Source organism: Chromobacterium sp. ASV23, assembly GCF_016428945.1.
In the GTDB taxonomy this organism is placed as follows: domain Bacteria; phylum Pseudomonadota; class Gammaproteobacteria; order Burkholderiales; family Chromobacteriaceae; genus Chromobacterium; species Chromobacterium sinusclupearum.
Window position 1 is genome coordinate 1 of sequence record NZ_JAELTR010000010.1, and the last position, 93053, is coordinate 93053.

Sequence of the window (93053 nt, forward strand, 5' to 3'; positions counted from 1 at the left end):
AAGTTTATGTCTGGTGGCCTTAGCGAGGTGGTCCCACGCCTTCCCATCCCGAACAGGATCGTGAAACGCCTTAGCGCCGATGATAGTGTGGCATTCGCCATGTGAAAGTAGGACACCGCCAGACGCCCCATACGACAAAGCCCAGCTCACACGAGCTGGGCTTTGTGCTTTTGCGTGCCGAATGCGCGAAACCCGCCCCGACAGCCACTGCCGGGGCTTTGCTGTTGATGCGGGTCTGATTGGCGCAGAAAGTGTGCCTGTGCTGTCGGTTAGGGTTGCGTTGCGAATATGGCGCCTTTTTGTGAAAATGCCCGGCGAATGTTTTATGCAAAGCATATCATTCATGATGTCATATGAATTTCGGGGCGGGTCTTGAGTAAATTCAAAGGTCGCGAGTGGCTTCTGTTTGGCGCGCTCTGGTTGCTTAGCAGCTTGTGGGTATTGGCCCAGTGGGGGAGCGGTGAGTACCGCCGTCTGCAGGACAGTTTCGAGCAAGCGGCTCACCAAGCCTACGCGGGCGTCGCGCGCAGGCTTGACCAGAACGAGTCCGTGTTGTCCGCGATCAATGCGCTGCTCATTTCTCATGAGCAGTTGGACGCGCCTGCGCTCAGCGCCTTTGCGCGGGAAATGTTGCCGCGCTATCAGCAGTTGTACGCCATTCAGTTTCTGCAGAATGTCACGCAGGAGGCGCGCGCCGAGTTTCTGCGCAACATGGGGGAGCGGTTCGGGGAAACTTTTTACATCCGCGACTACGGCGCGGAGGGTAAGCGCAATTGGCAGCCCGCTCCGGCCAGGCCGCAGGCGCTGATCGTATCCATGATCGAGCCGGATCTGCCGGCTTTCAGCCCGGTCTACGGTTATGACATGCTGGGCGATCCGCATTTTTCCGCGGAGTTGAAACGGGCGGTGGCAAGCGGGCAGAAGGTTTCGTCTCGTCCTTTCGAATTGTATGACGGTGGCGGTCGCGCCTATCTGCTGATGCAATCGCTGTATCGAGAGTCGGCTGGGGAGGCGCGTCAGGGCCGCGGCCGCGATCTTGCCGGCGTGGTGGCTTTGGTGGTGTTTTGCGACCGCCTGCTGCAGTTGCCTGAAGACCAGGCCTTGCCTGCCGGCTTGGACTTGTCCTTGCTGCCGCGGGATGGCCGCGCGGGGGGCGAGCCGCTGTACCAGCGCTTGCATCGGGATGGGGATCATGATTGGTGGCCCAAGATAACGCGCTTGACGCTGCGTTTGCCGCTGAACAGCGAGGCGCAGCCTTTTGTTCTCGGCGTCGAGCAGGATATCCGTCTCAATGATCTGGCGCTGCTGCCGCTGTTGCTCAGGGAAGTTTTCATTGCCTTGCTGTTGTCCGCTGCGGCGCTGATTTATTCCCAGCGTGTCGCCTTGCGCCGAGAGCGCAGCCAGGCCGATGAGGAGCTGTTCCTGCAGAGCGAGCGCGCGTCTGTGACCTTGAATGCGATACACGATGGCGTGGTGATTCTGCGGCAGGATCGTCGGATCGAGATGGCTAATCCGATGGCGCTGCAACTGGTGGAGATGCCTGCCGATGAGGTGCTTGGCCTGCCATGCCATGAAGTATTCCGCTTGATGGGCGAGTTGGCCGCGGAGTTTTCCGAGGATCCTATCAGCGAGTGTTTCCGGACCGGGCAGGCTGTGGAGCTGGCGGAGCGCATGCAGCTGACCACGGCGCGCGGCAAGGTGCATTCGGTGGAAGGCGGCATCGCGCCGTTGATGTCGCGGGACGGGGTGCAGATAGGCGTGGTGTGCGCGCTGCGCGATATGGGGCCGTTGCGGCAAAGGACCGCGGCAGCGCTGGAGGCCAGCGAGACTCGGGTCAAGGAGCATCTGGAGAAGCTGTCGCATGTGGCGCGGCTGCATACCATGGGCGAGATGGCGTCCGGCATCGCCCATGAGCTGAATCAGCCATTGACGGCGATCTCCAACTACTGCCAGGCCGCCATCCAGTTGCTGGAGGGGGTGGAAGACGCACCGCCGCAGGTCAACTCCGCTTTGAAGCTGGCGGTGGCGCAGGCCGGGCGCGCCGGAGAGATCATCAAGCGGCTGCGCGCGCTGGTCAGCAAGCGCGCCATCGAAACGCGGCTGATCGACGTCAATCAGGTGGTGGGCAACTGCATGTTTCTGGCGGAGTACGATCTGCGGGAGCGCGGCATTGAAGTGGTTCAGCTGCTATCGGGCTATTCGATTCCGGTGATGGCGGACAGCATCCAGCTGGAGCAGGTGGTGTTGAACCTGCTGTCCAATGCCATGGATGCCTTGAAAGACGAGCCGGCCTTGAAGCGCCATGTCATCGTCCACACCCGCCGCGAAGGCAAGAAGGGCATTCTAGAGGTGCGCGATACCGGGCGCGGCATTACGCCGGACTTGTTGGAAGTGTTGTTCCATCCGTTCTTTTCGACCAAGCCGCACGGCATGGGCCTGGGCTTGTCGATCTGCCAGACCATCGTGGAGCAATACGGCGGCTTGATCTCGGCGGAAAATATTCCGGCCAGCGGCGCCTGCTTCCGCATCGAGCTGCCGTTGGCCTTGCAGGCTGAGCGCCAACTCAGCTAGCGCGGTTGCCGATCTGAGTGCGCTGCGCGCGCTCTTCGCGCGGCGTGATGTTGAAATGGTTGCGATAGGTGCTGGAGAAGTGCGGCCCGCTGGAGAAGCCGCAAGCCAGCCCGATCTGCACGATGGATTTGCTGGTCTGCAGCAGCAATTGGCGCGCCCGGCTCAAGCGCAGCTCCAGATAGTATTTGGACGGCACGGTGCCCAGGTATTGCTTGAACAGCCGCTCCAATTGGCGTCGGGAGACGCCGACATAGTAGGCGATGTCGTCGGTGGACAGCGGTTCTTCGATATTGGCTTCCATCAGGCTGACCGCCTCGGTCAGCTTGGGCTGGCTGCCGCCGATGCGGGTGGCCAGCGGAATGCGCTGGCGCTCGTTGCCGGGGCGGATGCGCTCCATGCTGAACAGCTCGGACAACTGGGCGATGAACTCATGTCCCTGTTGCCTGCCAACCAGGTCCAGCATGAAATCAAAGGTAGCCGCCCCGCCAGCGCAGCTGAGGCAGCGCCCCTCGCTTTCGTACAGATTGGACGTTACGATCACATCGGGAAACTCTTCAGTCAGCCGCGCGATTTCGCGCCAGTGTATCGTGGCGCGCTGCCCAGCAAGGAGGCCCGCCCGTGCGAGCCAATAGCTGCCGCAGCCGATGCCGGCCAGCGTCATCTTGTCGGCGTTGATGCTGGACATGCCCTTGCTCAGTTCCTCCAGCGCGAAATCGCTGCCGATCTCGTCGGCCAGAATCACCAGATAATCCAGTTTCGGCGCGTACGACAGCGGCAGGTCCACCGCCAGCTTGATGCCGTTGGAGAGCTGTACTTGGCCGCCATCCAACGATAGCAGCAGGGTTTCGTAAAGCTTTTTCTCCGCGAGCAGATTGGCGTGGTTGAGCACCTCGGAGGCGCTGGCGAAATCAGCCATCGAGGCGTGGGGAAGCAGCAAGAAGCCGAAGCGCAACGGTTTGGCGGTTTGAGGCGTGTGAGCCATGTCTGAGCGGCAGGTAAGGTTGGCAAAAATACCGCCATGTCAGGGAGCCTGGCATGGCGGCTTGTCTTGCCTGCATTGTACGATTTATTTCAAACGCCGGGCAGCGGAATTCTCACCAGCGGCTTATTGCTTTCTCGGACCCAGAAAAGCCAGATAGCGCCGCTCCGCGCGCTTCATCAGCCAGACCAGGGCAAAGGTCAGCGCCAGATAGATCACGGCTGCGGTGAAAAACGGCTCGAACGGCATATAGCTTTCGCTGTAGATGCGGCGCGCCACGCCGGTCAGGTCGGCCAGCGTCACCAGGCCGGCGATGGCGGTGCTCTGCAGCATCATGATCACCTCGTTGCTGTAGGCCGGCAGCGCGCGCCGCAGCGCCGACGGCAGCACAATGCGCCGCAGCATCAGCCACTGGCTCATGCCGACCGAGCGGGCGGCTTCGATTTCGCCCCAATGGGTATTGCGGATCTGGCCGGCGATGATTTCCGTGGTATAGGCCGCGGTGTTCAGCGTGAAGGCCAGGATGGCGCAGACATAGGCGTTTTGCAGGTATTGCCAGGCCCAACTATCGCGTATCCAGTCAAACTGCGCCAGGCCGTAATAGATGATGAACAGCTGCACCAAGAGCGGCGTGCCGCGGAAGACGTAGCCGAACAGCCAGACGGCGCCGGACAGCGCGCGGTTTTTCGCCGTGCGCGCCACGGCTAGCGGGATGGCCAGCATCAGGCCCAAAAGCAGCGACAGGCCCAGCAACTGCAGCGTCATGATCAGGCCGTCGGTCGACGACAGCATGGGGCCGCCGTCGTGCGCGCCGAAGAATTCCGGCAAGCGTTCGATAATCAGTTTCGGATCGATCACAGCCCGCTCTCCTTGGTGCCCATCGAGTAGCGTTTTTCTGTCCAGTGCAAGAGCAGATTGGACACGCCGGTAATGCAGAGGAACAACGCGCCGACGACGATATAGACGTCGAACGGCTGCTGGGTGGCCGATTTGGCGGCGTCGGCCCGGTACATCACATCATTGAGGCCGATGACGGATACCAGGGCGGTGGATTTGACCAGCACCAGCCAGTTGTTGGAGAAGCTGGGCAGGGCATAGCGCACCATCTGCGGCAACTGGATGCGGAAGAACACGCGCAGCGGTGACATCCCGTAAGCCAGGCCGGCTTCCATCTGACCCTTGTGCACCGCCATCATCGCGCCGCGGAAGGTTTCGGTCATGTACGCGCCGAAAATGAAGCCTAGGGTGGCGACGCCGGCGATGAACGGGTCGATATCGGGCGCTTGCCAGCCGAAATGGCCGCAGATGTCGTTGAGCGCCATCTGCGCGCCGAAAAACAGCAGGAACATCCACACCAGATCGGGAATGCCGCGCACCACGGTGGAATAGCATTCGGCGAGCAGCGTCAACGCGCGCGACGAGGTGGATTTGAACAGCGCGCCGATGAGGCCGAGCGCGACGGAAACGGCCAGCGCGGAGCCGGCCAGCTTCAGCGTCAGCACCGTGCCTTCCAGGATGCTGGGAAGGTAACCTTGCAAAAACATGGGCAATCTCGGAAGAGGGGATTGCGGGAGCAGGCGCGCGCCGCGCGCCTGCCTGGGAGCGGGGATTAGCCGCCGTAGACGTCGAAGCTGAAGTACTTTTCCTCAACCTTCTTGTAGCTGCCGTCCTTGCGCACGGCCTCGATGGCCTTGTTCAGGCGGTCGAGCAGGGCCTTGTTGCCCTTCTTCACGGCAATGCCGGCGCCCAGGCCGAAGTACTTGACGTCGGAGTAGTTCGGGCCGACGAAGGCATAGCCCTTGCCTTGCGGCGTCTTCAGGAATTCGCCTTCGCCCACGGCGCCGTCCACGAACACGGCATCGACGCGGCCGGACTTCAGGTCCAGGAACGATTCAGGCGACTTGGCGTACGGCACGATGGTGGCGCCGTTCTTGCCCCAGAAGTCCTTGGCGAATTTTTCCTGGGTGGAGGCGCGCAGCACGCCGATTTTCTTGCCCTTGAAGCTGGCGGCGTCTACCTTGGTGCCATCCTTGGCCACCAGGCGGCTGGCGATGTTGTAGTATTTGCCGGTGAAGTCCACTGCCTTTTGGCGTTCCGGGGTGATCTGCATCGAGGAGATGATGGCGTCGAACTTGTTGGCGTTCAGCGCCGGGATCAAGCCGTCCCAGTCTTGCGGCACGATCTGGCAGGTGACTTTCATTTCCTTGCACAGCGCGTAGGCCATGTCGATGTCGAAGCCCTGCGGCTTGCCGTCGGCGCCTTGCTTGGAGAACGGCGGGTAGTTGAGGTCGATGCCGAAGCGGACGGTTTCCGCTTGGGCGGACAGGGAGGCGATCAGGGCGAAGCTGGCGCTTGCAATCAGGGCTTTTTTCATGATGTTGCTTCTACTTCTCTTATTTTGGCCGTCGGCAGGCGCCTGCGCGACGACTGGCTTGTAAACCCCGCAGCGGAGCCGACGTTATTGTTCCGATCCGGGTCGTCTTGTCTTGCTGGCTGGCCTTTATCTGCCGCGCTTGTGAACAACAAGTGGCGGAATTGGTCAATCCCCATAAGCAAGTGCGCACATTCTACCTTACTTTTCCAAAAAAATGGAAATATCATAAAAATCAATAGGTTATGAATGTTTTTCCTGATTGGCTACAATGCGCGGTGCGATGGTCTTTGTGTAACTGGCCGTCGCTTTGCTGTAATGTATGGCCTGGATTTCCGGCCTGCTTATGCCCCCGTGTTGTTGCCGGCGGAATACGGCTTGCGCGTTTTATGTAAGCCGATGTCGCATTCAGGAAATCCGGTATGGGTGCCGCTATCTACAATGCCCCGACAACCTCCCTGCTCACAACAAGAGAAGCTAAATGTCGCTTACCAACAAGACTGAACTGGCCAGCCTGATCGCAGATATCCAGGCTGTAGCCGAGAGCAAGCTTTCTTCCCAGGAGACCCAACAACTCGCCGCCTTCTTCCCGAGCTACTTCGAAGAGACTGAACACGCCGACCTGCGGCAGTTCTCCTCGCTCGACCTGTTCGGTGCCGCAATGGCGCATTACGAGTTCGCCGGCAAGCGCTCTGCCGGCCAGGTCAAGTGCCGCATCTACAACCCCGATTTCGAACGCGACGGCTGGCAAAGCACCCACACGGTGATCGAAGTGGTGAACGACGACATGCCGTTCCTGATCGACTCGATCACCATGCTGCTGTCGCGCTATAACCTCAATCTGCACCTGTTGGTGCATCCGGTGCTGTCGGTGGCCCGCGACAAGAGCGGCGTGATGAGCGCCGTCAAGCGCACCGAAGACCGCAGTCTGCCGTTGGAGTCGTTCATCCACGTGCAGATCGACCGCATCAGCGACGCCGCGCTGCTGGCCAAGCTGGAAGCCGAGCTGAAGCGCGTGCTGGCCGATATCCGCCTGGTGGTGCGCGACGAACCCAAGATGCGCGAAATGCTCGCCGGCATCAGCAAGGACTTGTCCAAGCTGAAGGGCGAACGCGCGGCCGAAGCCAAAGAGGCCGTGGCTTTCCTGGAGTGGATGGCCGAGCGCAATTTCCTGTTCATGGGTTATTGCGACTACGACCTGGTCAAGCGCGACGGCAAGGACAGCCTGCGCATCGTCAAGGATTCCGGCCTGGGCATCCTGCAGGATCAGGGCGACAAAGAGTATTCCGCCAGCTTCGAACAGCTGCCGCAGGAATTGCGCGAACTGGCGCACCTGCCGCAGCTGATCATCCTGAACAAATCGCAAACCCGCTCCATCATCCACCGTCCGGCCTATGTCGACTTCGTCGGCATCAAGCGCTTCAACGACAAGGGCGAAGTGATAGGCGAACGCCGCTTCCTCGGCCTTTACACCGCCAGCGCCTATCAGACGTCGCCGAAGGACGTGCCCATCCTGCGCCAGAAGGTGGCCAGCGTGGTCAAAAGCTGCGACTTCGTCGATGACAGCTACAAGTCCAAGACGCTCGGCTTCGTGCTGGAAAGCTACCCGCGCGACGAATTGTTCGAAATTCCGGCCGAAGTGCTTGGCCCGATTGCCGAGGGCATCGTCAGCCTGCAGGAACGCCCGCGCGTGCGCCTGTTCGTGCGCGCCGACCGCTACCATCGCTATGTCAGCTGCCTGGTGTATGTCCCGCGCGACAGCTTCAGCACCGAAGTGCGGCTGAAGATCGAAAAAGTGCTGATGAACGCTTTCGACGGCGCCAGCGCAGAGTTCAGCGTGCAGATCGGCGACGGCACCCTGGCCCGCGTTCACTACATCATCCGCACCAATGCGTCCAAACTGCCGGAATTCCATGAGGGCGATATCGAAGCCGAAATCGCCCGTCTGGTGCGCGGCTGGGTGGAGGAGCTGCACCAGCAACTGGTGGAGGCCTATGGCGAAGAGCGCGGCAACGGCTTGTTCAATCGCTACAAGGAAGGTTTTCCGGTGGCCTACCGCGAGGAATTCGCGGTGCGCAACGCCGTGCTGGACATCCAGCAACTGGAGGCGCTGAGCGCCGAGCAGCCGTTAGCCATGAAGCTGTACCGCCCCTTCCACCGCACTGGCGCGGCCTTCAATCTGAAGCTGTTCCGCGAGGCAGAACCGCTGGGCCTGTCGGCCAGCCTGCCGATTCTGGAAAACATGGGCGTCAAGGTGCGCGATGAGCACCCGTACTGCGTCAAGCGCGTCGATGGCAGCCTGGTGTGGATCAGCGACTTTGGCCTCGATATCGGCAGTTTTGGCGAGCAGATGTCGCAGGACCAGGTGCAACACGACTTCCAGGAGCTGCTGTCCCAAGTCTTCGCCAAGCGCTGCGAAAACGACGGCTTCAACCGCCTGGCGCTGGTGGCCGGCCTGGATTGGCGCGAAATCTCCCTGATCCGCGCGCTGGCCAAGTATCTGCGCCAGGGCGGCCTGACTTTCAGCCAAGCCTATATCGAGCAGTGCGTGGCCAACTATCCGGCCATCACCCGCAGCCTGGTGGAACTGTTCTACGCCCGTTTGGACCCGGCAGGCTTCGACGACGAGAAGGCCGAGCTGCTGCTGGCCGCCGTGCGCGGCATGCTGGACGGCGTGGCCAATCTGGATGAAGACCGCATCCTGAACGGCTTCCTGGCCGTGATCCTGGCCACCCGCCGCACCAACTTCTGGCAGAAAGGCGCCGACGGCGAGTTCAAGTCCTACATCTCGTTCAAACTGGAATCGAACCAGATTCCGTTCCTGCCGCAGCCGCGTCCGCTGTTTGAAATCTGGGTGTACAGCCCGCGTGTCGAAGGCGTGCACCTGCGCGGCTCCAAGGTGGCGCGCGGCGGCCTGCGCTGGTCTGACCGGATGGAAGACTTCCGCACCGAGGTGCTGGGCCTGGTGAAGGCGCAGATGGTGAAGAACTCGGTGATCGTGCCGATGGGCTCCAAGGGCGGTTTTGTCGGCAAGCAGCTGTCGGCGCCGAGCGAGCGCGAGGCTTTCCTGGCCGAGGGCATCGCCTGCTACAAGATCTTCATCTCCGCGCTGTTGGACGTGACGGACAATCTGGTGACCGGCCAGATCGTGCCGCCGAAGGACGTGCGCCGGCTGGACCCGGATGATCCGTACCTGGTGGTGGCGGCCGACAAGGGCACCGCAACCTTCTCCGACATCGCCAACGGCATTTCCGAAGCCTACGGCTTCTGGCTGGGCGACGCTTTCGCCTCCGGCGGTTCCGCCGGCTACGACCACAAGGGCATGGGCATCACCGCCCGCGGCGCCTGGGAGTCGGTGAAGCGCCACTTCCGCCACCTGGGCGTCAATACCCAGGAGCAGGACTTCACGGTAATCGGCATCGGCGACATGGCCGGCGACGTATTCGGCAACGGCATGCTGCTGTCCGAGCATATCTGCCTGAAGGCGGCGTTCAACCACCTGCACATCTTCCTGGATCCGACGCCGGACGCGAAGAAGAGCTTCGCCGAGCGCGCGCGCCTGTTCAACCTGCCGCGCTCCAGCTGGACCGATTACAACCGCGAGCTGATCTCCAAGGGCGGCGGCATCTTCGAGCGCAGCGCCAAGTCCATTCCGCTGTCGCCGGAAGTGAAGGCGTGGCTGGAAACCGACAAGGACCACATGGCGCCGAACGAGCTGATCCATGAGATCCTCAAAGCCAAGATCGACCTGCTGTACAACGGCGGCATCGGCACCTACATCAAGGCGTCCACGCAGAGCCATGCCGACGCGCGCGACCGCGCCAATGACCCGGTGCGCGTCAACGGCAACCAGCTGCAGGCGCGCGTGGTGGCCGAGGGCGGCAACCTGACGTGCACCCAGCTGGGACGCGTGGAGTTCGCGCTGGCTGGCGGACGCATCGCCACTGACGCCATCGACAACTCGGCCGGCGTCGATTGCTCCGACCACGAGGTCAACATCAAGATTCTGCTGGGCGCGGTGATGCAGGCCGGCGACATGACGCTGAAGCAGCGCAATGAGCTGTTGGCCGAGATGACCGAGGAAGTGGGCCATCTGGTGTTGCGCAACAACGTGCTGCAAACCCAGGTGCTGGCGATCAAGCGTCTGGAAGCGGCTTCCATGCTGTCCACCCATGCCCGCATGATCACGCACATGGAGAAGACCGGCGAGCTGAACCGCGAGATCGAGTACCTGCCGACCGAAACCCAGATCAACGAACGCCGTCTGGCCCGCCAGGGCCTGACCGTGCCGGAGATCGCGGTGCTGCTGGCCTATAGCAAGATTTCGCTGGATCAGGCCATCCTGGCCACCGACCTGCCGGACGACCGCGACTTCCTGCCGGTGCTGGTCAACTACTTCCCGAAACCGCTGCAGCAGCGCTTCGGCAAGCAGATGGAACAGCATCAGCTGCGCCGCGAGATCATCTCCAACCAGCTGGCCAACCAGATCATCAACCGCATGGGCACCACTTTCGTGTTCCGCCTGCAGGAAGAGTCGCCGTTCTCCGCGGCCGACATCGCCCGCGCCTGGTGGATCGCCAACCGCGTGTTCGACGCGGAAAGCCTGTGGGGCCAGATCGAAGCGCTGGACAACAAGGTGCCGGCCGACCAGCAGATGCAGCTGATGGTGCTGGTGCGCACGCTGGTGGAGCGCGCGACGCGCTGGCTGCTGCGCAACAAGCGTCCGTTCGGTTCCGTCAACGCGGTGATCGAGCAGTACGCCGCCAAGGTGCAAGGCCTGCTGGCCCAGTTGCCCAAGCTGGTGCCGTCCGCGCAGTATGCCGGCGTGGCCGAGCTGGAAGCCCGGATCGCCCACGCCAAGCTGCCGCAATCGCTGCAGCAGGTGCTGGCGCGTCTGGAGTACGCCGTGCCGCTGATGGACATCATCGAAATCAGCGACGGCAGCAAGCTGGCGCTGGAGCAGGTGGCGGCCAACTACTTCCAGCTGGGCCGGGCGCTGCAGCTGGACTGGCTGCGCGACGCCATCACCAGCCTGCCGCGCGACAACCGCTGGCAGTCGCTGGCCCGCTCGGCGCTGCGCGACGATCTGTACCGCGTGCACCGCGATCTGGCTCGCCAGGCGCTGCAGGATAGCGCCGCGGCGGCTGGCTTCGCCGATCAGTGGCTGGTCAAGCGCCAGGCTGCCGTGGAAGTGTGCGGCCAGATGTTCGCCGAGCTGCAGTCGTTCAGCGCGCTGGATCTGGCGATGCTGTCCGCCGGCATGCGCGAGCTGAACAACCACCTGCTGGCTTGATGCTTGCCCGGTTCGTCCCGGCTTGAGCCGGGATGCAGTCAAACGCCGCGAGACTCGCTCGCGGCGTTTTCTTTTGGTATTTTTGCAAAAATATGGAATTTAATGCCACTGTTTGGCGATTATTGATTTAAATTTCATGCCAATTGTGTATGTTGACGGCCTGGCGCATGTCCGTGGCAGCGGCGCGCGCCGGATCACAACAAACACAATGGAGCATGGCAATGAAATTCATTCCGACGACCCTGTGCCTGAGCCTGGCTTTGGCGCTGGGCGGATGCATGTCCGATTCCTCTTCTTCCGTGAGCGGGCATACTGGCGCAAGCAATAACGAACAGTTGCCGGCCGCGGCGCCGGTGGCCGTCAAGATGGTCGCCATCAACGATTTCCATGGCAATCTGGAATCCCCCGGCACCTTGGCGCTGCCGGACCCGAAAGATCCGAGCAAGACGGTCAAGACGCCCGCCGGCGGCGTCGATTACCTGGCAGCCTGGGTCAAGCAGCTGCGCGACAAGTCGCCTAATACGGTGGTCGTGTCGGCCGGCGATTTGATCGGCGCCAGCCCTTTGGTGTCCGGCATGTTCCATGACGAGCCCACCATCGAAGCGATGAATTTGCTGGGCCTGGATATCAACGCCGTGGGCAATCATGAGTTCGATGACGGCCAGGACGAGTTGCTGCGCATGCAGAATGGCGGTTGCAAGCCTGGCGCGGGCGATACCACCTGCCAGAATGGCGGCAGTTTCGCCGGCGCCAAATTCCGTTTCCTGGCGGCCAATGTGCAGAGGCCGGATGGCAGCACCCTGTTTCCAGCCTATGAAATCAAAAAGTACGGCAATATCCCGGTGGCCTTCATCGGCATGACGCTGAAGGGCACGCCCGATATCGTGTCCCCGGCCGGCATCCAGGGGCTGAGCTTCAAGGACGAGGCCGATACCGTCAATGCGCTGATTCCCAAGCTGAAAGCCCAGGGCGTGGCGGCGGCGGTGGTGGTGGTGCATGAGGGCGGTTATCAGACCGGCACGTTTGACGACTGCAAAGGCATTTCCGGCCCCATCGTTGATATCGTCAAGAAGCTGGACAAGACGGTGGGGCTGGTGGTGACCGGCCACACGCACCAGGCCTACAACTGCGTCATCGATGATCGCCGCGTGACCAGCGCCAAGAATTACGGCCAGCTGTTCACCGAGATCGACTTCAAGCTGGACCCGGTCAGCAAAACCTTTGTCCCCGGCTCGATCCAGGCGGTGAACCGTCCGGTGACGCAGGACATCAAGCCGCTGGCCAATATCACCGACCTGGTGCAGTTTTACTTGAATCGTTCGGCGAAAAAGGCTGAAGAGGTGGTTGGCAAGCTGGGCGGCAGCCTGACCCGCAATGCCAACGCCGCCGGCGAAACGACGTTGGGAGACGTGATCGCCGACTCTCAGCTAGCTGCCGGCAGCAAGCAAGGCGCCGTGGTGGCCTTCATGAATCCGGGCGGCATCCGCGCCGACCTAGTGCCGGACGCCAATGGCAATGTGAGCTACAAGCAGATCTACACCGTGCAGCCGTTCGGCAACACCATGCTGACGATGAAGCTGACCGGCGAGCAGATCGATCAGTTGCTGGAGCAGCAGTGGAGCGATCCGGCCAGGGGCAAGATGCTGCAGGTTTCGTCCGGTTTCAGCTACAGCTGGAGCAAGTCGGCGCCGGTTGGCAGCAAGGTGGACATCAAGAGCATCACCATCAATGGCGTGCCGATTGATCCCAAGGCCCGCTACACGGTGCAGGTCAACAACTTCATCGGCGGCGGCGGCGACGGCTTCACGGTGCTGGCGCAGGGTACCGACCGCGTGGTGGGCGAGGTGGATGTGGACGTGATGCAGCGCTATTTGCAGTCCAGGCCCGTGGTGGCGGTGCCCAAGCTGAACCGCATCAGCGTTTTGCCCTGATTGTCGGCAAAAAGAAACCCGACGCAGGCATCTGCCCGCGCCGGGTTTTATTTTCAGAATGGGCTGAATCAGCCGCGGCCGGTGCTGCCGAAGCCGCCGGCGCCGCGGTCGGACGCGTCGAAGTCGTCCACGATATTGAAGCCAACCTGCACCACCGGCACGATGACCATCTGGGCGATGCGTTCCAGCGGCTCCAGGCGGAACGGCTCCTGGCCGCGGTTCCAGACCGAGACGAACACCTGGCCCTGGTAGTCGGAGTCGATCAGGCCCACCAGATTGCCCAGCACGATGCCGTGCTTGTGGCCCAGGCCGGAGCGCGGCAGCAGCATGGCGGCCAGGCCTGGATCATTCAGGTGGATGGCGATGCCGGTTGGAATCAGCTTGGTTTCGCCCGGCTGGATGGTCATGGTCTCTTCGGTGGCGGCGCGCAGATCGAGGCCGGCCGAGCCGGCAGTGGCGTAGGCGGGCAGGTTGTCGCGCAGGCGCGCGTCCAGGATCTTGACGTCGATAACGGCTTGCATGGTGTTTCCTTGTGATGCGATGGCGGCCGCGCGGGCCGCCAGGATGGTTGAATTCAGCGTTTGGCCAGCAAGGCGGCCAGATGGCGGACGATGGCGGCGGCCACGTCATCCTTGGGCATGGCGGGCAATGGGTGCTGGCCGGCGTCGTCCAGCAGCACCACTTGGTTGTCGTCGGCGCCCATGGCTTGCTGCGCCAGGTTGGCCACCAGCAGCGGCAGTTTCTTGCGCTGGCGCTTGGCTTCGGCGAACTCCAGCAGGTTCTGGCTTTCCGCGGCGAAGCCGACGCAGAACGGCGCAGCCGGTAGCGCGGCGACGGTGGCCAGGATGTCCGGATTCTCTGCCAGTTCTATGGCGGGCGTGCCGGCGGTTTTCTTGATCTTGTGCTCGCTGCGGTTCTTTACCCGGTAATCGGCCACCGCCGCCACGGAAATGAACACGTCGCTGCGGCCGACTTCGCTGAGCACGGCCTGTTGCATTTCGGCGGCGCTTTGCACGTCTATCCTGGGGACATTCATCGGCGCGTCCAGATGGGTGGGGCCGGAGACCAGAGTGACCTCGGCGCCGGCGTCGCGACAGGCACGCGCCAGGGCATAACCCATCTTGCCGGAGCTGATATTGGTGATGCCGCGCACCGTGTCTATGGCCTCATAGGTGGGGCCGGCGGTCAGCAGCACTTTTTTGCCGGCCAGGAGCTTGTCGGCAAAGAAGCCATGCAGCAGCTCGACGATCTGATGCGGCTCCAACATGCGGCCGTCGCCGGTTTCGCCGCAGGCCTGGGCGCCGTTGCCGGGGCCGAACACGGTCACGCCATCCGCCTGCAGCTGCTCGATGTTGCGCTGGTTGGGCGGGTTCTGCCACATCTGCAGATTCATGGCCGGCGCCACGATCAGCGGGCAGGTGCGGGCCGCGGCCAGCGTGGAGATCAGGTCGTCGCAGCCGCCATGCGCCAGCTTGAACAGCAGGTTGGCGGTGGCAGGGGCGATCAGGAACACATCGGCGCGGCGCGATAATTCGATGTGCGCCATGGCGTTGCTGGGGCGCGGGTCCCACAGGTCGGTGTAGACGGTGTGGCCGGACAGCGCCTGGAAGGTGGCGGGCGTGACGAAGCGGGTGGCCGATTCGGTCATCACCACTTCCACCTGGTGGCCGGCCTTGACCAGCAGCCGGGTCAGCTCGGCGGACTTGTAGGCGGCTATGCCGCCGCTGATGCCGAGGAGAATGCGTTTGGCGGTCATCGTTGGGTTCTTCGAAGCCGTAAACTGGCCATTTTAGCGGATTTAGTCCATCAAGTGGCTCTGGTCTGGCTTAATGGTGGCATGTTAATGTCATTGCTTGTTGCTATCTTGTTGGCCTGATGACACAAACAATGCTATAGCCAGAAGAGGGATGCGCCATGTCGATCGCCCATTGGCCGGAAGCGGAGCGGCCGCGCGAGAAATTATTGCGGCAGGGAGCCGCCACCCTGAACGATTCTGAGTTGCTGGCCATCTTCCTGCGCACCGGCGTCAAAGGCATCAATGCGGTGGAGTTGGCCAGGTCGCTGCTGCAGGAGTTTGGCTCCTTGACCGGTTTGTTGGGCGCCAGTCTGGAGCAATTCAAGGCCAAGCCCGGCCTGGGGGAGGCCAAGTATGCGCAGTTGATGGCGTGCACGGAGTTGGCGCGGCGGGCATTGTCCGAGCCGATGCGGCTGGGCGACGCGCTGTCCAGTCCGCGGCAGGTGCGGGATTATTTGCGTTTGAGCATAGGCCGGCGCGACGTCGAAACATTTGTTGTGATATTTTTGTCGGCACAAAACCGTTTGATTGAAGTCGAAGAAGTATTCAAGGGAACGTTGACCGAGACCAGGGTGTATCCGCGGGAAGTGCTGCGGCGGGCTTTGCAGCACAATGCGGCGGCGCTGATCGTGGCGCACAATCACCCTTCCGGTGTCAGTGAGCCTTCAAATGCGGATAGAATATTGACCGATACGCTCAAGCGCGCTTTGGAACTGGTCGATATCAGGTTACTGGATCATTTTGTGGTAACCGGCGGGCACGCGGAATCGTTCGCCGAACGTGGTTGGCTGTAGATGCAGGTTTTCGGTGTGATGGCAGTTTGACAGTGCCGCCATCAGGTACGGGGCTTGTGCAGTGCAACTGTCTGTTTGACCTTGTTCCCCTCACCGCATCACAAGGAGGTCATCATGAACATCCTGCGTTTGCTGAATGAGTCCGACTACATCCAGGTCAACAATCAATTCGTCAAGCCGGACTTCCATTCGGTATCGGAAGAGTTCTCCGACGACGACGACGTGGTGCTGGAGGCGAATCTGGATGGCCAGGAGCTGGTGCTGACCGTTGCCGACCTGACCGACGCCACGCCCTTGGCCGACGGTGGATTCTGGCTGGAAGGTCTGGGGTATCTGCGCTTTTTGTCGCAGCAGAATCTGCATTGAGTCCCGCAAGCATTTTCCTATCATGGCCCGGCGCAAGCCGGGCCATTTCATTTGCATCGCGCCGGACTTGACTTGCCTCAACTCCGTTTCGCCATGTTTGCACTACAGTGACACTGGTTATTTGTAAGTCATAAATGGAGAGGCGGGGTGCTTATGCAAAAGTTCAGAATCGGCATGGTGGGCGTGGGGGAGACCGGCACGCCGTTGCTGAAGCAGCTGCTGGATGCGCCATTTGTCGAGATGGTGGGCGTGGCGGATCTGGACCTGCAGTTGCCCGGCGTATTGCTGGCCAAGGAAAGAGGCGTGCCGGTGACCGACAATTTCATCGAGATCGCCGAGCAGGGCAGCCGGGTGGACATCATCATCGACGTCACGGGCTCGCGCAAGGTGCGGGAAGATCTGCGCCGTTATATGCAGTTTTCCGGCAATACCCACACGGTGATCGTGCATGAGCGGGTGGCTTTGCTGATGTTGTCGTTGGGCGCCGGGCGCTGGGTGGAAACCCGGCACGACGAAATGACATATTGAATCTATTGATGTGGTAGCTGTGCGGTCGGCCGTAAATCGCGGAAGACCGAACGAGGGGATGCGGGGGGCTTAAGCCTCCCGCTTTTTTTTAACAAGATTGCGCAAGATTGCCGTTTGCATTTCTAGTATGCTCAATTTGTAGTGCGGGCTTTGTCGCCGTGGCTCAGGATAAAACAGATAAATGAGAGGTGGAAAATGAAGAGACCCTGCTTGTTCGTTTTTCTCTTGGCGCTGCTGGCGCCGGGGGCGCATGCCGCTTTGGGGCAGAAGTTTGACGCGCCTGCGGCGTCCGCGGCTGGGCATGCATTCATGGCGACCCGTCCCGCCGCCATAGGCGGCGCCTACACCGTGCAAGACAGCCTGGATGCCTCCGGACGGCAGATTCGTCAGTATGTTTCCCTGAATGGAACGGTGTTTGCCGTCGCCTGGAGCGGGCAGACCCATCCTGATTTGCAGTCGCTGCTGGGAGACTACTTTCCGGCCTTTCAACAGGCGCAGCGGAATAATCGCAGTGGCCGCAATGTGCTGAGAGGACAGGTGGGCAGTTTTGTTGTCCATTCTTATGGCCGGATGGGCGCCTTCAACGGTTTTGCCTATGACTCCACCTTATTGCCGGCAGGGGTGACGCCGGATCAATTGAAATAAAGGGAGCGAACATGAAAAGACTTCTGGTCAGCCTGTTTTCCCTTGCCTTGTTGCTGAGCGGTTGCGGAGGGGGCGGCGGCGATGCCGGCTCGTTCTCCAATGGCGGCAATAGCGGCGGCGCCACGTCCAATAGCGTAGCCATGATTGTCGATTCTGGTCCTGCCGGCGCGACGGGGCAGTTGAATCTGCCTTACGTGACGGTCAATGTTTGTGTCCCCGGAACCAATACCTGCACGGCAATAGACCATGTTCTGGTTGATACAGGCTCCAGCGGGCTGCGCGTGTTGGCTTCGGCGCTGCAGAATGCGCTTCCTATTCAGACTGTCGGCGTCCGCCAGGTGATGGAGTGCGCGCAGTTCGCCGATGGCTTCACCTGGGGAACGGTCAGTACTGCTGATGTGAAGATCGCAGGAAAGACAGCTAGCTCCCTGCCGATCCAGGTGATCGCCGATGGCGCCTTGCCATACCCGGTACCCGCCGCCTGCTTGTCGACTGGCATCAACGAGAGCAGTTTGGCCGGATTGGGCGCCAAGGGCATCATCGGTGTGGGCCTGGAGCCTCAGGACTGCGGTAGCGATTGCGCCAACGTCAGCAATAATGGCTTCTATTATCTGTGCAGCGGACAGACCTGCCAGCAGGGCATGGTGCCGCTGGCAAAACAGGTAACCAATCCGGTGACGGCTTTCTCCGGGGACAACAACGGCGTTCTATTGCAGCTGCCTAGCATAGACAACTATGGCGCGCCATCTGCGCAGGGCACGCTGACATTCGGCATCGCTACGCAATCGAACAATGCCATCCCCAGTACGGCCAAGGCTTACCCGGTGTCCAGCGACGGTTTCACCATCACCACGGTTTACAATGGCCAGAGCTATCCCGGTTTCTTGGATAGCGGATCGAACATTCTTTACTTCCCTAACGATGGCAGCGTTGCTACCTGCTCGGTGGGCGGGTCGACATGGTATTGCCCCAATGTTTCGTCGCCGCAGACGCAGAGTCTGAGCGCGCAAGTGTCGGCCAGCAATGGCAGCAGCAGTACGATCAACTTCAACCTGATCAATGCGACTATTCTCAACAGCAGCAACTATGCCGCCTTCCCCAGCCTAGCGGCGCCGATGACGGGAACGTTTGCCGGTTATTTTGACTGGGGCCTGCCTTTCTTCTATGGACGCAGCGTGTTCATCGGGTTTGCCGGTAGCAGCAATCCACAGGGAAGCGGGGCAATGTATATTTTCTGATATCGATCATCTTGCAGTGCAGCAAGCTGTCGCCTATAACAGCAGTGTCATCACGATGACATCTCCTCTGTCTTGATGCTTGAGCATGATAGCAAACAGGCCCGCGCGTTCCGCCCGGGCCTTTTTTTATATCGACATCACTAAATGTCAGTTACTGAATTATTTATTTCATGCTACTTTTTTATGTCATCTTTATTTTTGGAATGGCAGTGAACGCGGCAAAAAGAATAAGACAATTGCTCGAGCGGAAGGTGGACCCGGAGCAGGTGGCCGTATTGGTGGAGTTGGCGGTGGAGTTGCAATTGGGGCGGCCGTTTGATTTGCGCCGTTTGTGCCGGCTGGATCCCGAGTATTTCGAGCTGGGCGTGGATCTGATGCGCGACTGGCGCTTCAATTACCATATCGCGGCGCGCAGCAAGCTGTTCGAGGACATCCTGGCCCGTGACCATGGCTTGCAGAGCCGGATGTGCCATCTTGGCTCGGCCGCTGCGCATTGATCATTGCTGCTAGAATCGTTTCTTTGCCCAAACGGAGACGACGATGCTGGCAGATGTTGAATTGGCCAAGGCCTACCGGCTGCTGAATCATGGCCCCACCGTGCTGGTCAGCAGCGCGGCGGGCGGGCGGCGCAATGTGATGGCGGCGGCTTGGGCCATGCCGCTGGACTTCGATCCGCCCAAGGTGCTGGTGGTGATAGACAAGTCCACCTATAGCCGTGAACTGATCGAGCAGAGCGGCGAGTTCATCCTGAATATCCCGTGCCGCGCCCAGGCGGCGCAGGTGGTGCAGGTCGGCAGCGAGACCGGCCGCGATGAAGACAAATTTGCCATTAGCGGTTTGACGCCATTGCCGGCGCAGCAGGTGGCGGCGCCGCGGGTGGCGGGCTGCATCGCCTATCTGGAGTGCAAGGTGGTGCCGGAGCCGCATAATCAGCAGCGCTACGACTTGTTCATCGGCGAGGTAGTGGCGGCGCAGGCCGACGACGCGGTGTTCCGCGCCGGACATTGGCATTTTGAAGACGCCGATGCCGCGAAGCGCAGCTTGCATTACATCGCCGGCGGCGCTTTTTTCGCCACGGGAGAAGCCTTCAGCGTGGCTTGAACTCGGCCGGCAGGCATCAAAAAAGCCCGTCCATGAGACGGGCTTCGCGTTTTCGGCTGGCAGGGAGGGGCTTATTGCCAGTCCACCAGCGCATACAGCTTCTTGCCGCGCTTGAGCAGTGAGTACTGGCCGAACAGGCGTTCATTGTCGCCGATGGCGTGCTCCAGGCTGTCCACCTTGATGCCATTGACGCTGACCGCGCCGCTCTGGATGAAGGTGCGCGCCTCGCTCTTGGATTTGGCCAGGCCGCCGGCCGCCAGCGCGTCGATCAGGCCGTTGGCGCTCTTGTCCAGTTGGATGGTCGGCAGGCCGTCTTGCGCCAGTTGGGCGAAGTCGTCGGCGGTCAGGCTGGACAGGTCGTTGCTGAACAGGCTGTGGGTGATGCGCTGCGCCGCTTCCAGCGCCGCCTTGCCGTGCACCAGCTCCGTGACTTGTTCGGCCAGGATGCGTTGGCCTTCCGGCTTGCCGTCGCGGGTCTTGTCGGCCTCTTCGATGGCGGCGATCTCGTCCACCGACAGGAAGGAGAAGTAACGCAGGAACTTGTACACGTCGGCGTCGGCGGTGGATAGCCAGAACTGGTAGAAGGCGTAAGGCGAGGTCTTCTTGGCGTCCAGCCAGATGGTGCCGGATTCGGTCTTGCCGAACTTGGTGCCGTCGGCCTTGGTCACCAGCGGCATGGTCAGGCCGAATACCTGGGTCTGGTTCAGGCGGCGCGTCAGATCGGTGCCGGCGGTGATATTGCCCCACTGGTCGGAACCGCCGATCTGCAGCTTGCAGCCCAGGCGCCGGTTCAGTTCGGCGAAGTCGTAACCCTGCAGCAGGCTGTAGGAGAACTCGGTGTAGGAAATGCCCTGATCTTCGCGGGCGATGCGCTGCTGCACCGCTTCTTTCTTGATCATGGCGTTGACCGAGAAGTGCTTGCCGATGTCGCGCAGGAACTCCAGCGCGTTCATTTTGCCGAACCAGTCGTAATTGTTGGCCATCAGCGCCGCATTGTCGCCTTCGAAGCTGAGGAAGGGTTCGACCTGCTTGCGGATCTTCTCCACCCAGCTTTCGATGACATCCGGGGTGTTCAATTTGCGCTCGGTGGCCTTGAAGCTCGGATCGCCTATCATGCCGGTGGCTCCACCCACCAGCGCCACTGGGCGGTGGCCGGCGCGCTGGAAGCGCTTCAGCATCAGGATGGGCACCAAGCTACCGATGTGCAGGCTGTCCGCCGTTGGATCGAAGCCGCAATAAAGCGTAACCGATTCCTTGTTCAGCAGTTCTTGCAGCGCAGCCATATCGGTGGTTTGCGCGATGAGGCCACGGGCCTCCAGATCCTGAAGAAGGGCGGTTTGCGTCATTTGACTGGGTCTCCAACACGGTAAGTAAACGGCCAGCCGGCCGCTGGAAAAAAACTGCTCCAGCGGGCGCTTGCGGCATCCGGCTGGAGTGGGAAGGCTTATCTTAACCGAAATTGCCGCAAAATGGCGGGGGTATTGTCCGTTTTGTATGGGTAAAATCGCGCGCGGCTTCAAGCGTCCGCCTCATTGCGGCAGAATGTGCGCAGATAAAGTATGGAAAGGGAATGTGATGACGCAGCAAGTCAAGGTATGGGACGTGCCTACCCGGTTGTTTCACTGGGCGCTGGTCGTTCTGTTTGGCGCCATGTGGTTCTGTGCCGAGCAAGGCGGGGATTGGCTGCAATACCATATCTATTGCGGCGTGGCGCTGGCCTCGCTGCTGGTGTTTCGGCTGATCTGGGGCGTGGTGGGCAGCCAGACCGCCCGTTTCTCCAGCTTTGTGCATGGGCCGCGAACCATTGTTCGCTATCTGAAAGGCGAATTGCCGGAGCGCGAGGCGCCGGGGCACAATCCGCTGGGTGGCTGGATGGTTGTGGTGATGTTGCTGGCGCTGGGCGCGCAGGTGCTGACGGGCTTGTTCGCCGCCGATGTGGACAGCTATCTGTACGACGGCCCGCTGGCCAAGCATATCGACAGCGGCCTGGCGGAGGCTGCCACCGGCGCGCATAAACTGCTGTTCAATGGCTTGCTGGGGCTGGTGGCGCTGCATCTGACAGCCATTGTGCTGTATCGCCTGGTGAAGAAGCAGAACCTGGTGGGGCCGATGCTGACGGGCTACAAGAAGATCGCCGGCGAGCAGCCCCGGCTGCATTTCGCCCACGGCGCGCTGGCGCTGGCGGCGCTGTTGCTGTCCGCGGGCGGGCTGTATTTCGCGTTGCTGCGTTGAGCCGCCGCTTCCTGCTTGCCTGAATCGAAAGCCGGCTAGATGCCGGCTTTGGTTTTTGCAGTCGTTCGCTTACTTTTCCGGTCCGCGGAAGGCGTCGTGACAGGTTTTGCAGCTTTGCGCCACTTGGCCGTAGCTCTTCTTGATCGCGGCCAGGTCGCCGCTCTTGGCGACGATGGCAAGGTTGTCCACCGACTTCAGGAAGGCGTCCTTGTCGGCCTGGAATTTGGCCGGCTGGCTCCAGATTTCCGGCTTGGCGCGGCTCTTGCCGGTGATGCTGCCGGCCGGGAAGTGCTTGAACGGCTCGGCGGCCAGCGTCTTCAGCGCTTCGGCTTGCTGCGCGAACTGGGCCTGGTTGTACGGCGCGCGTTCCCGCACCGCCATGCCCATGGGTTCGAAGGATTGCAGCAGCATCTTCTTGAACGCCTTGGTGCGGACTTCGGCCGGGGTGTCGTCGGCGTGGGCGGCGGGAATGGCGATGGCTGCCAGCAGCAGCGCGGTCAGTATCTTGTTCATGGCATCTGAGTGGGAGTGGGCAGTCAATGGCGGCGCTGAGCGCCGCCGGGCATGCAAGGAGTGGGATCAATCCTTGCGGAAGTCCTTGTGACAGGCTTTGCAGGTCTGCTGGGTGGCGCCGAACTGGGTCTTGATCGCGGCCAGGTCGCCGGCCTGCGCCACTTGTTTCAGTTTGGCGGTGGCGGCCTTGTGGTTGTCGATGGCTTTCTGCCAGTCGGCCGGCCTGCTCCAGATCTCCGGCTTGGCGTCGGTCTTGCCGGCGTCGCTGCCGGCTGGGAAGTATTGCCACGGCTGTTGCGACAATTGTTCCAGCTGGGTGGCCAGCTTGGCGAATTCATCCTTGTTGTAGGGCGTGTCGCCCTTCACCATCTTGCCCATCGCGCCGACGACCGGCTTGTATTGCTTGAAGACATCCTTGCGCTGGCTGATCGGATCCGCGGCGAAGGCCTGGCTGGCCATGAGCAGCGCCAGTGAGGCCACCAACATCTTTTTCATCGAAATCCCCTGACTATGGCATGGAAACGGAACGTGCCAGCGTATCACAGCGCCGCGGCATCCAAAACCCGCAAAGTGTAAAGGGTTGGCGTGGTGGATGTTATAAAGTAACATTGTCTGGTTTTCGACTGAAGCGACCCCGCGCATGGACCGATCCCACTATCTTGCCGCCGCCGAGCGCCATTGCGCCGCGCGCGGCAGCAAGCTCACAGATTTGCGCCGCCAGGTGCTGGAACTGGTGCTGAACCACCGTGGCGTGGTCAAGGCCTACCAAGTGCTGGCCGATCTGCAGCAGCAGCGCGGCTCCGCCGCGCCGCCCACCGTCTACCGCGCGCTGGACTTCCTGGTGGAGCACGGCCTGCTGCACAAGGTGGACGCGCTGAACGGCTTCATCGTGTGCGAGCACTTCGACTGCCAGCACGAAAGCCTGATCCTGGTGTGCGAGCAATGCGGCCGCGTCAATGAAGTCGACGCCGCCGGCGGGCTGGCTGGCCTGCGCGACATGGCCCAGGCGGCAGGTTTCACGCTTAGCCCGCAAAATCTGGTGCTGGCTGGCCGTTGCCAGTCCTGTACCGCTTGAACTGCGCAAGAATTCCATGAAAAAAACCAAAGTTAATCTGTTCACCGGCTTTCTCGGCGTTGGCAAGACCACCGCGCTGCGCCACCTGATCGCCAACCGGCCCGCCCATGAAAAGTGGGCGGTCATCGTCAACGAGTTCGGCGAAGTCGGCATCGACGGCGCCGCGCTGCTGAATGACGAGCTGGCAGTGGCCGAAATCGCCGGCGGCTGCCTGTGTTGCGTGGCCGGCCCGCAAATGACCGCCACCGTGGCCACGCTGTTGCGCCGCGAAAAGCCGGACCGCCTGCTGATCGAGGCCAGCGGCCTGGCCCATGCCGCCGGCGTCATCGACGAATTGCGCGCCAAGCCCTTGGGCGAGGCGCTGGAAGTGGCCGCCGTGCTGACCCTGGTGGATCCGCGCCAGTTCATTCAGCCCGATTACCATCGCCAGCCGCTGTACCGCGACCAGATTTCCATCGCCGATGTGCTGGTGGCCAACAAGATAGACACCGCCGACATCCCGACCATGGAGGCCTTCCGCCAGCAGGCGGCGGCGCTGTTTCCGCCCAAGTCCCTGGTCGGCGAGGTGCGCGACGGCCAGCTGGACGTGGCCTGGCTGGATGCCGAGCTCGCCGCCAAGCCGCGCTACCGCCCGGCGGTGCTGCCGGACAATACCAGCGCCTGGCAGTCGGCCGGCTGGACCTTCGATCCCGAGCTGAACTTCGACGGCGAGCGGCTGACGCGGCTGTTTGACGATCTGCCCAAGCGCATTCCCGGCCTGGTGCGCGCCAAGGGCGTGTTCCGCGTGCTGGACAGCTGGGTGTGGCTGAACTGGGCGGCCGGACAGTGGGGCGCCGCGCAGGTGTCGTGGCGGCGCGACAGCCGTTTCGAGCTGATCGCGCCGGCGTTTGAGGCCGAGCAGGTGGAAGCCTGGCTGAAGGAGTGTCTGGAATGAGTCAAACGCATTCTCACGGCCATGATCATGCGCATGGCGGCCATCAGCACCTCACGGCGTCCAATCTGCGCCCGCCGCTGAGCTTGCTGTCGATGTCGGCCGGCCAGCGCGTGCTGCTGACGCTGCTGCCTTTGGCCGGGCTGTGGCTTTTGGTGTGGTGGGCCTTGCAGGAGTTGGCATGAGCATAGTGTTGAACAACCTGACGGTGTCCTACCAGCGCCACCCGGCGGTGCACCACATCAGCGGCCGCTTCGCCGAAGGCGACGCCACCGCGATTTGCGGGCCGAACGGCGCCGGCAAAAGCACGCTGTTGAAGGCGATGATAGGCGCGCTGACGCCCGATTCCGGCAACGTGGACCTGAACGGCTACCGCCGCGCCGACATCGCCTATCTGCCGCAGCAGGCCGAAATAGACCGCAGCATGCCGGTGAGCGTGCTGGAGCTGGTCGGCACCGGACTGTGGCACAAGAGCGGCCCGTTTGGACGGGTGGGGCGCGACGGCCATGCCCGCGCTATCGACGCGTTGGAGCAGGTGGGGCTGGCCGATTTCGCGCTGCGCCCGATCGCCGCGCTGTCCAGCGGCCAGTTCCAGCGCGTGCTGTTCGCCCGCATTCTGGTGCAGGACGCGCGCTTGATTTTGCTGGACGAGCCCTTCAACGCGGTGGACGCCAAGACCACCGAGGACCTGTTGCGGCTGATCGCGCGCTGGCGCGCCGAACAGCGCACCATCATCGCGGTGTTGCACGACGCCCTGCAGGTGAGGACGCATTTTCCGCACACCTTGCTGATGGCGCGCGAAGTGATCGCCTGGGGCGACAGCGCCTCGGCATTGAGCGAAGACAATCTGCGGCGCGCGGTGGAAACCGCCGCCCATTGGCAGGCCCAGGCGCCGGTTTGCGGCCTGGATGGAGTGAGCGCCTGATGCAACATTTGTACGATCTTCTGGTTTCGCCGTTTGTCGAGTTCGCCTTCATGCGCCGCGCCCTGGCCGGTTGCCTGGCGCTGGCGCTGGGTTCCGGCCCCATCGGCCTGTTCCTGGTGATGCGCCGGATGAGCCTGATGGGCGACGCGATGAGCCACGCGGTGCTGCCCGGCGCCGCCATCGGCTTCATGTTCGCCGGCCTCAGCCTGCCGGCGATGAGCCTGGGCGGTTTCTTCGCCGGCGTGCTGGTGGCGCTCCTTGCCGGCCTGGCCACTCGCTTCACCAGCATCAAGGAGGATGCCAGCTTTGCGGCCTTCTATCTGTTGTCGCTGTCGCTGGGCGTATTGCTGGTGTCGAAAGGCGGCAGCAATGTCGACCTGATGCACATCCTGTTCGGCTCGGTGCTGGCGGTGGATAACGCGGCGCTGTATCTGGTGTCCGGAGTGGCCACGGTGACATTGCTGACGCTGGCCATCATCTACCGTCCGCTGCTGCTGGAAAGCCTGGACCCGGTCTACCTGCGCGCGGTGGGCGCGCGCGGCGCCTGGTGGCATCTGCTGTTCCTGATGCTGGTGGTGCTGAATCTGGTGGCGGGCTTCCAGTCGCTGGGCACGCTGATGGCGGTGGGCTTGATGATGCTGCCGGCCATCACCTCGCGGCTTTGGACCGAGCGCATCGAGGCCATGCTGGCCTTGTCGGTCGGCATCGCTTTTGCCAGCGGCCTGGGCGGCTTGTTGCTGTCCTATCACTTTGAACTGCCGTCCGGCCCGGCCATCATCCTGCTGGCCGGCGTGGTCTACCTGTTGTCCTTGCTGTTTGCGCCCGTGGGCGGGGCGCTGCCGCGCTACATCCGCGCGCGCCATCTCGAATCTTGAACCGAAGGAGAAGCCTCATGAAGAAGACTCTAGCCGCATTATTGCTGCTGGGCATGCCGGCCTTGGCGCTGGCCAAGCTGCCGGTGGTGGCCAGTTTCAGCATCATCGCCGATATGACCCGCGAAATCGGCGGCGACCGCGTGGAAGTGGTGTCCTTGGTCGGTCCGGATCAGGACGCGCACGTGTTTCAGCCGTCTCCGGCTGATATCAAGAAAGTGTCCGCCGCCAAAGTGCTGGTGGTGAACGGCCTGGGTCTGGAAGGCTGGATGTCTCGGCTGGACAAGGCCGCCAATTTCCGCGGCGTGACCGTGGTGGCGTCCAAGGGCATCAAGACCCGCCAGGCGCCGGAAGAGGAACATGCCGAAGGCGATCACGACCATGATCATGGCGACGTCGATCCGCATGCCTGGCATGATCCGTCGCGGGTGCAGACCTATATCCGCAATATCAGCGCCGGCCTGATCCAGGCCGATCCTGCCGGCAAGGCCGAATACCAGCGCCGCGCCAGCGAATACGCGGCCAAGGTGCAGGCGCTGGACGACTGGGCCAAGCAGCAGTTCGCCAGCGTGCCGGCGGCCAAGCGCAAGATGTTGACGTCGCATGACGCTTTTGGCTACCTGGGCGAACATTACCAGCTGCAGGTGCTGGCGATCCAGGGCGTCAGCACCGAATCCGAAGCCTCGGCCAAGGGCGTGGCGCAACTGACGCGCCAAGTGCGCAATGAGCACGTCAAGGCGGTGTTCATGGAGAACATGACCGACGCGCGCCTGCTGAAGCAACTGTCCACCGAAGCCAAGGTGCAGATCGGCGGCAAGCTATACGCCGACGCGCTGTCTGGCCCCAAGGGCCCGGCTGCCAGTTATTTGCAGCTGATGCGCTACAACGTGGAGACCATCATGAAATCGTTCCGCTGACAAGTTGAATCAGGCGCCAAACGCCGATTCCCGCCACGCCCAGTCCGGCCGCCAGCCGTATTGGGCGTTGTTGCATCCAGCGGCGCAAGCCGTCGGCGAAGACACCCATCAGCAGCAGGTTGGGCAAGGTGCCCAGGCCGAAGGCCAGCATCAAGCCGGCGCCATGCCAGGCCGAGCCGCTGGCCAATGCCGAGATCGACGCGCTGTACACCAGGCCGCAGGGCAGCCAGCCCCATACCGCGCCCACCGCCAGCGCGCCGGCTATGCTGCGCACCGGCAACAGCCTGCCTACCAGCGGCTGCAGGCGCCGCCAGACCGGCTGTCCCATTTTTTCCAGCAAGATGATGGCCTGGCCGAAGCCCGCCAGATACAGACCCATGGCCACCAGCATCAGATTGGCCAGGGCCAGCAATGCCAGTTGGTAGGGGTGGGATGAGGCCAGGCTCAGTCCGGCGGAGGCGAGCCCGCCCAGCAGGGCGCCGATTAGGGTATAGCTGGCGAGCCGGCCCAGATTGTAGCCGGCCAGCACGCGCCAACGCGCCGCGCCCGCGGGCTGCTGCAGGGTGAGGGCGGCGACGATGCCGCCGCACATGCCGACGCAATGGCCGCCGCCCAGCAGGCCGGCCGCCAGCAGAATCCAGAAATTGGTTTCGATCATGCCGCAAATCGTGGATGAAAGCTCTATGGTAACAGAGCGGCATGACGAAGATGCAGGGCCGGCCGCTTGGGCTTGACGCGCGGGTGAGCCAGCCGCTGGTGGATTCTTTTTGGCATTGTTGAAACGAACATTCTACAAAAAAGGTTGGATATAATTGTTTCGCCTACTGGCCAAAAGGACAGTTTGCAAAGAAAATGTCACGTCGGGCGAAACAGGGAGGCGATGCCGCCAGCAGGCGACACGTACTTCCGGCCCAGATTCGGACCGCGCATTGGGAGCGGTCGGCGCGCTCTCGCGCCGCTCGGGGCGGTCCGGACTGCCAACGAAAGAAAACGGGGATACAGTGAGGAACACAATATGGCCAGGTATTTAACACTTGAACGGCTGGGCAAATCAGCCATCGTCACGCTTTCCAACCTGCCTGCCAATTTGCTGACGACCGACGGTCTCAACGAATTGGCCTCGACGCTGCAGGCGTTGAACGCTGACGACGGCGTGCGTTCGGTGGTGATTACCGGCGCCGGCGATACGTTTTTTTCTGCCGGAGCGGATTTGAAGCAATTCGCTTCGGGGAATAAGGCGGAAGCGGATGTCTTGTTGCAGGCCTTCGCCAATGCGCTGCAGGCGATTCGCAATTACCGCGGCGTCACCGTGGCGGCGGTCAATGGCTTCGCCCTGGGCGGCGGCCTGGAGTGCGCGCTGGTGTGCGACTACATCATCGCCGAGCGCGGCGCCAAGCTGGGGCTGCCGGAAGCCAAGGTCGGCCTGATTCCGGCCGCCGGCGGCACCAAGACCCTGGCCGACAAGGTGGGCGTGTCCTGGGCCAAGCGCATCATTCTGGGCGGCGAGCAGGTCAGCGCCGAGCAGGCGCTGCAGATCGGCTTGATCGAGGAGGTCGTCGATCAGGGCTTCGCCAAGATCGTCGCGGTCAGCCTGGCCAACAAAGTCGCCAGCCAGGCGCCGAGCTCGGTCGCCGCCGCGCGCAAACTGATAGAGGACAGCCCGAATCTGACGCTGGACGAACATCTGAAGCGCGAGCGCGCCGCCACTCTGAACCTGATCGGCGGCGACGAGCAAGTGGAAGGCGTGGCGGCCTTCCTGGCCAAGCGCGCGCCAAGCTGGATGCAGGACGACGACGATTAAGGCCGCCGACCTGCGCGCGCCATGAGCAAACCGCCTGTCTACATGCATTGTGGCAGGCGGTTTGTCTTTGAGCGGAGGCGGAACCCTGTGCTAGCCTAGACGGCGTTTGGCCTATCCAGTCGACGCGCGGCTACGACGCGGCCCGGGCAGTGGAAGAAACAGGGGAGAGCATGGAAATCTACCAGTTGCGGACCTTTGTCACGGTGGCTCAGCAGGGCCACTTGACGCAGGCAGCCGAACTGTTGCACCTGTCGCAACCGGCAGTGACGGCGCAGATCAAGGCGCTGGAAGAAGAAGTGGGCATGCCGTTGTTCGAGCGCAGCGCCGGCGGCGTCAGCCTGACGCGCGCGGGCCAGGAGCTGCTGCCGCAGGCGCAGGGCGTGCTGACGGCGGCGCGCGACATCATCCATCACGCGCGCGAGCTCAAGGGCCAACTGGCGGGCCAGGCCAGGATAGGCGTGACCCTGATGCCCGACGTTCTGCGGCTGGGCCCGTGGGTGGCGGCGCTGGTGGACAAGTATCCGCTGCTGGAAGTGCAGCTGAGCCACGGCGTTTCGGTGGATGTGCTCAATCTGGTGCGCAAGAAAGAGCTGGATGCCGGCTTCTACCTGGGCAAGAACCCGTATATGAACGTCAACACCGTGCCGTTGCAGACGCTGGCTTTCCGCGTCGCGCTGCCGGCGGCCTGGGCCGGCCAATTGGCCGAGGGCAGGCTCAAGGAATTGGGCAAGCTGCCCTGGGTTGGCATTTCGCAGTTTTCCAGTCTGTCCAAGATCACGGCCGAGTTGTGGCGCGAACTCAATATCTCCCCCAAGAAAGTCGCCGAGAGCGACCACCTGTCGGTTATTCTGGAGCTGGTGGCAGCCGGCGTCGGCGTGGCCCTGGTGCGGGAGGAGGACGCGCTGGCCTGGCATGCCAGCGGTCGCATCTGGCTAGTGCCGGAGCTGCGCAAGACCGCCGACCTGCAGTTTGTCTATCCGGCGGACCGCGATGGCGATCCGGTGCTGGAAACCCTGTTGCGGGAGCTGCTGGCGGTTTGGCGGCTTCCCTGTCCGCAATCCGCGGCTTAAGGCGCTTGGCGCCGTCTGATGAGGAGGTTCCATGGTCAGCTTGCTGGTCGATGCGGTGGAAAGCTGTTGCGGCGCGATGGAAAGCGGGCACAAACGCTGGCTGGAGGCGCAGGAGGAAGTCTATCGCCACTGGCTGTGGCCGCTGGCCCCAAGCTTCTCCTTGTCGAAAGGGGAAGTGGAGCGCCGCGTGGACGGCAGCTTGCTGGCTGGAGCCGCCTTATGGCAGGCCCAGGCCGATACCCAGCGAGAACTGATGCTGGCGGTCGAGAAGTTGTGGCTGGAAATGGGGCGTAATCTGCAGCAGCAGCTGCCCGACGGCGACGCCGCGCCGATTGCCGTGATGCGCCGAGCCTTGGAAGTGGGCTGTGCTTCCGGCGCCGCCCTGTCCACGGCGTCGCGCCAGGCCGGCCACTTTGCCGCCACCAATTTTTCCGGCACGCCGCTGAAGGCCGCGCGGGATGTGCGCAAGGTGTTGACGCAGCGCTGAACGAATCGCCGCGCAAATTGCGTGATATGCTTTGCGCATTATTGGCGCAAGATGCCACATTGCGGAGCGTTCCATGCGGATTCACGGCAGTTGCCACTGCGGCAATATTTCTTTCGACCTCGATTGGCCTGATGCGCAGTCCATTCCCGCCCGCCGCTGCGGCTGTAGCTTTTGCCGCAAGCATGGCGGCGTGTGGACTGCGGCCCCCGCGGCTGGCTTGGCGGTAACGATGCGCGACCCGCAGCGGGTGTCGCGCTACCGTTTCGGCACCGCCACCGCCGATTTTCACATTTGCTCCGATTGCGGCGTCGTTCCCTTGGTCAGCAGCGAAATCGACGGCCGGCTGTACGCCGTGGTCAGCGTCAATGCGTTTGAAACGCCTGATCTGCCGATCAGCGCCGCGCTGGATGTGTCGTTCGACGGCGAGAGCGAGGCGGAGAGGTTGGCGCGGCGGGCGCGCAACTGGATAGCCGATGTCGGCTTTGTCTGACGCTCATCCCGCCCCGCTTGCTGAATTGACGGGACCTTGGCCGAGGACTGTCGTTTTTCCCCACGCTGGAGAAAAATCATGAAACTGATAGGCATGCTGGATTCCCCCTTCGTGCGGCGCGTCGCCATTTCGCTGCAATTGCTGGAGTTGCCGTTCGAGCACCAGTCGGTGTCGGTGTTCAGCGGCTTCGACCGTTTTCATGAGATCAATCCTGTGGTCAAGGCGCCGACGCTGGTGTGCGATGACGGCACCATCCTGATGGATTCGACGCTGATTCTCGAGTATGCGGAAGGGTTGTCGTCGCGCAGCCTGATGCCGATGGAGCCGCAAGCCAGGCTGGCGGCCTGGCGCCGCGTGGGCTTGGCCTTGGCGGCTTGCGAAAAGAGCGTGCAGGTGGTGTACGAGCGCCAGTTGCGGCCGGCGCGCAATGTGTACCAGCCCTGGCTGGACCGGATCGGCGGCCAATTGCTGGCCGCCTTCGACGCGCTGGAGAAGGAGCTGGAAGTGCCGCAATCCTTGCGCGGCGACACCATCGACCAGTCCTTGCTGTCGACGGCCGTCGCCTGGCATTTCAGCCGGCAGGTGGTCCCGGACATCGTGCCGGGCGGGCCTTATCCGAGGCTGGATAAATTATCGCGGCAGGCCGAGGCGCTGGATGCATTCCGCGCCGCGCCGTTTGGCGATGGCGTGTATCCGGTCAGCAAATGAACAATGCGGCGCCCTGGCGCCGCATTGCATGTGCGCCCTTGTGTTTCTTTAGGCTGGCACTGCCGGCTTTTTCAATAGCCGCAGCATCAGCGCGGTGACGGCGGTGCCGGCGGCCAGCGCCACCAAATAGCTCAGCAGATGCTCCACCGCATTCGGGATGGGCAGCACGAATACGCCGCCGTGCGGCACTTTCAGCTCTACGCCCATGGTCATGGAGATGGCGCCGGCCAGCGCGGAACCGGTCATCAGCGCAGGGATCACCCGCAGCGGGTCGCGCGCGGCAAACGGGATGGCGCCTTCGCTGATGAAGGCGAGGCCCAGCACGCCGGCCGCCTTGCCGGCTTCCTGCTCGTCCACGGTGAAGCGGTCGCGGAACAGTCGGGTGGCCAGGGCCAGTCCCAGCGGCGGCGTCATGCCGGCGGCCATCACCGCGGCCATCGGCGTGTATACCTGGCTGGCGATCAGGCCGGTGGCAAAGGCGTAAGCCGCCTTGTTGACCGGGCCGCCCATGTCGAAGGCCATCATCGCGCCCAGCAGCGCACCCAATGCCAGCGCGCTGCTGCCCTGCATGCCTTTCAGCGCATCGGTCAGCGCCGACAGCAGCGCGGCGACAGGCTGGCCCACCACGTAGATCATCAGCAGGCCGGTCAGCAGCGAACCGAGCACCGGCAGGATCAGCACGGGCTTCAAACCGTCCAGATGCTGGCCAAGCTGGATGCGGCGGTTCAGCTCGCGCGTGGCGTAGCCGGCGATGAAGCCGGCCACGATGCCGCCGAGAAAGCCGGAACCCAGGCTGGCGGCCAGCATGCCGCCCACCATGCCGGGCGCGATGCCGGGGCGGTCGGCGATGGAGTAGGCGATATAGCCGGCCAGTATCGGCACCATCAGCGCAAAGGCGGACTTGGCCCCGATCTGGAACAGCGACCAGGCCAGCGTGCCCTTGTGCGCGTCGTCGAAGGCGTAGATGCCGCCCAGGGCGAAGGCGAGCGCGATCAGGATGCCGCCGGCGGTGACGAAGGGCAGCATGAAGGACACGCCGGTCATCAGGTGGCGGTAAGGGCCGTCCTTCGACTTTTCCGGCGCGGCTGTTTTGGCGGGGTTTGCGGCGTTGTTCGCCTCGCCCCACGGTTGCGCCTCGGCGATGGCGCGGCGGAGCAGGCCCTTGCCGTCGCCGATGGCGGCCTTGGTGCCGCTCTTGAACAGGCGCTTGCCTTGGAAGCGGTCCAGTTGCACCTGGGTATCGGCGGCGATCACCACCAAGTCGGCGGCGGCGATCTCCGCGGCGGTCAACGCGCTCTGCGCGCCGACTGAGCCCTGGGTTTCCACCCGGATGGCGTGTCCCAGGGCCTTGGCGGCCTGGGTCAAGCCTTCCGCCGCCATGAAGGTGTGGGCGATGCCGGTGGGGCAGCCGGTGATGGCCACGATTTTCAGCGATGGGCCGGATGCGGCGGCGGACAGTTGCGCCGCCGGATCGGCCAGCACTTGGTCCAGTGTGGCGTGGCGGACCGGCAGTTGGCCGAAGCGGCCGTCGTCCGGGCTGTCCACCAGCAGCACCTGGCGCGCGCCGGTCAGCTGTTCGGCAGCCAGGGCGGGGTGGCCGTCGATTTCAATCGCTATGCCTTGACCGTGTTTTTGCGCGGCCTGGCGCAGCGCTTCGGCGGCAAGCCTGGCCTGGGTGCTGCGTTCGCCGGAGCGGATGATGGCGACGATGCTCATGTCTCTCCCCTTTATCGATAGGGCGGCCTCAGGCCGCCTCGAGCTTTTTCAGGCTGACGGCGGCGGCCAGCGCTTGGATATGTTGCGGCGGCGGCAGGTGAGGGCCGACGCGTTGCAGTTTGGCGGCGGCGAAGGCTACCGCCAGCCGCAGGCTGTCTTCCGCGCCCAGCGCCTGATGGCGAGCGGCGGCGAGGCCGGCGACCAAGGCGTCGCCGGCGCCGACCGTGCTCAAGGGACGCTGCGGCGGCAGACTGGCCAGCAGTGTCTGTTGGCCGTCTATCAACAGGGCGCCTTGTTCGCCCAGCGACACGATGACGCGATCGATGCCAAGTTTTTGCAAGGCCTGGGCGCACTGCGCGACGTCGTTCAGCGTGGGCAGTTCGCGGCCTGCCCATTGCTCCAGTTCCTCGCGGTTTGGTTTGATGCAGTCCGGCAGCGCTGGCGGCGGATTGGCTAAGGCGGCCGCCAGCGCCGGACCGCTGCTGTCCAGCAATACCCAGGCGCCTTGCCGCTTCAGTTGGCGGCACAGCCTCGCCCAGGCGTCGGCAGGCAGGCCGGGCGGCAGGCTGCCGGCCAAGATGGCGATTTCGCCGGCGGCAATATGGTCCAAGCCGGCCGCCAGCGCCTGCAGGTCGGCCTCGCCGGTTGCGGGGCCGGGCAGGTTGATGTCGGTGGTGTCGCCGCGGCTCAGGTCGGCCAGCTTGATATTGGTGCGCGTCGCGCCGGCCACGCGCAGCATGCGGTCGTCTATGCGCTTGTCGGCGAATAGCTGTTCGAACGGCGCGGCGTTGTCGCGGCCGAGCAGGCCGTGGGCGCAGGCGCGCAGCCCCCAGTCGGCCAGGCAGCTGGCCACATTGACCCCCTTGCCGCCGGCGTTGACCGAGGCGGCGCGCGCCAGGTTGACGGCGCCTATGTTCAAGGCGTCCAGCGTGACGGTCTGATCCAGCGCCGGGTTGGCGGTGATGGTATGAAGAGCGCCGCTCATGCCAGCGTCTCCAGCAATTGCCGCACTTCGTCGGCGCTGTCGCAGGCCAGGGCCTGCTCGGCCAGGTCCTGCAGCCGGACGTAGTGGTGGCGGCGCAGCATGGCTTTGACGGCGGCGATATCGTGCGGACTCATCGATAGCTCGTTGACGCCCAGGCCGGTCAGCACGGCCGCGCCCAGCGGATCGCCGGCGATGCCGCCGCACACACCCACCCAGCGGCCGTGCGCCGCGGCGCCCTGCACGGTCTGGCGGATCAGCCGCAATACGGCCGGGTGCAGGCTGTCGGCCTCGGCCGCCAGTTCCGGATGCTGGCGGTCCATGGCCAGCGCGTATTGAGTCAGATCATTGGTGCCGATGGAGAAGAAATCGACGTAGGGCGCCAGTTGGTCGGCCAGCAGGGCGGCGGCCGGCACTTCCACCATGATGCCGATGGGCACTTGCGGCGCGTCCAGCTCCTTGCGCAGGCTCTCGCAGATGCCTTTGAGGCGGGTGATCTCCTTCAGCGAGCTGATCATCGGGAACATGATGGACAGCGGCTTGCCGTTTTTGGCGGCGCGGTACAGCGCGCGCAGTTGCGGCTCCAGCAGCTCGCGGCGCGACAGCAGCAGCCGCGCGCCGCGCATGCCGAGGAAGGGGTTGTCCTCGCGCGGCAGGTTCAGATACGGCACCTGCTTGTCGCCGCCTATGTCCAGCGCGCGGACGATCAGCGGCCGGCCTTGCAGCGCCAGTTGCATCGCCTGGTAGGTTTGCAGCTGTTCTTCCTCATTGGGCGCGGAGTCGCGCTCCAGGAACAGGAACTCGGTGCGCATCAGGCCCACGCCTTCGGCGCCGGCTTCCAGCGCGGCGGCAGTCTGATCCGGCCGATTGATATTGGCGGCGATCTCGATGCGCTTGCCGTCGGCGGTTTGGCCTGGCTGCTGTCGTTCCGCCTGCTGTTTTTCGCGCGCTTCGCGCTGCTGTTGCTGCCAGGCCCGGGCGGAGGCGAGATCGGCTTCGCCTGGGTTCAGGTACAGCCGGCCGCTATCGCCGTCCAGGATGGCCGGGCTGCCGTCGGCCACGTCCAACAAGGCCGGCCCGGCGGCGACTAAGGCAGGCAGGCCCAGCGTGCGCGCCAGGATGGCGGTGTGGGCGGTGGGGCCGCCGTGGGCGGTGGCTAGGCCCTTGATGCGGGACAGGTCCAGGCTGGCGGTGTCCGACGGCGCCAGATCGGCGGCCAGCAGCAGGGTATCCGCGCCGAATTCGGCGGGCGCGTGGCCTTGCAGCGATGGGTCAAGCTGGAACAGCACGCGGCGGCCGACGTCGCGCAAGTCTGCGGCGCGTGCCGCCAGCAGTGGGTTGCCCAGCGCGGATATTTTTTCGGCCAATCGTTCCACCGCCTGGTGCCAGGCCCATTCCACGCCGTGGCCGGCCACCATCAACTGGCAGCTCAGGGTGATCAGATCGGTGTCGTTCAGCAGCTCGGACTGGGCGCGGAAGATGCCTGCCTCGGCCGCGCCCAGCGTGGCCTGAGTGGCGTCTGCCAGTTGCGACAGCTGGCGCCGGGTGGCGGCCAATGCCTCGTGCAGCCGGTCGCCGCCTTCTGCCAGGCTGATCGGGCGATCCGGCACTTGCAGCAGCTGGCTGGCCAGGACGCGCACGGTGCCGATGGCGAGGCCAGGGCTGGCGGCGATGCCGGGCAGCGAGATCAATTGTCCCGCGGGCTGCCAGCCGGCGCGCGGGCGCTGCGCCGCTGCGCGTTGGGCGGCGATGGCGGCGGCGGTCTGCTCCGACAAGCTGGCTTCGCGCATCGCCCGCAACAATTGGCGCACGCCGTCTTCAGCCTGCGGACCGCGGCCGGATACGGCTACCAGATCGCCCTGGCGCAGGCCCAGTTGCAGCAGCGAGATCAGATTCTTGGCGTCGGCCGTGGCGTTGCCGTGGCGCACCTGCAGCTGCGCCGCGCTGCGCCGCGCAGCCTCCACCCATAGCGCGGCCGGGCGGGCGTGCAGGCCGTTGGGGTAGTCCAGCCGCCACTCCTCGCACACGTCCAGATCGTGGGCCTCGGCGTCCGGCGGCAGATTGTCTTCCGGCTGGCGCAGCGCGGCGACCAGGTCGTTGCTGTCCTGCGTGACGAATAGCGGCAGCAGCTTGGCCTCATCCTGCAGCAGCCGGGTCAGCTGGCGCAGCATGGCCAGATGGTCGTCGGAACGGGCGGCGATGGCGCACAGCAGATGCGTGCGCTGGCCGGGGTTCCATTCCAGTCCGTCCGGGATTTGCAGAATGGCGATGCCGGTGCGCAGCACCAGCGCGCGGTCTTCCACCATGCCGTGCGGGATGGCGATGCCATTGCCCAGATAGGTATTGGCCACCGCCTCGCGTCTGAGCAGGCTGTCTAGGTAGTCGGGGGCGATGCAGCCTGCGTCGGCCAGCATCTGGCCGGCCTCGCGGATGGCGGCCTCCTTGCTGGCGGGGCGGCAGCCCAGGCGGATCAGTTGCGGATTGAGCAGGGCGTCGGACACGGTGCGGACCTCATTCTCGGACTCGATATGGCAGGCATTGAAAACGATTACATTCCGACTGTCAATCCAGAGTGTTTGACCTAAGTCTGAAAAATAAAGGGTTTTTGCAAATCCAAGATCATGGCCGACTTGCCAGCGCTTCAGGACTGGTGCAGCATCGCGGCTATCGATTGAAAACGTTTTCTCATGCCATGACTACCAGCATCAAGGATGTGGCCCTGTTGGCCGGCGTATCCGTGGCCACCGTATCGCGCGCGCTGGGCAATGGGCCGGTCAGCCCGGCCTTGCGCGCCAAGGTGGAGGCGGCGGTCGCCCAGTGCGGCTATCGGCCCAATCTTTCCGCGCGCCGTTTGCGCTCGCAGCACACCCGCACCGTCGGCTTGATCGTGTCGGACATCTGCAATCCCTTTTTCACCGCGGTGGGCCGCGCGGTAGAGGATGTGGCCTATCGCGCCGGGATGCGGGTGATTTTGTGCAATACCGACGAGAACCCGGACAAGGAGGCGATGTACCTCAGGCTGATGCAGGAGGAGAGGGTGAGCGGGGTGATTTTCGCCGCCACCCGCGCCACGGCGGATGCGCTGGATACGGCCGAGCTGGGTTTTCCGGTGGTGATGATAGACCGCGCCGGCGCGGCGGCCCGCTGCGACGCGGTGCTGCTGGACAACCGGCTGGCGGCGGCGCAGCTGGTGGAACATCTGCTGGAGCGCGGTTATCGCCGCATCGGCGGCTTGTTCGGCAATACCAGCAGCACCGGAGCGGAGCGCCATGCCGGCTTCGCCGAGGCTCTGCAGCGAGCGGGGCTGCCGGTGGCGGCGCGCTTTGTCGCGCCCAGCGCCGCGGCTGCCCAGGCCGAGCTGGCGGCGTGGTTGCGGGAGGCGGCGCCGCCGGAAGCGCTGGTCGCCAGCAACGGCCTGCTGCTGTTGGGCGCGGCCAAGGCGGTGCGCGCCGCTGGCGTGGCCGTGCCGCAGCGGCTGGCGATGGCCGGTTTCGACAACGATAGCTGGACGGAATTGGCCGAGCCGGGCATGACGGTGATCGAGCAGCCGGTGGAGGAGATCGGCCGAGTGGCGATGGAAATGCTGCTGGAGCGGCTGCGGCAGCCGGAGCGGCCGCCGCGCAAGGTGGTGCTGGCCGGCCGGCTGGTGGCGCGAGGCTCCAGCCTGGCGCGTGCTTGAGCTTCAGCGCAAGGGGCCGATCAGACGGGTGACGGTGTTGTCTTTGACCACGGCATGGTGCCAGACCGCGGCGGCGGCGTGCAGGATGCTCAGCCACAGCAAGACATTGCCCAGCAGTTCATGGATGTTCTTCAATTGCTTGCCCAGGGCTGGGTCCGGCGACAGCAGCTGGGGCAGCGCCAGTCCGAAGAGTGCCACCTCGCGGCCGCCTGCCTGGATGAAGGCGATGCCCAGAATGGGCAGGGCCAGCATCAGCGTGTACAGCGCCCAGTGGCCGGCATGGGCCAGCAGCTTCATCAGGGCGCTCGGAGCGGGGTCGATCGCCGGCGGCGGGTTGCCCAGCCGCCAGGCCAGCCGCGGGATGACCAGCAGCAGGACGATCAGGCCGGCCTGGATGTGGCCGTAGCTCAGGCCGCTGCGGACCGGGTCGCCTTTGGGGAAGTTGCCTTTCAGCTCGATGAAGACCAGCGCGAGTATCACGGCCAGCGCGCACAGCCAGTGCAAGGCGCGGGCGACGCGGCCGTAGCTCAGCTCGGAATTGCGCAGCATGTCGACTCCTGTCTTGGTGGAAGATGGAGTCAGCATAGCGCGCCAATCTTAAGTTGGACTTAATTCAACTCAAATGGGGAGGCTCAGGCTGGGCCGGCTTCGGCGCGCCGGATCACGCCCAGCTTGTCGGCCGGCAGCCAGCCTTCCGGTTTCAGTACTTTGCCGTCGGCGCGGCGCACCACCTTGCCGTCCACGCATTTGCGCAGATTGGCCTCGTGTATCGCCTGGCACATCGCCTCCAGCGGCAGGCCTTGCGACAGCAGCAGTCCGCATACCACATTGAGCACGTCGACCGCCTCGGCGGCCAGCTCGGCGCGGCTGTGTCGCTGCTGTTCGGGCGATTGTTCGGGCAAGCGGCGATAGTCGGCCAACGCCTGGCGCAGCTCGGCCAGCTCTTCATCCAGCATGGCTTGCCACATCGCCAGCTGTTGTGGCTGGAATTCCGGATGGGAGGGGGAGGGGAGGTCGAAGCGCCGCATGAAATCGCGGCGCATCTGGAACAGGTCGCTCATCGATAGACTCCTTTGCAAGGCCTATATTGTGGAGTCTATCGATTTATTCATCAATATATTGTGATTATGGCGCCTGCAGCGCCGCCAGCGCCTCGAAGTAATCGGGGAAGGTCTTGGCCACGCATTTCGGATCGTTGATGATGACGGGCGCGCCCAGGAGCGAGACCAGGGAGAAGCACATCGCCATCCGGTGATCGTCGTAGGTGTCGATCTCGGCGTTCGGCGTCAGCTCGGCCGGCGGCGTGACGCGGATATAGTCCGGGCCTTCTTCCACCACGGCGCCCACCTTGCGCAGCTCGGCAGCCATGGCGGACAGGCGATCGGTTTCTTTCACCCGCCAGCTGGCGATATTGCGCAGCGTGGTGGTGCCGTCGGCGGCCAGCGCGGCCACCGCCAGCGTCATCGCCGCATCCGGAATGTGGTTGCAGTCCAGGTCGATCGCCTTGAGCTTGCCGGCGGCCTGGGCCTCTATCCAGTTGTCGCCGCGCTTGATCGATGCGCCCATCCGCTCCAGCGCTTCGGCGAAGCGCACGTCGCCTTGAATGCTGGACGAGCCGACGCCTTCCACCCGGATGGGGCCGCCCGCCAGCGCGCCTGCCGCCAGAAAGTAGGACGCGCTGGAGGCGTCGCCTTCGACGTAGACCTCGCCCGGCGAGATGTAATGCTGGCCGCCGGCGATGACGAAGCGCTGCCAGCCTTCGCGCTGTACCGTCACTCCAAAGCGCGCCATCAGGTTCAGCGTGATTTCGATGTACGGTTTGGAAATCAGCTCGCCTGCCACTTCGATGACGGCTTGTTCGCCGGTCAGCGGCAGCGCCATGAGCAGGGCGGTGAGAAACTGGCTGGAAACATCGCCCTTGACGCGGATAGGCTCGACGCAGCGCACTGGCGCCGGCTCGATCGCCAGCGGCGGAAAGCCGGGCTGGCCCAGGTACTGGATGCGCGCGCCGGCGGCGTTCAAGGCGTCCACCAGATCGCCGATCGGCCGTTCGTGCATGCGCGGCACGCCGGATAACTGGTAATTGCCGTTCATCAGCGCCAGCGCGGCGGTCAGGGGGCGGAAGGCCGTGCCTGCGTTGCCAAGGAACAGGTCGGCGTTTTTTACCGGGAAGGCGCCGCCGCAGCCGTGCACGCGGAAGTCGCGGCTGTCGCCCTGCTGCTCGATCTTCACGCCCAGCAGCTTCAAGGCCGCCAGCATGTGGCGGATATCGTCCGAATCCAGCAGGTCGCGCACCAGCGTGCTGCCGCCCGACAGCGCCGCCAGCAGCAGCGTGCGGTTGGAAATGCTCTTGGAGCCAGGCAGCTTGATGGCGCCGCAAAGACGGGGGCGTGGAGAAAGATGCAGTTGTTCCATATTCTTTGAAGTTGTGCGCTGTGAACGGTGTGAGGGAACACTGTAACCGCCCGCGCCGGCTGCGCGCAATCATCGGCCGCCATTCCGGCCACTTAACCATTGCCGCTTGCGTTACAATGCGCGGTTTGGCCGTCCGTTCGTTTTGTTTGGCGCGGCGGCTTCATCAAGATTGCACACAGGATTCAGATTGTCATGACAGTTCCGGTGATAACCATCGACGGTCCTTCCGCATCCGGCAAGGGCACGGTGGCGGCTGAGGTTGCCGCGCGCCTCGCATTTCATTACCTCGATTCCGGCTCGCTGTACCGCCTGCTGGCGTTGTTTGCGCGCCGCCATGGCATCGCCTGGGACAATGAAGCGGAACTGGCCGAGGCGGCCATCGCCTTGCCGGTGGAGTTCTCCGATGGCGCGGTGTGGCTGGAAGGCAACGATGCCAGCGCGGATATCCGCGCCGAGGAGATCGGCATCGGCGCCTCGAAGGTGGGCGCGCTGCCCAAGGTGCGCGCCGCGCTATTGCAGCGCCAGCGCGATTTCCGGCTGGAGCCGGGGCTGGTGACCGATGGCCGCGACATGGGATCGGTGGTGTTTCCGGACGCCGCGCTGAAGATTTTTTTGACGGCCAGCGCCGAAGAGCGGGCGCAACGCCGTTATAAGCAGTTGATCGGCAAGGGGGAATCTGCTAATCTCGCACAGATTATGCAAGACATTATCGATCGGGACGCGCGCGATGCCGCCCGGCCGGTAGCGCCTCTGCGCCAGGAGCCGGACGCCTTTTTGCTCGATACTACGGAGCTGACCATAGACCAGGCGGTCGACAAGGTCCTTGTGTGGTTCGAGGAAAGACAGGTTTCCGGCCATTGATTTTTTTAGCGGCCGTTTTTGCTGCAATGCAAAAGCGGCCGTGTGTTCAACCCTAACCCCGCACGCCGTGAGGCGTGCAACCGAGAGTACGCTTGATGACTACCCTCTCCATGGAAAACTTTGCCCAGCTGTTCGAAGAAAGCTTGACCCTGCACGACATGCGCGTGGGCGAAGTGATCACTGCCGAAGTTGTGGCTGTTGATTCCAACTTTGTAACCGTGAACGCCGGCCTGAAGTCCGAATCCCTGATTCCGGCCGAAGAGTTCAAGAACGACCAAGGCGTGGTCGAAGTGGCTATCGGCGACTTCGTCACCGTCGCCATCGACGCGCTGGAAAACGGCTTCGGCGAGACCAAGCTGTCCCGCGAAAAAGCCAAGCGCATGGCCGCCTGGGTTGAGCTGGAAGAAGCCCTGGAAGCTGGCACCATCCTGTCCGGCCTGATCAGCGGCAAGGTCAAGGGCGGTCTGACCGTCATGGTCAACGGCATCCGCGCCTTCCTGCCGGGCTCCCTGGTTGACGTGCGTCCGGTGAAAGACACCACTCCGTACGAAAACAAGCAGATCGAGTTCAAGGTTATCAAGCTGGATCGCAAGCGCAACAACGTCGTGGTTTCCCGCCGCTCCGTGCTGGAAGAAACCCTGGGCGAAGAGCGCAAGGCTCTGCTGGAAACCCTGAAAGAGGGCGCTGTTATCAAGGGTATCGTCAAGAACATCACCGACTACGGTGCGTTCGTTGACCTGGGCGGCATCGATGGCCTGCTGCACATCACCGACCTGGCATGGCGCCGCGTGAAGCACCCGTCCGAAGTTCTGGCCGTGGGCGACGAAGTGGAAGCCAAGGTACTGAAGTTCGACCAAGAGAAGAACCGCGTATCCCTGGGTCTGAAGCAACTGGGCGAAGATCCGTGGGTGGGTCTGTCCCGCCGCTACCCGTCCGGCACCCGTCTGTTCGGCAAGGTGACCAACCTGACCGACTACGGCGCGTTCGTGGAAATCGAACAAGGCATCGAAGGCCTGGTGCACGTGTCCGAAATGGACTGGACCAACAAGAACGTACACCCGTCCAAGGTGGTTCAAGTTGGCGACGAAGTGGAAGTCATGATCCTGGAAATCGACGAAGACCGTCGTCGTATCTCCCTGGGCATGAAGCAGTGCCTGGCCAACCCGTGGAACGAGTTTGCCGACAACTTCCACAAGGGCGACAAGCTGAAGGGCGCGATCAAGTCCATCACCGACTTCGGCGTGTTCGTTGGTCTGCCGGGCGGCATCGACGGCCTGGTTCACCTGTCCGACCTGTCCTGGAACGAAGCTGGCGAAGAAGCCGTGCGCAAGTTCAAGAAGGGTGACGAGGTTGAAGCCGTTGTTCTGTCCATCGACGTGGAAAAAGAACGCATCTCCCTGGGCATCAAGCAACTGGAAGGCGATCCGTTCAACAACTTCGTTGCCATGAACGACAAGGGCGCGCTGGTCAAGGGCACTGTTAAGTCCGTTGACGCCAAGGGTGCCGTTATCGCTCTGGATACCGACGTTGAAGGCTACCTGCGCGCTTCCGAACTGTCCCGCGACCGCGTGGAAGACGCTCGCTCCATCCTGAAGGATGGCGATGCAGTCGAGGCCGTGATCGTTGCCGTGGATCGCAAGTCCCGCAACATCAGCCTGTCCATCAAGGCTAAGGACGCTCAAGAAGACAGCGCCGCTCTGAAGAACCTGTCCGTTGACAGCGCTTCCGCTGGCACCACCAACCTGGGTGCTCTGCTGAAGGCAAAACTGTCCGGTTCTAACGAGTAATCGCGTCATGACCAAATCTGAGCTGATCGCGAGGCTGTCCGAGAGACTCGCCGAGCGCAATTCTCAGTTGGTCTACAAAGATGCTGAGTTGGCCGTCAAGACCATTCTGGACGCGATGGCCAACAACCTGGCGCAGGGTAGCCGGATCGAAATCCGCGGCTTCGGTAGCTTCGACCTGAACTACCGTCCGCCGCGTGTCGGCCGCAACCCCAAGTCGGGCACCAGCGTCTCGGTTCCTGAGAAATACGTGCCTCATTTCAAGGCCGGCAAGGAACTGCGCGAGCGTGTGGATCTTTCCATCGTGGAGCAGACCCAGGTCTGAGCGCAGTTTCCCGGTTTTATGCTGAAAAGCGCCGCATTATGCGGCGCTTTTTTCGTTTTGCGTGTCCGGGCTTGGGTTGTGGCCGGCTATCGTTTAAAATTGCACTCCGGCAAACTCATTGAGCGAATCCATGCGATATTTGTTGCGTATCGTCGAACTGGCGCTGTTGCTGCTGTTGATCGCCGTCACCGTGCAGAACAGCCATGCGGTCGAATTTAAATTGTTCTTCGGCCAATCCTGGTCGGCGCCGCTTATCGTGTTCCTGTTGCTGTTCTTCGTGGCCGGCGCGCTCGTGGGCTTGCTGGCCACCTTCAGCTTCTACCTGAAAACCCGCCGCGAGTTGTCTCAGCTGAAAAAAGAGCTGCGCAACCGCCCGCCTGCCCGCAAGACTGTCAATGACCCCAGCGACGCGCTGGCTGATTGAGCTTGTCCCCCGGGCCGCTCAGCCGGCCTGGATTTCTCATCCCGAAAGGATTGCTGTTGGAACTTGATTTGTGGTGGCTGCTGCTGTTTCCGGCTTTTTTCGGACTCGGCTGGTTTGCGGCGCGCGTCGATATGCGCACCGTGCTGAAACAGGCGAAGTCGGTGCCGATTGCCTATTTCCGCGGTTTGGACGCGCTGGTCGAGGATAAGACCGATGTCGCGGCCCAGGCGCTGGCCGAGGTGGCGCGTCAACAAGGTTCGGCGTTGGAGTTGCAGCATATCCTCGGCAAGTTGTACCGCAAGCGCGGCGAGAATGACCGCGCCATCCGCCTGCATCAGCAGATGCTGGATTCCTCCGACCTGCCCAGCGAGCAGCGCGATCTGGTCCGCAACGAGCTGGCGCAGGACTTCCGCAAAGCCGGTCTGGTCGACCGCGCCGAGGAAATTCTGCTGAAGTTGCTGAACGGCAATATGGCGCTGGCGGCGAGGCGGCAGCTGCTGGACATCTACCAGCAGGACCGTGACTGGAAAAAAGCCATCGAAACCGCGCGCGAACTGCGCAGCGACGCCCACTCGTTCCAGCATGAAGTGGCGCAATTCTATTGCGAGCTGGCCCAGGGCGAGTTGTACCAGTCGCATTACGGCTTGGCCCGTCAGTATGTGGCCGAGGCCATCGCGGCCAACCGCAAATGCGTACGCGCCAGTCTGATTCTCGGCGACATCGAGTTCGCCGAGGGCAATCTCGATGCCGCGATCGCGGCTTGGCAAAGTATAGAGAAACAAAACTATGAATACTTGTCGATGGCCGCCGAGCGGCTGTTCGACGCTTACGAGAAGCAGGGCAGGCCGCTGGAAGGCATCGCATTGCTGCGTGGCTACCAGCGCACGTTCCCGCAGTTGGAACTGACCGATCTGTTGTACCAGAAAATCGCCACCTACGAGGGCGAGGCCAAGGCGCTGGAAGGCGTGCGCGAGGCGGTGCATGCGCGGCCTAGCCTGGCCGGCGTATACCGGATGATAGAAGCGCAGATGGACGAGTTGTCGCCGGAAGGGCGGATGGATGCCGAAGTGGCGCGCGCCTTGCTGCTGAAACACTCGCAGCGGCTCAGCGTGCATCGCTGCAAGTGCTGCAACTTCCGCTCCCGCGCCTTCTTCTGGCATTGCCCGGCCTGCGGCGAGTGGGAAAGCTTTACCGCCAATCGCTCGGAAGCCTGATACAGATTGCAGTGCCGCGCCGTCGGCGGGGACCGACGTGCGCGGAATAGAATAAATTATGGAGCATCGATGAATCCTTTGATTGCAAGCGCGGACGCGCGTGACGTCTCTCCGGTTGTCGTGGCGCTGGACTTCGCCGACGCCGCCGAGGCTTTGGCCTTCGCCAGCCGGCTGGACCCTGCCGAATGCCGCTTGAAAGTGGGCAAGGAATTGTTTACCTCCAGCGGGCGCAGCCTGGTCGAATCGTTGGCGGCGCGCGGGTTTCAAGTTTTTCTGGACATGAAATTCCACGACATTCCCAATACGGTGGCCCAGGCCTGCAAGGCTGCTGCCGATTCCGGCGTATGGATGGTCAATGTCCATGCCTCGGGCGGCCGCCGCATGATGGAGGCCGCGCGCGAAGCGCTGGCGGGCTTCAGCCAGCGCCCGCTGTTGATCGCGGTGACGGTGTTGACCAGCATGGAGGCGTCCGACCTGGCCGAGATCGGCATTGACGCCACGCCGGAGCAGCATGTGCTGCGGCTGGCCACGCTGACCCGCGATTGCGGCCTGGACGGCGTGGTGTGTTCGGCGCAGGAGGCCAAGCTGCTGAAACAGGCGCTGGGGCAAGAGTTCAAACTGGTCACGCCTGGGATTCGGCTGGCCGATGGCGCCAACGACGACCAGCGCCGTGTGATGACGCCGCTGGCGGCCTTGGATGCCGGCTCCGATTACCTAGTGATCGGCCGCGCCATCACCGGCGCGCAAGATCCACTGGCGACGCTGCGTGCCATCAATCAAGATATTTTTCAGGCTAAGAAATCATGAAAATCACTGTCATTGGTTCGGGCTATGTGGGCCTGGTGACTGGCACCTGCCTGGCTGAGACCGGCTATCACGTCTGCTGTCTGGATGTGGACCCGCGCAAGATCGAGATTCTGCAAAACGGCGGCATTCCCATTTTCGAACCCGGTTTGGAAGACATGGTGAAGCGCAATGTCGCGGCCGGTCGCTTGCATTTCACTACCGACGTGGCGGAATCAGTCGCCTTCGGCGACGTCCAGTTCATCGCCGTCGGCACGCCGCCGGACGAGGATGGCTCGGCCGATTTGCAATACGTACTGGCCGCGGCGCGCAGCATCGCCCGCCACATGACGGACTACCGCGTGGTGGTGGACAAGTCCACCGTGCCGGTGGGTACGGCCGACAAGGTGCGAGCCGCCATCGCTGAGGAACTCGCCGCTCGCGGCGCCGATATCCCTTTCAGCGTGGTGTCTAACCCAGAATTCCTGAAGGAAGGCGCGGCAATCGACGACTTCATGCGCCCCGATCGCGTGGTGATCGGCGTTGACGACGAGCGCGCCGCCGAGATCATGCGCCGCCTGTACAAGCCGTTCCAGCGCAACCACGAACGCGTGCTGTTGATGGATGTGCGTTCGGCTGAACTGACCAAGTATGCCGCCAATGCCATGCTGGCCACTCGTATTTCCTTCATGAACGAACTGGCCAATCTGGCGGAAACCATGGGCGCGGATATCGAGCAGGTGCGGCTGGGCATGGGTTCCGACCCGCGCATCGGCTACCACTTCCTGTATCCCGGCGTTGGTTATGGCGGCTCCTGCTTCCCGAAGGACGTCAAGGCGCTGGTGCAGACGGCCAAGGAAAACGGCCACACGCTGCGCGTGCTGACCGCGGTGGAAGAGGCCAACGAGGTGCAGAAGCTGCGCCTGGTGGAAAAAGTCGTCGCGCGTTTCGGCGAAGACTTGTCCGGCCGTCGCTTTGCGCTGTGGGGCCTGGCGTTCAAACCCAATACCGATGATATGCGCGAAGCGCCGAGCCGGGTGGTGGTGGAAGAGTTGAGCCGCCGAGGCGCCAAGGTCACCGCCTTCGATCCGGTGGCTACGCATGAGGCGCAGCGCGTGATGGGCGGCATCGCAGGCCTGTCCTTTGCCGACAATATGATGGGCGCGCTCGATGGCGCGGATGCCTTGCTGATCGTCACCGAGTGGAAGATGTTCCGCGCGCCGGACTTTGATGCGATCAAGCGTAGCTTGAAGCAGCCGCTGATCTTCGACGGACGCAATATGTACGATCCGGCCTGGCTGCGCGAGCAAGGTTTCGATTACCACGCCATCGGCCGCTGAAAGATAGAATCATGGGTGTGATGCAAGATCTGGGGCTGAACGCCGCCATGCTGGCTGAAAAACTGGCGGCGGCCCGCGTATTGGTGGTGGGCGACGTGATGCTGGACCGCTATTGGTTCGGCGATGTATCGCGGATTTCGCCGGAAGCGCCGGTGCCCGTGGCCAAGATCGCGCGCAGCGAGGAGCGTGCCGGCGGTGCGGCCAATGTGGCGCGCAATATCGCCGGGCTGGGCGGCAAGGCCAGCATTCTGTCGGTGGTCGGCGACGACGAGGCGGCCAACGCGCTGGAGGCGCTATTGGTGCGCGATGGCATCGCCACTTCGCTCAAGCGCGACGCCAATATCTCCACCACGGTGAAACTACGGGTGGTAGCGCGACAGCAGCAGCTGATCCGGCTCGACTTTGAAGACGCGCCCAGCCATGAAATCCTGGCCGACAAGCTGCAGGAGTTCGCCGATATCGTGGGCGAACATGATGTGGTCATCCTGTCCGACTATGGCAAGGGCGGCCTGACGCATGTCGAAGAGATGATCCGTCTGGCGCGCGCGGCCGGCAAGCCGGTGCTGATCGACCCCAAAGGCGACGATTACAGCAAGTACGCCGGCGCCACCTTGCTGACGCCGAACCGCAGCGAGTTCCGGCAAGTGGCCGGCAGCTGGCGCGACGAGGACACGTTGACCCGCAAGGCGCAGGATTTGCGCGAAGAGCTGAATCTGGACGCCCTGCTGGTGACGCGCAGCGAGGAAGGCATGACGCTGTTCCGCGCCGAAGGCGCGCTGCACCAGCCGACGTTGGCGCGCGAGGTGTACGATGTGTCCGGCGCCGGCGATACGGTGATCGGCACGCTGGGCCTGGCGCTGGCCGCCGGCTTGACGCTGCCGGTGGCGATGAGCCTGGCCAATGCCGCCGCTGGCGTGGTGGTGGGCAAGCTTGGCACCGCGGTATGCACGCAACAGGAGTTGCTGGCTCTGTAGCGAGTAACTGATGAATCTAAAGAGGCGACGATGGCTAAGTTGACGACGGAGCAGGTCGATGCGGTATTGCAGTTCTGGTTTGGCGGCGTCGACGATGCCAGCCTGAGTACACGCCGCAGCGCGTGGTTCGCCAAGGACGAGGTGTTCGACGCCGCCATTCGCCGCCACTTTTTCGACAACTGGCAGCGCCTGCATGCCGGGGAGCTGGCCATCGACGCTGAAGATGCCCGCGCCGCGCTGGCTTGGCTGATCGTCGCAGACCAGTTTCCGCGCAATTTATTTCGCGGCGAGGGCAGGGCTTTCGCCACCGATGCCAAGGCGCGCGATGGCGCCTGTTTGGCGCTGGAACGGGAGCTGGACAAGCAATTGCCTCCGGTGGCGCGGGTGTTTTTTTATCTGCCGTTCGAGCATAGCGAGGACCTGGCGGACCAGCAGCTGTCTGTCAGGCTGTTTACCGCCTTGGAGCCGCAAGTACCGGATGGCGGCTATTTGGATTACGCGCAACGCCATCATGAGGTGATTGCCGAGTATGGCCGTTTTCCGCATCGCAACGCCGCTTTGGGGCGGACCAGCACGGCGGCGGAGCTGGCGTATCTGTCTCAGCCCGGCGCCGGCTTCTGAACCCATACATTTTCCGGACCTAGTAGTCCGTTGCCGAACAAGGATCAATATATGACTATCGTCGTCACCGGCGCCGCCGGTTTCATCGGTTCCAATCTGGTCAAGGGTTTGAACCAGCGCGGCATTACCGACATCCTTGCCGTGGATAATCTTTCCAGCGGCGACAAATTCCATAATCTGGTCGATTGCGAGGTCAGCCATTACCTCGACAAGCACGAGTTTCTGCACCTGTTGCTGGACGGCGAGTACGAGGGTGAACTGACCGCCATTCTGCATCAGGGCGCGTGCTCCGATACGATGAACCATGACGGCAAGTACATGATGGACAACAACTATCAGTACACGCTGGCCTTGTTCGATTACTGTCAGCACGAGGAAATCCAGTTCCTGTACGCCTCCAGCGCCGCAACCTACGGCAAGGGCACCGTGTTCCAGGAGCAGCGCGAATACGAAGGCCCGCTGAATGTTTACGGCTACTCCAAGTTCCTGTTCGACCAGGTGCTGCGCCGCCGCATCAAGGAAGGTCTGTCCGCCCAGGCCGTAGGGTTCCGCTACTTCAATGTCTACGGCCCGCGCGAGCAGCACAAGGGCCGCATGGCTTCAGTCGCTTTCCATCACTTCAATCAGTACCGCGAGCATGGCAAGGTCAAGTTGTTTGGCGGCTGGGATGGATGGGGCGATGGCATGCAGAGCCGCGATTTCGTTTCGGTCGAGGACGTGGTCAAGGTCAATCTGCACTTCCTGGATCACCCGGAGAAAAGCGGCATCTTCAATCTGGGCAGCGGCCGGTCGCAGCCGTTCAATGATGTGGCCGAGGCCACCGTCAATGCCTGCCGCCGCCACGAGGGCAAGCCGGCGCTGACCTTGGCCGAGATGGTGCAGCAGGGTATCGTCGAATACATCGCGTTCCCGGACGCGTTGAAGGGCAAGTACCAGAGCTTCACCGAGGCTGACATCGCCAAGCTGCGCGAAGCCGGCTATCACGACGCGATGCTGTCGGTCAGCGAGGGCGTCAATCGTTACGTCGATTGGCTGATGAGCCGCCAAGGCTGAGCCGCGCTTGGCGAATTTGGGCCGCGCCGTCGTGAGACGGCGCGGCCTTTTGCATTTCAACGGCCGGAAATGTCCTGCTGCAGCCGCATGCGGGCGCGGGCGTCGCGCTCGGCCAGAATCTGCTGGTTTTGCAGGGTATCGGCGACAAAATCGATATGCCGTTCCGCCGCCAGTTGCGCGGCGTCCGGCTGGCGGTCGCGTATCGCCTGCCAGATGGCCAGGTGTTGCGTGCGCAGCGCCTCGGCCACTTCGCCGACGGCGAACAGATTGGCGATATTGTCCTTCACGTGCCGTTGCAGCATGGCCAGCAGGCTGCCGGACAGGTGGGCGAACAAGACATTGTGCGAAGCCTCGGCCACGGCCTGGTGGAATGCCACGTCGGCCTGCGCCTGCTCGGCCAGGCTGCCGCCGCGATAGGCCTGTTGCAGCCGGTCCACGCAGTGCTGCAGCCGTTCCAGGTCCGCCGTCGTCGCGCGGCTGGCGGCGCAGCGCGCCACCGTGCCTTCCAATACGCGGCGGAACTCCAGTACATCGTCGTGCAATTCCTCGTGCTGGTTCAGCAATGCCTCCCAGGGGTCGGAAAACGCCGTTTCCAGGCGGTCCGTCACCCAGGTGCCGCCGCCCTGGCGGCTGGATAGCAGGCCGCGCGATACCAGCTGTTGTATCGCTTCGCGCAAGGAGGGGCGAGACACGCCGAACTCCTCGGCCAGTTGCCGTTCCGGCGGCAGCCGGTCGCCGGGTTTGAGCACGCCGTCGAGTATGCGTTTTTCCAATTGCTGCACGATCATGTCGGACAGCTTGGGTAGAGTGACTTTCGGATAGGCCATGGCAGGGATGATTGGTCTGACCAGATGGGCCAGCATAACAAATGCCTTATCCATTGTCATGACGGAGAGGGCTATCTAATTTTTGAGATTTGCTATAAAGACCTAGTACTTTTATCAGAGGAATGCCGCCATGTCCGACCTTCTGAAGAAGATTGACGCCCGGACCAAGCTGGCAGGCACCAATAAACTGGAAATCCTGCTGTTTTCGCTAGGCAACGATCAGCGTACCGGGCGCAAGGAAGTGTTCGGCATCAATGTGTTCAAGGTGCGGGAAGTGATGCGCACGCCGGAGATTACTTCGGCGCCGGAAATGCCGGCCTCGGTGGAAGGCATGGTCAGTCTGCGCGGCTCGCTGGTGCCGGTGATCGATCTGGGTAAATACACCGGGATCATGTCGGAGAAGCGGCCGGAAATCATGATCATCACCGAATACAACGGCCATACCCAGGGCTTCCTGGTGGAGACGGTGGACACCATTCTGCGGCTAGATTGGGCGGCGATGCGCGTTCCGCCGGACATGATCACCAACCGCATGGCGGGCTTGGTCACGGCTGTCACCGAGCTGGACAACGGCACGCTGGTGATGATGATGGATGTGGAAAAAGTGCTGGCTGAGACCTGCCTGGTGGACGAGGCACAGAGCTATATCGCCATTGAGCCGGTGAAGGAGGACCGCCATATCTTCTTCGCCGACGACAGCGCGGTGGCGCGCAAGCAGATCGAGCGCACGCTGGAGGCGATGCACATCCGCTATACCTCGGCCATCAACGGCATGCGCGGTTGGGAAGATCTGCAAAAGATGGCGCAGCAGGCGGAGGCGGCCGGCCACAAGCTTAACCAGGTTCTGCACCTGATCCTGACTGATGTGGAAATGCCGGAGATGGACGGCTATATGTTGACCAAGATGATCAAGGACGATGCCCGCTTCGCAGGCATTCCGGTGTTGATGCATTCCTCATTGTCCGGCATGGCCAACAAGAAGCTGGGCGAGTCGGTGGGTGTGGATTCCTATGTCTCCAAGGATGAGCCGCAGAAGCTGGCCAGCAAGCTGCGCGAGATGCTGCTGCTGGATAAGGCGGCGTAGGCTTTCTATCCTGTTTCCAGGCTAACGCCATTCAGCATGGCAGGGCGCGTCAGTCCGACGGCGGCGCGCCCTTATTGCTGCCTCCCCGCATGATTCATCGAGCTTTTCCCGGGCGCCGTCATCATATCAGGCTCGCCATCTCGACAGTCCTCTTGTCATATTGACGAAACCAAGCATTCACTCTAAAGTGGTTTTTATAAGAATAATTGGTCTTACCAATTTACAAAGGAAGCCATGAAGACGCCTGCCGATGTTTATCTGTTCGGCACCTGTCTGCTCGACCTGTTCCTGCCGGAGGCTGGCCTGGATGCCATCGCTCTGCTGGAAAGGTTGAGCGTGCGGGTGCATTTCCCTCAAGCCCAGAGCTGCTGCGGTCAGCCGGCCTATACCAGCGGCCATCCTAAGGAAGCGCTGGCGGTGGCGCGCGCGCAATTGTCCTGCTTCCCGGAGGACTGGCCCATCGTGGTGCCGTCCGGCTCTTGCGGCGGCATGATCAAACACCACTGGCCTCGCCTGTTCGCCGGGGAGCCGGACGAAGTGCAGGCTTGCGACATCGCGGCGCGGGTAGTGGAATTTTCCGATTTCCTGCTGAACCACCTCGACTGGCAGCCGCAGGACCAGGGCGCGCCGGTCAAGGTGGCGGTGCATACCTCCTGTTCGGCGCGGCGCGAGATGGGTGTGCACAAGACCTGCTGGGCATTGGTGGACCGCTTGCAGAATGTCGAGCGCGTGGTGCACGACCACGAATCCGAATGCTGCGGCTTCGGCGGCACTTTCTCCATCAAGCATCCGGACATCGCCGGCGCGATGGTGGCGGACAAGGCGCAAGCGCTTGAGGGCAGCGGCGTGGTGGAGTTTGTCACCGCCGATGGCGGTTGCCTATTGAATATCAACGGCAAGCTGGGGCAGTGCGGCAGCGGATTCAAGGGCCGGCATCTGGCCAGCTTCCTGCTGGAGCGCACCGGAGGCAAGCGATGAGCGCCCGGGCTTCCATCTTGCAGAAGTTGCGCGCCGCGCCACGGCAGGCGCTTTCGCGCCCGGATCTGGCCGGCCATTTCCAGCGCTTTGCCAGCCAGGACGATGAAATCGCCCGCTTGTGCCATTGGGCGGCGATGATGCGCGCGGTGAAAACCGACATTCTGTGGACGCGCGAGGCCGAGTGGGACGCCGCCTTGCTGGATTGGCTGGCGGCGCATCCGCAGCCCTCCATTGTCTTGTCCGACACCGCGCATGGGCGGCGGCTGGCGCAGCGCCTGGAGAGCGTCCATAACGCGCCGCGCATCGTCTGGTTCGACCATGAGGTGGATGGCTGGAAGGCGGAGCTGTTCGACATCGCCGCCGGCTTCACCGCCGCGCGCTGCGGCATAGCCGCCACCGGCACGCTGGCGCTGTGGCCGGACGAGGCCGAGCCGCGCACCATGAGCCTGGTGCCGCCCTTGCACATCGCCTTGTTCGACGCCGCCACGCTGTACCCGGATTTTTATTCCGCGATGACGGCCGAGCGCTGGTCTGACGGCATGCCTACCAATGCCTTGCTGATTTCCGGCCCCTCCAAAACCGCCGACATCCAACAAACCTTGGCTTACGGCGCGCACGGCCCGCGCGAGTTGCTGGTGCTGGCGCTGCTGCCGCCGCACATCGCCATCCATGACGTGGAAGGAGAGGCGTGATGAGCGAGCACAAGATCACCATCTATCCTTCCCGCGCCTTCAAGGACAACGCCAAACTGGCGCTGACGGATGGCAAGCTGCGGCAAAGCCTGCGCGGCGCGATGGATTTCCTGATGGCCAAGCGGCTGTCAGCATTTCCCGACGAGGCCGAACTGGCCGCCCTGCGCACCTTGGGTGAGGGCATACGCCAGCGTTGCCTGTCCAAGCTGCCGGATTTGCTGGAGCAGCTGGAGGAAAAACTCATCGCCAACGGCGTCCGGGTGCATTGGGCGGAAACGCCGGATGAGGCCAATCGCATCATCCACGGCATCGTCGCCGCCCGGAACGGCAAGCTGATGGTGAAGGGCAAGTCCATGGTCAGCGAGGAGATCGAGCTGAACCATTACCTGGCTGAGCAGGGCGTGGAGGCGGTGGAGAGCGATATGGGCGAGTACATCGTCCAGCTGGCCGGCGAGAAGCCCACCCACATCATCATGCCGGCCATCCACAAAACCAAGCAGGACATCGCCCAGTTGTTCCACGAGCAGCTGCCGGACACGCCTTACACCGAGGACGTGGACGCCTTGATCCAGATCGGCCGCCGCGTGTTGCGGCAGAAGTATCTGGACGCGGACGTCGGCCTGTCCGGTGTCAATTTCGCCGTGGCCGAAACCGGCACCCTGTGCCTGGTGGAGAACGAGGGCAATGGCCGCATGTGCACCACGGTGCCGGATGTGCACATCGCCATCACCGGCATCGAGAAGGTCGTGGAAAAGTTGGAGGATGTGGCGCCGCTGTACAGCCTGCTTACCCGTTCCGCCATCGGCCAGCCCATCACCACCTACTTCAATATGATCAGCGGCCCGCGCAAGCCGGGCGAGAAGGACGGCCCGCGCGAGGTGCATCTGGTGCTGCTGGACAACGGCCGCAGCCAAGCCTACGCCGACGAGCAGTTACGCAAGACGCTGCAATGCATACGCTGCGGCGCTTGCATGAACCATTGCCCGGTCTACACCCGCATCGGCGGCCACGCCTACGGCACCACCTATCCGGGGCCGATAGGCGAGATCATCTCGCCGCATCTGATGGGGCTGGACAACACCCGCGACCTGCCGACGGCGTCCAGCCTGTGCGGCGCTTGCGGCGAGGTGTGCCCGGTGCGGATTCCGATTCCGGAAATGCTGATGCGGCTGCGCGAGGAAAGCCAGCGCCCGGCGCATGAGCGGGTGGCGCATCCCTTGCGCGGCCAGGGGGCGGCGGCCAGCACGGCGGAGCGCATGGCCTGGAAGGGCTGGCGGCTGGTCCATGCCTCGTCCAATCTATACCGGCTATTCGGCTGGACGGCCACGCGCTTGCGCAAGCACGCGCCCAAAAACCAGCTGGGCTGGACGCAGAACCACCTGCCGCTGACGCCGGCGCCCAAGACGCTGCATGAGCTGGTGCGCGAGCGCGAGGCGAAGCAGGGAGGCAAAGCATGACCCCAGCCCATGCCGTTTTTTTGGCGGACTTGCGTCGCGTCATGCCGGACAAGCGCATCTATACCGATCCGCTATCCACGCTGGCCTATGGCACCGATGCCAGCTTCTACCGACTGCGGCCGCAGATTGTCGCCCGGGTGGAAAACGAGGACGAGGTGGCCGAGCTGCTGCGGCTGGCCAGGTTGCGCCACGTTGCCGTCACCTTCCGCGCCGCCGGCACCAGCCTCTCCGGCCAGGCCGTCAGCGATTCGGTGCTGGTTTTGCTGGGCGATGGTTTCAATCGCGGCGAGGTGCTGGACGGCGGCGAACGCATCCGCCTGGGGCCGGGCATGATAGGCGCGCACGCCAACGCCATGCTGGCGCCGTATGGGCGCAAGATCGGCCCCGATCCGGCGTCGATCAACACCGCCAAGATAGGCGGCATCGCCGCCAACAACTCCAGCGGCATGTGCTGCGGCACCCGTGACAACAGCTACCACACCCTGCAGGCGCTGCGGGTGCGCTTGCTGGATGGCGGCGCGCTGGACACGGCAGATCCGGCCAGCGTGGCGGCGTTCCGCGAGTCGCACGCTGGCTTGCTGGACGGCTTGGCGCAGCTGTCGCGCGAGCTGGCCGGCGATGCCGAGCTGGCCGAGCAGGTGCGCCGCAAGTACCGGCTGAAGAACACCACCGGCTACGGCATCAACGCGCTGTTGGATTTTGCTGATCCGGTGGACATGCTGGCGCATTTGATGATCGGCTCCGAAGGCACGCTGGGCTTCATCTCCGAGATCACCTTCAACACGGTGGTCGAGCATCCGCACAAGGCGTCGGCGCTGGTGTGGTTCGATGAGCTGGATTCCTGCTGCCGCGCCGTATCGGCCTTGAGCGCTGTGCGCGATGCCTCCGGCGTATCGGCGGTGGAACTGATAGACAGCCGCAGCATCCGCGCGGTGCAGGGCAAGCCGGGACTGCCGGATTTCCTGTATCAGCCGGTGGGGCCGGACAGCGCCTGCCTGTTGATCGAGCTACGGGCGGAGAGCGAGGTCCGACTGAACGAATGCTCGGCCCAGATCGAAACGCTGCTGGCTGGCTTCCGGCCCAAAGTCTCCAGCGGCTTCAGCCGCGACGCGCGCGAGTGCGAAACCTACTGGGCCTTGCGCAAGGGCCTGTTCCCGGCGGTGGGCGCGGCGCGCCCGGTGGGAACCACGGTAGTGATCGAGGATGTGGCCTTTCCGATACCCCAACTGGCCGATGGAGTGGCCAAGCTGACCGCGCTGTTCGACAAGCACGGCTACAGCGAAGCGCTGCTGTTCGGCCATGCGCTGGATGGCAATCTGCACTTCGTGTTCGCGCCCGGTTTTGAAAGCCCGGCCGAAGTAAGCCGCTACGACGCGTTTATGCAGGATGTCAGCGATCTGGTGGCCGGCGAGTACGACGGCTCCTTGAAGGCCGAACACGGCACCGGCCGCAATGTCGCGCCGTTTGTGCGCCAGGAGTGGGGCGACGCCGCCTGGCACATCATGCGCCGCATCAAGGCGCTGTTCGATCCGCAAGGCCTGCTCAATCCCGGCGTGATCATCACCGACAACGACCGGCTGCACCTGGAAAACCTGAAGCCGATGCCGGCGGCGGACGAGCTGGTGGACCGCTGCACCGAATGCGGCTTCTGCGAGCCGGCCTGCCCGTCGCACGGGCTGACGCTGAGCCCGCGCCAGCGCATCGTCGCCTGGCGGCGCATCCGCCAGTTGGAGCGCGACGGCGGCGGCGCGGCCGAGCTGGCGGCTTTGACGGCTGGCTACCGCTACCGCGCCATCGATACCTGCGCCGCCACCGGCATGTGCGCCACACGCTGCCCGGTGGGCATCAATACCGGCCTGCTGATGAAAAAGCTGCAAGGCCCAAGCAAGCGTCCCGCCTTGGCCGGCTTCGCCGCGCGGCATATGGGCTGGATGACGGCGGCGGCGCGGGCCGGTTTGAGGCTGGCGCACGGCTTGGGAGCGCAGCGGCTGCATGACATGACCCGACGCCCGCCGGGCGAGCGCAAGGTCATCCCCTTGGTTCCGGCTAGTTTGCCGCGCGCCGCCGCGCCGCTGCCGAAGCTGGGCGGCGAGGGCGAGCCAGTGGTGCTGTTCGTCAGCTGCGTCAACCGAACGCTGGCCGAGGGCGAGGGCGGCGAGTCCGTCGCCGCGCATACGATCAATCTGCTGCGCCGCGCCGGTTTCGCGCCCATCTATCCGCCCGGCTATGACGGACTGTGCTGCGGCCAGCCTTTCGCCTCGGCCAATGCGGCGGATGCCTTGGCCGTCAGCCAGGCCTCGCTGAATGAGGCGCTGCTGCAGGCCAGCAGTCAAGGCCGCCACCCGGTGTATCTCGACAACAGCCCGTGCGCGGCGCGTGTCAAGCAGGCGCAGGCCGAAGGCTTGCTGGATGCCCGCTTGCAGCTGTTCGATGCAGCGAGCTTCCTGGCTGAGAAGGTTCTGCCCAGGTTGGAAATAGCGCAGCGGCTGCCGCAATTGGCCTTGCACATCCCTTGCAGCGCCACCGCCATGGGCGCGGCCGGCAGCTTGAAACAACTGGCCGCCAGCTGCTGCGATCAATTGACGGTGCCTGACATCGCCTGCTGCGGCTTCGCCGGCGACAAAGGCTTCACCGTGCCGGAACTGAACGCCCACAGCCTGAGGAGATTGAAACCCGCTTTGCCGGATGCCTGCCGCCATGGCGTGTCGATGAGCCGAACCTGCCAGATCGGCCTGACTGAGCACGGCGGCATCCCGTACCGCAGCATCGAGGCGCTGCTGGATTTCTGCACCACCCCAAACAGCGGTCCGTCATGAAGACCGTCTTTTCAACGCTGATGTAAACCCAAGAAACGCAAGCCAGCCTCTAGCATGCCGCCGCGCGCCCAGCCCGTCGGCAGGGGAGCGGCTGCGCCTGCGAAACCAGGAATGAGGAGAAGCCACCCATGCAAGCAATCTGGACGCAACACTATTTCCCATCCGGCAGCCTCGCGCTGTCGGCGCTGATGGCGGCGCTGCCCATCGTCTTTTTCTTTGTCGCCTTGGCCGTGCTGCGGATGAAGGGCCATGTGGCCGGCACGATTACGGTGCTGATCGCGCTGGCGGTGGCGATCTTGTTTTACGGCATGCCGGCGCAGATGGCGCTGGCGGCGGCGGCATTCGGTTTCGGCTACGGCCTGTGGCCGATCGCCTGGATCATCGTCGCCGCGGTGTTTCTGTACAAGATCACGGTCAAGACCGGGCAGTTCGACATCATCCGCGCCTCGGTGCTGTCGGTGACCGAGGACCAGCGGCTGCAGATGCTGCTGGTGGGCTTCTCGTTTGGCGCTTTTTTAGAGGGGGCGGCCGGTTTCGGCGCGCCGGTGGCCATCACCGCCGCGCTGCTGGTGGGGTTGGGCTTCAATCCGCTATATGCGGCCGGGCTGTGCCTGATCGCCAACACCGCGCCGGTGGCCTTCGGCGCGATGGGCATCCCCATCATCGTGGCTGGGCAAGTGACGGGTCTGGACCCTTTCCTGATCGGCGCCAAGGCCGGCCATCAGCTGCCCATCCTGTCGGTGATCGTGCCGTTCTGGCTGGTCATGATGATGGACGGCCTCAAGGGCGTGCGCCAGACCTGGCCGGCGATTCTGGTGGCCGGGGTGTCGTTCGCCGTCACCCAGTTTTTCACTTCCAATTACATCGGGCCGGAGCTGCCGGACATCACCTCGGCCCTGGTCAGCCTTGTGTGCCTGACGCTGTTCCTGAAGGTGTGGCAGCCGAGCGAGATCTTCACTTTCAGCGGCCGCCGCGCGCCGACGGCCCGCCTGGCCAGCGGTTTCAGCCTGCCGCAGATCGTCCGCGCCTGGAGCCCGTTTTTGATCCTGACCGCGCTGGTGACAGTGTGGAGCGTCAAGCCGTTCAAGGCTTTGTTCGGCAAGGGCGGCGCGCTGGAGGGGTGGGTGTGGAAGCTGCATGTGCCGGGGCTGGACAAGCTGGTGCTCAAGACTGCGCCCATCGTCGCGCATGACACGCCGTACGAGGCCTTGTACAAGTTCGATATCGTCTCCGCCGTCGGCAGCGCCATCTTCCTGGCCGCGCTGCTGTCCATGGCCCTGCTGAAGTTCCGCCCGGCCGACGGCGCGCGCGCCTTTGCAGAGACGCTGGCCGAGCTGCGCCGGCCGATTCTGTCCATCGGCATGGTGCTGGCCTTCGCCTTCGTCGCCAATTATTCCGGCATGTCCAGCACGCTGGCCTTGTGCCTGGCCAATACCGGGCAGGCTTTCCCGTTTTTCTCGCCATTCCTGGGCTGGCTGGGCGTGTTCCTGACCGGCTCCGACACCTCGTCCAATGCGCTGTTCTCGGCCTTGCAAGCTGCCACCGCGCACCAGTTGGGCGTGTCGGACGTGCTGTTGGTGGCGGCCAACACCACCGGCGGCGTCACCGGCAAGATGATTTCGCCGCAGTCCATCGCCGTGGCGTGCGCGGCGGTGGGGCTGATAGGCAAGGAGGCGGACCTGTTCCGCTTCACGCTGAAGCACAGCCTGATTTTCTGCAGCTTCGTCGGCGTGCTGACCTGGCTGATGGCGTATATGGCTTGAGTGGGGTGCCCGTAGCCTGATGCGGTTTTGCTGAGTTTGGTGACGGAACGTAGCTTCTCCCTGAACGTGTTTGCGATCTCGCGAGCAAGAGCGAGTGTTTGTTTCTCGTAGGCCAAGTCCAAAAGCGAAAGATCGTGAACAGGCACGAAAACAATTTTTCCTATTTTGGCAGCTGAGTCGCTCTCTTTCATTTTCCCCAATTCAGGTGATGACCTGATGGGGTCATGGCTGGCCCCGCGTGATGATGGTCCCACCAAGTCAACCAAGGAGTGCGCGATGTTCAGTCTGCACATCATCCTCGCCCCGCAAGCCGGCGCGTTGCGCTTGGACGGGAACGACACCGCCGCGGAGCGGCCCGGTTTGTGGCTGATGGCGGGCGGCGGGGAGCTGGAGTTGCCGGCCTCTGCCCGTTGCTACAGTTTTCCCGCTTCCTGTCTGCAGCCGGTTTATCGGGAAATGCAGCCTCTGCTTGCCGACCATGGCGGTTGCGCGGCGCCGAACACGCTGTACGCCGTGCCGGCGGATGAGGGCCTGCTGCATGCGGTGGCGCAACTGGCCGATGTCGACGACGAGACCATGCTGCGTTTCGTCCTGGCGTATTGTCTGGCCATCGATGGCGAACGCTGCGCCGCGCTGCTGCGCTATCTGGTGGCGGCCGACATCGACCTTTTCGATTTCATCCACCGCCACCGCCTGGAGCCCTGGCCCATCGCGCGTTACGCCGACGCGCTGGGTCTGCCGCCGCGCAAGTTCAACCAATTGTTCAAGGAAAAGTTTGGCATGTCCGCCAAGCACTGGCTGCTCGCGCAGCGCCTGGAGCATGCGCGCGGCTTGCTGGAGACCACCACCAAAAAGGTGATCGATGTGGCGCTTGAGTCCGGCTTTTGCAATGCCGCGCACTTTTCCGACAGCTTCCGCCGCCATTTTCAGATGTCGCCCAGCGATGTCCGCCGCGAATCCCTGCCGCTTACGCTGGCGCCGTCGCTGCTGTTCTGAAGGAGATTCACATGAACATCGACTCGCTTGTTGCCCAGATGGGCAGCCAGGTAACCCGCTCCGCCAACGACGCGGAAGCGGCGATGAATGCCAATGTGCAGAACGATCCGCAAGCCATGCTGAAGTCGCAATACGCGCTGCAGCAGTACTCGGTGATGATCGGCTACGAGAGCTCGGTCATGAAGGCGGTCAAGGACATGATGATGGGCATCATTTCCAAAATTGGCTAAGCGCGTCAGCTGGATCAGGAGAAGACCCATGAATGCCTCACACCCCATCGCGCGCACCATCGTCGAGGCCGGCTTTGCCGCCGTCAATCACGGCTTGCGCGCCGAAATGCACGACATCCTGGCCGCGCTGCCGGACTGGCTGGACGATGCCGACCAGCTGGCGCGCTGCGAAGCCCTGCTGCTGTTTGGCCTGGGCCGCCATAGCGCCGCCGCGGCCAAGCTCGCCGGCCTGCCGGATGACGATTGCGCCCCGCTGCGCGCTTTGCTGAAGTCTTCCTCAAAGGAGTCCGAATCATGACTATCGAAGCCATTACCCATGCCCTGGCCGCCATCGCTCCCCTGGGCGAGGCTGAGCCGGCTCAGCCGAGCCAGTCGGCGCAGCAACGCTTCGCGGAACTCTTGAACAATCCCAAGGCCGCCGACGAGCCCGGCGCGCTGTTCGCCGCGCAAAGCGCGTTCAATGAATTGGCCGTCGGCACCGAACTGACGGCCAAAGTGGCCGGATCGCTGACCCAGTCCATCAACAAGCTGGTGAACATGCAATGAAAACCTCGCCATGGGTCCTGCTGCTGCTCGTCTTGCCGCTGTTGGCCGGCTGCAAGAGCGAGCTGTACAGCAAGCTGGACGAAACCGAGGCCAATCAGATGCTGGCGCTGCTCATCTATAACAAAATCCCTGCGGAAAAACAGGTGGGCAAGGATGGCGTCTCGCTGCGGGTGGAAGAGGACCGCTTCGTCGATGCCGTCGAGGTGCTGCGTCAGAACGGCCTGCCCAAGCGCAAGACGGTGACCATGCAGAACCTGTTTCCCAGCGGGCAGTTGGTGTCTTCTCCGGCGCAGGAGGAGGCCAAGCTCAACTATCTGAAGAGCCAGCAGCTGGAGAAGATGCTGGGCAGCATGGACGGCGTGATCACGGCCGAGGTGTCGGTCGCCGAGCCGCGCGCCGTCGATGGCGAGGCGCCGGCGCCGTCATCCGCTGCGGTGTTCATCAAGTACAGCCCGGAGATCAACCTGCCGGCGCGCGAGGCGGAAATCCGCGCCTTGGTGCGTGACGGCATTCCGGGGCTGGCGGCGGATCGCATCACGCTGACGCTGCAACGCGCAGAATACCGCTACCTGCCGCCGGCGCCCGTCGCGCGCCAGACGCCATGGCCGGCCATCGCCGCGGCCGGCGGGACGGCGCTGCTGGGCGTGTGCGCCGCCGTGGCGATGTGGCGGCGCCGTCGGCCGGGAGTCGCCGGATGAGCCCGGCGCTGCGGCGCTTGTATGCGCTATGGCATCAGCCTGGACAAGACATGGATGCCGCCTGGTGGGCGGCGCTGGATCTTGCGTCCTGGCGCGAGCCTTACGCGCAGCAGCCCTTGCTGCGTCCGCCGCTGGACGACTTGATCGCCCGCCGTCTGGGGCAGGCGGGCGCCGCGCCGCCGCTGCCGGCTATCGCCGAACCCTTGCTGGCCGATGAGCAGCGTCGCGAGGCCTTGTGCATGGCCTTGGGACTTTGGGCATTGCGTTGCCCAGACTATGTCTTGCTCAAACCGTACCGCGAGGCGCTATCCAGCAGGCTGGACGGCAGGGCGCTAGCGCAGTTGCAGGCATTGCTGCCATTGGAAGGCACGCGCGCCGATCTGACACCGGCCATGTTGCCGGCACGAGCCTGCGAGATCGGCGCCGCCTGGCTGGCGGACGCTGCGGCCCCGGCGCTGCGTCTGTGCAGGCTGCTGTGGCCGCCTTCTACCTTACTGGCGCCGCCGCAGCCGGTGGAGCCGGTGCTGCAGAAGCTGCTGAGGTGGTTATGAACAATCCTCTGAACCTACCGGTCATTCTGTTGCCAGGCCCCATGCCGGCAGGAACCATAGTCTCCGCCGCAGAGTTGGCCGCCAGGCGCGATCAAGCCGCAGCGCTGGAGGCCTTGCATGCGGCCGCGCGCGAGGATGCCGAGGCGCTCCGCCGCCAGGCTCAGGGAGAGCTGGAGCAGGCGCGGCTCGAAGCCGAGGCCTTGCGCGAAGCCGCCAGGCAGGATGCCGCCGCCATCCGCCGCCAGGCGCGCGATGAGGCCGTGGACGAAGCCGTGCAATGGCTGTGCTGCGAACAGGAGATGGAGCAATTGATCGCCCGCGAACTGGCGCAGCGCTGGCGGACGCTCACCGCACGCGTACTGGAGGAGGTGCTGGGGCAAAGCGACCAGAACCAATTACTGCTGCGCCGAGTGGAGCGCAAGGTGGCCGAATTATTGCCGCGTGGACGCGTCACGCTTTGCGTGTCGCCCTCTGCGCTGGCCGCGGCCACCCGCGCCTGGGCAAGCGCGCCGGAAGTCAAGGTGATGGCCGATCCCTGCTTGGCGACCGGTCAGGCCAGGCTGGACAACGGGCTGGTGCGCGTCCATCTGGACGAACCCGCGCATCAAGCCAGGGTATTGCAACAATTGGCGGGAGAGCCGGGGAGGGTAGCGCATGCTTAGACTGGATCAGATCAGCTCCGGCGGCGCGCTGGGCAATGTCGAAGACAATCTGGCGACGGCGCGCCATGACCGCGCCGCGCCAACCGAGTCGGTTTTGGCGCTGGCGCAGGCTGAGTTGCTGGAATTTGAAAGCGACGCGCTGGCGGAAACCCAGGAGGACCTGGGCTTCGCCCTGGGCGGCAGGCTGCGCGACACGCGGCGCGGACCGGCCGGGCAGGACAATGTGCGTGGCCGCGTACTGATGCAAAAGCTGGTGGCGGAGTTGGCCGCGGTGGAGGCGGCGGACTTGGACAGCCTGCTGTCCGGCCCGCAGGACTGGTTGCGCGCGCCGCAGCTGCTGGTGGCCTTGCAGTCGCAAACGCCGGACCCAGGCCGCGCCGCCTTGCAGCTTGCGGCCTGGCTGGCGCGCGGCCGGCCGGACCCGCGGCTGCGCCGCCGATTGGAGGAGGCGCTGGCCAGCCTGGCCGAGGACGATACGCTGGCGCTTTCGCTGTTCGGCGCGTTGGAGTACGGCGCGCCCACGCCGGCGCTGCGCCAGGAATTGACTCGCCTCTACCATCGCGCCAGCGCGCCCAAGCAGAAGCTGTCGCAATGGCTGGAAGCGCTGGGCGAGCGCGAAGGGCGGCAGCGCAAGCTGCGCGTCATGCTGCGCGTGCTGTCCTATGAACTATCCGCCAGCGGGCAGCCTATCGTCGGCAGCCATCTCGCCGCCGTCATCGGCGATCTGAAGCAGCTGTTGCGCATTCTGGGCCTGGAAGCGCATTGCGACCAGGCCGCCGCAGCCCTGGCCCTGCCGGAGCTGCGCGGCGAAGCGCTGCTGGCCTGCGTGGTGACGCTGGTGGAGCAGGTATGGGTCAATGCCGACAGCGTGGCGGAAGCGCTGCCGCCGCTGCCTGATGGCCAGCGCTACCGAGTGGCCCACGCCTTGGGACGTTTGGTGCAGCTGCTATCGGACGATTGCTTTGGCGACGCCGAGCAGAAAAAGCAACTGGAAGACGCGATTGCCGAGCTGCGGGACCGCAGTCTGGATTGAGCGTTTGAACGGTTGACCGAGACGGATTGAACGGCCGAGGCTGAGCCAAGGCGGCGCTCGGTCAATTCTGTTCCATGCATAAGGTTGAAGCGGCAGGCGTCTTGCCTGCCCAAATTGGAAAAGGCCGGATGCCCGTCAATGCGATGGATTGCATTGGGACTTCCGGCCAGATTAGGCGGGCTGCCTCATGTTCCGGTCAAAACGGAATATCGTCGTCCATATCGTCCATGCGCGGAGCCGGCTTCGGCTCCTGGCGACGCGGCGCGGCCGGGGCTTCCTGGCGCGGGGCCGGGGCGTTGTAGCCGTAGCTTTCTTCCATGCCGCCGCCCATGCCGCCGGAGGACGCGCCCATTTCACTGCGGCCGCCTTGCAGGCTGAGTTCGTTGACGCGCACATCCGGGGACAGGCGCTTGTTGCCGTCCTTGTCTTGCCACTCGCGCAGCGTCAGTTGGCCGTATACGGTGACTTGCTGTCCCTTGGCCAGGTAGTTCTTCAGCGACTCACCGCGCTTGCCCCACACCTGGCAGCTGAACCAGTTGGTGCTTTTGCGCTCGCCGAAGCCGATGTCGCTGGCCACGCGGAACGACAGAACGGGCTCGCCGCTCGGGGTGTAGCGCAGTTCGGCGTCGGCGGCCAGGCGGCCGTCAAAGGTGATGCTGTTCATTCAATTCTCCGGATAAGTTCATACTGCTTGGCCTGCGCCGCCTGAGCGGCCCTGTCTTGCGCGGGGAGGGCGATGTGGCCGCTCGCCAGCGGGTTCGACCATGCTATCCAAACCGGCGCGCCGTTTCATGATTGCGCAGGTCAAAAGGCCAGATCGACCGTCATGCGGTAGATCGGGCGCGGGCCGAACGATTGGGCGGTATTATACACGGCAATCGCGCCGGCTTTGGTATCGATCAGAACGATGGCGGTTGCGCCGCCATCGATGCCGCTGCTTGGTTCGGCGCGACGTGCCGATGGTGGCAAGCTGCAATATTACCGCAAGCCGCGCGGCGCGTGATGGCGCGGTGTGGGGAACCCGCCGCGCCAGAGGCGGTCTCTTCGCAATCAGTATGAAAAGGATGAAAGCATGATCAAGAACGCGATGGTGTCTACTTTGGTGGCCGCTAGCCTGGCAGGCCTGGGCGGTTGCGCCAATATGAGAGACACGCAAAAGGGCGTGGGCGGCGGCGCGGCGATTGGCGCCGGCGTGGGCGCGGCTATCGGCGCCCTGACCGCCGGCGGGCATACCGGCCGCAGCGCGGCCACCGGCGCGGCCATCGGCGGCCTGATCGGCGCGGGCAGCGGCTACCTATGGTCGCAGCATATGCAAAAGCAAAAAGAGGCGATGGAGCAGGCGACCAAGGGCACCGGCATTGATGTCAGCCAAACTGCCGATAACCGGCTCAAGATCAATATCCCCAGCGACGCCTCGTTTGATTCCGGCAAATATGCGCTGAAGCCCAGCCTGAAGCCGGTATTGGCCAAGCTGGCCGCCACCCTTAAGCAGAATCCGGTTACCACGGTGAGCATCATCGGCCATACCGACAGCACCGGCAGCGATGCGATCAACGGCCCGTTGTCGATCAACCGCGCCAAGGCTACCCAGGACTATCTGGTGTCGCGCGGCGTGGCCAGCGGCCGCATCGCCATCGATGGCCGCGGCTCGCGCGAGCCGGTGGCGGATAACGGCACCGTGTCCGGCCGCGCGATGAACCGTCGCGTGGAGATCTTTGTGGCAGAGCCGGCTCCGCAACAGAAGTAAGCCGTCTGTCTGGCTGGAGGAGTCAGCTTATTCAAGCAAGACTCGCCGCCGCAGCCGTTTTCAAACCGCCTGCGACTTTGTCGCCGGCGGTTTTGTTCATGCGCTTTCCATCAGGCCGCCGTGCTGGATGAAGGGTCATGCCATGGCCAGTCTGCCCGCTCAGCCCGTCTGGTCTGGGTGCCGATGGCAGTCCAGCAGATGGTCGTTGACCACGCCGCAGGCCTGCAGGTAGGCGTAGATCACCGTGCTGCCGACGAAGTTCATGCCTGCCTTTTTCAGCGCCTTGCTGATGCGGTCGGATAGCTCGGTCGAGGCGGGACATTCGGCGTGGCTGCGCCAGCGATTGACGATGGGCTGCCCATCGACGTGCGCCCACAGCCAGTCGGCGAAGCTGCCGTGTTGGCGTTGCATCTGCAGAAATACTTTGGCGTTGCGGATGGCGCTGTGGATTTTCAGGCGGTTGCGCACGATGGCGGGGTTCTGCATCAGCCGTTCGACGTCATCGTCGGTCATCGCCGCCACTCGTTCCGGATCAAAGCCGTGGAAGGCGTCGCGGTAGCCTTCGCGCTTGCGCAAGATGGTGATCCAGGACAGTCCGGCCTGCGCGCCTTCCAGCACCAGCATTTCATACAGCTTGCGGTCGTTCCGTTCGGGACGCCCCCATTCCTCGTCGTGGTAGGCGGTATATAAAGCATCGTCGCCGCACCATGGGCATCGTTTGGTATTTTTCATGGCATATGCAGTAGAGCGTGGATTGGCAGGCCGGCATTCTGGAGGCTGCGCGCTGCGAAAAGGCCGGTCAACGTTGGTTGGAGCAAATTGGCCAGCGGCGGGTTTCGCGTCAAGCGGCTAGTTGCGCCGGCCTAGTCTGAAAGTGTACGCCGAGTGGCTGCGGGAGAGCCAGGCAACGCTGGCCCGGATCGCTCGGTGATGACTGCCGCTAGATTGTTAGCGTGGTTCTGCGTCTGCCCGGGTCGACTCAAGGGCTGGGCGTCGACGACCATGCGCCCTGCTGGCGGAATGGCAAGGCGCAGGGCGGCGTCTCTCAAGGCAGGTGGATGGCCGCTTGTGCTGGCAAGTATGTCAGCCTATACATGGTATTACGCGGCGGAAAGTTACGCGAATGTCGTAGCGGCGGGCGGAGGAGGTGATGCTGCGCAGAGAAGCCTCTTACTGGTGGCCAGAGGCCGAGTGCATAGCGTTGAAACCGCTGCGGTATTGCCTGGAAGGGGATGATCAGCATGGAGCTGAAGCCAAAGCGGTTCTTGATACTCGATGACCAATTGGTATTGCGCAAGCTGATCTCGCGCCAAGCCAGCTTCTTCAGCCGTTTCGCGGTGGAGATAGACGAATTCAGCGATCCGGCCGAGGCGTTGCGGAGCCTGGTGGAAGGCGGCTATGACCTGGTGATCACCGATATCGGCATGCCCGGCATGAACGGCATCGATTTCATCAAGAACGTGGCGCAGCTGGGCTACCAGTCCGCATTGCTGATCATTTCCGGCTACGACGGCAAAACGCTGCAAACCATCGCCGACATGTCCAGCGCCCTGGGCATGTCTTGCACCCGATTTCTGACCAAACCTTATTCGGCGGAAGCCTTTGTCGCCACGCTCGACGATATCTTCAATGAAATGGAAAGGCTGCTCCCGCTGGATCCGTTGGATATCGAGCAGCTATTGTCGATGATAGGCGAGGACGACTATAGGCTGGAGTTTGCGCCGGTGCTTACGCTGGCGGAGCGCAAGCTCAGTGGTTTTCACCTGGCTGGATTGATCCAGAATGGCAAGCGTTATCCGATGGACTATCTGCTTTCGCGGCTGGCCGGCCGGAGGATGGCGTCGGCCGTCATGCTGGAAACGGTGGTGGAGCGGATAGCCAAGCTGCTGGTGGATATCGCGCGGCAGACGTCTTTTGCCGAGTGCCCAATCAGCGTGCAGATCGATGAGGCCTGCCTGCGCGCGGAAAACGTATTCGACCATTGCTACATGGTGCTGCAGCAATATGGCGTCGCGGCCCGGCGCATCGGCTTTGAGTTGACCGATGGCTTGGGCAGGCACGCAGACGCGGTGTGCTTCGAGAATATCGCCAAAGTTCGTTATCTGGGATTCCGCTTGCTGGCGGGAGAGTTCGGGCAGGGCGCCCTCGCGGTGAGCAATTTGTTCAAGTTTCCATTCGACCAGCTTAACGTGCCGGTGGAAACCTTGCGTTGGATGCGGGTATTGCTGGGAGAGGATGCGGGCGCCTTTCGCCTTTTGCGCTATTTCGGCTTGTCGCAGGCCGCCGTTTGCGCAACGCGCATCGATAATGAAGAGAGCCTGGCGTTGGCGCGATCGCTTGGGTGCGTCAGCGGAATGGGTCAGTTTCTGGGCGCGGCCATCCCGGAAGGCGAGTTGGTCGCGGCGACCAGAAGCATTTGGGGAAGCAGTTCTGCTGCGGATGGCGCGGTATCCGTTACTTGAGGAGACGCGATGATTTCGGTCGATTTGGTCCGCTTGCGCATTTTGATCGTCGATGACCAGACCTTGGTGCGCACGCTGATTTCGCAGGCTTTGCAGAGCATGGGTGTCCGGCAGGACCATATTTATCAGGCCGCAGATGGTACCGCCGCGATGCGGATGCTGGATATCCGCATGGTCGACATCATTTTGTGCGACGTGCAAATGCAGCCCATGAATGGCATGGATTTGCTCAAGGAACTGCGCTGCGGCCATACCGCCAATGTTTCCAATTTGCCCTTCGTCTTTTTGTCCGGCCATGCGGACCGCAGCAATGTGATGATGGCCAGCCAGCTGCACGCCGATGGTTTCGTCGTCAAGCCTCCTAAGCCGGCCGATGTGGAAAAGGCGATCCAGACGGCCCTGCAGCGGGCGCGGCCGGAGATCGATCCATTCAGCTACTATCACATCTCCACGGGCACGGACTATGACAAGAAAGTCTTTGGCCGGCTGTTCGAGACGAGGACGCCCATCTCTCACGATGGGCCGGAAGAGAGCTGCCTGACTTTGGACAAGGTCAAGCCTGGCGCGCTACTGACGCGCGACCTGCGCAGCAGGTCGGGGCATCTGCTGTTGCCGCGCGGGGCCACCATCTCCGCCAATCAGTTGTCGGTATTGAAGGATTACTCTGAGCGTTATGGCGTCGCGCAGATTTTTGTGTTGGACAATTCGGAGACCGCGGTCAATCCGGTTGTGAGAAGCTAGCCATGACCCGGATTCGGCCGCAGCATAGTCAGGCAAGCGCGATAGGGCGCAGCGTATTGGTCATCGTGCTGTTGCTGGGCATGCTGCAAATTGGCGTCATGTTGCAGCTGCAGATCACGTCTTGGGAACGATATCAGCAAGCCAGCCAGTTGACCGAATGGAGCGGCGATGCCGATCTGCTTTACCGCTTTGCGGAAGCTCAGCTGAGCGAAAGCGGACAATTGCGTGCCTTGCTGCTCGGCAAGCCGCCTACCGCGGACCAGCAAAATCGGCTGGACCAGCTGGGCCGACGGGTGGACGAGGATTATTTCGCGCTGGCCACGTCTTTGCGCAAGAGGCAGAACGGCCGGATCGAGGAAAAATTGATCCATCTGCAGCAGACGCTGCGCCAGTTCCAGCAGTTGCGCGCGCTGGCCGGCGAAACCTGGCGTGCCCACACAGGTCCCAACGAAGCCTTGACTACCCGGCTTTATGAAGAAACGCGCGATGTTCAGGAGCAGGTGCAGCATTTGCTGAGCGACGCGGTGGTTTCCATGGCGACGAGCGGCGATCCGCGCATCAATAATCTGGTGTGGTTGCGGCAGGATTTGTGGATGTCCGCTTATTGGCTGCGCGCCAATGCGCAATCACTGGTATTGCGCATGATGTTGGGGCATAGGCTGGACCGGCACGTGGAAGAGGATCTGGCGCGCCGTTTGGCTGCCGGGATGCTGACCTTGGACAAGCTCAGGCCCCGAGTGGACAGCGTGCAGGATCCGAGCTTGTCGGCCAAGTTCACCACGCTTGCGCTGCTGGCGCAGCGGCAACAGTTGTTGGCGCAATTGCAGCTGGATCAATTGGATGGCCGCTTGCAATTCGCTCAGGCCAATAACTTTTCTCTCAATCTGGATCGCTTGACGGAGGCGTTTTCGCAGACGCTGCAGGATGTGTCCGGCCATACTGCCGCCGCGGCCCAGGCTAGCCTGTCCGATGCCAGGCGCGAGCTGCTGCGAGCCGGCTTGTTCGCCTTGGTGGAAATCGTGTTGCTGGGCTTCCTCCTGTACGTGATGGTGCGCAAGGTGCTCAAGCCGCTGGACTTTCTGCAGCGCATGCTCGACGTATCCGGCGATGCGATGCTGGTGATCAATCAGAGCGGCGCCATCGAAATGGCCAACGAGGGCGCCGGAAGAATGTTCGGCTACTCGATGAGCATGTTGGCGGGCATGCCCGTCAAGCAGCTTTTCGTGATGAACGATGAGTTGCATTCCGTGTTGTCTGCCTTGGAAATTCAGGAGGGGCGCTCGCTGCAGGTAGAGGGAATGGGCAGTGGCGGCGAGCATTTTCACGCCTTGCTCACGATAGATCGCTATCTGGACGGGAATAACCGTCCTTTGCACATCTTGATCGTGCGGGATGAGCACAAGCGCAGGCTGGCTGAAGCCTCGCTGGAGCGCAGCGTCGAATTGCTGTCGGTCATTTCGGAAATCGAGGCTTTGCTGCTTTCTCGGTCATCGCGAGAGGCGGTGTTTGCGCGCTTGCATGATACTTTCCTGGATTTCACGCATTCCGAGCAGTGTGTTTTGGTGGCCTGGTCGGCATTGGACAACAGCGACGAGTCCCTGCGCTTGCAGGCCGGGGAGTGGCCGGATTTTCTGCCGCAGATACAGCAATTGTCGATGGCCGAGGCGCCATTGCCGGCCCTGTTCCGCAGCTTGTCGGCGCAACCGTCCTGGGTCTCCTTGCCGGTGATGCTGGCCGGAGAGGTGGCGGCGGGGGTGTGCCTGATGCGGCCAACGCTGTCGCAGCTCGGCATCAGCATCCTGCCCTTGCTGGGCGCCTACGCCAATATCCTCGGTTTTTACGCGGAGGAAGACCGCCGTAAGCTGTCTGAAGCTCAATTGCGCGCGGTGTTGCAAGAGGAAGAGGCGGTGTACTCCGCTTCGCCGGTGGGCTTGCTGCGCTTGAACGAACACTTCCAGATCACCCGAGCCAACCTCACCGCGGAAAGCATTTTCGATGTCGGCGATGGATACGGCTTGTCCGGCATGCACCTGATGGAGCTGCTGGCTTCTGAGCATGGCTGGTACGAGCTGGCCGAGCAGATGTCCAAGATGCAGCAGGAAAACGCGCGCATCCACTGCGAGCTGGAGTGCTTGACCGGCACCGGCCGGCCGATCTGGGTGCTGTTCGAGGGGCAGCTGTTGTTCCCGGACGCCGCCGAGTCGGTGATCATTCTGGCCTGCTTGGACATCACCGAACGCAAGATGGCCGAGTTCGAGCTGCGCATGGCGCGCGACCAGGCCAATGCCGCCAACCGGGCCAAGAGCGCCTTCCTCGCCACGATGAGCCACGAGATCCGCACGCCGATGAACGGCGTGCTCGGCATGCTGGAGCTGCTGGCGATGACGCAGCTGGACGCGGAGCAACGCGATACCGTGTCCACCATACAAGACTCTGCCAATACCTTGCTCAGGCTGATCGACGATATTCTCGACTTCTCCAAGATCGAAGCGGACCGGATGGAGATCATCCCCACCCGGACGGCCGTGCAGCCGTTCATGGACAGCCTGCGCAGCCTGTATCAGGAGAATGCCAACAAGAAAGGCCTGGCGCTGACGCTGACGCTGGACGACAAGCTGGCGCCGACGCTGGTGATGGACCCGTTGCGGGTGCGGCAAGTCTTGCAGAACTTCATCAGCAATGCCATCAAGTTCACCTCCGGCGGAAAAGTGGATATCCGGGTGAGGGTGATGGATACCGTCGCCAATTATCAGGTGCTGGCATTTGAAGTCGAAGATACCGGCATCGGCATGTCGCAGGAGCAGTTGAGCAAGCTGTTCCAGCCATTCACCCAGGCGGATTCCGAAACGACCAGGCGTTTTGGCGGCACCGGCTTGGGGCTGGCCATCTGCCGGCGATTGGCCGGTTTGATGGGCGGGCATGTGGAAATGGAAAGCGAGCCAGGCAAGGGCAGCTGCGCCCGCCTGCTGCTGGAACTGGAGTGGCTGGCGGAGCAGGTCGAGCCGGTGGTGCTGCCGGAGCAGCGGGTGCCTTTGGAGTCGGTTTCCGCTCCTCTTGCCAGTGGCGGCGCGTCTGCCGGCGTCGAGAAGGGTTATCCCATTCTGTTTGCCGAGGACAATCCGACCAACCGCAAGCTGACGCTGAAACAGCTGGAAAAGCTAGGCTACCCGGCGGACTGGGCGGAAGACGGCGACCGCGCCTTCAGCAAGTGGCTGGCTGGACGTTATTCCCTGATTCTGACCGATTGCCACATGCCTGGCATAGACGGCTATCAACTGGCCCGGCTGGTGCGCGCCTATGAGGCGTCGCATCCCGAGTGCGGCCGTATTCCCATCGTCGCCTGCACCGCCAACGCCGCGAAAGAGGAAGTCGACAAGACGCGCGAGGCCGGCATGGACGACTTCCTCACCAAGCCCTTGTCGATTCATGCCCTGCAATCGACCTTGAGCAAATGGATGCGGTCTGTCGGCGACTCAGGAGAGCAGACTATCTTGCCGCCGGAGGCCGCCATGGAACCGTTGCCCCAGTCAGCTGGGCAGGCAGGCGCGCAAGACGGGGAGGATAACCTCTCAGTGCCGATCGACCGTAGCGTGCTGCAGGTATACAGCAACGGCGATTTGAGCATGGAGCTGGAGATCCTGCGTGAGTTCCAGACCGGCAACCAAGAGGACGTGGCGGCCTTGCGCGAGGCGCTGCAAAGCCGGGATCCGGACAAGATCGGGTTTGCCGCCCACCGGATCAAGGGCGCCAGCCGCATGGTCGGCGCCAATGACCTGGGCGCGGCGGCGGAGGCCGTGGAAAAAGCCGGCAAGGACCGCAATGTCGAATTGGCGCATCAGGCGATGCTGAAGTTCGACGAGGAACTGGCGCGTTTCGAAGACTGGCTCACAGCCCAAACCGAGGCAGACTTGGCCTGAGGACGCGCGGCGCTTAAAATCCGCGGCATGACGCACTCAACCGTATCGCTTTATCCCTTGCTGGAGCAGGCGCTGTTGTGCCGCGACGTCGAGGAAAAGCTGTTGCTTGCCGAACGGCTTTTCCAGGATTGGCGCGCCGGCTCGCTGGCCCGTCTGGCGGCAGCCGCTCCCTACGCCTTGCCGGAGGCGGGGCGGCCGGAACGTCCCGAGTTGGTCCACCCCGCCAAGGTGCCGCGGCGCGGCCTTTCTACCCGTCAGGGGCATGGCGCCTTGCTGCACGCCATCGCCCATATCGAATTCAATGCCGTCAATCTGGCGCTGGACGCGGCCTGGCGTTTTCGCGACATGCCGGACGGTTTTGTCGACGATTGGCTGCGGGTGGCGGCGGAGGAGGCCGGCCATTTCCGGCTGCTGCAGGACAGGTTGCGGGAGCTGGGTTTCGCCTACGGCGATTTTCCGGCGCATGACGGCCTGTGGGCGATGACGCGCAAGACCGATCATGATGTGATGATTCGCATGGCCCTGGTGCCCAGGGTGCTGGAGGCGCGCGGGCTGGACGTGACGCCAGGCATCCAGCGGCGGCTGGCCGCCATCGGCGATACGGCCAGCGTTGCCGTGCTGGACATCATCCTGCGCGACGAAATCGGCCATGTGCAGATCGGCAACCGCTGGTTCTGCGAGCTATGCCGGCAGCGCGGGCTGGAACCACAGGCGACTTTCCGCCGTCTACTCGATGAGTACGCGATGCAACTGCATCCCGGCGACTACAATCTGCCCGCGCGCGAAGCCGCGGGTTTCTTCGCCGATGAATTGGCGGCGCTGGCCCGGCTGGGGCAGCAGCCGGCCGACGCCTGACTTTTTTATCTGGATCACCTTAATGAAAAATCTGATCATTCGCCTGCGCGGCAATCGCAAGTTCGGCATCGCCATGTTGCTGGCTTCCACCTTGTTATTCATGGCGATGTCCGTGCTATGGCGCGGCGGCGAGACGGAAAGCCTGTTGCTGCGACTGCTGTGCCCAATGCTGCTATTGCTTGCCATGGCGGGGCAGTTGCTGTCTTTGGCGGCGTTGTTGCAAAAACCACGAAAATAAAACGGCTTTAAAAAACAGCGGCTTAAAGTTGCGGCGATGCGTCAGGCGGGCTTGACGCTGAATGTCCACCCGCGCATAATCGCGGCCGAATAAGCCTCAAACAGGCTCCGCTATGGTGCGGGGCCTGTCGTTTTTTGCACTTGCGGAGCGTCTGCATCATGGAGCACCAGGTATTCCTGCGTAAGCTGGAAGCCAATGCGCTGGCAGCATCGGATTTCAATCATCAAGCCCACCTGTACGCAGCCTGGGGCTATCGTCGGGAGTACCCGGCGCCGGAGGCGGCTGCGCGTTGCGCGCATGCGCTGTCGCGCTTCGCCATGGCCAATGGCGCGGCGACCAAGTACAACCACACGCTGACGATGGCGCTGCTGGCCATCGCCTATAGCCGGGTGGAGTCCGACCCGGCGCTGATGGAAGACTGGCAGGCCTTTCTGGATAGCTGCCGCGATCTGGCCCAGGATGCCAAGGCCGTGCTGGAGCAGCACTACTCGTCCGAACGCCTGGCCGCAGACTCTGCCCGCAAGGCTTTCGTCAAGCCGGACCGCAAGCCGCTGCCGGTTTCCTGCCTGCTCAACTGAATACCAAGAAGTCATCACCCAATGATCAAAGCCCCCGAATTGCTGCTGCCGGCCGGCACGCTGGACAAGATGCGCGCCGCCTATGATTTTGGCGCCGACGCCGTGTACGCCGGCCAGCCGCGCTACAGCCTGCGCGCCCGCAACAACGATTTCAAGCTGGAAGAACTGAAGCAGGGCATAGACGAGGCCCACGCGCGCGGCAAGCTGTTCTTCGTCGCCAGCAACATCCTGCCGCACAACAGCAAGATCAAGACCTATATGGCCGACATGGAGCCGGTGATCGCCATGAAGCCGGACGCGCTGATCATGGCCGACCCGGGGCTGATCATGATGGTGCGCGAGAAGTGGCCGGAAGTGCCCATTCACCTGTCGGTGCAGGCCAATACCGTCAACTATATGGGCGTCAAGTTCTGGCAGAAGCTGGGCGTGTCGCGCATCATCCTGTCGCGCGAGCTGTCCCTGGACGAGATTGCGGAAATCCGCCAGGAATGCCCCGACATGGAGCTGGAAGTGTTCGTCCATGGTGCATTGTGCATCGCGTACTCCGGCCGTTGCCTGCTGTCTGGTTATTTCAACCACCGCGATCCGAATCAAGGCACCTGTACCAATGCTTGCCGCTGGGACTACAAGGTGCACGACACGCAGGGCGACGACGCCGGCGATGTGCAGGTGATCCAGTTCGACTTCAACAAGGCGCTGGAAGAGGCCAACCAGAATTTCTCGTCCTGCGGCAGCCAGCAGCGCCATCCCTTGGCGGACAAGACTTATCTGATCGAGGAGGGCAGCCGCCCGGGCGAGCTGATGCCCATCATTGAAGATGAGCACGGCACCTACATCATGAATTCCAAGGACCTGCGCGCCGTCGAGCAGGTGGAAAAACTGGCGAAGATCGGCGTCGATTCGCTGAAGATCGAGGGCCGCACCAAGAGTTTGTACTATGTGGCGCGCGCAGCCCAGGTGTACCGCAAGGCGATCGACGACGCCGTCGCCGGCCGCCCGTTCGACCTGAGCCTGCTGTCCGATCTGGATGGTCTGGCCAACCGCGGCTATACCCCGGGTTTTCTTGAGCGGCACCAGAGCCAGGATTACCAGAACTACCTGACCGGGCACTCCAAGGCCAAGCAGAGCCAGTATGTCGGCGATGTGATCGAAGTGGATGCCGAAGGCTGGGCGCTGGTGGAGGTGAAGAATAAGTTCGCCGTCGGCGACAAGCTGGAGGTGATCCATCCGTCCGGCAACCGAATCATCGAACTGGCGCAGATGATACGCAATGGCGAGTCGGTGCAAGTGGCTGCCGGCAACGGCATGCAGGTGCGGATTCCCGGTTTTGCCGGCTATGACCACAAGGCCCTGATCACCCGCCTGTTGTGATTGCCGCTGTTTTTCGCATTTAAAGGCTGCCGCTGGCAGCCTTTTTGCTTTATCAACCGGCAGCAGGTGTTGCGTCGGTGTTGCGGGATGGTTGATTGTGGCGGCGCCAGGAAAGCCAGCGATTTCCTGATCGAGTTTCGTTGATGATAATGTCTTGAATCAAAGGCCGGCCAAGCTCGCGCTTAGGCCGATAGATCATCGCGGCGTTGATGATCATAAACGCTAGTTGGCAACAAATAGACAGTGTGTTGATTTTTTTGTGAAGCAACTGGCTTTTCTATTGCAACTCTGCGTAAACCTGATTAAAAAGTAGTTACATAAAAAATATGGCGTCAAATTTATTAAACGCCACCATCGCATATTGGAGCGAGAGAGAGGAAATCATGATGCAAGCAGCCCGCCCTTGGCCTGACGGTTCCCCATCCTGCCGCGCCGGTTCCCCCGCGTTGGCGCTTCACTCGCCGCCTCGTTTCCTGCATAGCCCGCCCGCTTCTTTCTGAACCGTTCCGTCTTTCCGTTCACTCCGGAGTCAAACCGCTGACAACACCTCGCAGCGCGCCTGAAGCAAGGCGTTAACGCAGACAACGCAATGGTAAGCCAGGACTAGCCAGCGCGGGATAGGGTGGTTTTGTGAGCGCGGTGAATTCGGGTTACATGCCGTAACGCTTGAGCATATTACGTTTGCCTGCCTTGGGTGTATGTTGGCTTAATACCGCCGTCTGCGCGGCCAAGCCAGTGCAATGGGCAGACGACGCAATGAAGAATGCAGTTCCTCGGGATCTCCCGTCATCGGCGGGAGCATTTATGGTCGTGCTACTTAGGAAGCCTGTCATGAAGAAGAAACTGGTTCACAAAGTTCTGTATTCCTTGTTGTTGCTTTTGCCAGCCACCGGTGCGCTGGCGGAGGACAAGTCGCTTAACGTCTACAACTGGTCGGATTACATCGCCAAGTCCACCATCCCCGGCTTTGAAAAGCAGACCGGCATCAAGGTGAAATACGATGTCTACGACAGCGATGACACCTTGCAAGCCAAGATGCTGACCGGCCGCGCCGGCTACGACATCGTGGTGCCTACCTCCAATTTCATGGCCAGGCAGATCGAAGCCGGCATCTACCAGAAACTGGACAAATCCAAGCTGCCCAATCTGGCCAATCTGGACAAGTCTCTGATGGCCAAGATCGTCGACGCCGATCCGGGCAACGCGCATGGCGTGCCATGGGCTTATGGCACCGACGGCCTGGGTTACAATTTCACCAAGGTCAAGTCCATCCTGGGCAACAACGCCCCGCTGGACAGCTGGGACATCCTGTTCGATCCCAAATACGTGTCCAAGCTGAAAGACTGCGGCGTGTCCGTGCTGGATCAGGCCAACGATGTGTTCGCCGTGACGCTGCACCATCTGGGCAAGGATCCGAACAGCAAGAATCCGGCCGACTACCAGGCCGCGTTCGAGGCCTTGAAGAAGATTCGCCCCTACATCACCCAGTTCAACTCGTCCGGCTACATCAACGACCTGGCCAATGGCGACATCTGTTTGGCGCTGGGCTGGTCCGGCGACGTCAACATCGCCAAGCACCGCGCGGCCGAGGCCAAGCGTTCCTATCAGCTGGGTTACGTGATCCCCAAGTCCGGCGCGCCGATCTGGTTCGACGTGATGGTGATCCCGAAGGATGCGCCGCACCCGGAAGCCGCGCTCAAGTGGATCAACTACATCGAGACGCCTGAGGTCAACGCGGCGATTACCGACGAGGTGTTCTACCCGACGGTCAACGCGGCAGCGCGCAAGTTCGTCAAGCCGGAAATCGCCAATGATCCGACCATCTACCCGCCGGAATCGGTGATGAAAACCTTGTTCCTGTTGAAGCCGTTGCCGGCGGACATCACCCGTCTGCAGAACCGGCTGTGGACGCAGCTGAAGACAGGGCGCTAAGCCTGTCATGAGCCGGGTGCCGCCATCCGGCTCGTGTCTGGATCACACAACAATAGTCCGCTGCCCGGCCTAGCCGGGACGGCCGGACAGCCGTGGGACATTGTCCGCCCTTGTTGGGCGGTCTGATGGTGTCGGCGAAGGCGCTTCGCCGATGGGGACGCAATGTTCAAACGCCTCAGGCGTTGTGGTGCTGCCATGAAACTACCGGATCTGAAATGGTTGCCATCGGGCAGGACAACGGCGATCGCCGTGCCTTTCCTGTTCCTGTTCGTGTTTTTCCTGTTGCCCTTCCTGCTGGTGGTGGGCATCAGTTTCTCCCAGCAGCAGCTGGGCATCCCGCCTTACACGCCGCTGACCAAGCTGGAAAACGACGTCTATACGGTTGCGCTCAACGTGAGCCATTACCGCTTCATGTTCACCGACGACCTGTATTTCGCCACCTATGTCAGCTCGGTGAAGATGGCGTTCTTCTCCACCGTGCTGTGTCTGCTGATCGGCTATCCGATGGCCTACTACATCGCGCGGGCTGAGGGCGCGACGCGCAACACGCTGATGATGATGGTGATGTTGCCGTTCTGGACCTCGTATCTGATTCGGGTTTACGCCTGGATAGGCATTCTGAAGAACGACGGTTTTCTCAACCAGTTCCTGCTATGGCTGGGGGTGATCAATAGTCCGCTGCATCTGTATCACACCAACTGGGGGGTCTACATCGGCATGGTGTTCTCCTACCTGCCGTTCATGATCATGCCGCTGTACGCCCACTTGGTGAAGATGGATCTGACGCTGCTGGAAGCGGCCTACGACCTGGGCGCCAAGCCCTGGCGCGCGTTTTGGCAGGTGACGCTGCCTTTGTCGAAGAACGGCATCGTCGCCGGCAGCCTCCTGGTGTTCATCCCGGCGGTGGGCGAGTACGTGATTCCGGAGCTGTTGGGCGGCTCGGACACGCTGATGATAGGCCGCGTGATGTGGGAAGAGTTCTTCAGCAACAATGATTGGCCGATGGCCGCCACGGTGACCTGCTGCATGGTGCTGTTGTTGTTGGTGCCGATGGCGCTGTTCCAGCATTACCAGGTCAAGACGATGGAGGAGGCGAAATGATCAAGCCAAGCAAACCCTTGTCCTTTCTGGTGCTGGGACTCGGCTACACCTTCCTGTACTTGCCCATCGTGCTGCTGGTGATCTACTCGTTCAACGAGTCCAAACTGGTGACGCTGTGGTCGGGGTTTTCTTTCAAATGGTACGCCGCCTTGCTGGACGACGATGAGTTGATCAATGCCGCCTGGCTCAGCCTGAAGATCGCGCTGATGACGGCGACGGCATCGGTGGTGATGGGTACCTGGGCCGGCTTCGTGCTGGGGCGTTTTGGCCGCTTCCGCTTGTTTGCGCTGTTTACCGGCATGATCAACGCGCCGCTGGTCATTCCCGAAGTGATTCAGGGCATATCGCTGCTGCTGCTGTTCGTGGCGATGGAGCAAAGCCTGGGGTGGCCGGAGGGCAGGGGGGTGTTCACCATCTGGATCGGCCACGTGATGCTGTGCGTGTCCTACGTCACCATCGTGGTGCAGTCGCGGGTGCGCGAGTTGAACCTGTCGCTGGAAGAGGCGGCGATGGACTTGGGCGCGCGGCCGCTGAAAGTGTTTTTCGTCATCACGCTGCCGCTGATCTCGCAGGCGCTGGTGTCCGGCTGGCTGTTGTCGTTCACGCTGTCGCTGGATGATCTGGTGCTGACCGCCTTCCTGTCCGGCCCGGGTTCCACCACCCTGCCCATGGTCATCTTCTCGCGGGTGAGGCTGGGTCTGAATCCGGAAATGAACGCGCTGGCTACCTTGTTCATCGTGCTGGTGTCGGTGGGCGTGGTCGTCGCCAACATCTATATGGGCGCGATGACGCGCAAGCGCGAGAAAGAGATGCGGTTGGCCTTTGCCAACGGCTGAGCAGGGTTGCGATGTAAACCACAAAGCAGTGCAGCACAAGGAGAAATGATGATGAAGAAGGTTCTGATCAGCGCATTGATCGCCGCGCTGCCCGGCGTGGCGATGGCCGATGCCAAGTCCGACGAGATCGTCCGGCTGAAGGCGCAGATGCAAAAACTGCAGCAGCAGATGGCGGAGCTGCAAAAGGCGGTGGAAGCGGCGACGGCCGATAAGCCGGCCCCGGCCGCCTCGGCAGCCGCCAGTGGCGATGATGCCAATGCTGAGCTGAAAGAGCGGGTAGCCGGCATGGAGTTGAAGGTGGATAGGCTCAACACCGCCGCCAATGAAGGCCCGATCGCCGGCTTGAGCATCACCGGCTATCTCGACCCCACCTATATCTACAACCGCGCGCCTAACAGCGCCGGCTTCCAGTTCCTGAACCACCAGAATGCTTACGCTTACAGCAACAGCACCTTCGGCGATGTCTACTTGGACATCAAGAAGACCTTCGGCGTCGGTCCCACCGCGCCCAGCGCCGAAATCACCATCATGCCCAACCGCGGCTCCGGCAACACCTTGCTGGATGGTAGCAGCGGCAACAACATCATTAATACCGCAGTCATCAACTTTCCGCTGTCCGATACCTGGAGCGTCAACGCTGGTTTGATGAACAGCTTCGGCGGCTACGAGGTGCAGCAGTCCAACCAGATGGTGACCCTGACCCACGGCCTGCTGTACGACTTCAGCGATCCAGGCAGCTATGTCGGCGCGGGCTTCGCCTGGAGCCATGATGTCTGGGCGTGGAAGTTCCTGCTGGCGAATGAGCAGTACCGTACGCATGCAAATAGCCAAGCGTTCAACGGCACGCGCAGCAATAACACCCCCACCGCGACCGCGCGCGTAGATTACACCTGGAGCAGCGCGTTGGATCTGGGCTGGTCCATGAACGCGGGGCGGCAGACCCTGCCCGGCACCACCACCACCGGCAGCGGCTATGGTTATCAGGGCAGCGCGCCCGGGCCTTACAGCAACTATTTCTTCACAGAGGCCGATGCCAGCTACACCTTGGGAGACGTGCAATACAACGCCGAGTTGGATTATGGCCAACAGCAGCGCGCCGCGTGGAACGGGGGCAACGCGGTCTGGTATGGCGCTTCCCTGTTGGGTCACCGCAAGTGGATGACGGAAACTGTCGGCAAGATGGGCGCGACGCTGCGTTATGACTATCTGAACAACAGCAAGAACGGCGGCGGTGGCGGCGGCATCGGTTTGGGCGGCAACGGCGCGGATGGAACAAATGGCTTCGGTGTTTCGCCCAGTTGCTGGGCCGCCTATCAGGCCGGCGGACCGGCATGCAACGGCGCCAACCGCCAGGCTTTGACGGCGGACCTGCTGTTCTTCCCCACCGATCAGTTGACGCTGAAGCTGGAATACCGCCACGACTGGGCCAGCGAGAACGTCTTCCTGCGCAACGATGGCAGCTATCGCAAGAGCAACGACCTGATCGGCGCGCAGGCGGTCTACACTTTCTGAGCGCGGCATCGGGTTTCATGCGGCGGCGGGCCAGTCCCGCCGCTTTTTAATTTGCCAAGCTTGCGGCAGAATGCTTGCATCATTCCGAAAAACTGCCTTTATTCATGCTGCTTGATCTGCTGCGCTGGCCGCTGCCGCGTTATCGTCCCGACGCTTCCCGTAGCCATCACGGCTCGGATGGCTACCGCAACCTCTATCCTTTTCAGCAGCCGCGTTTTGTTGATCTGGCGCGCTGGAACTGGCAGCGCCGGCGGCTGCAAGTGGAACATCGCCTGCAGGACATTCACCGCGTCGCGCCGGATGTCGCTGCGTTGACGGCCAATCGGGAGCGGCCGTCTTATACCTGGATAGGCCACGCCAGCGGGTTGATTCAGCTGGCCGGGGTGAATCTGTTGTTGGACCCGGTGTGGTCACCGCGCGCCTCGCCTGTGCAGTGGATGGGGCCGAAGCGCCTGCTGCCGCCCGCCATGGCTTTGCCGGACTTGCCGCGCATCGACGTGGTGATGGTGACGCACAATCATTATGACCACCTTGATTTTCCTACCCTACGCCGCTTGGCGGCTCAGGCGGGCGGATCGCCGTTGTTCGTGGTGCCCTTGGGCGTGGGGCGGACCTTGCTGCGCGCCGGCGCGCCGGCTGAGCGCATCGTCGAACTCGACTGGTGGCAGCGTCATCGCCACGGCGCGGTTGAGTTGACGCTGACGCCGGCGCAGCACTGGAGCAAACGCTGGGTCTGGGGCGACCGCAACCGCGCGCTGTGGGGCGGCTTCGCGGTAAAGGGCGACGGCGTCCAGCTTTGGTATCCGGGCGATACCGGGTATCATCCGGAGCTTTTCGCGCGCATTGCCGAGCATCTGGGCGAGGTCGATTTGGCGCTGCTGCCCATCGGCGCCTACCAGCCGCGCTGGTTTCTGGCGCCGCAGCACATCAATCCGGACGAGGCGGTGGAGATTTTCCGCATTCTGCGCCCGAAGCGGGCGCTGGCGGTGCATTGGGGCACCTTTGTGCTGACCGATGAGCCGCTGCATCAACCGCCGCTGGATCTGGCAGAAGCCTTGCGCCGGCATGACATCGCTCCGGCTGATTTCAGCGTGCCGGCTTTGGGCGAGACCGTCTGGCTGGACCAACCGATACGCAGCGAAAAGCCGTAAAGGATCAAAAGAAGGGCAATTGCAGGCACCTCAAGGTGGATCAAGCATTGCCCGCACCGGCCTGGGCGAATACAATCAAAATCCAGTTATTTTTCAAAAGCGAAGGCAAATTTTCGTTTTCGCGGCAATTCGTGGGGCTATCTAATGACTATTCATCAACTGATCAACGAACGGGTACAGGCGGCGCTGGCAGCGGCTGGCGCCCCTGATGCGCCTGCCGTGGTCCAGCCGGCTTCCAAGCCGGAATTCGGCGACTACCAGGCCAACGGTGTCATGGGCGCCGCCAAAGCGCTGAAGACCAACCCGCGCGCGCTGGCCGAAAAGGTCGTGGCTGCGCTGGATCTTGCCGGCATCGCCGACAAGGTGGAAATCGCCGGTCCGGGTTTCATCAATATTCATCTAGCCCCTGAATATCTGTCCCGACGAAGCGAAGCCGCCCTGAAAGACGACAAGCTGGGCATCGCGCCGGTGAGGCCGCTGCGCGTGATGGTGGAATATTCCTCGCCTAACCTGGCCAAGGAAATGCACGTTGGCCATTTGCGCTCGTCCATCATCGGCGACGCGCTGGCGCGCGTGATGGAATACGTGGGCCATGATGTGGTTCGCGCCAACCACGTGGGCGACTGGGGCACCCAGTTCGGCATGCTGGTGGCCTACCTGGTGGAAACCAGCCACGCCGGCGACGCCGACCTGCAGCTGTCCGACCTGGAAACCTTCTACCGCAACGCCAAGATCCGCTTCGACGAGAGCGAAGACTTCGCCAACACCGCCCGCGATTACGTGGTGAAATTGCAAGGCGGCGATGAGGAAGTGCTGAAGTTGTGGCGCCAGTTCGTCGATGTGTCGCTGAAGCATTGCGAAGACGTATACGAGAAGCTGAATGTCGGCCTGAAGCGCGAGCACGTGCGCGGCGAATCGTCGTACAACGACGACCTGCCGGTCATCGTGCAGGAGCTGCGCGAGAAGGGCTTGCTGACTGAGGACGACGGCGCGCAGGTGGTGTTCCTGGAGGAGTTCCGCACCCAGGAAGACAAGCCTATGGGCGTGATCGTGCAGAAGAAGGACGGCGGCTTTATTTACACCACCACCGACATCGGCGCGGTGCGCTACCGCCATCGCGAGCTGAAGCTGGACCGCGTGATCTACGTGGTGGACGCGCGCCAGAGCCAGCACTTCGCCCAGATGTTCTCCATCTGCCGCAAGGCCGGTTTCGCGCCGGAAGGCATGAAGCTGGAGCACGTCGGTTTCGGCGTGATGATGGGTGACGACGGCAAGCCGTTCAAGACCCGCTCCGGCGGCACGGTCAAGCTGATCGAGCTGCTGCATGAGGCGGAGGAGCGCGCTTACGCCCTGGTGTCCGAGAAAAACCCTGACCTGTCCGACGAGCTGAAGCGTGAAATCGCCAACGCGGTGGGCATCGGCGCGGTGAAGTATGCCGATCTGTCCAAGAACCGCATGAGCGACTACATCTTCAACTGGGACACCATGCTGGCGTTCGAGGGCAATACGGCGCCGTATCTGCAATATGCGTATACCCGCGTGCAGAGCGTGTTCCGCAAGGCAGAGGACTACGACGCCAACGCCAAGATCGTGATCACCGAACCGGCCGAGAAGCAGCTGGCCGCCGCGCTGGCGCAGTTCGAAGACACGCTTAACGCGGTGGTGGAAGGCTGCTATCCGCATTATCTGTCGCAGTATCTGTACCACATCGCCACGCTGTTCTCGCGCTTCTACGAAGCCTGCCCGATCCTGAAGAGCGAGGGCGAGGTTCGCGCCAGCCGCCTGCAACTGGCCGCGCTGACCGCCAAGACCCTGCGCACCGGCCTCGATCTGCTGGGCATCAAGGTGCTGGAGTCGATGTAAGCGCCGCTGCCCGGAGCATCGCCAGAAACCCCGCCCAATCCGGCGGGGTTTTTCATGAATGGGCATATGGCCGGAACGGATTGCCGTGATGGCGGTCCATTGTGGCGCAGCGCCGCATTTGCCCTATCCGCGCGCGGTAAAAAACAATTCGCCAACCATATGAATGGTATCCCGATGAACGTTTCATTATCCATCGCCGCGCGCAGCGCCGGCATCGCGCTCTGCCTGTGGCCTCCCGTCGCCTCGCAAGCGGGGCAGGCCCCCGCTGCCGCCGATCCGCAAACGGTAGCGCAGTATCTGAAACAGGCCAAAGCCAGCCAGCAACCCGCCAGGCTACTTGGCGAAAGCGAGCAAGACGGTGTCACCGTGCGCAGCTACGGTTTTGTGTCGCAGCGTTGGCCGGGCTTGGGCAGCACGCTGGCTAGCGACGCGCCGCAGTGGGAGCATGAATTGAAACTGGCGCTGCCGCCGGAACGCAAGCCGGGCTCGCCGGTATTGCTTTACATCAGTGGCGGCAGTAATCATGCAGAAAAGGGGCCTCAGCCACCACGGGATCGGCTGTCGATTGCCGACATGGCCCGCCAGCTCGGCATCGCGGTAGCTGAGCTGTATTACGTTCCCAACCAGAGCCTGCATCTGGACGGACGGCCACTCGGCCGCGAGGATGCGCTGGTCGCCTATAGCTGGCGCAAGAGCGTGGATCAGCCGGAGGCTGACCGTTTCAGCTCTCTGCACCTACCGATGACGCAGGCGGTGACGGCGGCGATGGACGTGATCCAGTCCGGTTTGCCGGATGCCCGCGCCTTCGTGCTGTCAGGTAGTTCCAAGCGCGGCTGGGCCAGCTGGCTGGCAGGGCTGAACGACGAGCGGGTCCAGGCCATCGTGCCGCTGGTTGCTGATTTCTGGAACGTGCGCGTCAACTTCGCCCATGTGTACAACAGCTACGGCAAGCAGTGGCCGGTGGCGCTGCGCGATTACGCTAACAACCACATTACCGACGAGGCGCTGGGCGTCAGCCCTGGTTTCGACGCCTTGCTGCACTTCGAGGACGTGGTCCACTACTCGAAAAGCATGCCACGTTTAACAAAGTACATGATTTCCGCATCCGGGGACGACTTCGCGGTGCCGGATTCCGCCTGGAGCTACCTGCCGATGCTGAAGGGACCGATGCAGCTGCGCTATTTGCCCAATCAGTCCCATTACGTGGGCAGCAAGCAGGTGGGAGAGGCGTTGAGCCAGTTCATGGGGCGCTGGCTGGCGGGCAAGCCTTTGCCCGAGGCCAGCGTGGAGGGTGATTCGCGCGACGGCCGGATCCGCGTGAGCACCCGGGAGCCGGTTAGCCGCGCCCGCTTGTGGTTGGCGCGCAATCCAGACAGCCGCGATTTCCGTTTCCGCTCCGGCATCCGCTATCAGGACCAGCCAATCGATGGGCAGTGCTGGAACGGCGAGTGCCGCTTCGAATTTATTCCGGATGCGTCGCTGCCGGGATGGCAGGCGTATTTTATCGAATTCGAGGGCAAGGATTTCACCTGGACCACGCCGCCGTTGATCTGGCCCAAGCGCTATCCCGATGGCTCGAACGTGCCTATCGCCGCGCCGCGGCTGCACTTGGGCGGTTGATCAGCCCTAGCCAAGCCGCAGCAGCCGCTGGCGGATTTGGGCGGGGGCGGGGGACGCCGCCTCCCAGTCCGCGCGCCGGTAGCGGCCATCTTCCAGTAGATCGGCGCCAAAATAATCGCAGCCCAGCAAGCGGATGGACGCGGGCAGCGCCGCCTGCGCCTCTTCTAGCAGCGCCGACTCCACATCCGGCACCAGCGCCGGCAGCACCCTCCAGGCGCTCTGGTCTATCCAGCCCATGCGGCCCAGGCCGGCGATCAATCTCAGGCGCTTTGGCCGCAGCCGGAAGAACATGAAGTCCAGCGCCAGCCACTCTTCGGCTTCCGGGATATAGCGCAAGAGGCGCTGACGCAAAGCGTCCGGCGCCTCGAAGCATTCCGCATCTCCCAATATCGTCATCCGCGAGGCCGATTGCGCGGCATCGTCGCCAGGGGCCAGCAAAGACAGGCTGATGCGCGGATCGGCCAGCAGATTTTTGCTGTGCTCGGCCAGCGCGCTGGCCACGAATACCGGGCAGTGATGCTCGTCGCAGCAATACTGGATGGCGCTGGCGTAGGGGTAGCCCGGATCATGCTGCGACTGGGTGGCTAGCGTAGCGTGCCGGCATTGATGCAGCAGGCTGATGGCGAGATCCGGTTTCATATCGGGCTTCCGGCAGGGAAAGATGCCGACATTCTAGGACGAGGGCGAGTAAAACAAAACGCCCCGCGGGGCGGGGCGTCTATCTAAAGGCGAAATGTGTTCAGAACCCTGCGGTCTTGGCGACGAAGGCGTTCAGATTGGCCACGTTCAAACTCCCCCAGCCGGTGGCATAGTCCCAGCCAGCCTTGGCCGAGAATGCGCCATTGCTGCCGCTGGCCACGTCATGGTACAGCGTGGGATTGGCCTTGAAGTACTTGTAGATGGCTGGGTTGGGCGAAACCAGCTTATTGCCGTTGAGCGACTGGATACGGTTCCAAAAGCCGCTGAACAAGGGCGCGGCCAAGCTGGTGCCGCCTACTTGATAGGTGCTGCCGGCCACCAGCACCAGCTCGCCGCTGTTCGGATCGGCATCAAAAGCGATATCCGGCACCCCGCGGCGGGTCTTGGAGGTGGTCAGCACGCCGGCTGCGGTTTGCCATGACGGCGCGACTTCGGTGTAGCTTGGTCCGCCGCCGCCGCCGCTCCAGGTTTTTTCGCTGCTGTACGCGTTGGCGCCGCTGGTGGTCAGCGTGGTGCCGCCGACCGCGATCACGTAAGGCGATACCGCCGGATAGCTTTGATACGGCGTGCCGCCGCCGCACTCGTAAGAGCCGGAGTCGCCGCTGGAAACGGAGAAGGTTTGGCCGTGCGCCACGGCGGCTTGCAGCATTTGATCCACGCTGGCGGTCATGCCGGAGTATTGTGCGCTCAGCTCGCATTCACCCAGCGATACATTGATCACCTTGGCGCTGTTGGCGCTGACCGCGGCATTGATGGCGGCGGCGATGTCGCTATTGCTCATCGACGGCGCCACATAAAACTGCAGTTGCTTCAGTGCGCCACCGCTGGCGGCGAGTATGGTCTGGCTATCCAGATTCCACTCCACGATGCCGGAAGTGTCGGACGTGGGGCTGCCTGCATTGACGATGGCCACGCTGGGCGCGGCAAAGCCGGCGCTTCTGGCGTAGCTGTTCAGGTCGGCAACCGTCTGGCTAAGGTTTCCTTCCGCAATAATGCCGACCACACCGCTCTTGGCGGCCGGCAGGCTGGCCGCGTTATAGATGGCGGCGAAGTCGGTCGGTTTGTGCGCGACGATGCCAGTGCTGGCCTTGGCCACGCTCTGGGCATGGAAGGCGGTATGGAATTGATGGACATTTTGCAGGCCGTGCACCGCCAGCACGATGCCGGACAGGCTGGCCGGCACCTGGACATTGGCGGTGTTGGCGTAGGCCTGGCGGCCATTGACGCTGTAACGATGCAACTTGGTTTGGAACGCCTTGTAAACTGTGGCGTGGCTGCCGTCGGCCGTTACCAGCAGATTGTTGGGCGAGACGGTGATATTGCGGAAGCCGTTCTGTTGCAGATGGCTCACCACCTGCTGAACCTGGGCCGAGGTGGGCGCGTATTGGGCCATGAACTGCCCGTCGCTGATCGGCTGGCTTTGTCCGGACTGGATGCTGCTGGTCAGCGCATCCAGTTGAGATTGGTTGCGCAGCGCCAAGCTGATAGCCACATGAACCAGCTCACCGCCAGCGAGTTCGCCATTGTCTACGGCACCGGGTATCAGCTGTTGCACCGGGTGCGCCTGAGTGGTGGTGGCGGTCCAGTTGCCGGCGGCCTGCGCCGGGATGCCGAATGCGCCGCCAATCAGCAGCAGAAGGGTGGAATATCTTGCCCGCATGCCATTTCTCCCTGAAGAAACTGCGTCCCGTCCTTGGATGATAGACGGGGAAGTACGCGTTTTTACTAGATAGCGAGCGCGCTGGCTTTTGTAAAGTAATTGCTCTGAAATTACCCGGTTTATTTGTAATTGTTTACGCAAAATTCAGATTGCATCCGGAAAGTGTGGATGGCTGGATACACCGGCATTGGCGCGTGGATAACAGAAAACCCCGGGCAAGCCCGGGGTTTCCGTCAGCGTAGCCGCTTCGATTAGAAGCCGGAGTGGCTGCCGATGAAGGTGTTCAGCGCGGACACGTTCAGGCTGCCCCAGCCAGTGGCGTAATCCCAGCCCTTGGTGGCTTTGTAGCCGCCGTTGTTGCCAGTGGTCACGTCGTGGTACAGGCCGGTATTGGCCTTGAAGTACTGGTAGATGGCCGGGTTCGGCGATACCAGGCTGTTGCCGTGAGCGGACTGGATGCGAGCCCAGAAGCCGGTGAACAGCGGAGCGGCCAGGCTGGTGCCGCCGATCTGCTGGCTGCTGCCTTGGACGATGACCTGCGCGCCGCTGTTCGGGTCGGCGTCAAACGACACATCCGGCACGCCGCGCTTGGTCTTGGAGGTGGTCAGCACGCCGGCCTTGGTTTGCCAAGCCGGCGCCGCTTCTACGACGCTGGGGCCGCCGCCGCCGCCGTTCCATACCGACTCCGACGAGTACTTGGTGCCGCTGGTGGACAGCGTGGTGCCGCCCACTGCGATCACGTACGGCGAGGTCGCCGGATAGCTCTGGCCTGCGCTGCTGCCGCATTCGGCAGAGCCGGAGTCGCCGGTGGACACCGAGAAAGTCTGGCCCTGAGCGACGGCGGTTTGGAAGATCTGGTCGTCGGAGGCGACGGTGCCGTCGCTCTGCGCGTCGCTTTCGCATTCGCCCAGCGAGACGTTGATCACCTTGGCCGAGCCATCGCTGACTGCCGAGTTGTAGGCTGCGGTGATGTCGGCGTTGGTCATCGAGGTGGCGACGTAGAAATTCATTTGTTGCAGCGCGCCGCCCGCGGCAGCCAGGATGTCTTGGCTATCCAGGTTCCATTCGCCCACGCCGTCGGTGTCGGAAGAGGCATCGCCCGCGTTGATCACATTGGTCTGCACATAGCTGTAGCCGGCGGAGTCTTCAAACTGCTGCAGGTCTTGCAGGGTTTGGGTCAAATCGCCTTCGGAGATGATGCCTACGGTGGTGTTGCTGGCCGGCGGCAGGCTGCTGGCGTTGTAGATCAAAGGGAAGTCGGTCGGGTTGTGGCCGACCACGCTGTTGGTCTTGGCTTTGGCGAAAGCTTGAACGCCGGCTTTCTGCAGCGTGGTGTGGAAGGTGTGAACGTTTTGCAGGCCATGGACGGCAAGCACGATATTGCCCAGCGATTGCGGCACTTGGGCGGCGGTCACGTTGGCGAAGGCGGTGCGGCCATTGGCGTTGAAGTGATGCAGCGTCGCGTTGAAGGCGGTTTTGGCGGTGGCGGCGGAGCCGTCAGCGGTGATCAGCATGCGGTTGGCGGCAACTTTGATATTGCGGAAGCCGCTCTTTTGCAGGTGGGCTACAACCTGCTGCACCTGAGCTTGGGTGGGCGCGAACTGGGCCATGAACTCGTTGTGGCTCAGTGTCTTGTGGCTGGTGCCGGCCAGCAGGCTGCTGGTCAGCGCGTCCAGTTGCGCCTTGTTGCGCAGTTTCAGCGTCACGGCTACATGCACGGATTGGCCCGCGGCAACTTCACCAGTGCTTTGGGCCGTGGTGGAACGCGTCAGCGTGGAAACCAGCGGATGGGCCTGGGTGGCGGTATTGACCCAGGCTTCACCGGCTTGAGCGCCGGCGGTGAACAGGCCGGCAACAATCAGTGCAACAGCGTGCTGTTTTGCAATCATGCAAATTTCTCCTCTTTGCAGTGTGTAGTTCAGGTGGGCGGTATGCCTTTTCCTGATAAGGGTTCGGTTTATATTGCGAAGCTATGTCTTAACCGTTTACCCATGATTGCCCCCTTTTTGGGGAGGCATGCCGCAAATTCATGCGACGCTTAATCAATAGTCCAGATTGTCTGTAAATGCCAAATGCATTTAATACAAATTCATATTTAATGCCTGAAATTAATGAAAATTAAAGAATTTTAAGGTTTTTGGCAGAGTTAGCGCCTTGAAAAATGACAAAGTAGTGCAAATACTCCATTTGTTGATTTTTGGAGAAATGCAAATATGCATGCCTGTCATGTTTTTTTTTAATGCATTGCAAGCGTGCGAATGTGCGGATTTTGTGAAATCGGCAACACTCTCTTGGTTAGGGATGCAAAAAAGCAACAAATGGCCAGGATCAGATTGGTCGGCAGATGTGTGTTTAGATATGTTTTTGTGACGATGTGTGACGTGAATGATTCTTTACACTTGATTTACAAGGAAATTTATAAAACGGCTGTGTGACGAATTGTCGTTATTTCAGAAGTGTGTGATCTCTCTTTTTGTTAATGGTATCGAGAAAGTAAATGGCTGTTGACGGTGATCATTACAAACTTTCACACTCGAATCACATTCGCTCAGCATGACGAATACAAAGATCCGGCCGCCCACGAGGCGAGCGGGCGACATATCTACAAAAGGGATTTGGAGAAATCATGAACTACAAGAGAAAAACACTGGTGGTGGCCCTGTCGCTTGTGGGTAGCGTAGGCTACGCGCAGCTCGCTCATGCGGATGACTCTGACAGCAACTCTTTACAGCGCGTGGATGTTGTTGGTTCTCACATCAAGCGACTAAAGAGCGAAAAGGCTACCGAGGTCACCACGATCAAAGTCGATGACTTGGCTAAGCAAGGATTGAATACGGTTGAGCAAGTGGTTAATGCCTTGGCTTCCAACCAATCCAATATCGGTGCAAATTCTAGCGTGGGCCAATCAACTGGTGGCGCCGCATTTGCCAACCTGCGCGGTTTAGGGCAGCAGTACACTCTGGTACTGCTTGATGGTCGTCGCGTTCCCTATCATCCGTTTGATGGTACGGCTGCCGACTTGAACGCCATACCGCTTTCCGCCATTGAGCGTGTGGATGTATTGCCAGATGGAGCGGCAGCTATTTATGGTAGTGATGCTATTGGCGGCGTGATCAATTTCATTACCAAGAAGAGCTTTCAAGGTCTGACTTTGGGCGGGGATTTCCTGACCCCGCAACGTTCCGGAGGTAATGAAAAGAACCTAAATGGTTCCTATGGCTACGGTAATCTGTCGAAAGACGGGTTTAATGTTTATGCTACTGCCTCTTACCACAAGACAGATAGCATACTGGCCTCGCAGCGAGATTTTGCTTCGGCGATCACGCCTGCAATGAAGGCAAGTTCCAATAGTTATCCAGGCAACTACACACCTGATGGCGGCAATAGCTTGGTTGGTCCTAGCGGCTATCCGAATTGCCCTGCGCCAGCTTTTGCAAAAGGCGGCGTATGCAAAATGTATCCTGGCACCATGGTAGGCATACAACCTGAAACAGAGCAGTGGTCGGGTTTGGCTAAAGGAACGGTCCGAATCGGTGATAACCATGAGTTGTCTCTGACCTACAATATAACTCGTACCAAGAACACGACAATCGCTGCGCCTGCTCCTACAGGGCTGGAAGTTTTCCTTCCTAGTGGCACGCAGGGGATCGTGACGCCTGATGGTTCCGCTTCGCTGTCACCCTTCTTGCGCACCATGCCTTTGGGTAATCGCGTGACGGAGGCCGTGAATGTTCAGCAAAAAATACAGCTGAACTTGGAAGGTCAGTTAGCAGGCTGGGACTATAAAACCGGCATAGGTTATGGTCAGAGCTATGCTACCGAGGAACTGGTAAGTGGTTTTACTGGTGACAATGAGGTTGCCAATGCTTATAAGAACAATCAAATAAGCTTGTTGACAGGCTATGCCACCGATCCAAATGTATGGAATCAGATCGGCATCAAGGGTCATCTGGATGATGGCAAGTATACCGTGGCAAGTGCAGACTTCAGTATGAGTAAAGAAGTCTTGCAATTGCCTGCTGGACCAATGGCAGTTGCATTTGGTACGGAAGTGCGTCACGACACGCTTGAGCACAACTACAACTACCCGATTTCCAAAGATGCGATTGGTCCTGGTATGCAGCAATCTCTGGATACTAAGGGAAATCGAACTGTCTCTGCATTATTTGCCGAGGCGGACGTTCCTATCATCAAGCATCTGGATGGCAAGGTTGCTGTTCGTTATGACCACTATAACGACGTAGGCGACTCTGTCAGCCCGGAAGTGTCTTTGCGTTATGAGCTGTCGCCGCAAGTACTGCTGCGGACTTCTGCGAGTACCGGCTTCCGAGCTCCCTCTTTGTATGATATGTACCAGCCTAACCAAAGTCAGTTGACTGGTAACTTCTATGCCGATCCGATTAGCTGCCCATCCTTATCGAGCACATGCCCTAGTCTGCAGCGTTACCTGAAGGTAGGCGGTAATACCAAGTTGCAGCCAGAGAAGTCCTCTTCATTATCGGTCGGTATCGTAGTTGAGCCGATCAAGAGTATTACAGCTGTCTCTTATACACATCTCCGAGCCCACGAGACTCAAAATGGGGGGGGGGGGGGGGGGGGGGGGGGGGGGGGGGGGGGGGGGGGGGGGGGGGGG

The 93053-nt window shown here is 62.4% G+C and carries 87 protein-coding genes and 1 rRNA gene; 64 read left to right on the forward strand and 24 right to left on the reverse strand.

Annotation, left to right across the window (positions count from 1 at the left end):
* Window positions 1–9: 9 nt before the first annotated feature.
* Window positions 10–124: ribosomal RNA gene (gene rrf / locus JHD59_RS06465) — 5S ribosomal RNA — on the forward strand.
* Window positions 125–372: 248 nt separating this feature from the next.
* Window positions 373–2571 carry an ATP-binding protein gene (locus JHD59_RS06470; protein ID WP_233163921.1) on the forward strand — a complete coding sequence of 733 codons (2199 nt, stop codon included), beginning with the start codon at window positions 373–375 and terminating at the stop codon, window positions 2569–2571.
* Here JHD59_RS06470 and JHD59_RS06475 read toward each other — a convergent pair.
* The 4 genes from JHD59_RS06475 to JHD59_RS06490 all read right to left on the reverse strand — a co-directional run bounded on the left by JHD59_RS06475 (window position 2564) and on the right by JHD59_RS06490 (window position 5924).
* Window positions 2564–3553 carry a GlxA family transcriptional regulator gene (locus JHD59_RS06475; RefSeq protein ID WP_043626009.1) on the reverse strand — a complete coding sequence of 330 codons (990 nt, stop codon included), beginning with the start codon at window positions 3551–3553 and terminating at the stop codon, window positions 2564–2566. The two genes, JHD59_RS06470 and JHD59_RS06475, sit on opposite strands and share 8 nt — an antisense overlap.
* A gap of 123 nt (window positions 3554–3676) precedes the next feature.
* Window positions 3677–4408, reverse strand: a complete 732-nt coding sequence (locus tag JHD59_RS06480; RefSeq protein ID WP_083340883.1) for an ABC transporter permease — start codon at window positions 4406–4408, stop codon at window positions 3677–3679.
* On the reverse strand, window positions 4405–5094 hold the full coding sequence (locus JHD59_RS06485) for an ABC transporter permease (protein WP_103317002.1): 690 nt from the start codon (window positions 5092–5094) through the stop codon (window positions 4405–4407). Before JHD59_RS06485 ends, JHD59_RS06480 begins: the two co-directional genes overlap by 4 nt.
* A gap of 65 nt (window positions 5095–5159) precedes the next feature.
* Window positions 5160–5924 (reverse strand): ABC transporter substrate-binding protein, encoded by a 765-nt coding sequence (locus tag JHD59_RS06490; protein WP_103317000.1) that lies wholly within the window; start codon window positions 5922–5924, stop codon window positions 5160–5162.
* Between the two features lie 478 nt (window positions 5925–6402).
* Between JHD59_RS06490 and JHD59_RS06495 the strand changes: the two genes are divergently transcribed.
* Window positions 6403–11214, forward strand: a complete 4812-nt coding sequence (locus JHD59_RS06495) for an NAD-glutamate dehydrogenase (protein WP_199153628.1) — start codon at window positions 6403–6405, stop codon at window positions 11212–11214.
* A gap of 221 nt (window positions 11215–11435) precedes the next feature.
* Complete coding sequence (locus JHD59_RS06500; protein ID WP_199153629.1) at window positions 11436–13145, forward strand: bifunctional UDP-sugar hydrolase/5'-nucleotidase; 1710 nt, start codon at window positions 11436–11438, stop codon at window positions 13143–13145.
* A gap of 68 nt (window positions 13146–13213) precedes the next feature.
* Here JHD59_RS06500 and dut read toward each other — a convergent pair whose 3' ends face one another.
* Window positions 13214–13666, reverse strand: coding sequence for a dUTP diphosphatase (gene dut / locus JHD59_RS06505; RefSeq protein WP_106077103.1), 453 nt, complete (start codon window positions 13664–13666; stop codon window positions 13214–13216).
* 53 nt (window positions 13667–13719) lie between these two features.
* A complete protein-coding gene (gene coaBC, locus JHD59_RS06510; RefSeq protein ID WP_199153630.1) occupies window positions 13720–14901 on the reverse strand; it encodes a bifunctional phosphopantothenoylcysteine decarboxylase/phosphopantothenate--cysteine ligase CoaBC in 1182 nt (393 codons plus the stop codon).
* A 158-nt stretch (window positions 14902–15059) separates the two neighbouring features.
* Between coaBC and radC the strand changes: the two genes are divergently transcribed.
* The 7 genes from radC (at window position 15060) to JHD59_RS06545 (ending at window position 19612) form a co-directional block, all read left to right on the forward strand.
* A complete protein-coding gene (radC, locus tag JHD59_RS06515; RefSeq protein WP_043626032.1) occupies window positions 15060–15734 on the forward strand; it encodes a DNA repair protein RadC in 675 nt (224 codons plus the stop codon).
* A gap of 114 nt (window positions 15735–15848) precedes the next feature.
* Window positions 15849–16100: a hypothetical protein gene (locus JHD59_RS06520; RefSeq protein WP_043626035.1), complete on the forward strand. Its 252-nt coding sequence runs from the start codon at window positions 15849–15851 to the stop codon at window positions 16098–16100.
* Window positions 16101–16253: 153 nt separating this feature from the next.
* Window positions 16254–16628 (forward strand): oxidoreductase, encoded by a 375-nt coding sequence (locus JHD59_RS06525; protein ID WP_043626038.1) that lies wholly within the window; start codon window positions 16254–16256, stop codon window positions 16626–16628.
* Between the two features lie 195 nt (window positions 16629–16823).
* Window positions 16824–17273 carry a DUF2844 domain-containing protein gene (locus JHD59_RS06530; RefSeq protein ID WP_199153631.1) on the forward strand — a complete coding sequence of 150 codons (450 nt, stop codon included), beginning with the start codon at window positions 16824–16826 and terminating at the stop codon, window positions 17271–17273.
* Window positions 17274–17284: 11 nt separating this feature from the next.
* The gene (locus tag JHD59_RS06535; protein ID WP_199153632.1) at window positions 17285–18511 is read left to right on the forward strand and encodes a DUF3443 domain-containing protein; all 1227 of its coding nucleotides are present in this window, start codon (window positions 17285–17287) and stop codon (window positions 18509–18511) included.
* 236 nt (window positions 18512–18747) lie between these two features.
* Window positions 18748–19008, forward strand: a complete 261-nt coding sequence (locus JHD59_RS06540) for a hypothetical protein (RefSeq protein ID WP_052246828.1) — start codon at window positions 18748–18750, stop codon at window positions 19006–19008.
* 43 nt (window positions 19009–19051) lie between these two features.
* On the forward strand, window positions 19052–19612 hold the full coding sequence (locus JHD59_RS06545; RefSeq protein ID WP_199153633.1) for a flavin reductase family protein: 561 nt from the start codon (window positions 19052–19054) through the stop codon (window positions 19610–19612).
* A gap of 71 nt (window positions 19613–19683) precedes the next feature.
* Here the strand turns inward: JHD59_RS06545 and tyrS are convergent, their stop codons facing one another.
* Window positions 19684–20958 (reverse strand): tyrosine--tRNA ligase, encoded by a 1275-nt coding sequence (tyrS, locus tag JHD59_RS06550; RefSeq protein ID WP_199153634.1) that lies wholly within the window; start codon window positions 20956–20958, stop codon window positions 19684–19686.
* A 229-nt stretch (window positions 20959–21187) separates the two neighbouring features.
* Between tyrS and JHD59_RS06555 the strand changes: the two genes are divergently transcribed.
* A complete protein-coding gene (locus tag JHD59_RS06555) occupies window positions 21188–21844 on the forward strand; it encodes a cytochrome b/b6 domain-containing protein (RefSeq protein ID WP_199153635.1) in 657 nt (218 codons plus the stop codon).
* A 69-nt stretch (window positions 21845–21913) separates the two neighbouring features.
* Here the strand turns inward: JHD59_RS06555 and JHD59_RS06560 are convergent, their stop codons facing one another.
* Together JHD59_RS06560 and JHD59_RS06565 are read right to left on the reverse strand one after the other, a co-directional pair.
* Window positions 21914–22357 (reverse strand): cytochrome c, encoded by a 444-nt coding sequence (locus JHD59_RS06560; protein WP_103316943.1) that lies wholly within the window; start codon window positions 22355–22357, stop codon window positions 21914–21916.
* A gap of 66 nt (window positions 22358–22423) precedes the next feature.
* Window positions 22424–22852 (reverse strand): cytochrome c, encoded by a 429-nt coding sequence (locus tag JHD59_RS06565; protein WP_199153636.1) that lies wholly within the window; start codon window positions 22850–22852, stop codon window positions 22424–22426.
* A 145-nt stretch (window positions 22853–22997) separates the two neighbouring features.
* Between JHD59_RS06565 and JHD59_RS06570 the strand changes: the two genes are divergently transcribed.
* Genes JHD59_RS06570 through JHD59_RS06595 form a run of 6 tightly spaced genes read left to right on the forward strand, consistent with a single transcriptional unit; the run spans window position 22998 to window position 27077 of the window.
* The gene (locus tag JHD59_RS06570) at window positions 22998–23432 is read left to right on the forward strand and encodes a Fur family transcriptional regulator (protein WP_103316939.1); all 435 of its coding nucleotides are present in this window, start codon (window positions 22998–23000) and stop codon (window positions 23430–23432) included.
* 16 nt (window positions 23433–23448) lie between these two features.
* Complete coding sequence (locus tag JHD59_RS06575) at window positions 23449–24366, forward strand: GTP-binding protein (RefSeq protein WP_103316938.1); 918 nt, start codon at window positions 23449–23451, stop codon at window positions 24364–24366.
* Entirely contained in the window at window positions 24363–24548 is a 186-nt protein-coding gene (locus tag JHD59_RS06580; RefSeq protein WP_199153637.1) for a hypothetical protein, read from the forward strand. Before JHD59_RS06575 ends, JHD59_RS06580 begins: the two co-directional genes overlap by 4 nt.
* Window positions 24545–25288, forward strand: coding sequence for a metal ABC transporter ATP-binding protein (locus JHD59_RS06585; protein WP_199153638.1), 744 nt, complete (start codon window positions 24545–24547; stop codon window positions 25286–25288). Before JHD59_RS06580 ends, JHD59_RS06585 begins: the two co-directional genes overlap by 4 nt.
* A complete protein-coding gene (locus JHD59_RS06590; RefSeq protein ID WP_199153639.1) occupies window positions 25288–26163 on the forward strand; it encodes a metal ABC transporter permease in 876 nt (291 codons plus the stop codon). Before JHD59_RS06585 ends, JHD59_RS06590 begins: the two co-directional genes overlap by 1 nt.
* A 17-nt stretch (window positions 26164–26180) precedes the next feature.
* Window positions 26181–27077, forward strand: a complete 897-nt coding sequence (locus tag JHD59_RS06595) for a metal ABC transporter substrate-binding protein (protein WP_103316931.1) — start codon at window positions 26181–26183, stop codon at window positions 27075–27077.
* Here the strand turns inward: JHD59_RS06595 and JHD59_RS06600 are convergent.
* Window positions 27058–27735, reverse strand: coding sequence for a sulfite exporter TauE/SafE family protein (locus tag JHD59_RS06600; RefSeq protein WP_199153640.1), 678 nt, complete (start codon window positions 27733–27735; stop codon window positions 27058–27060). The two genes, JHD59_RS06595 and JHD59_RS06600, sit on opposite strands and share 20 nt — an antisense overlap.
* Window positions 27736–28092: 357 nt before the next feature.
* Between JHD59_RS06600 and JHD59_RS06605 the strand changes: the two genes are divergently transcribed.
* The 5 genes from JHD59_RS06605 (at window position 28093) to JHD59_RS06625 (ending at window position 31633) form a co-directional block, all read left to right on the forward strand.
* Window positions 28093–28878, forward strand: a complete 786-nt coding sequence (locus JHD59_RS06605) for an enoyl-CoA hydratase (protein ID WP_199153641.1) — start codon at window positions 28093–28095, stop codon at window positions 28876–28878.
* A gap of 170 nt (window positions 28879–29048) precedes the next feature.
* Window positions 29049–29948, forward strand: coding sequence for a LysR family transcriptional regulator (locus tag JHD59_RS06610; RefSeq protein ID WP_199153642.1), 900 nt, complete (start codon window positions 29049–29051; stop codon window positions 29946–29948).
* 31 nt (window positions 29949–29979) lie between these two features.
* On the forward strand, window positions 29980–30435 hold the full coding sequence (locus tag JHD59_RS06615) for a hypothetical protein (protein WP_103316923.1): 456 nt from the start codon (window positions 29980–29982) through the stop codon (window positions 30433–30435).
* Window positions 30436–30664: 229 nt separating this feature from the next.
* Window positions 30665–30925 carry a hypothetical protein gene (locus tag JHD59_RS22740; protein ID WP_233163922.1) on the forward strand — a complete coding sequence of 87 codons (261 nt, stop codon included), beginning with the start codon at window positions 30665–30667 and terminating at the stop codon, window positions 30923–30925.
* 78 nt (window positions 30926–31003) lie between these two features.
* Window positions 31004–31633, forward strand: a complete 630-nt coding sequence (locus JHD59_RS06625; RefSeq protein ID WP_103316919.1) for a glutathione S-transferase — start codon at window positions 31004–31006, stop codon at window positions 31631–31633.
* A gap of 48 nt (window positions 31634–31681) precedes the next feature.
* Here the strand turns inward: JHD59_RS06625 and JHD59_RS06630 are convergent, their stop codons facing one another.
* Genes JHD59_RS06630 through ptsP form a run of 3 tightly spaced genes read right to left on the reverse strand, consistent with a single transcriptional unit; the run spans window position 31682 to window position 36832 of the window.
* Complete coding sequence (locus JHD59_RS06630; protein ID WP_199153644.1) at window positions 31682–33349, reverse strand: PTS fructose transporter subunit IIC; 1668 nt, start codon at window positions 33347–33349, stop codon at window positions 31682–31684.
* Window positions 33350–33377: 28 nt separating this feature from the next.
* The gene (gene pfkB / locus JHD59_RS06635) at window positions 33378–34334 is read right to left on the reverse strand and encodes a 1-phosphofructokinase (protein ID WP_199153645.1); all 957 of its coding nucleotides are present in this window, start codon (window positions 34332–34334) and stop codon (window positions 33378–33380) included.
* Complete coding sequence (ptsP, locus tag JHD59_RS06640) at window positions 34331–36832, reverse strand: phosphoenolpyruvate--protein phosphotransferase (RefSeq protein WP_199153646.1); 2502 nt, start codon at window positions 36830–36832, stop codon at window positions 34331–34333. The genes pfkB and ptsP overlap by 4 nt, the downstream gene beginning before the upstream one ends.
* A gap of 191 nt (window positions 36833–37023) precedes the next feature.
* Here ptsP and JHD59_RS06645 point away from each other — a divergent pair, with 191 nt between their 5' ends.
* Window positions 37024–38010, forward strand: a complete 987-nt coding sequence (locus JHD59_RS06645) for a LacI family DNA-binding transcriptional regulator (RefSeq protein ID WP_199153648.1) — start codon at window positions 37024–37026, stop codon at window positions 38008–38010.
* A 3-nt stretch (window positions 38011–38013) separates the two neighbouring features.
* On the opposite strand, the gene JHD59_RS06650 is transcribed toward JHD59_RS06645, so the two are convergent.
* The 3 genes from JHD59_RS06650 to aroA form a co-directional block, all read right to left on the reverse strand.
* Window positions 38014–38559, reverse strand: coding sequence for a cytochrome b (locus tag JHD59_RS06650; RefSeq protein WP_199153650.1), 546 nt, complete (start codon window positions 38557–38559; stop codon window positions 38014–38016).
* A gap of 83 nt (window positions 38560–38642) precedes the next feature.
* Window positions 38643–39071, reverse strand: a complete 429-nt coding sequence (locus JHD59_RS06655; protein ID WP_199153652.1) for a nucleoside triphosphate pyrophosphohydrolase family protein — start codon at window positions 39069–39071, stop codon at window positions 38643–38645.
* Window positions 39072–39135: 64 nt separating this feature from the next.
* Window positions 39136–40425 (reverse strand): 3-phosphoshikimate 1-carboxyvinyltransferase, encoded by a 1290-nt coding sequence (gene aroA, locus JHD59_RS06660; protein ID WP_199153653.1) that lies wholly within the window; start codon window positions 40423–40425, stop codon window positions 39136–39138.
* A 192-nt stretch (window positions 40426–40617) separates the two neighbouring features.
* Between aroA and cmk the strand changes: the two genes are divergently transcribed.
* From cmk to rfaD, 10 genes are all read left to right on the forward strand, one after another.
* Entirely contained in the window at window positions 40618–41286 is a 669-nt protein-coding gene (gene cmk, locus JHD59_RS06665) for a (d)CMP kinase (RefSeq protein ID WP_103316904.1), read from the forward strand.
* A gap of 95 nt (window positions 41287–41381) precedes the next feature.
* Window positions 41382–43073 carry a 30S ribosomal protein S1 gene (rpsA, locus tag JHD59_RS06670; RefSeq protein ID WP_103316903.1) on the forward strand — a complete coding sequence of 564 codons (1692 nt, stop codon included), beginning with the start codon at window positions 41382–41384 and terminating at the stop codon, window positions 43071–43073.
* Window positions 43074–43080: 7 nt separating this feature from the next.
* Window positions 43081–43395: an integration host factor subunit beta gene (locus JHD59_RS06675; RefSeq protein ID WP_103316901.1), complete on the forward strand. Its 315-nt coding sequence runs from the start codon at window positions 43081–43083 to the stop codon at window positions 43393–43395.
* Between the two features lie 130 nt (window positions 43396–43525).
* Window positions 43526–43819 (forward strand): lipopolysaccharide assembly LapA domain-containing protein, encoded by a 294-nt coding sequence (locus tag JHD59_RS06680; protein WP_103317006.1) that lies wholly within the window; start codon window positions 43526–43528, stop codon window positions 43817–43819.
* Window positions 43820–43875: 56 nt separating this feature from the next.
* Entirely contained in the window at window positions 43876–45033 is a 1158-nt protein-coding gene (gene lapB, locus JHD59_RS06685) for a lipopolysaccharide assembly protein LapB (RefSeq protein ID WP_199153655.1), read from the forward strand.
* Window positions 45034–45102: 69 nt separating this feature from the next.
* A complete protein-coding gene (pyrF, locus tag JHD59_RS06690; RefSeq protein ID WP_103316897.1) occupies window positions 45103–45840 on the forward strand; it encodes an orotidine-5'-phosphate decarboxylase in 738 nt (245 codons plus the stop codon).
* Entirely contained in the window at window positions 45837–47156 is a 1320-nt protein-coding gene (locus JHD59_RS06695) for a UDP-glucose/GDP-mannose dehydrogenase family protein (protein WP_103316895.1), read from the forward strand. The genes pyrF and JHD59_RS06695 overlap by 4 nt, the downstream gene beginning before the upstream one ends.
* An 11-nt stretch (window positions 47157–47167) precedes the next feature.
* Window positions 47168–48130 carry a D-glycero-beta-D-manno-heptose-7-phosphate kinase gene (gene rfaE1, locus JHD59_RS06700; RefSeq protein WP_071108408.1) on the forward strand — a complete coding sequence of 321 codons (963 nt, stop codon included), beginning with the start codon at window positions 47168–47170 and terminating at the stop codon, window positions 48128–48130.
* A gap of 30 nt (window positions 48131–48160) precedes the next feature.
* On the forward strand, window positions 48161–48751 hold the full coding sequence (locus JHD59_RS06705) for a DUF924 family protein (RefSeq protein ID WP_199153656.1): 591 nt from the start codon (window positions 48161–48163) through the stop codon (window positions 48749–48751).
* Between the two features lie 51 nt (window positions 48752–48802).
* Window positions 48803–49804, forward strand: a complete 1002-nt coding sequence (gene rfaD / locus JHD59_RS06710) for an ADP-glyceromanno-heptose 6-epimerase (RefSeq protein WP_103317833.1) — start codon at window positions 48803–48805, stop codon at window positions 49802–49804.
* Between the two features lie 56 nt (window positions 49805–49860).
* On the opposite strand, the gene JHD59_RS06715 is transcribed toward rfaD, so the two are convergent.
* Window positions 49861–50631, reverse strand: coding sequence for an FCD domain-containing protein (locus JHD59_RS06715; RefSeq protein WP_199153658.1), 771 nt, complete (start codon window positions 50629–50631; stop codon window positions 49861–49863).
* 130 nt (window positions 50632–50761) lie between these two features.
* Here JHD59_RS06715 and JHD59_RS06720 point away from each other — a divergent pair, with 130 nt between their 5' ends.
* The 14 genes from JHD59_RS06720 (at window position 50762) to JHD59_RS06785 (ending at window position 64137) form a co-directional block, all read left to right on the forward strand.
* On the forward strand, window positions 50762–51715 hold the full coding sequence (locus JHD59_RS06720; protein ID WP_043622451.1) for a chemotaxis protein: 954 nt from the start codon (window positions 50762–50764) through the stop codon (window positions 51713–51715).
* Between the two features lie 234 nt (window positions 51716–51949).
* On the forward strand, window positions 51950–52693 hold the full coding sequence (locus tag JHD59_RS06725) for a (Fe-S)-binding protein (RefSeq protein WP_199153659.1): 744 nt from the start codon (window positions 51950–51952) through the stop codon (window positions 52691–52693).
* Window positions 52690–53385, forward strand: a complete 696-nt coding sequence (locus JHD59_RS06730) for a lactate utilization protein (RefSeq protein WP_199153664.1) — start codon at window positions 52690–52692, stop codon at window positions 53383–53385. Before JHD59_RS06725 ends, JHD59_RS06730 begins: the two co-directional genes overlap by 4 nt.
* Complete coding sequence (locus JHD59_RS06735) at window positions 53385–54842, forward strand: LutB/LldF family L-lactate oxidation iron-sulfur protein (protein WP_199153666.1); 1458 nt, start codon at window positions 53385–53387, stop codon at window positions 54840–54842. Before JHD59_RS06730 ends, JHD59_RS06735 begins: the two co-directional genes overlap by 1 nt.
* Window positions 54839–57658: an FAD-binding and (Fe-S)-binding domain-containing protein gene (locus JHD59_RS06740; RefSeq protein ID WP_199153667.1), complete on the forward strand. Its 2820-nt coding sequence runs from the start codon at window positions 54839–54841 to the stop codon at window positions 57656–57658. The genes JHD59_RS06735 and JHD59_RS06740 overlap by 4 nt, the downstream gene beginning before the upstream one ends.
* Window positions 57659–57786: 128 nt before the next feature.
* Window positions 57787–59421 (forward strand): lactate permease LctP family transporter, encoded by a 1635-nt coding sequence (locus JHD59_RS06745; protein ID WP_199153669.1) that lies wholly within the window; start codon window positions 57787–57789, stop codon window positions 59419–59421.
* 276 nt (window positions 59422–59697) lie between these two features.
* The gene (locus tag JHD59_RS06750; protein ID WP_199153671.1) at window positions 59698–60417 is read left to right on the forward strand and encodes a helix-turn-helix domain-containing protein; all 720 of its coding nucleotides are present in this window, start codon (window positions 59698–59700) and stop codon (window positions 60415–60417) included.
* A gap of 11 nt (window positions 60418–60428) precedes the next feature.
* Window positions 60429–60647: a type III secretion system needle filament subunit SctF gene (gene sctF, locus JHD59_RS06755; RefSeq protein WP_043627551.1), complete on the forward strand. Its 219-nt coding sequence runs from the start codon at window positions 60429–60431 to the stop codon at window positions 60645–60647.
* Between the two features lie 28 nt (window positions 60648–60675).
* Window positions 60676–60945, forward strand: a complete 270-nt coding sequence (locus JHD59_RS06760; RefSeq protein WP_071110393.1) for an EscG/YscG/SsaH family type III secretion system needle protein co-chaperone — start codon at window positions 60676–60678, stop codon at window positions 60943–60945.
* A complete protein-coding gene (gene sctI / locus JHD59_RS06765; protein ID WP_071110394.1) occupies window positions 60942–61193 on the forward strand; it encodes a type III secretion system inner rod subunit SctI in 252 nt (83 codons plus the stop codon). Before JHD59_RS06760 ends, sctI begins: the two co-directional genes overlap by 4 nt.
* The gene (sctJ, locus tag JHD59_RS06770; RefSeq protein ID WP_199153673.1) at window positions 61190–61891 is read left to right on the forward strand and encodes a type III secretion system inner membrane ring lipoprotein SctJ; all 702 of its coding nucleotides are present in this window, start codon (window positions 61190–61192) and stop codon (window positions 61889–61891) included. Before sctI ends, sctJ begins: the two co-directional genes overlap by 4 nt.
* Entirely contained in the window at window positions 61888–62442 is a 555-nt protein-coding gene (locus tag JHD59_RS06775) for a type III secretion system domain-containing protein (RefSeq protein ID WP_199153674.1), read from the forward strand. Before sctJ ends, JHD59_RS06775 begins: the two co-directional genes overlap by 4 nt.
* Entirely contained in the window at window positions 62439–63104 is a 666-nt protein-coding gene (locus tag JHD59_RS06780; protein ID WP_199153675.1) for a hypothetical protein, read from the forward strand. The genes JHD59_RS06775 and JHD59_RS06780 overlap by 4 nt, the downstream gene beginning before the upstream one ends.
* Entirely contained in the window at window positions 63097–64137 is a 1041-nt protein-coding gene (locus JHD59_RS06785; protein WP_199153676.1) for an HrpJ domain-containing protein, read from the forward strand. The genes JHD59_RS06780 and JHD59_RS06785 overlap by 8 nt, the downstream gene beginning before the upstream one ends.
* A gap of 196 nt (window positions 64138–64333) precedes the next feature.
* Here the strand turns inward: JHD59_RS06785 and JHD59_RS06790 are convergent, their stop codons facing one another.
* A complete protein-coding gene (locus JHD59_RS06790; protein WP_043628890.1) occupies window positions 64334–64801 on the reverse strand; it encodes a single-stranded DNA-binding protein in 468 nt (155 codons plus the stop codon).
* Window positions 64802–64941: 140 nt separating this feature from the next.
* Window positions 64942–65106 carry a hypothetical protein gene (locus JHD59_RS06795; protein ID WP_199153677.1) on the reverse strand — a complete coding sequence of 55 codons (165 nt, stop codon included), beginning with the start codon at window positions 65104–65106 and terminating at the stop codon, window positions 64942–64944.
* Between the two features lie 103 nt (window positions 65107–65209).
* On the opposite strand from JHD59_RS06795, the gene JHD59_RS06800 reads away from it, so the two are divergent.
* Window positions 65210–65884 (forward strand): OmpA family protein, encoded by a 675-nt coding sequence (locus tag JHD59_RS06800; protein ID WP_199153678.1) that lies wholly within the window; start codon window positions 65210–65212, stop codon window positions 65882–65884.
* A gap of 159 nt (window positions 65885–66043) precedes the next feature.
* Here the strand turns inward: JHD59_RS06800 and JHD59_RS06805 are convergent, their stop codons facing one another.
* The gene (locus JHD59_RS06805; RefSeq protein ID WP_199153680.1) at window positions 66044–66616 is read right to left on the reverse strand and encodes a DNA-3-methyladenine glycosylase I; all 573 of its coding nucleotides are present in this window, start codon (window positions 66614–66616) and stop codon (window positions 66044–66046) included.
* Window positions 66617–67125: 509 nt separating this feature from the next.
* Here JHD59_RS06805 and JHD59_RS06810 point away from each other — a divergent pair.
* The 7 genes from JHD59_RS06810 (at window position 67126) to yegQ (ending at window position 76046) form a co-directional block, all read left to right on the forward strand.
* On the forward strand, window positions 67126–68346 hold the full coding sequence (locus JHD59_RS06810) for an EAL domain-containing protein (protein ID WP_199153681.1): 1221 nt from the start codon (window positions 67126–67128) through the stop codon (window positions 68344–68346).
* A 9-nt stretch (window positions 68347–68355) separates the two neighbouring features.
* Entirely contained in the window at window positions 68356–69087 is a 732-nt protein-coding gene (locus tag JHD59_RS06815; protein WP_199153683.1) for a response regulator, read from the forward strand.
* A gap of 2 nt (window positions 69088–69089) precedes the next feature.
* Window positions 69090–73004, forward strand: a complete 3915-nt coding sequence (locus JHD59_RS06820) for an ATP-binding protein (RefSeq protein WP_199153685.1) — start codon at window positions 69090–69092, stop codon at window positions 73002–73004.
* Window positions 73005–73031: 27 nt separating this feature from the next.
* A complete protein-coding gene (locus JHD59_RS06825; protein WP_199153686.1) occupies window positions 73032–73859 on the forward strand; it encodes a ferritin-like domain-containing protein in 828 nt (275 codons plus the stop codon).
* Window positions 73860–73881: 22 nt separating this feature from the next.
* Complete coding sequence (locus JHD59_RS06830; RefSeq protein WP_103317970.1) at window positions 73882–74097, forward strand: hypothetical protein; 216 nt, start codon at window positions 73882–73884, stop codon at window positions 74095–74097.
* Between the two features lie 158 nt (window positions 74098–74255).
* Window positions 74256–74675 (forward strand): hypothetical protein, encoded by a 420-nt coding sequence (locus tag JHD59_RS06835; protein ID WP_071110401.1) that lies wholly within the window; start codon window positions 74256–74258, stop codon window positions 74673–74675.
* A 24-nt stretch (window positions 74676–74699) separates the two neighbouring features.
* Entirely contained in the window at window positions 74700–76046 is a 1347-nt protein-coding gene (gene yegQ / locus JHD59_RS06840) for a tRNA 5-hydroxyuridine modification protein YegQ (RefSeq protein ID WP_199153702.1), read from the forward strand.
* Between the two features lie 52 nt (window positions 76047–76098).
* On the opposite strand, the gene JHD59_RS06845 is transcribed toward yegQ, so the two are convergent.
* Entirely contained in the window at window positions 76099–76263 is a 165-nt protein-coding gene (locus JHD59_RS06845; protein ID WP_199153689.1) for a hypothetical protein, read from the reverse strand.
* Window positions 76264–76877: 614 nt separating this feature from the next.
* Here JHD59_RS06845 and JHD59_RS06850 point away from each other — a divergent pair.
* The 7 genes from JHD59_RS06850 (at window position 76878) to JHD59_RS06880 (ending at window position 86061) form a co-directional block, all read left to right on the forward strand.
* The gene (locus JHD59_RS06850; RefSeq protein ID WP_199153690.1) at window positions 76878–77978 is read left to right on the forward strand and encodes a polyamine ABC transporter substrate-binding protein; all 1101 of its coding nucleotides are present in this window, start codon (window positions 76878–76880) and stop codon (window positions 77976–77978) included.
* Window positions 77979–78173: 195 nt separating this feature from the next.
* A complete protein-coding gene (locus JHD59_RS06855; RefSeq protein ID WP_103317967.1) occupies window positions 78174–79079 on the forward strand; it encodes an ABC transporter permease subunit in 906 nt (301 codons plus the stop codon).
* Window positions 79076–79915 carry an ABC transporter permease subunit gene (locus JHD59_RS06860; protein WP_103317965.1) on the forward strand — a complete coding sequence of 280 codons (840 nt, stop codon included), beginning with the start codon at window positions 79076–79078 and terminating at the stop codon, window positions 79913–79915. The genes JHD59_RS06855 and JHD59_RS06860 overlap by 4 nt, the downstream gene beginning before the upstream one ends.
* A 48-nt stretch (window positions 79916–79963) precedes the next feature.
* The gene (locus tag JHD59_RS06865) at window positions 79964–81427 is read left to right on the forward strand and encodes a DUF3138 family protein (protein WP_233163924.1); all 1464 of its coding nucleotides are present in this window, start codon (window positions 79964–79966) and stop codon (window positions 81425–81427) included.
* Between the two features lie 104 nt (window positions 81428–81531).
* The gene (locus tag JHD59_RS06870; protein ID WP_199153691.1) at window positions 81532–82578 is read left to right on the forward strand and encodes an MBL fold metallo-hydrolase; all 1047 of its coding nucleotides are present in this window, start codon (window positions 81532–81534) and stop codon (window positions 82576–82578) included.
* 144 nt (window positions 82579–82722) lie between these two features.
* Window positions 82723–84441, forward strand: coding sequence for an arginine--tRNA ligase (argS, locus tag JHD59_RS06875; RefSeq protein ID WP_199153693.1), 1719 nt, complete (start codon window positions 82723–82725; stop codon window positions 84439–84441).
* Between the two features lie 174 nt (window positions 84442–84615).
* Entirely contained in the window at window positions 84616–86061 is a 1446-nt protein-coding gene (locus JHD59_RS06880) for a PhoPQ-activated protein PqaA family protein (protein ID WP_199153694.1), read from the forward strand.
* Window positions 86062–86067: 6 nt separating this feature from the next.
* On the opposite strand, the gene JHD59_RS06885 is transcribed toward JHD59_RS06880, so the two are convergent.
* From JHD59_RS06885 to JHD59_RS06895, 3 genes are all read right to left on the reverse strand, one after another.
* Entirely contained in the window at window positions 86068–86700 is a 633-nt protein-coding gene (locus JHD59_RS06885; RefSeq protein ID WP_199153696.1) for a HugZ family protein, read from the reverse strand.
* A 100-nt stretch (window positions 86701–86800) separates the two neighbouring features.
* Entirely contained in the window at window positions 86801–88420 is a 1620-nt protein-coding gene (locus JHD59_RS06890; RefSeq protein WP_199153697.1) for a protease pro-enzyme activation domain-containing protein, read from the reverse strand.
* 251 nt (window positions 88421–88671) lie between these two features.
* Window positions 88672–90309 carry a protease pro-enzyme activation domain-containing protein gene (locus tag JHD59_RS06895; RefSeq protein ID WP_199153698.1) on the reverse strand — a complete coding sequence of 546 codons (1638 nt, stop codon included), beginning with the start codon at window positions 90307–90309 and terminating at the stop codon, window positions 88672–88674.
* Window positions 90310–91046: 737 nt separating this feature from the next.
* On the opposite strand from JHD59_RS06895, the gene JHD59_RS06900 reads away from it, so the two are divergent.
* Window positions 91047–93053 (forward strand): TonB-dependent siderophore receptor (locus tag JHD59_RS06900; protein WP_199153699.1); only part of this gene is annotated, 2007 nt, incomplete at its 3' end.

Coding starts and splice junctions, on each gene's coding strand:
- JHD59_RS06475 (WP_043626009.1), bottom strand. CDS start 3,553: ATGGCTCACACGCCTCAAACCGCCAAACCGTTGCGCTTCGGCTTCTTG.
- JHD59_RS06485 (WP_103317002.1), bottom strand. CDS start 5,094: ATGTTTTTGCAAGGTTACCTTCCCAGCATCCTGGAAGGCACGGTGCTG.
- JHD59_RS06490 (WP_103317000.1), bottom strand. CDS start 5,924: ATGAAAAAAGCCCTGATTGCAAGCGCCAGCTTCGCCCTGATCGCCTCC.
- JHD59_RS06495 (WP_199153628.1), top strand. CDS start 6,403: ATGTCGCTTACCAACAAGACTGAACTGGCCAGCCTGATCGCAGATATC.
- JHD59_RS06500 (WP_199153629.1), top strand. CDS start 11,436: ATGAAATTCATTCCGACGACCCTGTGCCTGAGCCTGGCTTTGGCGCTG.
- dut (WP_106077103.1), bottom strand. CDS start 13,666: ATGCAAGCCGTTATCGACGTCAAGATCCTGGACGCGCGCCTGCGCGAC.
- coaBC (WP_199153630.1), bottom strand. CDS start 14,901: ATGACCGCCAAACGCATTCTCCTCGGCATCAGCGGCGGCATAGCCGCC.
- radC (WP_043626032.1), top strand. CDS start 15,060: ATGTCGATCGCCCATTGGCCGGAAGCGGAGCGGCCGCGCGAGAAATTA.
- JHD59_RS06520 (WP_043626035.1), top strand. CDS start 15,849: ATGAACATCCTGCGTTTGCTGAATGAGTCCGACTACATCCAGGTCAAC.
- JHD59_RS06525 (WP_043626038.1), top strand. CDS start 16,254: ATGCAAAAGTTCAGAATCGGCATGGTGGGCGTGGGGGAGACCGGCACG.
- JHD59_RS06530 (WP_199153631.1), top strand. CDS start 16,824: ATGAAGAGACCCTGCTTGTTCGTTTTTCTCTTGGCGCTGCTGGCGCCG.
- JHD59_RS06535 (WP_199153632.1), top strand. CDS start 17,285: ATGAAAAGACTTCTGGTCAGCCTGTTTTCCCTTGCCTTGTTGCTGAGC.
- JHD59_RS06545 (WP_199153633.1), top strand. CDS start 19,052: ATGCTGGCAGATGTTGAATTGGCCAAGGCCTACCGGCTGCTGAATCAT.
- tyrS (WP_199153634.1), bottom strand. CDS start 20,958: ATGACGCAAACCGCCCTTCTTCAGGATCTGGAGGCCCGTGGCCTCATC.
- JHD59_RS06555 (WP_199153635.1), top strand. CDS start 21,188: ATGACGCAGCAAGTCAAGGTATGGGACGTGCCTACCCGGTTGTTTCAC.
- JHD59_RS06560 (WP_103316943.1), bottom strand. CDS start 22,357: ATGAACAAGATACTGACCGCGCTGCTGCTGGCAGCCATCGCCATTCCC.
- JHD59_RS06565 (WP_199153636.1), bottom strand. CDS start 22,852: ATGAAAAAGATGTTGGTGGCCTCACTGGCGCTGCTCATGGCCAGCCAG.
- JHD59_RS06570 (WP_103316939.1), top strand. CDS start 22,998: ATGGACCGATCCCACTATCTTGCCGCCGCCGAGCGCCATTGCGCCGCG.
- JHD59_RS06575 (WP_103316938.1), top strand. CDS start 23,449: ATGAAAAAAACCAAAGTTAATCTGTTCACCGGCTTTCTCGGCGTTGGC.
- JHD59_RS06580 (WP_199153637.1), top strand. CDS start 24,363: ATGAGTCAAACGCATTCTCACGGCCATGATCATGCGCATGGCGGCCAT.
- JHD59_RS06585 (WP_199153638.1), top strand. CDS start 24,545: ATGAGCATAGTGTTGAACAACCTGACGGTGTCCTACCAGCGCCACCCG.
- JHD59_RS06590 (WP_199153639.1), top strand. CDS start 25,288: ATGCAACATTTGTACGATCTTCTGGTTTCGCCGTTTGTCGAGTTCGCC.
- JHD59_RS06595 (WP_103316931.1), top strand. CDS start 26,181: ATGAAGAAGACTCTAGCCGCATTATTGCTGCTGGGCATGCCGGCCTTG.
- JHD59_RS06600 (WP_199153640.1), bottom strand. CDS start 27,735: ATGATCGAAACCAATTTCTGGATTCTGCTGGCGGCCGGCCTGCTGGGC.
- JHD59_RS06605 (WP_199153641.1), top strand. CDS start 28,093: ATGGCCAGGTATTTAACACTTGAACGGCTGGGCAAATCAGCCATCGTC.
- JHD59_RS06610 (WP_199153642.1), top strand. CDS start 29,049: ATGGAAATCTACCAGTTGCGGACCTTTGTCACGGTGGCTCAGCAGGGC.
- JHD59_RS06615 (WP_103316923.1), top strand. CDS start 29,980: ATGGTCAGCTTGCTGGTCGATGCGGTGGAAAGCTGTTGCGGCGCGATG.
- JHD59_RS22740 (WP_233163922.1), top strand. CDS start 30,665: ATGCGCGACCCGCAGCGGGTGTCGCGCTACCGTTTCGGCACCGCCACC.
- JHD59_RS06625 (WP_103316919.1), top strand. CDS start 31,004: ATGAAACTGATAGGCATGCTGGATTCCCCCTTCGTGCGGCGCGTCGCC.
- JHD59_RS06630 (WP_199153644.1), bottom strand. CDS start 33,349: ATGAGCATCGTCGCCATCATCCGCTCCGGCGAACGCAGCACCCAGGCC.
- pfkB (WP_199153645.1), bottom strand. CDS start 34,334: ATGAGCGGCGCTCTTCATACCATCACCGCCAACCCGGCGCTGGATCAG.
- JHD59_RS06645 (WP_199153648.1), top strand. CDS start 37,024: ATGACTACCAGCATCAAGGATGTGGCCCTGTTGGCCGGCGTATCCGTG.
- JHD59_RS06650 (WP_199153650.1), bottom strand. CDS start 38,559: ATGCTGCGCAATTCCGAGCTGAGCTACGGCCGCGTCGCCCGCGCCTTG.
- JHD59_RS06655 (WP_199153652.1), bottom strand. CDS start 39,071: ATGAGCGACCTGTTCCAGATGCGCCGCGATTTCATGCGGCGCTTCGAC.
- aroA (WP_199153653.1), bottom strand. CDS start 40,425: ATGGAACAACTGCATCTTTCTCCACGCCCCCGTCTTTGCGGCGCCATC.
- cmk (WP_103316904.1), top strand. CDS start 40,618: ATGACAGTTCCGGTGATAACCATCGACGGTCCTTCCGCATCCGGCAAG.
- rpsA (WP_103316903.1), top strand. CDS start 41,382: ATGACTACCCTCTCCATGGAAAACTTTGCCCAGCTGTTCGAAGAAAGC.
- JHD59_RS06675 (WP_103316901.1), top strand. CDS start 43,081: ATGACCAAATCTGAGCTGATCGCGAGGCTGTCCGAGAGACTCGCCGAG.
- JHD59_RS06680 (WP_103317006.1), top strand. CDS start 43,526: ATGCGATATTTGTTGCGTATCGTCGAACTGGCGCTGTTGCTGCTGTTG.
- pyrF (WP_103316897.1), top strand. CDS start 45,103: ATGAATCCTTTGATTGCAAGCGCGGACGCGCGTGACGTCTCTCCGGTT.
- JHD59_RS06695 (WP_103316895.1), top strand. CDS start 45,837: ATGAAAATCACTGTCATTGGTTCGGGCTATGTGGGCCTGGTGACTGGC.
- rfaE1 (WP_071108408.1), top strand. CDS start 47,168: ATGGGTGTGATGCAAGATCTGGGGCTGAACGCCGCCATGCTGGCTGAA.
- JHD59_RS06705 (WP_199153656.1), top strand. CDS start 48,161: ATGGCTAAGTTGACGACGGAGCAGGTCGATGCGGTATTGCAGTTCTGG.
- rfaD (WP_103317833.1), top strand. CDS start 48,803: ATGACTATCGTCGTCACCGGCGCCGCCGGTTTCATCGGTTCCAATCTG.
- JHD59_RS06715 (WP_199153658.1), bottom strand. CDS start 50,631: ATGGCCTATCCGAAAGTCACTCTACCCAAGCTGTCCGACATGATCGTG.
- JHD59_RS06720 (WP_043622451.1), top strand. CDS start 50,762: ATGTCCGACCTTCTGAAGAAGATTGACGCCCGGACCAAGCTGGCAGGC.
- JHD59_RS06725 (WP_199153659.1), top strand. CDS start 51,950: ATGAAGACGCCTGCCGATGTTTATCTGTTCGGCACCTGTCTGCTCGAC.
- JHD59_RS06730 (WP_199153664.1), top strand. CDS start 52,690: ATGAGCGCCCGGGCTTCCATCTTGCAGAAGTTGCGCGCCGCGCCACGG.
- JHD59_RS06735 (WP_199153666.1), top strand. CDS start 53,385: ATGAGCGAGCACAAGATCACCATCTATCCTTCCCGCGCCTTCAAGGAC.
- JHD59_RS06740 (WP_199153667.1), top strand. CDS start 54,839: ATGACCCCAGCCCATGCCGTTTTTTTGGCGGACTTGCGTCGCGTCATG.
- JHD59_RS06745 (WP_199153669.1), top strand. CDS start 57,787: ATGCAAGCAATCTGGACGCAACACTATTTCCCATCCGGCAGCCTCGCG.
- JHD59_RS06750 (WP_199153671.1), top strand. CDS start 59,698: ATGTTCAGTCTGCACATCATCCTCGCCCCGCAAGCCGGCGCGTTGCGC.
- sctF (WP_043627551.1), top strand. CDS start 60,429: ATGAACATCGACTCGCTTGTTGCCCAGATGGGCAGCCAGGTAACCCGC.
- JHD59_RS06760 (WP_071110393.1), top strand. CDS start 60,676: ATGAATGCCTCACACCCCATCGCGCGCACCATCGTCGAGGCCGGCTTT.
- sctI (WP_071110394.1), top strand. CDS start 60,942: ATGACTATCGAAGCCATTACCCATGCCCTGGCCGCCATCGCTCCCCTG.
- sctJ (WP_199153673.1), top strand. CDS start 61,190: ATGAAAACCTCGCCATGGGTCCTGCTGCTGCTCGTCTTGCCGCTGTTG.
- JHD59_RS06775 (WP_199153674.1), top strand. CDS start 61,888: ATGAGCCCGGCGCTGCGGCGCTTGTATGCGCTATGGCATCAGCCTGGA.
- JHD59_RS06780 (WP_199153675.1), top strand. CDS start 62,439: ATGAACAATCCTCTGAACCTACCGGTCATTCTGTTGCCAGGCCCCATG.
- JHD59_RS06785 (WP_199153676.1), top strand. CDS start 63,097: ATGCTTAGACTGGATCAGATCAGCTCCGGCGGCGCGCTGGGCAATGTC.
- JHD59_RS06790 (WP_043628890.1), bottom strand. CDS start 64,801: ATGAACAGCATCACCTTTGACGGCCGCCTGGCCGCCGACGCCGAACTG.
- JHD59_RS06800 (WP_199153678.1), top strand. CDS start 65,210: ATGATCAAGAACGCGATGGTGTCTACTTTGGTGGCCGCTAGCCTGGCA.
- JHD59_RS06805 (WP_199153680.1), bottom strand. CDS start 66,616: ATGAAAAATACCAAACGATGCCCATGGTGCGGCGACGATGCTTTATAT.
- JHD59_RS06810 (WP_199153681.1), top strand. CDS start 67,126: ATGGAGCTGAAGCCAAAGCGGTTCTTGATACTCGATGACCAATTGGTA.
- JHD59_RS06815 (WP_199153683.1), top strand. CDS start 68,356: ATGATTTCGGTCGATTTGGTCCGCTTGCGCATTTTGATCGTCGATGAC.
- JHD59_RS06820 (WP_199153685.1), top strand. CDS start 69,090: ATGACCCGGATTCGGCCGCAGCATAGTCAGGCAAGCGCGATAGGGCGC.
- JHD59_RS06825 (WP_199153686.1), top strand. CDS start 73,032: ATGACGCACTCAACCGTATCGCTTTATCCCTTGCTGGAGCAGGCGCTG.
- JHD59_RS06830 (WP_103317970.1), top strand. CDS start 73,882: ATGAAAAATCTGATCATTCGCCTGCGCGGCAATCGCAAGTTCGGCATC.
- JHD59_RS06835 (WP_071110401.1), top strand. CDS start 74,256: ATGGAGCACCAGGTATTCCTGCGTAAGCTGGAAGCCAATGCGCTGGCA.
- JHD59_RS06845 (WP_199153689.1), bottom strand. CDS start 76,263: ATGATCATCAACGCCGCGATGATCTATCGGCCTAAGCGCGAGCTTGGC.
- JHD59_RS06850 (WP_199153690.1), top strand. CDS start 76,878: ATGAAGAAGAAACTGGTTCACAAAGTTCTGTATTCCTTGTTGTTGCTT.
- JHD59_RS06855 (WP_103317967.1), top strand. CDS start 78,174: ATGAAACTACCGGATCTGAAATGGTTGCCATCGGGCAGGACAACGGCG.
- JHD59_RS06860 (WP_103317965.1), top strand. CDS start 79,076: ATGATCAAGCCAAGCAAACCCTTGTCCTTTCTGGTGCTGGGACTCGGC.
- JHD59_RS06865 (WP_233163924.1), top strand. CDS start 79,964: ATGATGAAGAAGGTTCTGATCAGCGCATTGATCGCCGCGCTGCCCGGC.
- JHD59_RS06870 (WP_199153691.1), top strand. CDS start 81,532: ATGCTGCTTGATCTGCTGCGCTGGCCGCTGCCGCGTTATCGTCCCGAC.
- argS (WP_199153693.1), top strand. CDS start 82,723: ATGACTATTCATCAACTGATCAACGAACGGGTACAGGCGGCGCTGGCA.
- JHD59_RS06880 (WP_199153694.1), top strand. CDS start 84,616: ATGAACGTTTCATTATCCATCGCCGCGCGCAGCGCCGGCATCGCGCTC.
- JHD59_RS06885 (WP_199153696.1), bottom strand. CDS start 86,700: ATGAAACCGGATCTCGCCATCAGCCTGCTGCATCAATGCCGGCACGCT.
- JHD59_RS06890 (WP_199153697.1), bottom strand. CDS start 88,420: ATGCGGGCAAGATATTCCACCCTTCTGCTGCTGATTGGCGGCGCATTC.
- JHD59_RS06895 (WP_199153698.1), bottom strand. CDS start 90,309: ATGATTGCAAAACAGCACGCTGTTGCACTGATTGTTGCCGGCCTGTTC.